The organism is Variovorax palleresanus (genome assembly GCF_051144945.1).
GTDB classification, from domain to species: Bacteria; Pseudomonadota; Gammaproteobacteria; order Burkholderiales; family Burkholderiaceae_C; genus Variovorax; species Variovorax paradoxus_S.
Genome location: NZ_JBJNVP010000001.1, coordinates 558,675 through 670,110 on the forward strand (window position 1 = coordinate 558,675; position 111,436 = coordinate 670,110).

The following is a 111,436-nucleotide window of genomic DNA, read 5'->3' on the forward strand; positions in this document are numbered from 1 at the left end:
CTGATGGCGCTGCCTTGGGCCGAAGCGGCCGCACTGACGAGAAGGGCGACCGCGCAGGCCGCGAGGCGGAATCGATGTTGCATGTCTGTCTCCGTTGTGTGTGTGAGGGTTGCTGTCGCTTGAGCTCTGCCGCAGCTCCGGTGCCTTGGATTGCCGAAGGGAAAGAGGAAGCCTCAGCCGCCGGGTATGTCCGTAGGCAACCGGTGGCCGCGGAACTGCTCGCGCAGCCGGGTCTTCTGCAGCTTGCCGGTGGCGGTGTGGGGCAACTCGTCGACGAAGACGACGTCGTCGGGCATCCACCAGCGCGCCACGCGGTCCTGCATGAAGCCGAGGATTTCCTCGGACGTGAGTTGCTCGCCCTCGTTCGGGACCACGATCAGCAGCGGGCGTTCCTGCCACTTGCTGTGGTACGCGCCGATGACCGCCGCCTCCTTCACCTTGGGATGACCGACTGCGAGGTTTTCCAGGTCGATCGACGAGATCCATTCGCCGCCCGACTTGATCACGTCCTTCGAGCGGTCGGTGATCTGCACGTAGCCGTCCTTGTCGATCAGCGCCACATCGCCGGTGGCGAACCAGCCGTCGGCATCGAGCGACGCGCCGGGCTCCTGGCCGTAGTAGGCCGACACCACCCAGGGGCCGCGCACCTTCAGTTCGCCCGGCGTGTGCGTGCCGTCGGGCAGCCTGCGCCCCTCGGCGTCGAACACCGCGATCTCGACGCCGAAGATGGCGCGCCCCTGCCGCGCCTGCACGTCGAAGCGCTCCTCGAGCGGGATGCCCTCGTGGCGCGGCAGCAGGTTGCAGATCGTGGCCAGCGGGCTGGTCTCGGTCATGCCCCAGGCCTGGATCACATAGGCGCCGAACAGATGCTCGAATTTCTCGATGACGGCGCGCGGCGCAGCGGAGCCACCGACCACGACGCGTTCCAGGCACAGTTCGGCGCGCGTGGCCGCATCGAGCTTCTCCGCGTGCTGGAAGAAGCCGAGCCACACGGTCGGCACGCCGAGCGAAAAGGTGCAGCGCTCGTCGCGCATCAGGGTGAAGAGGCGCTCGCCGCCGAGGTCCGGCCCCGGCAGCACCAGCTTGGCGCCGCACATCGCGCCCGCATACGGGATGCCCCAGGCGTTCACATGGAACATTGGCACTGCGAGCAGCACGCTGTCGTGCGCGCGCAGCTGAAGGCCGTCGGCCGCGCACGCCGCCCACGAGTGCAGCACCGTCGAGCGGTGGCTGTAAAGCACGCCCTTGGGGTTGCCGGTGGTGCCGGAGGTGTAGCAAAGCGAGGAAGCGGTGTTCTCGTCGAGGTCGGGCCACTGCGCCAGCGGCTCGGCCTCTGCCACCAGGTCCTCGTAGCACAGCAGCGGCCCGGGCAGGTCCAGCGCGGGCAGCTCCGCGTGGGAGCAAAGCGCGACGAATGCCTTGACCGACTTCAGCTGGGGCGCGACCTGCGCGAGCAGTGGCGCGAACCCGAGATCGAAGAAGAGCAGGTCGTCGGCCGCATGGTTGACGATGTAGCCGATCTGGTCCGGGAAGAGCCGCGGGTTGACCGTGTGCAGCACCGCCCCGATGCCTGAGACAGCGTAGTAGAGCTCCAGGTGCCGATGCGTGTTCCAGGCCAGCGTCGCGACACGCGCGCCGGGCTGGATGCCGCGCGCCTGCAGCGCCGATGCGAGCCTGGCCGCGCGCTGCGCCACCTGCCGCCAGTTCGTTCGCTCGCACTGCTGGGCGTTGACGTGCGAGACGATTTCGACGTCCGGATGGTGCCGCGCCGCGTGCTCCAGCAGTTTGGAAATCAGGAGCGCGTTGCTCTGCATCAAGGCATTCATCTCGTTGTCTCGTGTCTTTCTTCTGTCACGTCGAGCGGTTTGCCGGTTTTGTTTTTACATGCCGGCCGGTAAGTTAACTTATGCTAGCAGCTTTGATTGCCCACTACAACGCGAGCCGGCCCGGGGAAACCCGGGGAATAGGGCCGGTGGCAACCACCCGTGGCGGGCTGATCCACGCAACTTTTCCGGCAACTTTTCCGATCCAACATGAACATTCGACGTCACGTCTGCGCTTTCATTCTCGGAGCCACTTTCGCGGGAGCGCATGCACAAAACGCAGCGCCCGCGATGGCATCCACTCTGTTGTCACAGGCCCTGCTCCTGTCCGATGGCGCACAGCCCCAGGTGGTCGAATGGCGCCGGCATATTCACCAGAACCCCGAGCTGGCCTACCAGGAAACCGGCACCGCGAAGTACATCGCCCAGACCCTCGCTGGCATGCCCGGCCTCGAGGTGCGCACCGGAATCGCCGGCACGGGCATCAAGGCCGTGCTGCGTGGTGGCCGTCCAGGCCCTGTGGTGGCGCTGCGGGCGGACATGGATGCCTTGCCCGTGGAGGAGCGCAACGACCTGCCCTTCAAGTCCACGGCCAAGGCGGACTGGCTGGGCAAGCCCGTCGCCGTGTCGCATGTCTGCGGGCACGACGCGCACGTCGCCATGCTGCTGGGCGCGGCCAAGGTGCTGTCGTCGTTGCGCGAGCAGTTGGCTGGCACGGTGGTCTTCATCTTCCAGCCGGCCGAGGAGATCGGCCCGGGCCTGGGCAAGTCCAGCGGCGCCATGGCGATGGTGCGTGAGGGCGTGCTCGACAACCCCAAGGTCGACGTCGTACTCGGCCAGCACATCAGCAACCAGGCGCCTTCCGGCGCGATCCGCTACAGGCCGGGCCCGATGCTGGCCAGCATCGACGTGTTTCGTATCCAGTTCAAGGGCACCGGCGGCCACGGCGCGGCGCCGTGGGCCTCCAACACGCCCATGCTGGCCGCGGCCGAGACCGTGCTGGGCCTGCAGAACATCGTGAGCCACCGGCTCAACCCGACCATCGACGGTGGGCCGACGATCGTGACCACCGGCATGTTGCAGAGCGGGAACCGCTTCAATGTGCTTCCCGAGACGGCCGAGATCGCCGGCACGATCCGCGCGCTCTCGCCGACGAACCAGAAGATCGCCCAGGAGGAAATCCGCCGCCGCGCCACGGGCATCGCGGCCAGCTACGGCGTGCAGGCGGACGTCAAGATCGACAGCGGAGACGGCTACGAGGTGCTGGTCAGCGACCGGGACGCCACGCTCTCGCTGGTGGGCGCCTTCGGTGCCGCCGCGGGAGGTGCCGCGAAGGTGAGCCAGATGCCTGCCTCCATGGGATCGGAAGACTTCGGCGCCTTCGGTTCGACCGGTGTGCCGGTCGTGTTCTGGATGCTGAACGCCTCGCCGATGGGCGACAAGGACGGGCCGGTGAATCACTCGCCGTTGTTCCAGATCGACGAATCGGCGATGCGCGTGGGCGTTCGCGCACTGACCGCGGCGACGCTTTCCCAGTTGGCCAACGAGCGGTTTCAGAGTCGCTGAGAACCTGAGGCAGCAGCGTTCGGTGTCCCGACCTGCCTGAACGCGAACCCCGTGAACGGCCGCCGCGTGAGAAACCACCAGCTTGATCTAGGAGGCTGGGCGGCAGAAGCTTCTGAGAAGCCTTGCCGATGAGGCCAATTCAGTTTGGCGAAGGCCACATGCGGCGTGCGCGCCGGTTCTGACGTACTGCGCAGTCTGTTGGGGCCGCATCGCGAGGCTTGAGGGGGCGTTCGCAGCTGGTTCCTCGCCTCGTCGCTAATCCTTCAGAGGCGAGATGCCTTGCACCGGCCCGATCAGCCGTTCGAACAGGCTTTTCAGCCGCTCGACGCGCGCGCGGTCACGCATGAAGGCCAGGAAGTCGGCAGGGCTGGTGTTGTACTTGTCGATGGTCTTGAAGCCGGGAGGCGGCGCGACGTCCTTGCGCAGCGGGAACTGGCGCGGCGCGGCATTCTCCGGAAGGGACAGCCGCCAGCTCACGTAGAGCTTGGCTGCGGCGGGATGCTTGGCGTCCTTGAAGATAGCGCCGGTCTGCGCCCAGGTCAGGAAGGGGTCATTCGTCGGCAGCACGAAACGGGTATTGACCGACTCGACTGGCACGAAAGGTCCCGAGGTCCCGGTGGCCACTGCATACTTGCCCACCTCCACCGCGTCGCGCGGCGTCTGGGTGCCACGCACCCACTGCACGCCATTGGCCTGGAGCTTCTCGATGAAGTCGATGCCGTACTTCTGGATGATCTTGTCGAAGACATAGAGCACCGCATCGTCGTCGTTCGGGTAGGCGATGATGATCTTGTTCTTGAACTCGGGCTTCAGAAAGTCGGCGTAGTCGCGCGGTTCGTTGCCGGCTTGCACGAGATTCTTGTTGTAGCTGTTCGCGAACGTCAGCATGAACAGGCCCGTGAATCGGCCCTGGGGGTCCTTGTAAGCGTCGGGCACCTGGTCCCATCCGATCGGCTTGTAGGGCAGCAGCAGGCCGCGCGCCGCCCAGTCGTCGAAGTCGTGCAAGGTTTGCAGATGCGCCACATCCACCTTCAAGTTCTTGCGCAGCAGCTCTTCCTCGATGCGGGCGTCGTGGTACTTGCTCAAGTCCATCACGATGTCGAGTTTCATACCGGGAAACTGGCGTTCGAATGCAGCCTTGGTGCCGAAGCCCTGCGTGACCTCGTCGCCGCCGGCGTACACCGTCAGCTGTCCGCCCTCCTGCAGGGCGGCCTGGTAAAGCTCCTGGAGCGAACGCCCCGCACCGTCGCGCTCCACGGGAGCGGTCACCGATGTGGTCGTGGGCGCAGGGGCTGCCTGTTGGGCGCTCGCGGGGGCGGTTGCGGCGAGCACGGCAAGGCCGACGGCAGCAAGCCATGCGCGGAGACAGACATGTCTATGGATCATCGAATGAGTCTTTCGTGAGTGGGCTGGCCACCCGGGGTTGAGAGAAGGTGAGGCGAGTCGGGCAGCGCTGCGCGGGGCACCGCGAGCCACAGTCACTGCGGCTGCCGGCGCGTCCTGATCCTTGTTGTTGCGGTGCGCTGTTCAGAAAGCCTTTCGGGTCGACCAGAGGATTGGCATCCCCTGGTTTGCGTGCCTTCAACAGCTCTTTCGTTTCGGTGAGGCCGTTGGAAAACGCATGCGTCGTCAGGTGCGTGGTGACCGGATCGACCCTGTCTTCGGTGAGCGCACGTATGCGTTTGAGGCTGGAGATGTAGGCCTCCACCTGCTCGGGGCCGCGAATGGCATTGAGCCCGAGGCCTCCAACCGTGAAGGCGCGATAGCGCTTCGTGCCGTCGAATGCGTCGAATGAGAACGACGCGGTGCCCATCGTATGGCCCGGCGTCTCGAAAGATTGCAGGGGCACGCCACCGGCTTTGACCATTTGGCCGTCGGTCAGCACTTGGTCGGGCGCGATCATCGTCCAGCGGTCCGGCCGGCCGGCCGACTGCGCCGCGTTCTCGGCCGCTTCGCGCCAGCCCTCGGCGGTCATTGCGAAACGGGCTTGTGGCAGTTGCTCCTTGAGCCGGGCCGCACCGCCGGATCGGCGCCGACTCGCAGCGCGTGGTGAGTGGTTCTTGGGCTTCAGCACTGAGCCCAGCGGCGGCCAGCCCCAGGGCGAGCAGGGTCCGTGTCGTGATCCGGCGAATCGCGGGGCGCATGGAGCGATGGAGCTTTGTCATGTCTTCGTGGCGTTGCGATGGATGCGCCATCGAGTGTCGCGGGCCTGTCGGAGCGAGACAATCAATCGCTTGTGAGAGCTTTTAAAGCAACGCTTGATAATGCGTGGCATGGCCTTCACGCGATTCACACTGCGCCAGATCGAGACCTTCATTGCGGTTGCCGAGGTTCACAGCTTCACGGATGCCGCATCTCGCCTGGGCCTCACGACGCAAGCGGTCAGTCAGATCGTCGCGGAACTCGAGGGCGTCATCGGTTTTCGCCTGTTCGATCGCACGACGCGCAAGTGCACGCTCTCCAGCGCCGGGCGTGACTTTCTCGGCTCTGCGCAGACCTTGTTGCGCCATGTTCGAGCATCAGAGAGCGCTGCGGACGATGTTCGGAACCGGGCCTCGGGCGTGGTTCGCGTAGGCGCGCCGCTGGTGCTGGCGTCGACCTTGCTGCCGATGGCGATGCGGGCCTATGCGCGGCAGCGGCCGAAGGTGGTGGTGCGCATCCGCGACGTGGCGGTGGACGCCTTGGTCGACAGTGTCGCCGCCGGCGATGTCGACCTCGCGATTGGTCCGGATCTTGTCGTCGACGACAACGTGATCGCCGAAGCGTTGTTCGACAGCGAGTGGGTCCTGTGGTGCGCTCGAGGACACCCGCTTGCCCGCCGGCGCGCTGCCATCCGGTGGGCCGACCTGCGCGACGTGCCCCTGGTCGCCTCAGGGCGCGATCATGAACAGAGCGTGGCGCAGATGCGCGTGAGCGCGCCGGATGGTTTGCGCGTCACTCCGGTGCACGTTGTGGACAACATCTCCACAGCATTTGGGATCGCGGCGCAGGGACTGGGGGCGACCCTCGCACCGGCGTACGTCGGGGTTTTCGCCAAGGCGTTCGGTCTGGAGATGCGCCGAGTGACTGATCCGGAGACGGTCCGCAAGGTCTGCTTGTACCGTTCCGCATTGCGTGATCCGTCCCCTGCAGTCGAAGGCTTCGGTGCATTCTTCTCCCGTTGGCTGATCAGGTGGCATGCGTCGGAGAGGCGAAGGCTTTCCGAAACAGACCGCCCCGGTTCGGCAAAAGGCACGAAGCGCTGAACGGTTTGCGTCACCCATCCTGACGTTCTCGTTCTATCAGCGGGGCGCGGTGCCACCGAAACGTGGCTGGCGGCGTGGCCGAGCCCACCGCGGCTTGCCGCTGTCATTTCCCACAAGGGCTGCCGCAACAAGTTGCTCCGTACGGCTGATGTGCTTGCATAGCAGCTCCGTCGCCCTCTAGGCATCGCGCGCGAGAACTGTATTCAGCAGTTGCTGATGCTCGTCGTGCTTACGCCGTGGCTCTTGGCGGAACTTGACTGCCCAGCGTCGATAGCGTTCGGCGTTGTCGAAGAGGACGTCGGCCAAGTCCAGCAACAGGGGAGATGTGCTTGGCCGCCGATGAGGATGTCTTCGCCGTATATTTAACATAAGATACATTGTATTGTTTGTGGATGTAGCGGCTGATTAGAAATGTCGCATGGTCGCCTCCGCCCAGCTTCTGGAGCGACCACGCATGTTCGAAGACCGCGCGCCATCGTGCACGCTGCTGGTATGTATCGACGATGCGACTAGCCGGTGATGCAGCTGCGCTTTGTGCGGACCGAATCGGCATCGCGTATTTCGAGGCCACGCGAGGCTATATCGAGCAGCATGGCAAGCCCGTGGCGTTCTACAGCGACAAGGCCAGCATCTTCCGTTCGGTGCGCGACTCGACCGACTTCGGCCGTGGCACGACCCAGTTCGGGCGGATACTTTTCGAGCTGAATATCGACACCATGCGCGCGAACACCAGCCAGACCAAGGGCCGCGTTGGCTTGCCTGGTTCCGACGTCAGCCGAGCATCGGGTTCACTACGGCTTGGAAACGAACAGCCCCAATTCGGAAAGATCCGTAAAAGCTCCGTCGCCATTGTTGGCTGTGATGTTGAGCCGGTAGTAGCGGTAGGAGCCCGGATTCGCGATCGCGTAGGTCTTCAGCTCCAGGCGTTCGGCAAACACCTGGTCGCTTTGCGTGTCGAGCGTGGTCCAGGCGGCGCCGTCGCTGGAGACCTGGAACTGCCAGTCCTTCGGATCGCGCGAGACCAGGTCGGAACTGCTGGTGACCGCATAACGCAGGACGCGCTCCGTGTGCCCGAGGTCGTACTGCAGCCAGCCGGTCGTGCCAGAGTAGAACCATTGCGTCGCCGAGTTCAGGTCGAAGGCGCGTTTCGCGTTGGTCGCGTTGCCTGCACTGTCGTTTGCGGTGCCGCCGGTCGCGACGTTCACCATCGAAGGAACCGGCGTGGCGCTGTCCGCAGGAGAACTATCGCTCGTTCCGGCGGAGTTGCTCGCCGTGACGGTGTAGTAGTAGGTCGTGCCATTGGTCACGGACGTGTCCGTGTAGTTTCTGCCCTTGACGCCCGACGCGATCGTCTCGTAGGGCCCGTCGCTGAACTCGGAGCGGCCGACCGTGTAGCTGGTAGCGCCAAAGGACGCCTGCCAGCGCAGCGGGACGGCGCCATCGCCCGGCGATGCCAGCAGCATGGCGGGCGCCGCGGGGATGACGCTCGGTGCACCGCCGTTGCCGCCGGTGATCTGGACGTTGCTGAACGTGGAGCTGTTCAGGGTGCCCTGGGTCGCCCCGGAGACCACCAGACCGACATAGAGCGTATCGGGAACGGGCCCGACGATGCGGCCGAGATCGGTGGCGGCCCAATTGGTGCCATCGGGAGAAATATAGCCGGTGATGATGTTTCCGATGCGCTCGAGCTTCACCCAATTAATGGGCCCGGAGGTCCCATCGGTCAATATCTTGTTCGCGTAGTACGAGCCGCCATACACCGCCAGGTTCGTCATGTTCTGTAAGGCTTGGCCTTTGTCGCTTATCGCCATCCAGGCGCGTGGAGCGCCTGGATCCAGACTTGTGCGCATCATCACGCCTGCCACTCCGGAGCTCTGAATCGACTCGACTTTCGCGATGATGGCGCCGTTGCCCGTGATGGCCTTGTAGGTGAAGTGGCAACTGTCGCTTGCACCCCAGATATTGGCCCCAGCTCCCCGAACCATCCATTTGCCGTTGGCGTATGTGGCCACACCGGCCGGGCTGGCGCCCCCGATGTCGGCGCTGCTGAACCCCGAGGTGATCGAGGTGGTCGAAGGAATGGGCAGCGCCGGCGGCGGCGTCGCCTTCGAGGTGTCGGATTCCTTGAGGTACATGAAGCTGGTGCCGTCCACAGGTGCCCACAGGCGTCGCTGCGTAATAAAGGGTGCCTGGAGACCCTTGCGCAGGACGTAGGCACCATGAAGCTGAGTGAGTACGACGGTCCCACCCCCGCCGCCCCGCCAGCCGCGATTGGTGACGTCGGAGGTGTAGTAGCGATCGGTGGTGCCGAAAGGAAGCGCTGTCGTCGGGACGAGCTCGTTCACCCTCGCGAAATACTCACCCGTCGCTAGCAGGCGGTTGTCAAAGTCTGAATAGATGTCGATGCCTTGGGTCCAGAGCGCTTCCGCCAGCATGGTCAGTGACCGAAGCTGCCCATAGCCGTGCCCCTGGTCACGGAGATAGTCGCCGAGCATGCCGATGTCGTTGGAATTGCGCAGTCCGATATGGGCCAGCGTGCGCGTCTGGTATACGACCCGGTCCAATGTCTCAATGTCGTCGTTGTAGATCGCCATAAGTCCCAAAGCGACGAGGGACAACGCGCCCTTGTTGCCCGCCCCAAACTGACTCTCGCCATAGGGATTCGCTGCCGGCATCAGGACGTTTTTGAAGTACTTCTTGACCGTCGCCGTGTCGGCCTCCGTCCAGCCCGGGTAGGTGCTGCGCAGGATTTCCGCACCGCCAACGAACTGAAACGCGTAATCGCCCAGATCGAGCATGGACTCGCGACCCGAGAACTCGGTCTGGGTGGTGGCCCACCCAAGCAGCAGGCCCCTTGCAATCTTCGCGTATTGCTCGTTCTGGGTGAAATACCACATCTGCGAGAGTTCCGAGATCGCGATCATGTCGCGGCGCCAAGCATGGAGATTCACGTCGGGGGCGCGGCTCACCTTCGCGAACGGGCCACCGGCCCCTGCGTAGCTGAGCCTGGCGTTGGGACTGTTCGCCAATTGGTTGTAGCCGGACTTCCACGGCTCCTTGCCTTGCTCGACATTCGCCTTGAGCGTCTGAAGATCCGACAGGGTGAGCCCAGCGCCTGGGTGCTTGATCACGCGGGCCACCGGGGTGTCTCTCGGGGCGGCGGGGATTTCGGGGGTGACTCCCGTGGTGGCGGGAATCTCCGGTGTGCCTCCCGCGACAGCGGGAACCTCCGGGGTGTCCCCCGCGACAGCAGGGACCGGAGCGCCTGCCTGGAAACTTCCCGAATTTCCGCCCCCGCAACCCGGGAGCACGATCGCGCTCAACACGAGCAACGCAGCAGCAAAATCGGTTTTATCAAACATAGGATCCTTCATAGCCAATGCGCGGAAAAGTCGCGGAGCCCGGCACGGCGCCGCCAGCTTTCGTTGAGGCGTTGATTTCAGTGATAAGCCTGCGATCCGCCGTGAAGGCCTTTCGGCCCGCGAGGCGGGCGAATCCTGGCGTTCGTCCAAGAAGAGGATGCGAGCGCTGGAGTGTTGATTTCCATCGAATATGAATCTGCCCTCTTTGTGAGCCTGATGGCTCAGGATATAGGTAAGCTTTTGGTTTTCACTTGAGCTTGGACTGCCTGAACGAGGTGCGCCGCGCTGTGTTGGATCGGACGCTTTCATTGAGGCGCTGGCTATAAAAGTGTAACATGCACGATACAATTACGGGCATTCAATGCCTTTGATGATCGACCTATTGCTAGCTGCAGCCAGCAACGGCGAATCCCGAGGAGCCGAAAATCGCTACTGGACCAAGGCCTCCTCGGAGCGCTCCTCCACCAAATCCGACGACAGCTTGGCGAAGATCCGTTGCGCATATTCCTGCACGGCCTCGAAAAGCGCATCCTGGTGTCCCGCCAGAACGCGTCAACGCCTTGGACCTTCTCACTCGCAGGTGACTGCTTGGCGCAGCGGCGCGCCTAATCCCTCCGTCCAAAGCATCGCGGATGCGTTCACACAAGCGCGCTCGATGGCGCATCACTGCCTCTCCGGCGCAGACCATGCCTTGTCCGCGCCAGCCAGCCAGCAGGTGTATGCGACGCTGCTCGTTGCCTGGTTCAAACGACGGGTTTCAACTCCTGACGCGATGAGACCGCCCCCATGAGCGGCGGTGCCAAGGTCCTTTCGACACGCCACGTTCAGGGCGTTCCCTGCCTCCGTCGCGTCAACCGAGTATCGGGTTCACTGCGGCTTCAAGGCGAACAGCCCGAATTCGGAAAGAGCCGTGAAAGTGCTGTCGCCGTTGTTGGCTGTGATGTTCAGCCGGTAGTAGCGATAGGAGGCCGGACTCGCGACCGCGTAAGTCTTCAACTCGAAGCGTTTCTGGTTGCTTTGGGTGTCGAGCGTGGTCCAGTTGGAGCCATCGTTGGAGCCCTGGAGCTGCCAGTCCTTCGGATCACGCCCGACGAGATTGGCGTCGGGAGTGCTGGTGACCGAATAGCGCTGGACGTGCTCCGTGTGGCCGAGGTCATACTGCAGCCAGCCAGTTACGCCCTCGTAGAGCCATTGCGAGTACGTGTTCAGGTCGAAGGCGCGTTTGGCGTTGGTCGCGTTGCCTGCACTGTCGTTTGCGGTGCCGCCGGTCGCGACGTTCACCATCGAAGGAGCCGGCGTGGCACTGTCCGCAGGAGAACTATCGCTCGTTCCGGCGGAGTTGGTCGCCGTGACGGTGTAGTGGTAAGTGGTGCCATTGGTCACGGAGGTGTCCGTGTAGCTGCTGCCCTTGACGCCCGACGCGATCGTCTCAGAGGGCCCCCCGCTGATGTTGGAGCGGTGAACGGTGTAGCTGGTGGCCCCGAAGGACGCCTGCCAGCGCAGCGGTACGGCCCCATCGCCCGGCGAGGCGAGCAGCATGGCGGGCGCCGCGGGGATGACGCTCGGCGCACCACCGTCGCCGCCGGTGATCTGGACATTGCTGAAGACGCTGTTGTTCAGCTTGCTTGTGACCGACGAGACCACCAATCCAACATAGATCGTGTCGGGAACGGGGGCGTCGATACGGCCGACATCGGTAGCGGCCCAATTGGTGCCATCGGGAGAAACGTAGCCGGTGATGATGTTCCCGATGCGCTCGAGCTTCACCCAGTAAGTGGGCCCGGAGCTCGCAACCTTGTTCGCGTAGTTCGAGCCGCCATACACCGCCAGTTTCGTCATGTTCTGTAAGGCTTCACCTTTGTAATTTATCGCCATCCAGGCGCGCGGAGCGCCTGGATCCAGGCTTGTGCGCATCATCACGCCCGCCATTGCGGACGGGTGGGTGTTCTGGAGCGACTCGACTTTCGCGATGATGGTGCTGTTGCCGGTGAGGGCCTTGTAGGCGAAGTGGCAACTGTCGAGTGCGCCCCAGATACCCCAGCCTGCCCCAGCCACGTTCCATTTGCCGGTGGCGTATGTGGCCGCGCCGGCCGGGCTGGCGCCCCCGATGTCAGCACTGTTGAACCCCGAGGTGATCGAGGTGGCCGAAGGAATGGGCAGTGCCGGCGGCGGCGTCGCCTTCGAGGTGTCGGAATCCTTGAGGAACATGAAGCTGGTGCCGGTCAGGGGCATCCAGAGGCGTCTCTGCGCGATGAAGGGTGCCTGGAGGCCCTTGCGCAGGACGTAGGCGCCATAAATCTGAGTGAGCGCCACGTTTCCGCCATTGGCGCCCTGCCAACCGTGCCCGGTGCGGTCGGAGGTGTAGTACGCATCGGTGGTGCCGAAAGGAAGCGCTGCCGTGGGCACGAGTTCGTTCACCCGCGCGAAATACTCACCCGCGGCCAGCAGGCGGTTGTCAAGATCGGAATAGATGTCGATGCCTTGGCTCCAGAGTGCCTCGGCGAGCGTGGTCAGTGACGCGAGCTGTCCATAGGCATGCCCCTGGTCGCGGAGCGAGTCGCCGAGCATGCCGATGTCATTGGAATTTCGCAACCCGATATGGGCCAGCGTGCGCGTCTGGTAGACGACCTTGTCCAATGTCTCGATGTCGTCGTTGTAGATCGCCATCAGTCCAAGCGCGACGAGGGCCAGTGCGCCCTTGTTGGCGGCCCCGTACGAGCTTTCGCCATAGGGGTTCGCCGCCGGCATCAGGACGTTCTTGAAATACTTCTTGACCGTCGCCGTGTCGGCCTCCTTCCAGCCCGGCCAGGTGGCGCGCAGGATTTCCGCGCCGCCAACGAACTGCATGGCGTAGTCACCCAGATCCAGCATCGATTCACGACCCGAGAACTCAACGTGGGTGGTGGCCCACGCAAGCAGCATCTCGCGCGCCTTGTCCGCGTATCGGTCGTCCCGAGTGAAGTACCACATCCGGGAGAGATTCCAGATCGCGACCATGTCGTTGCGCCAGGCTTGGAGATTCTCGTGGGGCGCGCGGCTCACTTTCGCGAACGGGCCGTACCTTTCGTAGGAGAGCCTGGACATGGGGCTGTTCGCCATTTGCTCGTAGCCGGATTTCCACGGTTCCCTTCCTTGATCGACGTAGGCCTTGAGCGTCTGGAGATCCGAGAGGGTGAGCCCAACGCCTGGATGCTTGATGACGCGGGCCACCGGGGTGTCTCCCGGGGCGGCGGGGATTTCGGGGGTGGCTCCCGTGGTGGCGGGAGTCTCCGGTGTGCCTCCCGCCACAACGGGAACCTGCGGGGTGCCTCCCGTGACAACAGGGATCTCTGCAGCGCCTCCCATCTGGGCATTTCCCGCATTTCCGCCACCGCAACCCGGGAGCACGATCGCGCTCAACACGAGCAACGCAGCAGCAAAATTGGTTCTATCAAACATGGGAACCTTCTTAGTCAATACGCGAAAAAGTCGCGGAGCCCGGCACGGCGCCGCCAGCTTTCCTCGAGGCGTTGATTTCATTGGTAAGCCTGCGATCCAACTTGAAGTTTCTTGGCTCGCGAGGCAGGCGAATCCTGGTGTTCATCCAAGAAGAGGATGTTGTGAGCACCGGGGTGTTGATTCCCATCGAGTATGGATTCGCCCTTTTTGTGAGCCAGAGCGGACGGGGTTCAGTTGCTGTACAACACGCCACGGCCGGTGCCGCTCACATAGATGCGTCCGTAGATGTTCTGATCGGCCGCCATCGCGCCGATGCCGCCGAACTGGTGCGCGTCGTCGTTGAAGCGAGTCCAGGTGACGCCAGCGTTGTCGGAGCGGTACACGCCCCACACGCCGTTCACCACGCCCACCACGTAGACCGCAGCCGAGTACGCCGCGCCAGGCGCTGCCTTGCCCAAGGCCACCAAGGTGGCGCCCTGGACGTCGGGCCACGGGTTGCTGCCCATGATCGACGCAAAGTGGCTCAGCTTCTTCCAGGTTGCCCCCGAATCCACCGAGCGGTACACGGCGTTGCCGTCGGCCAGCCAGAGGTCGCCCTCGGCGTTGGGGTTGACCGCCAGCGACGTGTTGGCGAAGTAGTTGGGGGCCAGCCCTGCGGCCACCGAACCCTGGCTCAGCGTGAACGTGCGGCCGCCATCCGTCGACACGTAGACCTTGCCCGGCGTGCCCCACCAGTGGCCGCCCGAATCGTAGGCATAGACCTTGTTCGGGTTCTTGCGATCGGCGACCAGGTGGTAGGCGCGAGGGAAGATGGCATTGATCGCCGGCAGATTGGTCGGGATCCAGGTGGCGCCGTTGTCCATGGTGTAGGACGGCACCGAGTTGCCAGGCGCCCAGACCGCCTTGTTGCGCGTGGTGACCGCGATGCTCGCTTCCTGGCCCTTGTTTTCCGCGACGCCCGGCGGGTAGGTGGCGAACTTTGCCCAGGTCTCGCCGCCGTCGCCGGACCACATGCCGAAGCCGGTGCTGTTACCCAGCACGACGCCGATGGTGGCCATGTACTGCGAGTCAGACCACGCCATGTCGGTGGCGAAGCCGTTGCTCCAGTCGGTGGCCGGCGTCAGCGTCGGCTTGGTCGCGAGGTTGGTGTGCACCCAGGCGCCGACGTCGCCCGAACTGTTGATCACGGTGTAGGTTGCGCCGGCCGGCGGCGTGGCGAGGCCCAGCACGGCTGTCTCCTCGATTCCGTTGACCGTGCTGGCCCAGGTTGGCGTGGCCGAGGAGGCGTTGTGTGTCTCCATGACGCCGCCGGCGACGTGCAGGATGTGGTTGCGGTCGAATGGATCGATCTCGACATCGTCGATCCAGCCCCAGGCGACCTCGCCCGGCGTCATCGCTTCGATCTCGCGCCAGTTCCGGCCGGCATCGTCGGACAGCTGGAGGATTTGCTGGCCGGGGTAGTTGCCCCAGGTGTTGGTCACCCCCAGCGCAATGCGCGTCGTCGCGCCGGTGCCGGAGACGGACACGCCGCCGTAGCCGACCGAGTCGTCGCTCTTGAGCAAGGTCCAGTTGCTGCCGTCGAACTTGTACAGACGGGCGGGACCGGCGGAGCCGGGACCGGTGTCCTTGGTGAAGACCACATAGAACGTGCCGTCAGCGGCGCGCACCATGTGCGGGATGTGATAGCCGGAGATCGGCACCGAGACTGGGGTCCACGAGGCGCCGCCGTTGCTGGACTTGTACAGGTTCGAGGCCAGGCCTGCTGTCTGGACGTAGTCCGGCGCAATGGGGGCGTAGATCGTCTGCGTGGCCGAGCCGCTGCCCTTGGTGCCGGTGTCGTAGACGATCGTCTCGACGCCCATTGCGCTGTTCATGCCCAAGGCATTGACCTGGTCCTGGGTCAGCTTGGCGCTCGACAGCGACGTGACCTGCGCCCAGGTGAGGCCCGAGTCGGCGCTCTTCCACAGGCCGGCCGTGCGCGAGCCGTAGAACAGTGTCGACGGCTTGTTGGGGTCGACCATCAGGCGTTCGCCGATGGCCCGGCCGGGGTTGTTGCCGCCCAGGGGGAAAGGCAGGGCGACGTAGGTCCACTGGTCACCGCGGTTGCCGGAGATGTACAGGCGGCCGTTGCCCCCGGACGTGTACATGCCGGCGGCCATGTAGACGAGCTGGTCGTTGTTCGGATCGACGGCGATGCTTTCGATGCCGTGGAACCCTTCCTCGCCTCCGCCGAACCCCAGACCATCGGTGATGGGCGTCCAGGACGAAGCGCCCTGGTTCCAACGGTAGGCGCCACCGACGTCGGTGCGTGCGTACAGCAGGTTGGCGGTGGTCGGGTGGAACACGAGGCCCGTGACGTAGCCGCCGCCGCCCCACTTCGCGCTCGTCCAGGTGGTGGCCTGGCCCGGTGCGGGTGCAGTTGCAGTTGCGGGTGCGGGTGCAGTCGCAGTCGCAGTCGCAGTTGAAGTTGAAGTTGCAGTTGCAGTTGCAGTTGCGGGTGTGCCTGCAACGAGCGCTGCTGTCGAAGTGCCCGACGACCCACCGCCACAAGCCGCGACCCATGTGCTCAGCAGGCCGATCGCGATGAGCCGCGCGCGATTCCAGTTGCGGGGGATCGTCGACGGAACCGGCGACGATCGGTCAATGGACACCTCACCCATTCTTCTTGAAATCTGTGACATTTTTGGCATATTGTGTGTAATTGTATAAATGCCGCAAGAACCGAACCACTCAGATCGTCGCCGCACGACCGTGAAAAAGCGACCAGATGTGTCACCCGGATCGATGCGCCTTGGACCTTCACATGGATGGCTGCGATCGGCGCCCTGCCCTTTGAACTGATCCAAGCCGATTCCGAAGGCACGGAACGGTGCCGCGGCGGTTGCAAGAGGCGGCACTGCCGCTTCTTATGCACGCATCGGCTAAGCAATACCGAAAGGCTTCTTTGGCCGCCTTGCAAGCGACGCGTAGTCTGTGGCGATTCTTTCAAGGAGCCCCAGATGAACGATCGTTTGAACCGCCGGCATGCATCGCGCTCCGCCGCCGTGAAGGCCGGACTCGACCACCCGGTGATCGACACGGATGTTCACGTCAACGACTACGCCCCCGTGCTCGAGGACTACGTGGCGCAGTACGGCGGCAGCAAGCTGGTCGACGCGCTGCGCAAGGCGCTGGGCGGGCGCTTCGTCACGCGCAACGGCGGCGGCAAGGACTGGTACCAGCAGACGGCCGAAGAACGCCAGTTCCACCGCACGCTGCGCGCGCCCTGGTGGGCCCGCGTGACGCGCAACACCTACGACCTGGCCACCTATACGTTGCCGGCGCTGCTGTATGAGCGCCTGGGCGAGCAAGGCTCGGACTACTCGATCCTGTTTCCCAACGACGTGCTCTCGCCCGCCGCGGCGGGCAGCGAATACCGCCAGCCGCTGCACCGTGCGATCAACCACTTTCATGCCGACCAGTACCGGCCGTACGCCGACCGCCTGACGCCGGTGGCGGGCATTCCGCTGCACACGCCGCAGGAAGGCATCGAGGAACTGGAATTCGCGGTCAAGACGCTCGGCCTGAAGGTGATCAACATCGCTGGTGGCGTGCGCCGCCCCATTCGCGCCATCGCCGAGAAGTACCCGCCCAAGGACCACCCGGAGATCGCCAAGCAGACCGGCTACATCGACTTCTATGGCATCGACAGCGAGCACGACTACGACCCCTTCTGGGCCAAGGTGGTGGAGTTGGGCGTGCCTGTCACCACACACTATGGCAGCCAGGGCTGGACGAGCCGGCAGTCGATCAGCAACTACATGAACAACCACATCGGCCACTTCGCCGATGGCTCGCAAGCCTTTGCCAAGGCGCTGTTCTTCGGCGGCGTGACGCGGCGGTTTCCGGCCTTGCGCGTGGGCCTGCTCGAAGGCGGCGCCGACTGGGGTTCGCATGTCTACGCGCACCTGGTCGACCGCTGGGAGAAGCGCAACCGGAATGCCGTGCGCAACTACGACCCCGCGGAAGCCGACGTCGACCTGCTCGCCTCGCTCTTCGAACGCTACGGCAGCGACCTTCTGAAAGGCCGCAAGCTCGACAAGTCGAAGCTGCTGCGCGACAGCCTCGGCATTTCCGCGCTGCCGCACAGCCGCGAGCCGAATGAATCGGAGATCGACGACTTCGCGCTCGCCGGCATCGAGAAGGTCGAGGACATCCGCGACCGCTGGGTGAACAACTTCTACTTCGGCTCAGAGGCCGACGACCGCACGGTGGCTGCGGCCTTCAATACCAAGGTGAATCCGCTGGGCACGAAGATCAACGCGATCTGGTCGTCCGACGTGGGCCACTGGGACGTGCCCGAGTTCACAGAGCCGCTGGTCGAAACCTGGGACCTGGTGCAGCAAGGCGTGATCTCGGCCGCGGATTTCAGGGCCTTTGTCTTCGACAACCCGCATCGCTTCTACACCGAAGCCAACCCGCGCTTCTTCGAAGGCACCGAGGTGGGCCGCAAGCTCGCCCTGAAAGGCGAGAAGTGAGCGGCACGACACGCGCCCTGCTCGCCCGCCTGCGCCGTTGGGCGGCGCCGCTCGGCCTTCTCGCGCTGATGGCCGGTGCGCTGCCTGCGCAGGCGGCCCCGGAGACCATCCGCATCGGCGTCGCGACAGCGGGCGGCGGCGATCCCGTCACCTGGGGCGGCTCGCCCGGCGGCGTCGCGCGCGTCAGCAACTGGCTGGAGGACGAGTTCAAGGCCACCGGAGTCAAGGTCGAATGGCTGTTCTTCAAGGGCGCCGGGCCGGCCGTGAACGAAGCGCTGTCGAACAAGCAGATCGATTTCGCCTACCAGGGCGACCTCCCGTCGATCGTCGGGCGCTCCAACGGCCTGAAGACCAAGCTGCTGCTGGTGAGCGGCGCGCGCAACAACCTGTACCTGGTGGCGCCGCCCAAGTCCGACATCCGGTCGATCAAGGATCTGAGGGACCGCACGGTCTCGATCTTCCGCGGCACCAACGGCCACCTCGTCGCCATCAACGTGCTGGCAGCTGCCGGACTGGCCGAGCGCGACATCAAGGGCGTGAACCTCGACACTGGCAGCGCGCAAGCTGCGCTGGTGTCGAACGGCGTGGATGCGGCCTTCGGTGGCTACGAGTGGTTCAAGGTGCGCGACCAGGGCCTCGCCAAGGTGGTGTATTCCACGCAGGGGCAGGATCCGGCCCTCACACGCCAGGCCTCGCTGCTGGTTCGCTCCGACTTCGAGCAGGCCAACCCGGCCGAGGTGCAGCGCGTGGTCGACGTGTTCGTGCGCGCCGCGCGCTGGTCGTCGGACGAGAAGAACCGCGATGAACTCTTCCGGGTCTGGGCGCGCAGCGGCACGCCGGTTGCGTCCTGGGCGGCGGAGTTCGATCAGCAGCAACTCGCACTACGAAATTCGCCGCTCGTCGACGACTTCATCATCGGTCGCTACAAGGCCGTGGTGGCCGACGCGCTCAAGCTCAAGCTGATCCGCCGCGAGGTGTCGGTAGACGACTGGTTCGACACGCGCTACCTGAAGAATGCGTTGAAGAAGCAGGGGCTGGAAACCTACTGGACGGCCTACGACGCCAAGGGACAGCCGAAGGTGGGCCAGTCGGTCGCTTCAAGATGAGCCGGCTGTCTTCTTCCCTCTCCCGCTTGCGGGAGAGGGCCAGGGTGAGGGCATCGGCCTTCACACGAGCACCGCATTCCCACGTGCCGCTGGCCCTCACCCCAGCCCTCTCCCCAAGGGAGAGGGAGCAATACACATGAGCGCCGAGGTCGAACTGACAGCCGTCCCACAGCCTCGCGACGACACGCCCGCGTCGTCGCTGCCCTGGCGCCACATCGGCGACCGCGCCTTGCCCTGGCTCCTGCCCATCGCGCTGCTGGCGCTGTGGTTCGCGGGCGCCGAGCAGGGCTGGATCTCGCCGCAGGTGCTGCCGCCGCCGCAGTTCGTGTGGGAAACCCTTCGCGATCTCGCCATGAGCGGCGACCTGTGGCTGCACGTGAGCACCAGTTTCACGCGCGTGGGCGTCGGCTTCACGGCCGGAACACTTCTGGGATTGGCGCTGGGCTCGGCCATGGGCCTGTCGCGCTGCTTCGAAGCCTACGTGCTGCCCACCTTCAATGCGCTGGTGCAGATCCCGGTGCTGGCCTGGCTGCCGTTCGTGCTGCTGATCGTGGGCATCGGCGAGCCACTGAAGTACATCCTCATCGCCAAGGCGGCGCTGGTGCCGGTGGCGCTCAACACGCTGCAGGGCTTTCGGCAGACCCCATCCGCGCTGCGCGAAGTCGGCCAGGTGTACGGCTACACCCGGCGTCAGCAGGTGCTGGAGGTCGTGTTGCCGCACGCGGTGCCCACGCTCTTCACCGGCGTGCGGCTGGGCTTCACCAAGGCCTGGCTCTCGCTGGTCGTGGTGGAGCTGGTGGCTTCCAGCGAAGGGCTGGGCTACCTCATCGTCTATGGCCGGCAGCTGTTCCAGCTCGACCTGGTGATGGCCGCCGTGATCGTGGTGGGCGCCATCGGCTATGCCATCGACCGGCTGCTCGACCGCCTTGAAACCGCGGTGCACCAGCGCCAACCTGGTGGAGCCGCCCGATGAGCACGGCCACGCGGGACGCAGCCGAGCTGGCTGCCGTACAGCCCCTTCGACCCGAGCAGCGCAGCCGCTGGCGCGGCTTCGTGCTGCCCGTGGCGGCTGTCTTGCTGTGGTGGCTGCTGTCGTCGCTCGGTGTCGTGAACTCGGCGCTGCTGGTCTCGCCGGCCAAGGTGTTCGACACCGCGGTCGACCAGGTGGCGAGCGGGCGCCTCTGGCGCGCCCTCAGCGCCAGCCTCGCGCGGGAAGCAACGGGCTTCCTGATCGGCACCTTCTCGGGTCTCGTGCTCGGCGCTTTGCTGGGTTTGTCGCCGCTCTTCAACCGCATCGTCGGTCCGAGCTTCAACACCTTCAAGCAGATCTCTCTGTTCGCGTGGATTCCGCTGATCTCGGTGTGGTTTGGCCTTGGGGACGTCGCCAAGGTGGTGTTTCTCTCGCTGGCCGCGCTGGTGCCGGTGGTGGTCAACACCTGTGACGGCATTCGCACCGCACCGGCCGGCCTGCTCGAGGTGGCGCGCGTCTACGGCTACACGCGCTGGCAGACCGTCACGCAGGTCGTGCTGCCGGCCGCCCTGCCCTCGATCTTCACGGGCGTCTACCTGGCGCTCATCTATTCCTGGCTCGCGACCATCGGCGCCGAGTACCTGCTGGTGGCCGGCCACGGCATCGGCAACACGCTGATCGAGGGCAGCGAGCATTTCCAGATGGACCTGGTCATCTTCGGCATGTTCGTGATCGGCCTCGTGGGCTGGCTCATGAACGCCTCGGCCCGCGCGCTGGAGCGCCGCCTGGCGCGCTGGACTGGGCGCGCATGAACCACGCAGAAAGAACTCTCCTCTCATGACCTCCCTCCATGCGAACCCTTCCAACGAGCTAGACATCCGCGGGCTCGGCAAGCGCTATGCGAACACGCAGGCCAGCGGCGGCGAACTGCAGGTGCTCGAAGGCATCGACCTGCATGTTCCGGCGGGCCGCTTCGTGAGCATCGTCGGCGCCAGCGGCTGCGGCAAGTCCACTTTGCTGCGGCTCATCCTCGGACTCGATGCGCAGTACGAGGGCCGGATCCTGCTGGACGGCGAACCCATCTCTGGAACCGGACGCGAGCGCGGCATCGTCTTCCAGGACCATCGCCTGTTTCCCTGGCTCACGGTGGAGCAGAACATCGCTGTCGGCCTGCGCAACGCACCCTTCAGCGCCAAGGAAAAGCGCGATCTGGTGGCCGAGCATGTCGCACTGGTCGGCCTCGAGGGCTTCGAGAAATCCTGGCCGCACCAGATCTCCGGCGGCATGGCGCAACGCGTGGCAATTGCGCGCGGCCTGGTGAACCGGCCACGCGTGCTGCTGCTGGACGAGCCCTTCGGCGCGCTCGATGCGCTCACGCGCTCGCGGCTGCAGAACGAGCTTCAGCGCATCTGGCAGAAGGAGCGCATCACGATGCTGCTGGTCACGCACGATGTCGAGGAAGCCGTCTTCCTCGGCGATCGCGTGGTGGTGATGCAGCCCTCGCCCGGCCGCATCCGGCGCACGGTCGAGGTCGACCTGCCGCACCCGCGCAACCGCAGCGACCCGGCATTCATCGCCTTGCGCGACGACGTGCTCGGCGACTTCCTCGATGTCGATACCGGCCGCACACCGATTGCGGCACCGCAACCCGAAGCGGCCGCAGCCGGGCTGCCGCAGCGCCTGCAGCTGGCGTGGTGAGCGGGCGCGGCCCGCTTTCTCTCCCGTGCAGGTAGGCGCCGAGGGCGCCGGGCAGCCGCACCAGTCAGGCGCGGCGCTGCCCCGCCAACCGCCGCACCACAGCCACCAGCCGGTCGATCTCGTCGAAGGTGTTGTAGAAGGCCAGCGATGGCCGCACCGTCGTCTCGACACCGAAGCGGCGCAGGATCGGCTGCGCGCAATGGTGGCCCGTGCGCACGGCAATGCCTTCGTCGTTGAGCGCATGGCCCACCTCCTCGGTGGTATAGCCGTCGAGCACGAAGGACATCACGCTGGCCTTGTCGGCCGCCGTGCCGATCAACCGCACACCGGGAATGGCGCCGAGCTCAGCCATGCCATACACGAGCAGATCGTGCTCGTAGCGCGCGATGTTCTCGATGCCGACCTTGTTGACGTAGTCGATGGCCGCACCCAGCGCCACGGCATCGGCGATGTTGCCGGTGCCGGCCTCGAACTTGTTCGGAATCGGCTGGAACACCGTCTTCTCGAAGGTCACGTCGGCAATCATGTTGCCGCCGCCCTGCCAGGGCGGCATGTCTTCCAGCACTTCGCGCTTGCCCCAGACCACGCCGATGCCGGTCGGGCCGAACACCTTGTGGCCGGAGAAGACGAAGAAGTCGGCGCCGATGTCCTGCACGTCCACGCGCATGTGCGAGACCGACTGCGCGCCGTCGACCAGCGCCTTCGCGCCCGCGCGGTGCGCCAGCTCCACGATCTCCTTCACCGGTACCACGGTACCCAGTGCGTTGGACACTTGCGTGATCGCGACGATCTTCGTGCGGTCGTTCAGCAGCTTGCGGTATTCGTCCAGCAGCACCTGTCCCGAATCGTCCACCGGAATCACGCGCAGCTTCGCGCCTTTGGCGGCGGCGAGCTGCTGCCAGGGCACGATGTTGGCGTGGTGCTCGAGGTTGGACACGATGATCTCGTCGCCCTCGCCCACATGCTGCCCGCCCCAGCTCTTGGCCACGAGGTTGATGGCCTCGGTGGTACCGCGCACGAAGATTACTTCTTCGACTTCCGGTGCGTTGATGAACTTCCGCACGCGCTCGCGCGCGCCTTCGTAGGCGTCGGTGGCGCGCGCGGCCAGTTCATGGGCTGCGCGGTGGATGTTGGAGTTCTCGTGCGCGTAGAAGTACGCGATGCGATCGATGACCGACTGCGGCTTGTGCGTGGTGGCGGCGTTGTCGAACCACACCAACTGCTTGCCGTTCACGCGCTCTTGCAGGATGGGGAAGTCGCGCCGCACGGCGTGGACGTCGAACGGTGGATGCCGGCCGCTGCCGGCAATGGGTGTGGCATCGGGCCCGCGCGGATCGGGCTTGGCTGGCGTGACGAAGCCACTGGGCAGGCGCACCGCGTCGACGAAGTAGAACTGCGGCTGCTGACTCACCTGCGGTTGGCTGCTGCTCCCTCGCCCCTCTGGGGAGAGGGTTGGGGTGAGGGGCGACCCCGCACCTTGGTTCGTCTGCAGGCCCTCACCCCAGCCCTCTCCCGCCAGCGGGAGAGGGGGCAAGACCTGTGGAGGGGCGGACACGGCAGAAGCCGCGCCGGCCGACGGATGCCCGAAGCTGTTGTTCAGGAAGTAGAACGGCGACGCGCCCGTTTGCGGCGCGGAAGGCGCGGCAGGCGCGTTGACCTGCTGCGGCACGCCCAGCACCGAACTGCCGAGGCGCGGCTCGAAAGCCGGCGCCACCGACAGCACGCTGTCCGGCACGCCATTGCCCGCCACCGCGTGCGGCGCTAAGGCCGGCGCACGGTTCGCAAGCGAAGGCAATTGCGTGGGCGATGCCGGCACCAGGTTGGCGCCGGGAATCTGCCCTTGCGGGATCGGCGTGCCGGGCACGCTCGGCCCGAAGCCGGCAGGACTCGCCAGCGGCGAGCCCGGCGGCGCGATGTTGGCGGGGAACTGCGCCCCCGGCACCAGGGGGTTGGCCACGCCCGGCAACGCGCTCGGCGGCGTGCCGGGCAGCGCGGCGAACATGGCGCTCGCCATGCGCGCGAGAACGGCCGGATCGAACGGCGCCTCGCCCGGAATCGAGGGTGTGATGCTCACTGCGGCTTACTTGTAGGTGTCGGGATAGTCGTGGTACTTGCCGATCTCGACGTCGTCGAGCACGGCCAGCGCATCGGTGGTCAGCACCGCCAGCGAGCAGTACAGCGAGATCAGGTAGGACGCGATCGCATGGTTGTTGATGCCCATGAAACGCACCGACAGGCCCGGGCCCTGCTCACCCGACAGGCCCGGTTGAAACAGGCCCACCACGCCCTGGCGCTTGTCGCCCACACGCAGCAGCAGGATCTTGCTCTTGCCGTCGGCCACCGGCACCTTGTTCGAGGGGATCAGCGGAATGCCGCGCCAGGTGATGAACTGCGAGCCGAACAGGCTCACCGTCGGCGGCGGCGTGCCGCGGCGCGTGGCCTCGCGACCGAAGGCGGCAATGGCCAGCGGGTGGGTGAGGAAGAAGGCGGGCTCCTTCCATACCTTGGTCAGCAGCTCGTCGAGGTCGTCGGGGGTGGGCGCCCCGGTCAGCGGGAAGATGCGCTGCTCTTCGCTCACCTGGGCCAAGAGGCCGTAGTCGGGGTTGTTGATGAGCTCGCTCTCCTGGTTCTCCTTGATCGTCTCGATCGTGAGGCGCAGCTGCTCCTTGATCTGGTCGTGCGGGCTGCTGTAGAGGTCGGAGATGCGGGTGTGCACGTCCAGCACGGTGCTCACGGCATTGAGATAGTGCTCGCGCGGGTTCTCTTCGTAGTCGACGAAGGTGCGCGGCAGCTGATTTTCCTCTTCGCGCGAGGTGCAGGTGACCTTGATCGATTCGGGGTTCCTGACCTTGTTGACGCGGTAGATGCCCGCCTCCACCGGCACCCATTGCAAGAGGTGCGTCAGCCAGCGCGGGCTGATGGTCTCCAGCTGAGGGACTGTCTTGGTGGCATTGGCTAGCTGGCGTGCGGCGTTGTCGCCAAGGGCGGTGGTACCACCGACTGTTGCGCTCATGGATCAAGGCTCCGTATTGAGAAGAAAGTGGCCGCAAGTGTCAGGCGGCATGGGGTTTTCCCTCAACAGGCTATAGCCGCCAAGTTGATCCTTCGCACAAGACGCGATTGCTCCAGCTGCTCGCAGCGCAGCAGCAGACCCACCATGTTGATGTCCAGGGCCGCAGCCAGTTTGTGCGCCGTGACGATCGAGGGGATGACGCGCCCGCGCTCCACTTCGCCGACATAGGAGCGGTTCAGGTCGGCCTGCTCGGCCAGTACTTCCTGCGACCAGCCCTTGCCTTCGCGCAGCTGGCGGATGGTCACGCCGAAGTCTTCGACAAAATCCTTCATGCACCGACTCCCTGCGGCGCGTTCTGCAGGCTGGCCTGCGTCACGCTCGCGCCCGCGGGCACGTCGTCGGTGATCCACACGTTGCCGCCGATGACCGCGCCCTTGCCCAGCGTCACTCGTCCGAGGATGGTGGCGCCGGCATAGATCACCACGTCGTCTTCCACCACCGGATGGCGCGGCAGACCCTTCCTCGGGTTGCCCTCGGCATCGGTGGGAAAACGCTTGGCACCGAGCGTCACGGCCTGGTACAGGCGCACGCGCTTGCCGATGACGGCGGTCTCGCCGATCACCACGCCCGTGCCGTGGTCGATGAAGAAGCCTGCATCGATCTGCGCGCCGGGGTGGATGTCGATGCCGGTCTGCGCATGCGCCAGTTCCGCCACGATGCGCGCCAGCAGCGGCAGCCCGAGCTTGTAGAGCTCGTGCGCCAGCCGGTGGTGAATCATCGCGAGCACGCCCGGATAGCACAGCAGCACCTCGTCCACGCTGCGCGCCGCCGGGTCGCCCTGGTAGGCGGCGAGCACGTCGGTGTCGAGCAGGCGGCGCAGCTGCGGCAGCGCGCTCGCGAACCGGCGCACCGCATCGGTCGCGGCATCGTCGATCTCGCCCGGCGAACGCGGTTCGTGCCGGGCGTTGAATTCGAGCTCGAGGCGTGCCTGTGCCAGCAGGGCCTGCAAGGCCGAATCGAGCGAGTGGCCGACGTAGAAGTCTTCGCTTTCGTGGCGCAGGTCGGGCGGGCCGAGCCGCATCGGAAACAGCGCGCCCTTGAGCGATTCGACGATCTGCGCGAGCGCATCGCGCGACGGAAACTCGCGTGCGCCGGGCTCGCGCGAGCGCCGCTGTGAATCGCGCCATTCGTCGCGCACGCCATGCAGCGCGCGCACGATGCCGCTCACCTCGAAATGAGCCATGTGGTTGTTCTCCCTGGAAAGGAACGCTGCCGTCAGTCCTGCACCCACGGCAGGCCGTGGAAGCGCCAGCCGTCGGAACCGCCGCGGTGCTGGTGGGCATCGATCTCGCCCTCGAAGCCTTCGAGCACGTTGAACACGTGCGTGAAGCCGGCCTTGGCGGCCGCTTCCGCCGCGAGTGCCGAGCGCTTGCCGCTGCGGCACAGCAGCAGCGCCACCGCATCCTTGCCGCCGTGCTTCGCAAGCCTGGCCTCGAGCTCGCGCACAAAGCGCGGATTGCGCGTGAGCGCCGTGCCGGTCGCCCAGGCCACGTGCAGGCTTTCGGGCACATGGCCCACGAACTTGCGCTCTTCGCCCGAGCGCACATCCACCAGCACAGCCTGAGCACCCTGCACCAGCGCCCATGCGATGGGCGGCGTCACGCCACCGGCGTAGTTCCATCCCGCTTCGGCCGCATGAACGCGCGCTTCCTCCAGTGCGGGCGGCAAGACGACGACATCTTCAACTTCCACTGACATGCGCTTGGGCTCCTGTGCGTTGCTTCACTCGCCATCCGGCTTGGTGGCGATGGCCATCACTGTAGGAGCGGGGCGGCGAAGCTCCAACAACCGAAAAGTCGGTTCTAAACAACCAACTGGTCTAACGATCCAATGCAGCTCCAAGCGGAAAAAACGCATATCGATAGTCGAAGGCGTACGTTGCGGCGGCAGCCACGGCCTCGGTGCACCGAGGCGGCCACCTTGCCCTCGCGCACCTCTGCGCCCTGCCAGGGCGCCCGGATAGCCGCGCACGCGTGTCACCGGGGTGGCTGCAAGCCTTTCGCGGCGCGCGAACAGGTGCACCGCTGCGGCGCCACTTTTTTAAACCGATACGCCTCCGCAGCAACCCGCGCATTGCTAGATCAGCGGCAATTCGATCGCAACGCGAAGTCCGCCCCACTGCGACGCCGAGGCCGTGATGCGTCCTTCATGGGCCTGCACGATGTTGCGGCAGATTGCCAGTCCCAGGCCGCTGCCGCCGGTCGCGCGATTGCGCGACTGTTCGACACGGTAGAAGCGCTCGAACAGCTTCTCCAGCTTGTCGTCGGGCACGCCGGGCGCGCTGTCCTCGATGAGGATGAGCGCGGTGGCGCCGTGCCGGGCGCAGCCCACGCGGACCATGCCGGCGCCGTCCGTGTAGCGCCGCGAATTCTCGAGCAGATTGCCGAACAACTGATGCAGGCGCACCTCGTCGCCGCTGACGATCAGCGGCACCTCTGCAATCTGCAGTACCAATTGCAGCGACGCCGCGTCGAGCCGCTGCCGCATGCTCTCGGCCGCCGCCAGGAGCACCGTGGCCACATTGATGGGAACCCGCCAGTACGCCATGGCCCCCACATCGCTCAGCGACAGATCGTGCAGGTCGTCGACCAGCTTGCCAAGCCGCTCGACCTCCATGTGCATGGCGTTCGTCGACTGGATCGAGGATGAACGGATGCCGTCCTGGATGGCCTCGAGTTGGGCGCGCAGCACCGCGAGCGGCGTCCGCAGTTCATGGGAAATATCCGCCATGAAGCCCCGCCTTGCCCGGTCGGCATGCTCCAGCGTCTGCGCCATGTGGTTGAAGTCACGCGCCAACGCTCCGAGTTCGTCATGCGCTCCATCCGAAATGCGCGATGCGAAGTCTCCTGCGGCCAGGTGGTGCGTGGCCCGGGCCATATCGCGGACCCGCCGCAACAGAGTGCGTGCGAGCATGAATGCCAGCAAAGCCGCCACGAGGATCGATCCGAGTCCGACCATCGTCAAGGCAGTGAACTGGTGTTCGAGAAAGCGCTTGTCGTTCTTCGGAATCACGGCCTCGAACGGCACCGTCGCGATCCAGCCCACTGTCCGTCCCTCGACCATGATCGGAACGCGGATCGAATTGGTGTCGATGCTCGGATTGCCGATCACCCGGCGCATCTGTGCATCCAGCAGGCCCACGCGCGTAAGTGCGCCGGTCTGATCGGAAGAAGCCAGCCGAGACGCAGGATCACTCTCTGTTTCGCCAAGAAAGGGCAACATCAGGTTCATCCACTCCCGGAAGTCGGAGCGCAGGAAGTCCCAACTGCCACGAACGGCATAGGCTTGCTCCAGGCGTGGAACGATCTCTTCCAGCCGCGTGCGGCTTTGCTGGTTGAGGTAGCCCAGGAAGCCGCGCTCCATCACGAGCCGCATGGCGATGGCCTGCACCACGACCACTGCAGCGCAGGCCAGCAGAACGAACAGGAAGAGCTTTGCTCGGATGCCGAATTTCATGTGGGCTGGAGGTCTGCCGGTCAGGCTACGCGTACGAGGAGCCGCGATCCACCGTCATCCTGCGGGCTTGCCGGCCGATGCGTAGCCACCCAGGAACACCTGCACGGCGCGGCGCGTTGCCTCCCGCAGTTCTTTGCGGGTCAACGGTCCCTGGATGCCCAGGAGACTCGGCCTGACGGTTTCAGAGTCCAGCAGCGCCATCAGGTGGTTTGCCGCCGTGGCGGGTTCGGCCGTTCGCATGCGGCCCTTGCGCATCTGCCGCTCCAGGAAACCCGCCAGCTCGGCGATGCCCTTCTTGGGGCCTCCTTCGAAGAAGAGCCGCCCGATGTCGCTGCGGCCGGATTCGGCGATCACGGCCCTGTGCGCCTGGATGACCTCTTGCGAGCACATCGCGGCCAGGACCTTCTCGCCGAACCGCTGCAGCACGGGCTCCAGGTCTTCATCGCCCTCCTCGGCCAGCGCCGCGAAGATCGGCTCGAAATGGCTCTTCGCCGAGGCGTGGATCACCGCGACGAACAGCTCCTCCTTGGAGCTGAAGTAGCCATAGAGCGTGGCGCGCGAACCGCCCAGGCGGGCGGCGATCTCCACCATGGAAGCGCCTTCGAACCCCAGTTCCCGAAAGACCTCCGACGCCACCTGAACGATGGCATCGCGCTTGGCTTCTGTTCTGACTCGCATCGGGTCCCCTATTTATTTCTGTACATGACTGCTCATTATTGATTGACATCTCCTGGAAGTCAAAATACATTTCTGTACAGCACTGTATATTTAAACGCGGACCGACCTTCAAACCGTCGTTCGGTCATCTTTCAGGAACCCTGTCATGCGCCCCTCTTTCACCTATAGCCTGACCTTTGCCTCGGCCCTCGTGTCCACCTGCCTGCTCGTCGCCTGCGGCAAGCCGCCGGGCGGCCCGCCCCCGGCGCTGGGCACGCCCGAAGTCGGCGTGGTCACTGTCCAGCCGCAGCGCGTGGCGCTGAGCACCGAACTGCCCGGGCGCACCGTGCCATTCCTCATTGCCGATGTGCGGCCCCAGGTCAACGGCATCGTGAAGGCGCGCAAGTTCCGCGAGGGCAGCGACGTGAAGGCCGGCGAGCCGCTCTACCAGATCGATCCCGCCACCTACAAGGCCACCTACGACAGCAACGTGGCCGCGCTGGCCAAGGCGGAAGCCAGCCTCAAGACCACCCGGCTCAAGGCCGAGCGCTACAAGGAGCTGGTGGCCATCCAGGCCGTGAGCCAGCAGGACTACGACGACGCTGCCGCCTCGCTCGGCCAGGGCGAGGCCGACGTCGCATCGGCCAGGGCGAATGTCGAGACCAGCCGCATCAACCTGGCGTACGCCCGCGTGGATGCACCGATCTCCGGCCGCATCGGCAAGTCGAGCGTCACGCCGGGCGCACTGGTCACCGCAAGCCAGGCCAGCGCGCTTGCGACCATCCAGCAGCTCGACCCGATCTATGTCGACGTGACGCAGCCCAGCGCGGCGCTGCTGCGGCTGAAGCAGGCAATGGCCCGCGGCGAGCTGCAGAAGGCCGGCGCCAACACCGCCAAGGTGAAGCTGCTGCTCGAGGACGGCAGCGCCTATCCGCTGGAGGGCAAGCTCGAGTTCTCCGACGTGACCGTCGACCAGAACACCGGCGCCATCACGCTGCGCGCGGTGTTCCCGAATCCGGACGCCGACCTGCTGCCCGGCATGTACGTGCGCGCGGTGCTGCAGGAAGGTGTGAAGGAGCAGGGCCTGCTGGTGCCGCAACAGGCGGTCTCCCGCGGCAGCACGGGCAAGCCGACCGCCTACGTGGTGGGCAAGGACAACAAGCTGCAACTGCGCGCCCTGGAGACCGAGCGCGCCGTGGGCGACCAGTGGCTGGTGAGCAGCGGCCTGCAGGCCGGCGAGCAACTGGTGGTCGACGGCCAGCAGCGTGCCGCCCCCGGTGCCGAGGTGAAGGTGGTGGCATGGAAGGCCAAGCCCGCCGGCGCACCGGCGGCCGGCGCGCCCAAGAGCACGGCTCACTGATCGGCGAAAGACATCCATGGCACGTTTTTTCATCGACCGCCCGGTCTTCGCCTGGGTCCTCGCCATCATCGTGATGCTGGCGGGGGCGCTCTCGATCTTCACGCTTCCGATCGCCCAGTATCCGAGCATCGCGCCGCCCGCGGTCGCCGTCACCGCCAACTACCCCGGCGCTTCCGCCAAGACGCTGGAGGACACCGTCACCCAGGTCATCGAGCAGAAGATGAAGGGGCTCGACAGGCTGAGCTACATGGCCTCGACCAGCGAGTCGTCGGGCTCGGTCACCATCACGCTGACCTTCGAGAACGGCACCGATCCCGACACCGCCCAGGTGCAGGTGCAGAACAAGCTTTCGCTGGCCACGCCGCTGCTGCCGCAAGAAGTGCAGCAGCAGGGCGTCACCGTCACCAAGTCGGCCACCAACTTCCTGAACGTGCTGGCCTTCACCTCGGAAGACGGCAGCATGAACGGCTCCGACCTGTCCGACTACGTGGCCGCCAACGTGCAGGACGCGATCAGCCGGGTCGAAGGCGTGGGCGACACCACGCTGTTCGGCTCGCAGTACGCCATGCGCGTATGGCTCGACCCCGACAAGCTTGCCAACTTCAACCTCACGCCGATCGACGTGAAGACCGCCATCCAGGCGCAGAACGCGCAGGTCTCCTCCGGCCAGCTCGGCGGGCTGCCCGCGACAAGCGACCAGCAGATCAACGCCACCATCACCTCGCAGACGCGGCTGAAGACCGCGGGGGAGTTCGAGGGCATCCTGCTGCGCACGCAGACCGACGGCTCGCAGGTGCGCCTGCGCGACGTGGCCCGCATCGAGCTGGGCAGCGAGTCCTACGGCACGGTCGGCCGCTACAACGGCAAGCCCGCCGCGGGCCTGGCGATCAAGCTCGCCGCGGGGGCCAATGCGCTCGACACGGTGAGGGCCGTCGATGCGCGCGTGGCCGAGTTGGAGAAGTTCTTCCCGCCGGGCATGAAGGTGCAAAAGCCCTACGACACCACGCCGTTCGTGCGCATCTCCATCGAGGAGGTCGTGCGCACGCTCATCGAGGCGGTGGTGCTGGTGTTCCTGGTGATGTACCTCTTTCTGCAGAACTTCCGAGCCACGCTGATCCCGACCATCGCGGTGCCGGTGGTGCTGCTGGGTACGTTCGGCGTGCTTTCGGCCTTCGGCTTCACCATCAACACGCTGACCATGTTCGCCATGGTGCTGGCCATCGGCCTCCTGGTGGACGACGCCATCGTGGTGGTCGAGAACGTCGAGCGCCTGATGACGGAAGAGGGGCTTTCGCCGAAGGAGGCCACGCGCAAGTCGATGGGCCAGATCACCGGCGCGCTCGTCGGCGTGGCCCTGGTGCTGGCGGCGGTGTTCGTGCCGATGGCCTTCTTCAGCGGCTCCACCGGCGTGATCTACCGGCAGTTCTCGATCACCATCGTCTCGGCCATGACGCTCTCGGTGCTGGTGGCGCTGGTGCTCACGCCGGCCCTTTGCGCCACGCTGCTCAAGCCGGTCGCCAAGGGCCATGCGATGGCGAGCACCGGCTTCTTCGGCTGGTTCAACCGCAATTTCGACCGCGGCAACCGCCGCTACCAGGGCGTGGTGCGCCACATGCTGGGCAAGGGCTGGCGTTACATGATCGTCTATGCCGTGCTGCTGGCGGCCGTGGTCTTCGGTTTCATGAAGCTGCCCGTGGGCTTTCTGCCGGACGAAGACCAGGGCACGATGTTCGTGCTGATCCAGCTGCCGCCGGGCGCCACCAGCGCGCGCACCGACCAGGTGATCCATCAGGTGGAGCATCACTTCCTGGAGGACCAGAAGGATGCGGTGTCCGGCGTATTCGCGGTGTCGGGCTTCAGCTTCGCGGGCAGCGGCCAGAACACCGGCTTCGCCTTCGTCAAGCTCAAGCCATGGGACGAGCGCCCGGGTGACGCACTGAGCGTGACCGGCGTGGCGGCCAAGGCCGGCGCGTTCTTCGCGACCATTCGCGATGCGAAGGTGTTCGCCTTCGCGCCGCCCGCGGTGGCGGAGCTCGGCAATGCCACCGGCTTCGACCTGATGCTGCAGGACCGGGCCAACCTCGGCCATGCCGCATTGATGCAGGCGCGCAACCAGCTGCTGGGCGAACTGTCGAACGACAAGCGCCTGGTGGCCGTGCGGCCCAACGGCATGGAGGACACACCTGAGTTCCGCCTGGAAGTCGATCCGCACAAGGCCGGAGCGCTCGGCCTTTCGATGGCCGACATCAACAACACCTTCTCTACCGCCTGGGGCAGCAGCTATGTCAACGACTTCATCGACAAGGGCCGCGTGAAGAAGGTGATGCTGCAGGCCGACGCGCAATACCGCATGCTGCCGGAGGACATCGACCGCTGGTACGTGCGCAACAGCGCCGGCACCATGGTGCCCTTCACCTCGTTTGCCAAGGCGGGGTGGACTTCTGGCTCGCCGCGGCTGGAGCGCTACAACGGCGTGCCGTCGGTGGAGATCCTGGGCATGGCCATGCCGGGTTCCGCTTCGAGCGGAGAGGCGCTGGCCATCGTGGAAGCGGCGGTTGCCAAGCTGCCGCCGGGCATCGGCTACGAGTGGACCGGCCTGTCGCGCCAGGAGAAGGCGTCGAGCGGACAGACCGGCCTGCTGTATGCGCTGTCGATCCTGATCGTGTTCCTCTGCCTGGCCGCGCTCTACGAGAGCTGGGCCATCCCGTTCTCGGTGATCATGGTGGTGCCGCTGGGCGTGTTCGGCGCGCTGCTCGGCGCGGTGCTGACCTGGAAGATGAACGACGTGTACTTTCAGGTGGGCCTGCTGACCACGATCGGCCTGGCGTCGAAGAACGCGATCCTGATCGTCGAGTTCGCGAAGGAGCTGTACGAAGGCGGCATGAGCCTGGTGGAGTCGGCGCTGCAGGCCGTTCGCATGCGGCTGCGTCCCATCCTGATGACCTCGCTCGCCTTCATTCTGGGCGTGCTGCCGCTGGTGCTCGGCAGCGGTGCCGGCGCTGGTGCCCAGCACGCGCTGGGCACGGCGGTGATCGGCGGCATGCTGTCCGGCACCATCCTGGCCATCTTCTTCGTGCCGCTGTTTTTCGTTCTCGTGCTGGGCATGTTCAAGCGCAAGCCCGCTGAGCCGGCGTCGCCCGCATCCCACACCCCTGCGTCTGCCGCCGCTGCTTCGGAAGGTCTCTGACATGAATCGCTTCACCTTGACTTCCGTGACGCTTGCGGCGCTGCTGCTCAGCGGCTGCAGCCTGATGCCTGCCTACCAGCGACCCATGGCGCCCGTGCCCCAGACCTTCGCAGGGGACACCGCGGCGGCCGCTGCCGCGCCGGTCGCCGAGATCGGCTGGCGCGACGTGTTCACCGACCCCGCCTTGCAGCGCGTGATCGAGACCGCACTGGCCAACAACCGCGACCTGCGCGTGGCCGCGCTGAACATCGAAAAGGCGCGAGCCCAGTACCGCGTGCAGGATGCGGCGCTGTTTCCCACCGTCAACGCCAGTGCCGGCGGCAACGGCAGCCGCACGCCGGCGGACCTGTCGGCCAGCGGCAGTGCGCAGGTTTCGCACAGCTACAGCGCGTCGCTCGGTTTCAGCGCCTACGAGATCGATCTGTTCGGCCGTGTGCGCAGCCTCAATGCCCAGGCGCTGGAGCAGTTCTTCTCCACCACCGAGGCGCGCCGCAGCACGCAGATCAGCCTGGTGGCCGAGGTGGCGACGGCCTACCTCACGATGGCCGCCGACCAGGACCGGCTCCGCCTCGCGCAGGACACGCTCGCGAGCCAGGGCCGCACCTACCAACTCAACCAGCGCAGCTTCGAACTGGGCGCGGCCTCGGCGTTGACGCTGCGCCAGGCGCAGACGAGCGTGGACACCGCGCGCGTCGACGTCGAGCGCTACACCGCGCAGGTGGCGCAGGACCGCAATGCACTGAGGCTGCTCGTGGGCGCCGAAGTGCCAGACGAACTGCTGCCGCATGCCCTGCCCAACACGGCGGCGGCGGCCGCAAGCCCGCTGGCGACCATTCCGCCGGGCCTGCCTTCGGATCTGCTGCAACGCCGGCCCGACATCCTGAAGGCCGAGCGCGATCTCAAGGCGGCCAATGCCAACATCGGCGCCGCGCGCGCCGCGTTCTACCCGCGCATCAGCCTCACGGCCTCGGCGGGCAGCTCGAGCGCAAGCCTGTCGAACATGTTCACCGGTGGCTCGCGCAGCTGGAGTTTTGCGCCGCAGATTTCATTGCCGATCTTCGATGGCGGTGCGAACCGGGCCAACCTCGACATCGCACGCACCGACCGTGACATCTACGTGGCGCAGTACGAGAAAGCCATCCAGACGGCTTTTCGCGAGGTGTCGGACGCGCTCGCACAGCGCAGCACGCTGGGCCGGCAGCTCGACGCCCAGCAGTCGCTGGTGGACGCCACGGCGGAGAGCTACCGGTTGTCGGACGCGCGCTTCAAGCGTGGCGTCGACAGCTACCTGAGCGTGCTCGACGCGCAGCGCTCGCTCTACACCGCGCAGCAGAACCTCATCGGCACCCGGCTGTCGCGGTTCACCAACCTGGTGACCTTCTACAAGACGCTGGGCGGCGGTTGGATGGAGACCTCGGAAACCCAGAGCGCATCCGCACGCACCGCGGAACCGGCGCCGTGAGACGCAATCGCGCAGCCACCGAAATCACCCGCACCCGGGTGCTCCAAGCCGCTCTGGAAGCCTTTGCTGCCAGCGGTGTGCGCGCCACTACGCTGGAAAATGTGGCGAGGCTCGCTGGCGTGACGCGCGGCGCGGTGTATTGGCACTTCGAGAACAAGGCCGCGCTGGTGGCCGCGATCATCGATCAGCTTCGATGGCCGATGGACATCGGGCCGGACATGGTCGCCTATCAGGCACACCCGGAGCCGCTCCAACTCCTGCGAGAGCAAATGTGGCGACAAATGACCCGTTGCATGGAAGATCCAGATCAATGGCGCGCTGCCCAATTGGTGCTTCGGCACCCGGCGCAGGGCGAGTTGCCTGTCGGCGTGGTGACTCGGATTGGGCGCACGATGGGAGACACGGTGGCACGACTGAGTCGAGTGATGACTCTGGCTTGCGAGCGTCGTCAGCTGAAGGAGGGACTTCGGCCGGCTTGCGTAGCGCGCTGCCTGCATTCGGTGGGCATCGCCGTTCTTGCCGAGCATGCCAATCAACGGGAAAAACGCAGACGGCGTGCATCGTTGTTGTTGTGCATCGACCTCTTCATGGCCGGGGCCTGCAGCGATGCTCCTGCGATTCAGTCGTGAGCTGCGCTCGGCTGTGGCGTCGCCGGCCTGATCCTGGCCGACCCGCCTGGGGCAAGCACTCGGTGCCACTGGGCGTACCCGAAGGCTGCGGCACAGCTCTGAAGGACCATGATGAACATTCAGAAGAGTAAACCGAAGCCATACGGCCCACCGAGATGGTGGGAGACCATGGCAGGCGCGCCTTTGGCATATTTCATGGTGCTGGGCGCCTTATTTCTGGCACTTTTTCTTTTGAGGAATCTACTCGGGGCTTAAGAGCCTCACCTCACCTCGGCACGAATGTCGAGAACGCCAGATCGCGTCGATGCGCCGGTCGAAGCGATCCAGCTTGCGGCCACCACTGCGCGCCTTCCGACCGCTCGCCATGATGACGCGGGCGAGTGCGCTACACTATTTTTCGCCCCTGCTGCCTCCGGCTGCTCCTCGAAGGAGTGCCGCCCCTCGATACGTATTCACACTATCGACAGTTTCGCTCCTGTGGACACGTCTCAAAAGCGCTCGAAGCACCGCTCCTCTGCTCAGGCCGATTCGCCCGAAGATCAAAGCGATGTCGATGGGCGCTTGTTCGTCGGTTCGATGGAGAAGGGAATGCGCGTCCTCGAACTGTTCAACGAACATCCCTCCACCCTTTCGATCGGCGACATTGCGGAGCACACAGGCATGGGCCGCAGCGCGGCGCAGCGTTTCGTCTACACGCTTCACCGGCTTGGCTACCTCAGCAGGGACAATGAGTCGAAAAAGTACTTGCCCTCCCTGAAGCTGCTGGGCCTGGTGCGCGGCATCCATCGCCATCATCCGCAACGAGAGCTGGCGTATCCACTGCTCGAGAAGCTCGCAAGGGAGACGCGCGAGACGGTGTCATGGGTCGAACTGGACGGAGACGAGGTGGTCGTGCTGCTGAACATCCCCGGATCGCACATCACGGCCATCAATCTTCCGGCTGGAAGCCGCTTTCCTGCGCTCACCTCTTCCTCCGGCCAGGTGCTTCTCTCGCAAGCTCCGCAGGCACAGCTGTCGAAGATGCTTGACGCCCTGCCCCCTGAGACGCGGGCCCGCTTCGGCAGCCGCAGCCGCTCCGAGGTGCTCTCCATTTTCCGCAAGGCGGCGGAAGACGGGCATTCATTCACCGAGAAGAATTTCGGCGATGACGGCGTGTCCGTGTCCGTACCGGTGACGGATTTCTCGGGGCGCCCCATCGCCGCCCTCAACGTATCGACCGTACGTTCGCGCTACAGCATCGCCCAGGTGCGCGAACTGATACTCCCCCGGCTCGAACTGGCGGCACGCGAAGCCTCCATCTGAGCGCGGGGCTCGCCCCCGCTGCCCATCCCTTCTTTTCTTCTGGCTGCCGGATGTGCCGACCGTCGGTTCGAGCGCCGCATCCGGGGTGGTGCGCGTATCCCGTACTTGACGTGGTGAGACATACCGCCGAAGATTAAATTGAAATGCAAGTTTGATAATTGCATATCAATTATCAAGATCTTTCGGTTTGCCTTCTCCAGCAGGGAACAAGATGCCGCAAGGAACCCTTTTGCCCGGATCGGTCGCCATGGCTTCGCTCAGCGAGGAGACCATCGGTGAGTTGCTCGCTCGCCGCGCCCGCTCCCACCCGGGAGACATCTATTGCACCTTCAGGGACGAGCGCGTCAGCCTCGGGATGCTCGACCAGCGTGTGAATCAAGTGGCCACGCTGCTGAAGTCGCAAGGTTTGAAAAAAGGCGACCGGGTCGGCGTCATGCTGCCCAGCCATCCCGATCACCTCTACCTGATCTTTGCGCTGGCGCGGCTGGGCATGGTTCGCGTACCGATCAACGTGCACCTGCTGGGCGCGCCGCTGGCCCACCTCCTCGACGAGCTCGCGCCACAGGCCATCGTTGCCGACGGTGCCTACCGTGTTGCGCTCGAAGAACTCGGAAGCGACCTGCCCCAGGTGATCTGGCGCAATGGCATCGACGGGGAGTTCGATCGCTTCGCCCTCTGCGATCAGGACGATGCCGCGCCCCTCGTAAAGGCCGACGAGATCATTGCCCTCAGTCCGAGTTCGGGCACCACCGGCGCACCCAAGGGCGTTCTGAAGTCCGACCGCCATCTGCGTGCCGGGCCCATGGCCATCCTTCGCCTGACAGAGGCCGGACCCGGTGACGTCTTTCTGTTCTGGGAGGCGCTCCACCACGGCTCCGGGGTGGCCGTCGCGATTGCCGCACTGATGGGAGGCTTCCAGCTGGCAATGCTGGAACGCTTCAGCGCTTCGGGATTCTGGGGCGACGTTCGCCGCCACCGGGCCACGCACATCCATTACCTGGGCAGCGTGCTGCCGATGCTGCTGAAGCAGCCGGAGCGCCCCGACGACCGCGAACACGGCGTGCGCATCGCCTGGGGAGGAGGCTGCCCCGCCGATGTGTGGCACGCATTTGCCGAACGTTTCGGCGTGTCGATGCGCGAGGGCTACGGTCTCTCCGAGCTGATCACCTTCGTGACCGCGAACATCGATGGCCCGCCGGGCTCCATCGGCAAGCCGCTGTCGTACTACGAGATCTCGCTTCTCGCGGACGATGGGTCACCGGTCGAGCCAGGCGACAAAGGCGAGATCGCCATTCGAGCGCTCGATCCGAGCCTCGGCTTCCTGGGCTACTTCAGAAATCCGCAGGCCGATGCCGCCGCGCGCCGCGGTGAGCTGTTCCTCAGCGGCGATCTCGCGCACCGCGATGCGAACGGCAATCTCTTCTACGCGGGGCGCAAGAAGGACATGCTGCGACGCCGCGGGATCAACATCGCGGCCTGGGATGTGGAGAGCGTCTTTGCGCAGCACGATGCGGTGGCCGAAGTGGCATTGGTCGGTGTTCCCAGCGAGCTTGGCGAAGACGAGCTCAAGCTGTTCGTGCGCCTGCGCGAAGGGGCCGACATCACGCCGCTCGACCTGATCCGCTGGTGCAGCGGCAAGCTGCCGTACTTCCAGATTCCACGCTACGTCGAGTTCATCGACGCCTTCCCCAAGACACCGACTCAGCGGATCCAGAAGAAGGAACTGTCTCGCAGCCTGACCGGTGTGTGGGACGCCGACGCCGCCGGCTTTCGCGCGGTCAAGCACTGACTCCCAACCGATTCAAGGTCTCCGTCGATTTCCCCGATTGCTCAACTGAAAGGAAAAGTCATGATCCGAGTTCGCTTGAATCGCTGGCGTCAGGCGATGGTGATGGTTTCCGGCCTCGCCTTCTGCGCATGGGCCCAGGCCGCCCTCGCTGACAAGCCCATCACCCTGGTCGTGGCCTTTCCGGCCGGCGGCGGTGTCGACGTGGTCGGGCGCATCCTTGCGCAGGGCATGGCACAGAAGCTGAAGCTGTCCGTGGTGGTGGACAACAGGGCGGGCGCCTCCGGTGCGATCGGGGCGCAATTCGTCAAGCGGGCGGCGCCGGACGGCCACACCCTCCTCATGGCACCGACCACTTCTTACGTCATGTCGGAAAAGATGTCCGGCGCCGAGGCCGTCGGCTACGAAATCGCCAAGGACTTCAGGCCGGTGGCCACGGTCGGTGAGCTGCCCTTGGTCATGCTCGCGTCGAAGGCAAGCGGCATCATCTCGTACGCGGACTTGGTCGCCAAGGCCAGGCAGCAGCCGGGCAAGCTCGCCTACGGCTCGTCGGGCAACGGCTCGACCGAACACATCGTCACCGAGTGGTTCCGCCAGCAAGCGGCCATTGAACTGCTGCACGTGCCCTACCGCGGTTCCGCGCCGGCCATGGCCGATCTGTTTGCGGGCGAGATCCAGTTCATGGTGACCACCTCGCCCACCGCGCTCACCAACCTGGCCTCAGGAAAGGTGGTGGCCGTGGGCGTGGCAAGCCCGCAGCGGCTGGACATCTTCCCGGGCCTGCCAACCTTTGCGGAGCAGGGCCTGCCGCAGTTCGTTGCCGCCTCGGTGTATGCGGTGCTGGCGCCCAAGGGGACGCCCGATGACGTGATCGCCACGCTGAATGCGGCGCTCAACGAGACACTGGCAGACGAGGCGGTCAAGCGCCGCTTCGCGCAGATTGGAGTCGAGGCTGTTCACAGCACGCCCGCCCAGGCGCGCGACCGGCTGCAGAACGAATCGACCAAATGGGAGCAGGTGGTGCAGCGGATCAAGGTTGCCCGCTAGAACCCCACACGCATCTTGGAGCCAACCAATGACTGAAACGCTTTCCGCAAAACCTTGCGTCACTCTCGCCATCGAGAAGGGCGTCGCCTTGATCACAATGGATCGCCCGAACGCGATGAACGCGTTCGACCGCACGCAGCGCGAACTCTTCCAGTCCGCCCTTCTGTCGGCCGACGCCGACGCGGGGGTGCGCGCGATCGTGATCACCGGCGCCGGCAGGGCCTTCTGCGCGGGCCAGGATCAGCACGAGAGCGCTGCCATGGACGCGGCAGGGTCGGCCGCGCGGATCGACAGCTACATGGCCCTGTACGAGGTGTTTCGTGCGCTCGGCAAGCCGGTCATCGCACGGATCAACGGCGTGGCCGCCGGCGCAGGACTGCAGATCGCGCTCATGTCGGACCTTCGCATTGCTTCAACCCAGGCGCGTTTCGGAATGACCGAGTTCAAGGTGGGCTCCGCAGCCATCTTCGGCAGCACCTTGCTGAACTCCATCATCGGCGAGGCCGCGATGAAGCGGCTCGTGCTGCTCGCCGAGATCGTGCCGGCCGCGCAGTCCCTGGCGCTCGGCCTGGTCCACGAAGTCGTGGATGACGCCCGCCTGGACGAGCGGGTGGCAGAAATCTGCGCGCAGGTGTCGCAATGGTCGCCAACCTCCGTGGCCATCACCAAATCGTGGTGGAAGGAGATGGGCGACGAGATGTTCGCCAAGGCCGCAACCGCTGCCCGGCGTGGGCACGCCATCAATTTTGCGTCCGGTGCCTACTCGCTCGGCGCCAGGAAATTCACCGAGCGCAAGGCGAAGCCGGCCAGCCCGTAGCCACGCGGCACAGCTTGCGGCGTACGGCATAGGAGTCTTCCGGTCGCCGATTGCCCACGACCGGCGCTGCAAAGTCTTCAGCACGGTGCGATGGCACTATGAATCAACCGCGGCCGACCGACCAGGTCCAGACAATCAGCATCATCAGAACCAGCGCAAGGCCGCTGAGCGAGAACGCGTTCTCGCCAAGTTCTATTGCTGGCATCAGTGCCTTGCCGATGTTGTACGCAGCCACGGCATACGAGATGCAGACGATGAGCCAGCCCAGCACCCGGCGGTAGCGGCGGGCGGCAGCCTGCCCGTCGGTGCGTCGGTCGATGCTGCAGATCAGCCGGCCGTCCAGCGTGTCGGTGATCATCATGCCGGCGGTGAAGACCAACCCGGCGGCAAGCGCAGCGGACAGGCCGCCGCCGCGGTGGCTGGCCACGTATCCCCAAGCCGCTGCCTGCGTCGCAGTGTCGAACACCGTGGCGAACAATACGCCCGTCAGCACCACCGCCCACGGGCTGGCGTGCAGGCGCAGGCGCTGCGGGACCAGCTTTAATTTCCATCCGGCAGGCGCGAAGGCAACATCGCGGCGCCGCAGGAGGCGCAGGTTCATCGTCCCGACCAGCACAAGCAGCACCGTGGGAATCCAGTCGAACACCGTCACCAGAGCTTCAGGCACGCGCACGTCATGAGGGAGCTGGCTCACCCCCGCTGCGATCGCGGTGACGAGCAACCCGTGGCCGAGCGCGAACAACGTGCCGATCCAGGGCGCGTGGCCGTGGTGGGCACTGCGGTCCAGAGCCTGCCAGGTCAGGCCGTCGATGCAGGCAATGTGGTCGGGGTCCAACCCATGCCGCAGCCCCAAAGCGAACATCAGGACCAAGCCCGAAAAGGACAGCCACTCGGTGCTCATTCATGGCTCCGCAAAGGCGGATCGGCCAGGACTCCGGCCAGTTCGCGTTCAGTCACCACCTGCTGCCGCTCCAGAACCTGCAGCAGCGCCCCGAAGAACCGCTCGTAGTAGTCCCACGGCGGCTGCGCCGCGCAATCGAGCCGTTCCCAATCGCCGATCGATTCGATCAGGTGCTGGCGGAAGTCTTCCCAGTCGAAGTGGCCCTGCTTGGCCAAGGCCAGCGTCAACCCGAAGAGCTGGCGTTGCCAGGCCTCCGCAAAGAACAGCTTGCCCTGGCTGCGCGGCGGCGAGTCGGCATGGCCCAGCATCTGAGAGGCCGCATATTCCTCGAAGCGAGTGAACATGGCACCCCGCCTCAGGCCGTTGTAGGCGGCGGTACCAGCGCAACGCCCATCATCGCCTCCGGCGTGACCAGCGCAGCCAGCTGCTCTTCGCTGAAGCCGTCGGTGTTTGCCGGCCGCTCGGGCACAACGAACCAGCGGATCTGCGCGCTGCTGTCCCACACCTTCACTTCGATGTGCTCGCTTATCGGCACGCCGAACTCGCGCAGGACCGCGCGCGGCTCGCGCACGCCTCGCGCGCGGAACACCGGATCCTTGTACCAGTAGGGCGGCAGCCCAAGCACCGGCCACGGATAGCAGGAACAGAGCGTGCAGATGATCAGGTTGTGCACGCCCGGACCGTTGGCCACTGCGGCCATGTGCTCCCCCTCGGCGCCCTCCATGCCCAATGGCAGCTGAAGTTCGGCAATGGCCTTGGGCGTGTCGGCGAGCAGGCGCTGCTTGTAGGCGGGATCGACCCATGCTCGCGCAACGATTCGCGCGCCGTTGAACGGTCCCGCGGTCTTCTCGAAATGATCGAGCACCGCATCGACCGAATCGCTGCCGATCACGCCCTTCTCGATCAGCAGGGCCTCCAGTGCGCGCACCTTCGCGGCGCTCGCTGCTTCGCGCTCTTCGTTGTACTTGAACAGATCGCTGCTCATGGCGTTTTCTTTTCCTCGGGCGTTCGGCATTGCAGGTAGACCTCGAAGAGGTCGGCGTAGATCGTCGTGTTCGGTTCGCAGAGGTCGGGGCCCCAGATGTCGCGCGCATCGAACGCGACGCGGTACACCGGCATCGGTCCTTCCAGCCCGTCAGGCCCGGTCGAACAGAAATACTCGAAGGCACCCTGGTACACCTCGCGGACAGTGCCTTTCTTGTTGCGCAGGTAGCCGGGTAGCCGCGTGTGGTCAGCCGCCGCCGGGTCGGCCACCTGCACCGTCTGACCGAGCGTGAACCGCGGCGCATGCGGCAACGGCCGCTGGCTGGAGTCGCCTTGCAGCAGATAGTCGACGATCTGATGTTTGATCGGCTCGCTGGGCCGCTCGGGCAGTGGCGCGTCGGGCTGGACGCGATAGTGCGCGGTCCACCACGCCAGCTCTTGGGCGGTGATGTAGCCCTCGTCGACAAAAAACTGGCTGATGCCCATCAGCCATTTCTCGTAGTAGCGGAACTTGAAGTACTCGAAGGGCTGCATGCCCTCGGCACCAGTGCGCAGCGAGGCCCAGGTCCAGGTGTGCTTGAACGTGGTGGGTAAGCTGGCCATCGGATATCTGGGCAATGCCTCTGCGAGGTGGGCGCTCTCGGCCATCATCACCGTGTGGATGCCAAAGATGCGCTTCTCCCACTCCTGCACGAAGACCCGGGTTTCGAGGCTCACAGGCCCGAGGTTCTCGAGGCCGCCCAGCGCATGCTGGAGTTTCATGGGTGCTCCGTTTCGGATTCCATGGCACGCTCCAGCGCCCGATCAGGTTGAACCGCGAGGCATCCGAGGAAGCCCTCGCGCAAGGCGTCCGCCGCAAGTTCCCGCCCGATGAAGACCAACTTGCTGCGGCGCGGCTCGTCGGGGCCCCACCGCCGTCCAGGCCGCGCGTCGAGCAGCATGTGCACGCTGTGACAGTGGAACTGACGCGCCTCGCCGTCGAAGTGAAGCACGCCCTTCGTGCGCATCAGCCCTGCGCCTTCGCGTTGAACAAGCTGGTTCATCCAACGGCTGAACCGGTCCGGGTCGATGGCGCCGTCGGTTTCCACGCAGCACGAGCCGATCGAGGTGTCGTGCTCGTGGTCATGAGCCTCACCGTCCAGCAGATCGGGCTCGATCGACAGGACGTGCGGCAGCGAGAAGCGCCTCGTGCCCAGCAGCTCGGCGGCCGGGACCCGCGCGCGCTCCGTCCTGACCAGATGTGCGGCCGGATTCAGCCGGCGCAGCTCACGCTCGAGTTGCTCCAGCTTCTGCGCGCGGGGAATCTCGACCTTGTTGAGCACGATCACGTCGGCGAAGGCGATCTGCTCGCGCACGATGTCGTCGCCGATGTGAATCAGGATATGGTGTGCATCGGCGACGGTGATCACCGCCTCGAGTTCCACGCGTTGCAACAGGTCAGCATCGGCGAGAAAGCTCTGCAGCACCGGCGCGGGATCGGCCAGGCCGGAGGTCTCGATGATCAGCCGCTCGATCGGACGTTCGGCGCGTTGGAGCAGCTCGTTCACCGCCGCCGTCAGGTCCTTTCGCACCGTGCAGCAGACGCAGCCATTGGTGATCTCGATCAGCGGCTGGTCATCAGCGACGATCAGCTGCCCGTCGATGCCGACCTCGCCGAACTCGTTGACGATGATGCCGATGTAGGTGCCGCTGCACTGCGCCAGCAGGTGGTTCACGAGCGTGGTCTTGCCGGCCCCGAGAAAGCCGGTGACGATCGTGACGGGGATCTTGGCGGGAGCCATGGCGGTCCGGGCTACTGTTGCGACGCAGCGAGCTTCGAAGCGGCATGCGGCGTTTCCGTTGTGGCTATCGGCTCGCGCATGTCGAGCCCCCGGCGGTCACGGATGCAGATCGCTCCTATAACCAGCGTAAGCAGCGATACGCCAATCGTGTAGATGAGGCCGCGGAAGATATCGCCGCTGCTCACGACCATCGCAGTGGCGATGAACGGCGCGAAGCCGCCGATCCAGCCATTGCCGAACTGCAGAGCCACGGAGACGCCGCTGTATCGCACCTGCGTTGGAAACTGCTCGACCAGGAACGCGCCCATCGGGCCGTACACCATGGTCGCGAGCAGCACCAGAATGAACAGCATCAGCACGACCATTGGGGCATCCACGCGTGCCGGATCGGCCGTGAGCGGCATGCCGCGCTCGACCAGCACGCGGCGCAGAGCCGCTTCATCGAAACCGGTCAGCGTCGTTTCGGCGACCACGAACTGCAGCTCGCCTGCCTGCGGCCGCAACGTGTACGGCACGCCTTGCGCAGCCAGGAACGAGCGGGCGCGCGTGCACGGCTTGGTCGCCTTCGGCTGGAACAGCTGGCCGACGAAGGACTGGTCCTCACGGCAGTCGCCGCCTTCGATGACGACCTGGGTGCTGGCGCGGAACTCCTCCAGGGCCGGATTGCCGTACTTGGCCATGCCCTGGAAAAGCGGCATGAACAGGATTGCGGAAAGCAGGCAGCCCGTCAGCATGATCCACTTGCGCCCGATCAGGTCGGACAGCCAGCCGAACAGCACGAAGAACGGCGTGGCCAGCACCAGGGCGATCGTGAGGTAGGCGTAGGCGGACTGCGGCGGCAGCTTGAGCGTCGCGGTGAGGAATTGCAGGCTGTAGAAGTGCGCGGTGTACCAGATCACCGCCTGCCCGGCCACGGCGCCGAAGATCGTTACCAGCACGATGCGCAGGGTGCGGGGGTTGCCGAAGGTGTCCTTGACCGGGTTGCGCGAGCCCTTGCCGTGCGCCTTCATCTCGAGGAACACCGGCGACTCCTCCAGCCGCATGCGCACGTAGAGCGAGTACGCGAGCAGCCCGATGGACAGCAGGAACGGCACGCGCCATCCCCACAAGGCGAAGGACTCGACGGACATCGACGAGCGCAGCATCAGGATCACGCCCAGGGAAACAAGCAGTCCAATGGTGCCGGTGATCTGCAGCCAGCTCGTCATGAAGCCGCGGCGCCGCGGATCGGAATGCTCGGCGATGTAGGTGACCGCACCGCCGAACTCGCCGCCGATTGCCAGGCCTTGAAGAAGACGCAGCAGCACCAGGATGGCGGGCGCGGCCCAGCCGATGGTTTCAAACGTCGGCAGGAATCCGATCGTGGCGGTGGCAATGCCCATGATCATCATCGTCACCAGGAAGGTCTTCTTGCGCCCGACCAGATCGCCCAGCCGCCCGAAGATGATCGCACCGAAGGGCCTCAGCACGAAGCCTGCGCCGAAGGTCGCAAGCGACGCGAGAATGGCCGCCGACTCGTTGCCCTTCGGAAAGAACAACCCACCGAAGAACACGGCGAGGCTGCCGTAGATGAAAAAGTCGTACCACTCGAATACGGTGCCGAGCGCGGCGGCGAAGACCACTCGGCGCGTTTCACGCGAACGCTCGGGCGTGGCGGGGGAAGTCTCAACTGCTGTTGTCATGTCCATACTCCTTGATGTATGGCGGACGCGCGTCAAGCGCCGCTCCGCTTGTCGATGCGGGCGATGAAGTCGCGCAGGATCGCATTGAAACTCTCGGGCTGCTCGAGCATCGGAAAATGCGCGGCACTGGGCACCAGCTTCAGTGTCGCGCCGGGAATGCCGGCGGCGAGCGCATGCGACTCAGCCGGCGGCGTGATGGCGTCCTCCTCGCCGCAGACGACGAGCGTCGGCAACGCCAGGCTTGCGAGTTGCGCGCGGCTGTCGGCCTCGTTGAGCGAAACGATGGCTTCGCGGGCGACGAATTCCGGCGTCTGCGCCACCTGTTCGCGCGCGAAGGCCACCAGCTCGGCCGAGGCGGCGGAGGCGAACGAGCGGTCGATCACCGCCTGGCTCGCCGCAATGACACCCAGGGTGTCGATGGCGTGCAGCACATTCTTCACGTTCACGTCAGGGCCGAGCCCGTGCGGCGTGGCGCCCACCAGCACCAGCGCGCGCAAGCGGCTCGGGTGCGCGAGCGCGAAACGCTGGGCGATCGTGCCGCCCATCGACAGCCCCACGAGGATGGCATCGTCGAGATGCAGCTTGTCGAACAGCAGCACGAGGTCGTTCACGAACGCGTCGATCGTGTAGCGGCGCGAGCGTGGTGATGCCGAGCGGCCGTGGCCAGGCAGATCGGGCACTACCAATCGGTGGTCGTGCGAGAACGCGCCCATCTGCTGGCGCCAGAACTCCCCGGTCGTGGTGAAGCCGTGGCAAAAGACGAGCGCCGGGCCGTGGCCCGCCACGCGCACGTGCATGTCTCCGATTGAAATGATGTCGTTCATGTGCATTTCCAGGTGAAAGGACGGAAGCCGCCGCGCCGCTTCGACTGCGGGACGGAGGGCACAGAGCAATTCGGAGGCCCGCTCGACCGACCTCTTCGCAATTTCGACAAGTGCTTGATTTGCTTGGACAAATGCTCAACACGGCTTTGATTGACGGCTTGGAACCCATGCCTTAGTCTCAGTATTGAGTCTTAATGTCGCAACTACGAGACGAAAAATGCCCTTTCCCGAATGGTTCGGCTCCGGCCAGAACGAGGCAGAGTTCCTGCGCCGCGTGCTCGACCATGTGTCCGACTGCCTGGTGGCGGTCGACACCAATGGCCGCGTCGTGCTCATCAATGCGCCCTACTGCCGCCTGCTGGGCGGCCCCCAGGAAGACTTCATCGGCCGACACATCACCGATGTCGTGTCGCCGAAGACGCGCCTGCACCACGTGGCGCGCGGCGACCTCTCCGTGACCATGATGCCGCTCGAAGTGCGGGGCCACCAGTTGCTCGCGCGGCAGGTGCCCGTCTACCAGGACGAGCGAATCATTGGCGCTGTCGGTCTGGCGCTCTTCTCCAACATGGCGGCGCTGAAAAAGGCGGTCGCTGTCGTCGGCGACCAGGGGCGCGCCATCCATAGCCCGCCCACGCCGTGGACCGCGCGCTACGGCCTCGACGACATCCTGGGCCAAGGCGCCCGGATGGACGCGGTGCGCGCGGCCATCGAACAGGCCGCGCCGCTCTCGCTGCCCGTGCTCGTCCAGGGCGAGACCGGCAGCGGAAAGGAACTGGCGGCCAACGCAATCCACGCGCTGTCGCCGCGCGCCCGGCGTCCGTTCGTGTGGGTCAACTGCGCGTCCATTCCGGAATCGCTGATCGATGCGGAGCTCTTCGGCTACGAAGGCGGTGCCTTCACCGGGGCGCGAACGCGCGGCAAGCCCGGCAAGTTCGAACTCGCGAGCGGCGGCACGCTGTTTCTCGACGAGATCGGCGACATGCCCCTCAGCCTGCAGGCCAGCCTCTTGCGTGCCGTGCAGAACCAGGAGATCGTGCGTGTGGGTGGCGTATCGCCGATCCCGATCGACACCCGCGTGGTCTGCGCCACCCATCGCGACCTTCAGGAGCGCGTGGGCGCGGGCCAGTTCCGGGCCGACCTGTACTACCGGCTCAATGTGCTCGGCGTGCACATGCCCGCGCTGCGCGAGCGCGACGACCTGGAGTGGTTGGCCGAGCAGTTGCTCGAGCGCATCGCGCTGCGCGAAGGCCTGCCGGGGCGCCGTGTGCCCTCTTCCGTTCGCGCGCGATGGTTGGCCTTCGACTGGCCGGGCAACGTGCGGCAACTTGAGGCTGCTCTGCTGCGCTTTCTGCTCTCGGGCGAGCCCGGGCTGCCGGAAGTGCCCGCCGCGAAGCACCCGCAGGCCGTTGCCGGCCAGCGGGGAACAACGGCAACGACCACGTTGCAAGCACACCTTGACCGCGAGCGCGATGCCTGCATACAGAAGACGCTCGCGGAGACCGCCGGCGACAAGGACGAGGCCGCGCGCCGGCTGGGCATCAGCCGCGCGACGCTGTACCGCGAGCTACGACGCTCGACCGAGTCGATTTGACGAGCCCGGCCTTATTGCCCGAACACGTCGCGGATCCGCGTTCCAAGGAGCCGCTGTCTTCGGGCTTGTAGCTGCGCCCAATTCTTCGAGAAGAATGATCTTGAAGCGAGCCTTCGACTCTCAGCGGCCGGGCGACGGTGCCAGGGTGCCCTCCTCCCCAAGGTAGCTGCGCAAACCTCCAAGGTCGATCACCTCGACGCCGCCATGCTCCACCCGCAGCAAGCCCGCGCGCTCGAGTTCATGCAGTGCCCTGTTGGCGCGCTGGCGAGAGACGGCTGACAAGAGCCCGATCTCATCCTGGCTCAGGCGCACGAAGGTGCTCGCCTGCGGATAAAGAATCGGATCGAACAGACTGGCCAGGCAGCGTGCGACACGCGCGTCGGGGCCCAGCAAGCGGTCGAACTCCATGAGCCCGATGAACAGGCTCAGGCGAGCGTTGATGTGCGACAGCAGGAACCGATTGAAGCCGAGGTTCGTCGACACCAGGCGCTCGAAGGTGTGGCGCGGCACGCAGGCCACGCGCGTCGGGCGCATGGCCACGCCGTCGTAGCGCCACGGGCCGGGATTCAGCAGCGAGCCTTCGCCGGCCCAGCCGCCGGAGGTCACGCCGGTGAAAGTGGAGACGCGGCCATCGGCCTGCGAGACCGACATCTTCACGAGGCCTTCGATCACGCCGAACCACAGATCGGCCGGCTCGCCCTGGCGCATGACAAAGCCGCCAACCGGTGCCTCGCGCTCATGCGATTCGCGCACCACGCGGTCGAGCTCCTCGGCGGTCAGGGTCTGCGCCCACAAGCTCTCGCGGAGCATGGTCTCCATGGCCTTCGACGGCATACGTGCTTCCCACTCGCTTGTTGGTTGCTCGCTCTTCTGCGCGCCGGGCCTCGTGGGGAGGCCGGCGAACACGCCCGTAAGTAATGTCTCTGAAACGACATTTTTGGCGCGGCGATCATGACATATTGACTCCTGTTCGCCACAACCAGAAGACAGGAGACAAGGATGGAACATCCGGAATCCGCCGCGGGCCCCGCGAGTGCACCGCATCACGATGATGAATCGCCCGGCATGCGCAGGCGCAATCTGCTGGGGTACGCGGCTTCCGCGCCCCTGCTGTCAGCCGTCGCCGGACTCGGCGGGCTGGCGGCGCCCTCGTCGGCCAATGCCGCGATACTGCCGATGACGCCACCCGACACGACCGACCAGCTCGACATCGGCGATGCAGTGACGGTCACGGCGCTGCCGACCATGCCGCTTGTCAAGATCAGCAACATCGGGAACGGCCGCGTCCGGCTGGAGCTTCCGCGCTTCGAATCGGGCCAGGGCATCGCCACCGCCGCCGCCATGATGCTGGCGGACAAGCTGGGTCTGCCGCTGAACGCGATCGAGGTCGGCTCCGCCGACGCCAGCCCCGAGCTGTTCTACAACCAGCTCACCGGAGGCTCGTCGAGCGTGCGTTCGCTGCATGCGGGCATGCCGTTGCTCGGCGGTTTGGGTGGGCAGCCCTCGGGCTCCGGGAGCGCGGTGGTCGGCCAACGCGTGACGCGGCTCGACGCGCTGGACATCGTGACCGGACGCAAGAAGTTCACGCTCGACCAGGCCGTGCCCGACGCGAAGCCCACCATGGTGTGCCGGCCACCGACCATCAACGGCCAGTTCGTTCGCATCAACAACACGACCGCGGTGATGGGCATGCCGGGCGTTCTGGGCATTGCGCCGATTCCCGCCACGAACGGCATCGTGCCCACGCCGCCCGGCGTGGCGGTGATGGCCGAAACATTCGGGCAGGCCTGGGCCGCGGTGAATGCGCTCGACGTCACCTGGAGCGCAAGCTCAGTCGCCGGCGAGTCCAATGCCAGCATCCAGCAGAAGCTGAAATCCGCGCTGCTGCCCTTCCTGCTGCCGCCGCTGGGCGCGCTGACGGTCGAGGGAGAGTTCGAGTTCGCGGCGGTCTCGCACTGCCCGATGGAAACGGAATGCGCCATCGCCGATGTGCGCGCCGACCGGGCGGAGATCTGGTCCGGCCTGCAGAGCCCCATCGTCACGCAGCAGGCGGTGGCAGCCGATCTGGGCTTGCCGCTGGACAAGGTCAAGGTGCATGCCGTGCCCTCGGGCGGCTCCTTCGGGCGCCGGCTGTTCTGGGACGCGACGCTGCAAGCGGTACAGATCTCCAAGGCGCTGGGCCGCCCCTGCCGCCTGATGTACCACCGCACCGACGACATGCGCCACGGCCGCGTGCGCCCGCCCATGTTCCATCGGGCGCGCGCGACGATGCTGCTGGGCCAGGTCATCTCTTTCGAGCAGCGCATCGCCGGCGTGCGGCTCGATACGCGCCATGGCTTCGGCGAGATGCTGGGGGCCGCGGCCATCGCGCTGCCCAATGGCTTTCCGCAGACGGTGGGCAACTTCGCCGTCGAGCAAACCATGTTCAAGACCATGGTCAGCTCGCCGTACAACTTCGGCGTCACCACCAAGCTCTTGACGCCGGTGGCGATGGACATCAACACCTGCTCCTACCGTTCGGTGCACATCCAGCCCTCGCGCCTGGTGGAAGAGATTTTGGTCGACGAGATGGCCAGGGCGTTGCGCAAGGACCCCGTGGCCTTCCGCCTCGAATACCTGCGCCTGCCGCGCGCACGGGCGGTGCTGAAGGCGGTAGCCGAGGCAGCGCAATGGGGCAAGGCCATGCCGGCGGGCTTCGCGCAGGGCGTGGGTGTGCACCAGGAATCGAAGTCCTTCACGGCCTGTATCGTCGAGATCGACGCGCGGGTGCCGACCGACCTCAAGGTGACGCGCGCCACCATCGCGATTGACGTCGGCACGCCCATCAACCCCTCGGGCATCGAGGCGCAGATGCAGGGCGGCCTGTGCGAATCGATCTCCATCGTGCTGACGGCCGGCCTGCACATCCAGAACGGCCTGCCGCTGGAAGGCAGCTACTCGCAATACCACTTTGCGCGGATGAAGAACTACCCGAAGGACGTGAAGGTCATCATCATGCCGTCCAGCAGTGGCGAGGCGATCGGCGGTCTGGGTGAAGTGGGCCTGTCGGCCAGCTCGGGCGCAATCGCCAATGCCTATGCGCGCGCCACCGGCAAGAAGCCGCGAAGTTTTCCGCTGAACTTCCCCGTCGATTTCACCCCCATCCCCCCGGGCAAGCTGCCCACGCCGGTCACCGTGCCGGTCCGCACCTGAGGAGCTCCATCATGCCCGTGCAATCTTTCAAGGTGAACGGCGGCAACGTCGACGTCGAGGCGCCTGACGATATGGCGTTGCTGTGGGTGCTGCGCGACAAGCTCGGCATCACGGGTCCGAAGTACGGCTGCGGCATCAACGTGTGCAAGGCCTGCACCTGCCATGTGGACGGCAAGGCGGTCACCGCCTGCTCGACGCGGGTGGCGGACGTGCGTGGCCGGCGGGTGACGACCATCGAAGGTCTGGCCAACGGAACCACGCTGCATCCGGTGCAGCAGGCCTGGATGAACCTCGACGTGCCGCAATGCGGCTTCTGCCAACCAGGACAGATCATGGCGGCAGTCGATCTGTTGCGGCGCACCCGCAACCCCACCGACGCCGAGATCGACGCCATCGAAAACGTGTGCCGCTGCGGCACCTACGGCCGCATCCGCGAAGCAATCAAGGCAGCTGCGGCGATGATGGGTTAGCGGGTCGCCCCGGTCAAGGCCTGCGCCAGATCTTCCCGCAGATCGTCAACGCTCTCCAGGCCGATCGAGAAGCGCAGCAGATGTCCCGCATAGCTCTGCTTGCCGCTGCGGATGCTTCCCATGTCATAGGGCATGACCAGACTCATGGGACCGCCCCACGACAGGCCAATGCCGAACAACCGAAGACGGTCACAGAAAGCATCGACTTGTGCGGGGGTACGGGACTCGTCGATGAGCACTGAAAAGAGGCCGGCGGCTGCGCTGCAGTGCGTCGCCCAGTGTTCGTGCCCCGGGCATGATTCCAGAGCGGGATGCAGGACCCTGCGGATGCCGTCCTGCCCGGCCATCCATGAGGCGAGCGCCCGAGCCGTGGCGTCGTGCAGGTCGTAGCGAGCCTTGATGGACGCCAAGCCCCGCAGCACCAGTTCTGCATCGTTGGCGCCCACGCCCATGCCCAGGTCCAGGTAGGCGACGCGGAGCTTGTCATGCAGCTTGTCGTCGTTGGTGATGATCGAGCCCATCAAGACATCGGCACCGCCTGAAGGGTACTTGGTCAGGGCGTGAACGCTGATGTCCACGCCCATCTCGAACGGCGCGAACGCGATGCCCGCCCCCCAGGTGTTGTCGAGCGCGACGATTGCACCGGCGTTCTTGGCCGTTGCCACCAGTGTGCGAAGGTCCGGAAATTCCATGGTAATCGAGCCTGGCGCCTCGACCCAGACGAGCTTGGTACGCCCGCTGAGCTTGGCCTGCAGATCGGCGACGTCCAAGGGGTCGTAGCACTGATGGGTGATGCCCATCTGCGAGAGCGTCGCGCGTGCATGGCGCAGCGAGGGCCCATAGACGTTGGTGGGCAGAAGCATCTCGTCGCCGCTCGACAGCAGGCCGAGGTTGACCGAGGCGATGGCCGCCTGCCCGCTCGGACAAAGCAGGCAGTGCCGACCGCCTTCGAGCGTACACAGGCGCTGTTCGAGCGTGTACGTCGTCGGTGTGCCGTAGAGGCCGTAGCTGTACCCGTCGCGGTGGCCGAATGCTTTGGCACGTTCGCGCACCGTTGCCACGTTCGGGAACAAGACGGTCGAGCCCTTGAACACGCCCGGCGGAACCGCCTGGTAGCCGGCCGGTGGAACGTAGCCGTGGTGGATCAGTCGGGTGCTGATGTCTTGAGACATGGCGGGAACTCTTCTGCAGGATCAGGAGCTTCAATGTATCGGAACATGGGGCGCCGCCTGTGCCGCCCCCTGGGCAAATCCGCACGTCGGGTTGCGCCGATGCGGCAAGGCGTCCTCACGTACGCATGTCGGCTAGCCGCGCGGCTGCGCATCCGCGGGGCCGTTGAGCCAGTCTTGCTTCGACTCGAAGAGCCGATGAAGGTACTCGGTGACAGCGCGGATGCGAGCCGAGTATTGGAGGTCGTGGTGCACGCTCACCCAGAGCGTTCGCGTCACGCTCGCCGTGTCTGCAAGCACCGGCACCAGGGTGTCCTCCTTCACCACGGAGAACTTGGGGAGCAGCACCAGGCCGAGCCCGGACGCTGCGGCGGCCATCTGCGCCAGCATGCTGTTGGACTGGAAGCTCATCGGAGGCCTTGCGACCAGTTCATCGAGCCAGCGGACCGCGTCGAGCTGGATCAGGTCGTCCAGGTATCCCACGAACTGGTGCTTTGGCAGATCGGCCAGACTCGCGGGCACTCCGTGGTTCTCGAGATAACTCGACGAGCCATAAAGGTACAACGCGAACGAGCCCGACGTCTCGCAGGCCAATCCCTGGCCAATCGGTTTGAAAAAGCTGACGAAGACGTCGGCTTCCCTGCGGCTCACGTTGACGATGGACGAAGACGTCACCAGTTCCACGCGCAGCTTGGGGTGCTTGCGCAGCAGCGGCTCGAGATGGCGAGCCACGAACATGGCGCCGATCCCTTCCATCATGGCAATACGCACACTGCCTGAAGGCTCCCTGTCGGTTCCGCCGAGTTCCTCTTGCAGCGACAACACTGCCCGCTCCATGTTCTCGGCCTGCAGCGCGAGGACATGTGCCAGCTCGGTGGGTTTGAGTCCGGCGCGGTGACGTTCGAAGAGTGGGCCGCCCAGGCAAAGCTCCAACTGCGAGAGTCGGCGGCTGACCGTCGAATGATCGATGTGAAGCTGCCTGGCCGCCTGGGAAAGACTCCCGGTACGGTTGATATGCAGGAACAGGCGCACATCGTCCCAATCGAGATTGGCGAGGGGTACCTTCTTGGTCGTCATGCGGCCTTCTCTTGCGTTGTCGTATGCAGTCCTGCTCCATCGGCCCAACCGGCCGGTGGTTTCTGGATAGCATTTCACATCGAGATGGGCAACACAAGGGAAAGCGCAGCCGAGCATGGCCGCTTCTCAGTCCGGGCACAGTGCCGTGGAAGATTGCCAGGGCGACCTCAGCCCGTGGGCTGCTCGACATGCGCTTGGCGCCGGTACAGGAAGTCCATCAGTGCGCGCCTGCACTCCGCATAGGTCGGATCGGTCGCCAGGCTGACGCGATCGCGCGGGCGCCCGATGGGGACGTCCAGGATCTCCCCGATCCGTGCCGCGGGACCATTGGTCATCATGACGATGCGGTCCGCAAGGAGCACCGCCTCGTCCACGTCGTGCGTGACCATGACGACGGTGCTTTCGGTTTTCTCGACGATGCCGAGCAGCTCGTCCTGCAACTTGGCGCGCGTGAGCGCGTCGAGCGCACCGAAGGGTTCGTCCATCAGCAGGACCTGCGGTTCCATCGACAGTGCCCTGGCGATACCGACGCGCTGCTTCATGCCGCCGGAGATTTCGCTGGGCTTCTTGTGCGCGGCATGCGCCAGGCCGACCATCTCGAGCGCCGCCTGGGTGCGGCGATCGACCGCGGAAGCAGACTCCGCACGAAACACGCTGCGCACGGCCATGCGCACGTTGTCGAAGCAACTGAGCCACGGCAGGAGAGAATGATTCTGGAACACCATCGCGCGCCGAGGTCCCGGCCCGCGGATGACCTCCCCGTCGCACGAGACGGTTCCTGCGGTCGGCGATGCCAGGCCCGCCAGAAGATTGAGCAGCGTGGATTTGCCGCAACCAGAATGGCCGATCAATGCAACGAACTCGCCTCTGCGGATCTCCAGGTTGATCTCGCTGAGCGCAGGAAATTCGCCTTTGGGCGTGCTGAAGGTCTGCCGCACATTGTGAACGCGCAGAAACCCGGGCGTGGCGGTCGAGGCAGTCGAAACAGTCGGGAAAGTTGGCCGCAACATGGTCTGCCCTTTCATTCGCGAAAGCTCAGCTGCTTCATCAATGCGCCCAGCAACTGGTCGAGCACCAGGCCGACAATGCCGATCATCACGATGGCGACGATGATGCTGGAGATCTGCAGGTTGTTCCATTCGTTCCAAACGAAGAAGCCGATGCCGCTCTGGCCCACCACCATTTCCGCCGCCACGATCACCAGCCAGGCGATGCCGATCGAGATGCGCATGCCCGTCAGGATCATGGGAACCGCCGCCGGAAAGACGATCTTGCGCGCGCGCTCCAAGGGCGTGAGTCCGATGACGCGGCCGACATTGGTCCAGTCCTGGCGCACGCTCGCGGTGCTGTACAGGGTGTTGATCAGGATGGGCCAGATCGAACAGATGAAGATGATGAAGATCGCCGAGGCGCCGCTGTCTTTCAGCGTGTAGAGCGCGAGCGGCATCCAGGCCATGGGCGAGACGGGCCGCAGCAGCTGGATGAAAGGATTCAGCGCCTGGCCCAGCCATGGAACCAGTCCCAGCAAGAAGCCCAAGGGAACGCCGACCAGCACGGCCAGCGCGTAGCCGCTGAAGACGCGCCTGAGCGAATCGAGCAAGTGCCAGGCAATGCCCAGGTCGTTCTCGCCGTTGCGGCGGAATGGATCCGCAAACAGTTCGCCGGCGCGCTTGAACACGTCGACGGGCGTCGGGATGGCCGAGCGCTCCACGGTTGCACCGGGGCTCTTGCCCATCAGCTTGTCGTAGTCTGAAAGCTCCGCTGGCGCGCTGCCGCCGCCGCTGGAGGCGAGTACCTGCCAGACCGTCAGCAAGAGCAAGCCGATGGCCAAGGTGGCCAGCCAGGAGCGTGAGGTCGAGATCGCGCCCTGCATGATCACGCCTTGCCCAGCGATTTCAGATAGTCGGCCGGACGATCGGAGTCGAAGCTCTTGCCCAGGATGGTTTCCTTGCGGAATCCGACTTCGGGTGCCCTGCCGCCGCGCTCTTCAATGAGGCGCTTTGCATCGGTGGCCAGCATGACTTGGCGGGCGAGACCCTTGTAGTCCAGGTCCTCCTTGATCATGTTCCATCGGCGCATCTGGGTCAGAAGCCACACCGCGCTCGAGTAATGCGGAAAGGGCTGGAAGTCGATGCGGCGCGGCAGCGTCTTCACGTTGCCGAGGCCATCGGCATACCGGCCGGTGAGGACCTGGTCCACGACCGTTTCGGGCTGATTGAGATATTGGGGCTGGGCAAGGATCTTGGCCATTCCCGCGCGATTGGCAGGCTCGGACACATGCAGGCTCGCTGCGATGATCGCGCGGTAGGCGGCCATGAAGCTGTTCGGATGGGCCTTGATCCAGGTCTCGGTTGCCGTCACCGAGCAGCAAGGGTGTTCCGGCCAGATCTCGCTCGAGACCAGGTGAATGAAACCCGCCCCTTCGTACACGGCACGCTGGCCGCCTGGCTCGCCGCCGAAGAAACCGTCGATGTTGCCCACGCGCAGGTTGGAGACGTACTCGGACGGAGGAACGACGCGGTAGGACACGTCGCGGTCCGCGTCCAGCCCTGCCGATGCCAGGTAGTGGCGCAGCTGGAGCATCTGATGGGACTGCTCGAACGGCACCGCGAACCTGAAGCCCTTCCAGTTCTTCGGGTCACGGTTGTCCTTGTGCTTCATCGCAAGGACCAGCGAGTTGCCGTTCTGGTTGAGCACCGTCATCACACGGGTGGGAATGGGAGCGCCGCCGATGCCGGCGGACATGGCCAGCGCAACGGGCATCACCTGCTGGGAGATGTCCAGTTCGCCGTTGACCATCTTGTCGCGGATCAGTGCGATTCCGGCGACTTTCTGCAGGCTCAGCTCCAGGCCCTCGCGTGGGAAGAGTCCGAGTTGCTCCGCATAGATCAGCGGCGTTGCGCAGGTGATGGGCAGGAAGCCGACAGCGAGCCGCTTTTTCTCCGGCACGCCCTTGCTGCTGCGCTCCTGCGCGACGGCGGCAAGCTGGGTCAGCGGCGTGAGCGCCGTGAGTGCGGCCAGCGCCCCTGCCCTCCCCAGCGTCTTGACGAATGCCCGCCGCAGGCCGCGCTCGGGAAAGAGGCCGTGCAGCATGCCCTGGGCCATGGCGCCGGCCAGCGCATCGTCGGCGTTCGCAGCCGTGTTCTCCGCGAGGCACTCCTCATCGTCACCGTGGGTACTGCCGCATGCGCAAGGGCCGGTGCGGGAAAGGCGAACATACTCATGTGATGGGTCCATGGGCCCTCCAGTGTGGGTTGAACGGATCAGGTCCGCGACACGTCAATGGTGAGCATGTTCCGTGCAAATAGCCGCTGGGAAATTCACAACCCGCTGTGCGCAGATGCTCCATGGACCCGTGGAGCCCGCAAAAACGCACCTCTTGTTGCGTTTTTCGAGCATCTGTGCGGCTGTACCGGCAACTATCCTGTGGGCCTCAGCAACGCACAGCGAGTACCTGACATGAGTTCATTGCCCCGGGTGAAGGTTGCCGCCGCCCACGCAGCGCCGGTGCTGCTCGATAAGACCGCCACGACCGAAAAGGCCGTGTCCATCATCAAGGAGGCCGCCCTTCATGGCGCGCAGGTGATCGCGTTCCCGGAAACCTACATTCCGGCGTTCCCGGTGTGGGCGGCCCTGTGGGCGCCGATCTACAACCACGATCTGTTCGAGGCCATGGTCGAGAACAGCGTCTACGTGCCGGGGCCCGAGGTGGCCTTGATTGCCGCGGCCGCCAAGCGCTTTGGGGTGTGCGTGTCGATGGGCATCAGTGAACGCAGCACCGTGAGCGCCGGCTGCATCTGGAACTCGAACATCCTGATCGGCGAGTCGGGTGAATTGCTCAACCATCATCGCAAGCTGGTGCCGACCTTCTACGAGAAGCTGGTCTGGGCGGCAGGCGACGGACAGGGACTTCGCGTCGCCGAGACCCGCTTCGGACGCATCGGCGGGCTGATCTGCGGCGAGAACACCAACCCGCTCGCACGCTTCTCGCTCATGGCGCAGGCAGAGCAGATTCATGTCTCCAGCTGGCCGCCGATGTGGCCCACGCGCAAGCCGTCGGGCGGCGGAAACTTCGACAACGTTGCGGCAAACCGTATTCGGGCGTCCGCCCATTCGTTCGAAGCCAAGGCATTCGGAATCATCTGCGCGAGCTTCATGGACAAGGCGATGCGTGACTTTCTGGTGGATCGCGATCCGGCCGTGGCAGAAGTGGTCGACGGCACGCCGCGCGCCGCATCGATGTTCGTGGACCCTACCGGCACGCAGATCGGCGACACGCTCCAGAACGAGGAAGGAATCGCCTATGCCGAGTTCGACCTGAACAAGTGCATCGAGCCGAAGCAGTTCCACGACGTGGTGGGCTACTACAACCGATTCGACGTCTTCTCTCTGGGCGTCGAACGCCGCCGCCACGAGCCGGTCGCGTGGTCAGGGCCGTCCGATCCGCAGTTTCCGCGGCTGCTCGACGATGAGATGGCTGCCGGGGTGCTGGATGAATAGCTCCAAGTTCCTGCCACCGCTGCCCGAAGGAACTGAGCGCTCGGTCGTCATTGGCCGGTCTCCCGGATTCCATCTGAAGCCGCCACCCGCCCCTGCGGCGCTGCGCGACTTCATCACATCCGATGCGCAGCTCTTCGAGACCATCCACATGGGCGCCGTCGAAGTCGATGCCAGGCGCTGGCGGCTGCAAATGGACGGGCTCGTCCGCAGGCCTTTCTCGATCGATCTGGACGGTCTCAGGCAGCTGCCTTCTGTCACCGTCACGGCCTTCCACGAGTGCTTTGGCAGCCCCCTGGTACCCGCCGAGCTCAATCTATGGCGCGTGGGCAACGTCCGCTGGACCGGTGCGCCGCTGGCCGTGCTGCTCGAGCAAGCGCAGCTCGAGCCGGGTGCCACTCATGTCTGGTCAGACGGCCTCGACAGCGGCGAGTTCGGCGGCCGCAGCATGAATCGGTATCGCAAAGATCTGCCGATTTCGAAAGCGCTATCGCATGAGGTGCTCGTTGCTTACGAGATGAATGGCGCACCCCTGACTTGCGAGCGGGGCGGCCCGGTTCGCCTGATCGTGCCAGGCTGGTTCGGCACCAACATGACCAAGTGGCTCTGCCGGCTGTCGATCCAAGACCGGCGTGCGAACTCCCCCTTCACGACCGATTGGTACAACCGCGACAGCGAGCACGAAGGCAAAGTCATTCGAGAGCCGGTGTGGGCCGTCGAACCCAATTCGATGATCACCCATCCGGCACCCGACGACACCATCTCCACGGATGATGTGGAAGTCAAGGGCTGGGCCTGGAGCAACAACGGCATCGGTGGCGTGGCGCTCAGCGCTGATGGCGGGGCAACGTGGCAAGAGGCCGAAGTCCGGCCCCGCCGAGAATTCGAATGGCAGCAGTTCGCGGCGACGCTTCCGCTGCAGCGAACGGCCGGCCCGGTGAGCATCGTCGCGAGAGCCCAGGACGCCGATGGATCGATGCAGCCGTTGAGCGGAGAACGAAGCGCGGCCCACTCGGTCCAGATCCAGCGGGTTCTATCCGGCTCTTGAACGAAAATGTCGGAATTGATGCGCAACACCAGCGGGGCGAACTGACGAGGCCTGCACGACACATGTACACATCCACTTTCACATTCGCAACGGGCGAGTTCGACGACGAGTTCCATGCCTTGGACAACGTCATTGCACAGCTCGCCAAATCCATTCCCGGCTACCTTGGCGAAGAAAGCTGGGAGAACCCTGCAACAGGGCTCGTCTCCAACGTGTACTACTGGAAGACGATGGAGGCGCTCCAGGAGCTCATCGGGCACCCTGCACACATCGCTGCAAAGCAGCGCCAGGCGCTTTGGCTCAAGGGTTACCAGGTGGTCATTGCACAGGTTGTCCGCTGCTATGGTGATGGCGGCATTCCGCACCCGCTCGCCGATGGCGCCGCGGCCTCACACAGCGGCTGACCCGGCAACACCGGGGCGATCAAAACACTTGACCGGCAGCTGCGGTCTTTTCTTTGCAGTGATCAGGGTTTCAGCGGCTTCACGGCACCGTCCCAGTGCGCGACGATTTTGCCGTTCTCGAGGCGGAACATGTCGAACCAGGTCGTCGTGTACTTTCGCGTTGCGTCCTGCGGTTCGGGGTACTCGCGCACGAAGCTCAATATCACCGTGTCGCGCTCGGCGACGATCGAGACCAGCGGGGCCTTGATGCGAGCCTCTACCGGCAGAGGCGTCGGAGTCCGTCGCGAGATGAATCCCACCATGGCCGCACGGCCGGTGGGCACGTTGGGGTTGTGCTGGATGTAGGACTCGGCAACATACTTGTCCGCCTGCGCCACCTGTCCCGCCTCGAAGACCTCACGCCAGAAGTCGTAGACCAGGCGCTTGTTGGCGCGCAGCACCGGATCAGCGCTCGCGAGAAGCGCCTCCTGGTCGGCGGCCGGTTGAACCGGAACCTGTGCTGCCGCGGCGAGGGGCAAGATGGCTGCAAGCGCAAAAAGGATATGTGCGAACAGAGGGTTCTTCATGGATCAAGGCAGTTGTTGAGGGACGCTGGACTGCAGCAGACGATCAGCGCGGCCTTTGTGCTCGCCGATGAAGAGATCCTGAACACGTCTCAAAAAGCCCTCCGGACATCGCGTGACTTGTACTGGCGGGCGGCGGCCCCGCCACGAGTTTCCGATGTCATATTCCGCTGAACCAGTTGTATCCCTGGTCTTCCCAATAGCCCCCCGGATTCGTGTTCGAAACGAAGATCGCGGCGACGTGCTTCGCGCTCTTGAATCCGAGCTTGGTCGGAACACTCAGCCGCAGAGGGAAGCCGTTGGACGTTGGCAGCGCTTCGTTGCCAAAGTCGAGCGCAAGCAACGTCTGCGGGTGCAGCGCGCTGGCCATGTCGAGGCTCGAGTGATAGCGGTCAGCACATTTGAAGCCGACGAAGCGCGCCGTCGTGTCCGCGCCGATGCGCTGCAGGAATGTCTTGAGCGGCACGCCGCGCCAGTCGCCGATTGCACTCCAGCCCTCGATACAAATATGGCGCGTGATCTGCCGCGCTTGCGGCAGCGTGCGCAGGCGCTCGACGGTCCACGCTGTCTTGTCGGCGACGAGTCCCGAGACTTCAAGCCGCCAACTCGACACGTCAACTTGGGGCGCGTCGAACTCTGGGTAGAACGCGTTGAACGGGAACGGCTTCGTGACCTGGCTTGCCTCATAGGTCGGCGCGAGGCGGCTGCCGCTGAAGAGACGGGCCTGCACGCGGTCGTTCCAGCGCGACAGCGCCCACAGGACCTTGTCGACCTGGTCGTTGTCCTGCAGGTTGCAGCCGGACAGCATCGAGAGCGCGCCAACCGACAGCGACGAACGCAGCAGCAGCCGTCGCTCGAGGTTCACGATCTGCGTCTTGTGATCGGAGAGCTTGATCATGATGCGGTACGGTGAGAGGCCCGCGCACGTCCGATGACCATCGGCAGCAGCGTGCGCGGCACGAGGAGGACGAGCAGCAGATGGATCGCGATGAAGCCAACGATGCCGGCCATTGCCGCGAAGTGCACCTTTCGCGCGAAATCGAAGCCACCAAAAAGGCCGACCAGCCATACCAGCTGCACAGGCTTCCAGATCGCCAGCCCCGATGCGACGACGAGCACGCCAAGCAGCAGCACGATGACATAGGCGAAGCGCTGCACCACGTTGTAGCGGCCGACTTCATGCGGGAGCCGCAACGTCAGCGCACGTCCGGTGTCGCGCAGCAACTCGCTGGCGCGAATCGGAAAAAACTCGCGACGGAAGTGACCGCTGGCGATGCCGTACAGCGAATACAGCAGGCCGTTCGCGACAAGCAGCCACATCGCCGCAAGGTGCCACGCAATGGCGCCACCGAGCCAACCGCCAAGCGTTGCCCAGGCGGGAAACTGGAATGGCAGGATCGGCGACGCGTTGTAGATTGTCCAACCGCTCATCAGCATGCAGGTCATCGCGAACGCATTGATCCAATGGGCGGCGCGCACCGCCAGCGGATGAATCATCGTGCTCTTCATCTTCACATCGGCGGCGTCACGCCGTCCTTGCCTGCGGAGATGAAGTTTGCAGACAGGCTTGAATCGGCTTCCTTTTTCGCGAACAGCACGACCTTGGTGCCGACCGTGAGCAATGAGCGGTCGCCGGGTTCGAGGTTGACGATCGGCACGTCATCCGGCACGACGATCTTCTTCTCGCCGCCCTTGTACTTGAGGATCAGCGTGCGGCCGTTGGTCGCGACCAGGTCACCCACCGTGCCGTTGGTCATGGTGCTCTTGGGCGCGAGGTCCCAGGCACGGTGGCCATCGCCGGTGCCCGCCATCGCGGGCGGGAATACATGCACCTCAAGCGCTTTCAGCGAACCGTCGGGCAGCGGAGTCGCCGCCGTTCCGATGTAGCTGCCGGGTTTGATGTCGGTCAACTTGGCGAGCGTCACCGCGCGAACCTGAGTGTCCTTGTTGATCTTGATGCTCAGGTCTTCGCCGCGGTTGGTATGGACCTTGATCGCATCCTCGCTGACGGCGGTGATCGCGCCGCGCACACCGACCGGCGGCGGCGTCTGGGCGTGCACGGCGCAGCTGGCGCCAAGCAGGCCGGCGCTCATCAAGGTCGGGAGGGCGAGGGTCCGAAGGAGTTTTCCGAATCTGATGTTCATGAATGAGCCGTAGAGGATGAAGACAGGCCACTCTAGGGATCGCCCATGCTCATGGGCATGACATTCGGATGACAAAAAAGTCATGAACCGACGCCGCACCGCGAGAGAGAATGGCAAACACAATCCCATGAGCATCCTTGTTATCGAAGACGACCCGAAGACGGGCGACTACCTGAAAAAGGGCCTGAAGGAAAGCGGCTACGCCGTGGACCTTGCGCGCACCGGAACGGATGGGCTTCACATGGCGCTTGAACACGCCTACGACCTCGTCGTGCTTGACGTGATGCTGCCCGGCATCGACGGCTGGCAGATCATGCAGGCCTTGCGCGACAAGCGGGACCTGCCTGTGCTCTTCCTCACCGCGCGCGACCGCCTGGACGACCGCATCCGCGGCCTGGAACTCGGCGCCGACGACTATCTCGTCAAGCCCTTCTCGTTCACCGAACTCGTATTGCGTATCCGCACGCTGCTGCGTCGGGGCATCGTGCGAGAAGCCGAGTTCTACGAATTCGCCGATCTGAAGGTTGACGTGCTGCGCCGCAAGGTCACTCGCGAAGGCAAGGAGATTGCGCTGACGAACAAGGAGTTCCTTCTGCTGCAACTGCTGATCAAGCGGCAGGGCGAGGCGCTCTCGCGCACGCTGATCGCCTCCGAAGTGTGGGACATGAACTTCGACAGCGACACCAATGTCGTCGACGTCGCGATCAAGCGCCTTCGCGCGAAGATCGATCAGCCGTTCGAGAAAAAGTTGATCCACACGGTGCGCAGCATCGGCTATTCGTTCGGCGACGCGCCATGAGATGGCTGCCGCGATCGCTGGCAGTGCGCGCCACCTTGCTGCTTGCCCTGATCACGTGCGCGGTCACCGGCATGCTCGGCGCCTACTTTTTTTATTCCGCGCGATCGGCAATCACCGAGCAGCTGGACACGCGGCTGATCGGTCGCGTCGAGCACTTCCGCCGCCTGGTGGGCAACGTGCAGACGATCGCTGACCTGCACGAGCGGCCGTCGCTGTTCACGGCCATGCTCGGTGCCGAGAGCGATGTGCTGCTGCTGCGCCGCCCCGGCGAGGCGCCTTTCATCGACGTCAACCCCCGCGGTTTTCCGGTGCCCGGCGCTCTGGCTCCGGTCGCGGTCGATCGCGATCTGGCGATCGGCAACGTGCTAAAAGTTCCGATGGCGGATGGCGTGCCGATGCATTGGGTTGCGGCGCTCGCGCGTTCGGGCCGCGATGGCAATATGGTGGAGGTGGTGGCCGGCCACCCGCTGACCAACGAGGTCAAGATGATTCGCGCCAACCGAGATCGCGTAATCCTCAGCGCCATCATCGCGATGCTCGCTTCGACCATTCTTGCGTATCTGGTGCTTCGGCACGGCCTGAGGCCGCTGCACCGAGTTGCCGGCAAGGCGGCCTTGATCAATCCGATCAATCTCGCTGTACGGCTGCCAGAGCATGACGCGCCGCTCGAAGTGCAGCATATGGTCGTCGCGTTCAACGCCATGCTTGACCGCATTGCCACCGGCTATGAGCGTCTTTCACAATTCTCTGCCGACCTCGCGCACGAGATCCGCACCCCCGTCGGCGCGCTGATCGGACAGACGCAGGTCGCGCTGCAACGGGCTCGCAGCGCCGATGAGTACCAGCAGCTTCTTGAATCGAACCTCGAAGAGCTGAACCGATTGCGCCAGATTGCGGAGAACATCCTGTTCCTCGCGCAAGCCGACCATGCATCGCTGACGATCGAGCGAGCCCCGATTGCGCTGCACGCCGAGCTAGAGAAGATCGCCGAATACTTCGAAGGCCCGGCCGATGAGAGCGGGCTTCGATTCGAAGTGCAAGCCAGCGGTATGGCCTTCGTCAATGCCGCGTTGTGCCGGCGCGCGGTCAACAACCTCGTCGTGAATGCAGTGCGCCACGGCACACGGGGGACGACCGTGCGGCTGATCGGTGCGCAAGACGGCGACGTGGCAACGATAGCTGTCGAGAACGAAGGGGTGCCGATCCCGCCCGAACAGCTTGGACGCCTGTTCGACCGCTTCTACCGAGGTGACGCTGCACGCAGCTATACCGAATCCAACGGCCTCGGGCTCGCGATCGTCAAGGCGATCGTGGCGTTGCACGGCGGCGATGTGTGCGCTTCATGCCCCGCGCCCGGCTTGATTCGGTTCGAGTTGCGCTTTCCCGCGATGAGGGAGTGAGTGCCGCAGGTCCCCTGGGGTCGTCTCCTTCCGTGCCCAGTATCGGCTGGCAATCACGCAGACCAGAAAGGCAAGAGGAACAGTGACCAAGGCAGGCGGATCTATCGGGAAAACGGGGCTCGCGTGTCCAAGCACCTTGACCCAGATCGCCGGGCCAAGCACCGTAAGCACCAGGGAGGACAACAGACCCACGCTTCCCCCAACCACCGCGCCGGTGGCTGTGAGGCGGTTCCAGTAAATCGCAAGAACCAGCACCGGAAATGTCGACGAGCAGGCGATCGAGAACGCCAAGCTGATCATGTAGGCAACGTTCTGCCCCTTGAACGCAATGCCGAGCGCAATCGCAAAAAGACCCAATGCGATCGTGGCCACACGAACGATCCGGATTTCATCCCGAGCGCCGGCCATCTTGTGTCGAAACAGCGCGCCATAGATGTCGTGACTGATCGCCGAAGCACCAGATAGGGTTAGGCCAGCAACAACCGCCAGGATGGTGGCGAACGCGACGGCAGAAACCAGCCCGAACATGATCTCGCCGCCAAGGATATGAGACAGATGCAGTGCGGCCGTATTGCTGCCGCCGATCAGCAAGCCTTTCGCGTCCATATATTCCGGATGCGTGCGAAGCAAGGCAAGCGCGCCGAATCCGATGATGAAAATCATTGCATAGAAGCAGTTCATGAAGATGGTTGCCCAGAGAACCGAAGTGCGCGCAGCCTTGGCATCGGGCACGGTGAAGAAGCGCATGAGCACATGAGGCAGGCCTGCGGTACCAAGCATCAGTGCAATACCGAGCGAAAGCCCCGACAGCGGATCCTTGGCAAACGAGGTCGGCGTGAGGATTGCGTCCTTTCCTGGGTGCACCTCGACCGCCTTGCGCAGCAATGCGCCCATGCTGAAGCCAAACTGTTTCCACACCAGGAACGTGATTGCCGCTCCAACGCCGAGCATCAACACGGCCTTGATGATCTGAACCCACGTCGTGGCCATCATTCCACCAAAGACGACGTAAAGCACCATCAACACACCGACCAGCACGATGGCAAGGTTGTAGTCGATGCCGAAGAGCAGTTGAATCAGTTGCCCGGCGCCGACCATCTGGGCGATGAGGTAGAACGCGACAATGATCAGTGATGCGCATGCGGAGAATACCCGTATGGCACTGCCATTGAGCCTTGAACAAACGACGTCGGTGAAGGTGAATTTTCCCAGCTGGCGCAGCTTTCCCGCCATCAGGAACACAACGATCGGCAAGCCCGTCGTGTAACCGATGGCGTAGATGAGGCCGTCGAACCCGCTCGAGAAGACCAGCGCGGTCAAACCGAGAAATGCGCCAGCCGACAAGGCATCGCCGGTGATCGCCAATCCGTTCTGGAATCCCGAGATGCGTCCTCCCGCCGCGTAGAAGTCGCTGGTCGACGACGTACGCCGTGCTGCCCACCATGTGATGGCGAGCGTGATCGAAATGACGACGAGGAAAAGAAACACAGAGGTTGCGGAGGGAGAGCCAATGGCCCCTCCCGCCGCCAACGCATGGGTCGCCGTAGCGGAAGCTGCGAATGCAGCAATCAATTTCTTCATGTCAGCCATCCATCCGATTGGTTCGAACAACGTAGATGACGGTCAACACGATCCCGCACAGGATCACGAGCAGACCGAAAGCGAATGCGAAAGGGATCTCGAGCACAGGCACCGTGAATGCCATTCCTCTCGCGTTGAAGCAGCACATCAGCACAAACGTAAAGTAGACAAGAACCTGCACGGCGGTGAGCGCCAGGCCGAAGCCCAGCGATTCGCCGCCTCCATCGTTGAGGTCGCGACGCATGAAAATCTCCGTCAAGTTGATTCGATCCGGGCGCAACCATATCGATGCGCCCGAGGTGGCAGAAACGATTAATTTCGATGAGACCGATCCGTCGCCCAGATGCCAGATGAAGGTGCATTGCTTGCACCAAGGCGGACAGCCTCGTGCCCGCTGAGCTAGAGCCCTAACGCTTCCACCATCGCCATGTGGGCGCTGTCGAGGAGCGCTAGCAGCTGCTCGTCGTCCCGTCCTTGAATGACATCGAACTTCAAGAGTGGCATCTGCGGACCCCTCAGACGCAGCGTCGCGCGTTGTTGATGATGTCGTACGCTTGCCGGGCGGTCCGGCGCACGACATCGGCCGCCGACGGGATGTCGTCGATCAGGCCGATGGCCTGTCCCACGGTGACGTTCGCGCAGTCGTAGTCGCCGGACTCATGCGCCGCCTCGACGGCGCGCAGTTCCGATTCGCGCAGACCCCGAAGCGCCTCTTCGTTCCCATGCCAGCGATGAATGAAGTCGTTGCGCATGAGGCGGCCGGTGTATTCCTTTGGCCAAGCCTTGCCGCGCACGATGTCATACACCGAGGTGCGAATCGTCTGCGACCCGCGCGCCTGCGTCACGCGAGCCTTGGCGTTCGGGTGGATGAGGGCCTCTTGGGTTGCCCAGAAGCGGCTCCCCATCAAGACCCCGTCGGCACCCAGCATCAATGCAGCCGCCAGGCCGCGTCCGTCTGCGATGCCTCCAGCAGCGAGGAGGATCGTCTCCGGACTCTTCGCCGCGAGGTAGTCGGCCACTTCGGGGATGAAGGTCATCGTGGTTTGCCGATCGAAGCCGTGCCCTCCCGCCTCCGTCCCCTGCGCCACGATGACAGCCGCGCCGACGTCGAGTGCACGCTGTACGTGCTCGAGCGTCTGCACCTGGCAGATCAGCGGAATTTTCGCCGCATGCACTCTTACGGCGAAGGGCTCGGGATCGGAGAACGAGAGCATCAGGCATCGCGGCCGGCGCGCCAGCGCCCTGTCGAGCAGCGACACATCCCGCGCCATCGACCAGGTGATGAAGCCGCAGCCGATCGACGCGTCGCCCGCCAGGGCGAATTCACGTTCCAGGACTTCATGGCTTCCGTATCCGCCGCCCAGGAGGCCGAGTGCGCCGGCATTCGACACCGCCGCGGCGAGCACGCCGCCAGAGGCAGGGTCCATGGGCGCAAGTGCGATCGGATGTTGCAGGCCGAACTTTTCGGTGAAGCGATTGGTGAGCATGGGTTCCTCGACATGTGGTGGAAGGCCCGGATGCTAGGAAGCTGATCGGATCCTGAGAAACGATTTGTTTTGATGTCGGCAATCTATGCAGCAGATTGCTTGCCGCCCACTTCTGGCGCCGCCGCCAGCCTCGCGGCCCCGCATGCACCTAAGGGCTAACCATGGGCTCGATGCTGCCAAAACTGCCTACGATGCCCCTCTGTGGGGCGCATTCGCACCAGCTTTCTCGTCGCGCCCGGATTTTTGCAGGTACGCATCTTGCGAAAGCTGCTTGCTGATTGAGTCATCAGCTATTTCGATCTGATCTGGAGATGCATATGGAAGTTGGCGATCTCACAACGTTCGCTGCGGTGGCTCGCTGCGCAGGCATCACCAAGGCGGCCAAGGAGCTCCACACGGTCCAGTCCAACGTCACCAGTCGCATCAAGGCGCTCGAGGACGAGGTCGGCGTACCGCTGTTCGAACGCCACAGCCGTGGCGTCGCCCTCACCAGCGCAGGGATGCGCCTGTTGCCTTACGCATCTCGTGCAGTGGCACTGCTGCAGGAAGCGGCCGCCAACGCGCGCGACGACGGCCAGGCCAGAGGGCCGCTGGTGATCGGCTCCATGGAAACAACCATCGCGGTGCGTCTGCCGGAAGTCCTGGGCCAGTTCAACGCCCGCCACCCGGCCGTCGAGCTGGTCGTGCGCACCGGGCCCACGGCCGAGCTGATTCAGAGCGTCATCGACAACGAGGTGGACGGCGCGTTTGTTGCGGGACCGATCGATCACCCCCGGCTGAAGGCCGAGAAGATCTTCGATGAGGAATTAGTCCTGGTCACGTCGCGGCGCTGGCCCCACCTCGCGGCTCTGCGCAATGAGGCAGCGCCGCTGACCGCGCTCATGTTCCGGACGGGCTGCTCATACCGTCAGCGCCTGGAGCAGTTGCTCGTCCAGCTCGGCCGCCCGTCCTATCGGCGGCTCGAGTTCGGGACGCTGGAAGGCATTCTGGGCTGCGTCGGCGCCGACGTCGGCGTCACCCTGCTTCCTCGGTATGTGGTCGCAAGGTCGTTTGCTCACGAGCGCCTGGTCGTGCACGAGATCGATGCCTCGATCTCCCGGGCGCCAACGCTGCTCGTCACGCGTCGAGACGCCTTCGAGTCAACCGCGATGCGGATGTTTCGCGAGTGCCTGGGGGGGCCGGCGCTGCGCCAGCTTGGCGATTTTCCGGTGAGCGACATGTTTGAGCCGGTGGCTGCTCAGTGAACGAGTTGGGCTCTACTTCGCCGTGGGCATCACGAACTCGGCACCCTTGCCGATGCTCTCGGGCCAGTGCTGCATGATCGACTTCTGCTTGGTGTAGAAGCGCACACCTTCCTCGCCGTAGGCATGCATGTCGCCGAAGAGCGAACGCTTCCAGCCGCCGAAGCCGTGCCAGGCCATCGGCACCGGGATCGGCACGTTGATGCCGACCATGCCCTCCTGGATGCGGCGGCTGAACTCGCGCGCCACGTTGCCGTCGCGCGTGAAGCAGCTCACGCCGTTGCCGAACTCATGGTCGTTGACCAGGTCGACCGCGTCCTTGAAGTTGGCCACTCGCACGCAAGAGAGCACCGGCCCGAAGATCTCTTCCTTGTAGACGGCGTGATGCCCGCCACCACGCCGAGCGGCTGGCGCAGCGTCCAGTTGTCGATGCCGGTGGAAACCTGGTCGGTGAAGTCGCCCATGAGCAGCTGCGGAATGCCGCAGGCGAACTCGACGATGTCGATGCCGCGCGAGACCTCGCCCTGCGCGTCGGTGAACACCCTGCCGTGCTCGAAGGCAATCGCATGCGCCAGCTCACCCTTGTTCTTGTTGAGCAGCTCCAGAAACTTGAACATCACGCGGGCGCGGCGGATTGGCGGCGTGTCGGCCCACTTGGGAAACGCAGCCTGGGCAGCAGCCACTGCCGCGTCAACGTCGGCATGGTTGGCCAGGGCCACTCGGCCGGTTACCCACCCCGTGGCGGGGTTGCTCACCTCGGTGGGCCAGGCAGCGGCGGCGCCCCTGCCTTTTGAGCAATGAACAAGTCTCCCCATTCCTTCATCGCTTTCAGAACCGGGGCCAACGTGGTGCCGAAGTCGGTCAGTGAGTACTCCACGCGAGGAGGAATCTCCGCAAAGATTTCGCGGCGCACGATGCCATCGGCTTCGAGTTCGCGGAGCTGAAGCGTGAGCGAACGTTGCGAGACACCATCGAGCAACTTCTGCAATTCGCCAAAGCGCCGAGTTCCCTGCAAGAGGTGGAACACCAACGGGGGCTTCCACTTTCCTCCAGCAACGTCGACGGTTGCATCCACAGCGCAACGATAGGTTTTGAGGTCAGATTTCATTTAACAGTATCAAGCAGGTGCCTATCGGCAAGAAATGTGCGTACTTGCGGGGCACGCATGCGGGCCCTAGCATCCGGCCTGTTGGCCCATTCCGGGCCGGTATCGGGAGTAGCGTTGAAGGCAGCATATTTTGATCAGCAAGGGCCGGCCGAAGCAGTGCTGAAGGTTGGGGACATCTCGGACCTGACGCCAGGGCCAGGCGAGGTGGGGGTAAGGATCGAGGTGTCCGGTTTGAACCCGACAGATATCAAGACGCGGACGGGGTTTGCTGGGGCACGCATGCCGTTTGGCCGGATAGTGCCGCATCAAGACGGTGCTGGGGTCATCGATCAGGTGGGTCCCGGAGTCTCGGACAAGCGACTCGGAGAACGTGTTTGGCTGTACGAAGCACAAACAGGAAGACCGTTCGGTACATGTGCTGAGCGGACTGTCGTGCCCTCCTCTAACGCGGTTCCGTTGCCCCCTGGCGCTTCCTTCGACGTGGGGGCGTGTCTTGGTATTCCTGCGATGACAGCGCATCGCTGCCTGTTCGCAGATGGCGACCTCCGGGGCAAGAAGGTCTTGGTGCAAGGCGGGGCAGGAGCCGTAGGACTTGCAGCGATATTGTTGGCGAAGTGGGCTGGTGCGTGGGTCGCTACCACAGTGAGTCGGGCGAACCAGTGGGCGATCGCCAGTGCCGCCGGTGCCGACCTCGTGATCAATCGCCGTGATCAGGATGTAGCAGAAGTCGTAAAGAGCGCTCTGGGTGGCGCTCATATCGATCGTATTGTCGAAGTCGATCTGATGTCGAACGCGCAAATCGATTTTGCGTGCCTTTCGCCCAGCGGCGTGATCAGCGCCTATGCCACCGATGACCCCTCCGCCGAACTGCGATTGCCCTTCCTTCGCACGATGTTCGGCGGCTATGTGATTCGCTTTGTGTTCGTGTACACGATGCCAGAGGACGCGAAGCGCCAAGCGGCCCGCGACATCAGCGCATGCGTGGCTACGGAAAAATATGTGCCGGCGATCGCCAGTCGATTTGCCCTGGGAGACGTGGCTGCCGCCCATCAATCGCTGGAAAATGGAGACGCTCCAGGAAAAGTTTTGGTGTATCCGGCTTGGCCTACGGCCGCCCCTACCAACGTTTAGTTCAGCCGTAGAGGGGCGACCGTCGACGCGATAGCCTCTCGGCGGCGTGCGGGCGTCGGCGACAACTATGACCGTGTCAATTTGTCGCGCTGCTGCCTGCATGTGATGTGAGGCAACTTTCCTCGCGGCCTCCGTCCCTACCGCCGACTGAGCAGCCACTGCAGGTTCCGTCGGACGCCGGGCCACTCAGTCGCAACAATGCTGTACACGTACGTATCCCGAAGCAAATTGCTCTCGACAATCTGATGGCTTCTCAAAATGCCGTCCAGATTGGCACCAAGTCGTTCGATCGCGGCCCGGCTGCGCAAGTTGAAGGAAGACGTTCGAAACTCGACGGCAATACAAGACAGCGTCTCGAACGCGTGCTTGAGCAGCAGCTCCTTGCATTCGGTATTGACCGCAGTGCGCTGGGCTGATGCTCGGTACCAGGTCGAGCCGATCTCCAAACGCCGATGCTGAGGCTCAATATTCATGTAGCTGGTCATCCCAAGGACACGAGCGGTCTGCTTCTCTTCTACGACGAACGCAAGCATGCTTCCCGCTTCCTGCAAAGCCAGCCGCCTTTCGATCTCAGCCTCAACTTTGTCAGGTGCCGGTATTCTTGTGTACCAGAGATTCCATACCTCACCATCGGCAACAGCCTCGCTTAGTGCAGCGGCATGTCGACAGGCCAGAGGCCTGAGCGCGACTGCCTCGCCGATCAATTCCACGGGTTCAATCCATGCCAAAGGTCATTTCTCCTCTGCTACAAAGGAATCGACAATGTCATGCATCAGCGCGTTTCGGCGAAGGCGTCATGAAGAGCCTCGACGAGGCGATCAATCTCCACCTTCTCCGAGATAAACGGCGGCGCAAGCTGGATGGAATCCGCGCCCTGACGCACATAGAAGCCTTTGCTCCAGCACGCCTTGGCAATGTCGTAGGGCCGCCGGTCGGGAGTGGCAGCTATGCCGATGCCAGCAGCCAATCCAAAGTTGCGTATATCGACGACATGCTTCGCCTGGGCAAGTGAATGCACGGCATCTTCGAAGTAGGGAGCCAGGGCCGCCGCACGAGCAACGATCTCGTCGTTCACAAGCACGTCGAGCGTCGCGATCCCTGCCGCGCAAGCGACCGGATGGGCCGAATAGGTATAACCGTGAGGAAACTCGACCGCAAAGTCAGGGGACGCCACTCCCATGAACGTATCGTAGACTTTGCCCGAGGCAACAACAGCGGCCAATGGCTGTGCGCCATTCGTCACCTGCTTGGCGATGGTCATCATGTCCGGCACAACGCCGAATGCTTCCGCACCCGTCATCGCGCCAAGACGGCCGAATCCGGTGATGACCTCATCGAAGATCAACAGGATGTCGTGCGCCGTGCAGATCTCTCGCAGCCGCTGCAGATAGCCCTTGGGCGGCAGGATCACGCCGGCCGAACCGGAGATCGGCTCGACGATCACTGCGGCAATGTTCGACGCATCATGCAAGGCGATCAGGTCGATCAGTTCGTTGGCAAGCTCGGCGCCGTCCTGAGGTAGCCCGCGAACAAAGGCGTTGCTTGCAAGCTGTGTGTGAGCAAGATGGTCAGCGTCGACACCAGGGCCAAAGAGCTTGCGGTTGCCGCCGAGGCCGCCAACAGATATCCCCCCGAAATTGACCCCGTGATAGCCCTTTTGCCGACCGATGAAGCGGGTCTTGGTTCCTTGCCCCCGCAGGCGCCAGTAGGCACGTGCCAGCTTCAGCGCGGTATCCACAGCCTCCGATCCGGAGCTGGTGAAGAACACATGGTCCAGCCCTTCCGGCATGAGCGCCTTGATCTTGTTCGCGAGCTCGAATTGGGCAGGATGACCGTGCTGGAAAGCAGGCGAGTAATCCAGCTTCGCAATCTGCTTGGAGACTGCTTCGGAGATTTCGTCTCGGCCGTGCCCCAACCCCGAACACCACAGACCCGAAAGCCCATCGAAGATCTTCCGGCCATCTATATCCGTGAAGTACGCTCCCTTGGCTTCAACGATGACCCGGGGCGATTCCTTGAACTGGCGATTGCCGGTGAATGGCATCCAGCAGGCGTCGATCCATTGCGGATCCAGGCTGAGGGACGGTCGTTGACGCTTTTCTTGAAAAGTATGCATGGCTGCTTCCAGTTGAAGATGTGAATTCCGTTGATCAGGTCGCGCCGACGCTGAGGTATCGATCCTTGACGGCATCGTCTGCAAGGAACTGCGCGTTGCTGCCCTGGTACACGATCGTTCCTTGCTCGATCACATAGTGCCGATCAGCCAGCTGGGTGCAGACTTCGAGGTTCTGCTCCACCAGCAGGACTGCGACGCCGGCACGCCGGATCTCCTTGAGCTGGGCAACGATCTCTTCGACAATGACCGGGGCCAGTCCCTCGACCGGCTCATCCAGCATCAGAAGCTTGGGGTTGTTGAGCAGCGCGCGTCCGATCGAGAGCATCTGCTGCTCCCCACCGGAGAGCTGCCCTCCCCCGTTCTTTCGGCGCTCGCGCAGGCGCGGAAAGATCTTGTAGATGTCGGTCAGCGACCATGGAGAGCCTCGGCGCTGACCGAGCAGGAGGTTTTCTTCGACCGAGAGCAGCTTGAAGATCCCTCGATCCTCGGGCACCAGGCAAACACCGCGGGAAGCGATCTGGTGAGAAGGCAAGTCTTGCAACTCAACGCCTCCAAACACGATCTTGCCGCCCGTGGCGCGAACAGCGCCGGCGATCGTCTTGAGCGTGGTGGACTTGCCGGCTCCATTGCGGCCGAGCAGGGTTACCAGTTCGCCGTTGCCGATCTGAAGGTCAACGCCTTGCAGGATGTGACTTTTGCCATAGTGGCTATGCAACCGATCCAGGCGAAGAATCATTTGCGGCCTCCGGTGATCATGCTTCCGAGGTAGGCGGTTCGCACGCGCTCGTCATCACGCACCGACTGAGGCGTTCCCTCGACCAGCACCCGTCCCTGCTGCATCACCGTCACTGTGTGCGATATGTCCATGACGATTCCCATGTTGTGCTCGATCAAGACGACGGTGTAGTCGCGACCCAGGTCGGCGATCAGCGTCTTCATATCGTCCAGATCGTCGATCCCCATGCCGGAGGTGGGTTCGTCCAGAAAGATGGCTTTGGGCTCGGCCGCCAGGGCCATGCCGACCTCCAATCGACGCTGCTGACCATGCGACAGGGAACCAGCCGCCGTACGCTCCTGATTCCGCAGTCCAAGGCGTTCGATCACTCGGTCCACCATCTCTGCGCAAGACCAGCGGCCCTGCGGTGAACGCCAGAGATTGAACGCCCTTCTTGCGTTCACGCCCTGCGCCGCAAGGCGCAAGTTCTCGCGCACTGTCAGGGTGGGGAACAGGCTCGTGACCTGGAACGATCTGGCCATTCCCTTGCGCACGCGGACGTGGCCGGGTTCACGGGTGACGTCCTGGCCATCGAAGGCAATGCTGCCACCGGTCACACCCAGCGTGCCTGTGAGCATGTGGAACAGTGTCGTCTTGCCGGCACCGTTGGGGCCGATGACCGAATGCACCGTGTTGCGTCTCACGCGCAGGTCCACGCCGCCAAGGGCCACAAACTTGCCGTAGTGCTTGGTAACCTGCCGTGCTTCCAGAAGGAATTCCGTGCTCATACCTGCTTCTCCTCGACTCGGATTTCACCGGTCCGCTTGAACCGCGCCGTCAAGGCGAGAAAGCCGTCTTCGATGAGGCCCCACAAGCCGCGCTGCATGCCCAGGCTGATGACCACGAGCAGCACGCCCAGCAACATCAGCCAGCGCGGCCACAGTGTCGACAGCCAATCGGCCGCAAGCACGTAGAACAGGGCACCGATCAACGACGCGGCAAGATTGCCGGCGCCACCGATCACCGTCATCACGAGGATCATTTCACTCACATGAAATTCGGCGTTCGCGAGTGGTGCGACACCGACCATCATCGCGTTGAGTGCGCCGGCCAGCGCAGTCACGGCACCCGAGAGCACGAAAGCGAGCAGTTTGAAGCGCGGTACGTTGTAGCCAACGGCGCTGGCGCGCACCTCGTTGTCGCGGATTGCCAGCAGCGTGCGCCCAAAGATCGATGTCGTCACCCGGTGCAAAGCGACGAAGACCAACAGGAAGATGACCGCCACCATCACATAGAACTGCCACGCCGTGGTGTTGTCCCAGAGAACCACTCCGAACGCAGACACCGGCGGTCTCGGAATGTTGAGCAGCCCGTTGTCGCCCCCCGTCAGGGACGGAACGCTATAGGCCAGAAAGTAGAACATCTGCGCGAAGGCGAGCGTCAGCATGACGAAGTAGGTTCCCTTCTGTCGAATCGACACGATCCCGACCAGCCCCGCGGCGAGGCCACCAAGAATGATCGAGGCAACCAGCGCAAGGGGCATGGGCAGCCCGGTGCGAGTCAGCATGAGGCCGATCGTGTAGCTTCCGAGTCCGAAGAAAATGCCCTGCCCGAAGGACAGCAGCCCGGTATAGCCCAGCAGCAGATTGCATCCCAGAACGGCCAGCGCGTAGATGAGGATCTCACTGGCCAAGGAGCCTGAACTCAACAGCAGCGGCAATGCCACAACTACGCCAAGAGCAACTGCGATATCGATGTTTCGGCGCATGGTTCAGGCTCCCTTTCCAAGTAGGCCATTGGGGCGCAGCAGCAGAACCGCAGCCATGGCAACGTAGATCATCAGACGGGCACCCTCAGGCCAAAGGGTGCTCATCACGCTCTGCACTACGCCGATGAGAATGCCGCCGACGAGTGCTCCTGTGAAACTTCCCAGGCCACCAACTACCACGACAACGAACGCGACAGCGAGTGCCTCGATCCCCATGAATGGTTCGACACCCCGGATGGGCGCCGCAAGGACACCCGCAATCGCCGCCGTCGCCGCACCGAGAGCGAAAACCAAACTGAAGAGACGAAAGACGTTGATGCCGAGCAGAGAGACCATTTCGGGTGACTCGCTCCCGGCCCGCACCGCACTGCCCAGGCGAGTGCCTTCGAGCACCCACCAGAGCAATACGGCCAAACCGGCTGTCACTCCGATCACGAACAGGCGGTACTTGGGATAGATGAAGTCGCCCCACATGACCACGCCCTCCAGGCTCGGCGGGACGGCCACGCTGTCGCCCAGCGGTCCCCACTGCACGATGACCAGCTCCTGGATGATCAGCGCGACGCCCACCGTGATGAGGATGTGGAACTCGTGCGGCTTGGCGTAGACATGCCGCAGCAAGGTCTTCTCGGCAACCCACCCGACGGCCGCGATCAACAGCGGAACCACAAGCAAGGCGGCCCAGAAGCTCATTCCTTGCCTGACGGCTTCGAAGCAAAAATATGCCCCCAGCAGATAGAAAACGCCGTGGGCAAAATTGACGAATCGGAGCAAGCCGAAAACGATGGACAGCCCAACGGCCAGCAGGAAGTACAACATTCCTATTCCGATGCCGTTGACAGTCTGCAGAAGGTAAACGCTCATATGCGGCGACTCCGGTAGTTCGCGGCCGGCTTTTCAGCTCAGCTTGCAGCCGGCTTGTTCGACGGTCAGGAACGACTGTCCGGAACTGACAACATCCACATAGTCGTCCGCGTCCTTCATCTGCTTCTTGGCCTTTCCGCGCACCAGGTAGTAGTCTTTGATGACCTGGTGGTCTTCCTTGCGGATCTGCTCCTGGCCCGTGAGGCCCTCGAACTTCATGCCCTCCAGCGCCGAGATCACCGCCTTCGGCTCGGTCGAACCCGCCTTGGCGATCGCGTCAATGACGCATTTGGTGCAGATGAACGCAGCTGCCAAGGTGTAGTTCGGCGTGATCTTCAGCTCTCTGGTGACCTGCGTGATCAGCTCGCGGTTGGTAGGAGACTCGACGCTGTGCCAGTACTGCGCCCCGAAGTAGATGCCCTCGGTGGAGTCTGCGCCGAGCGACTGGAACTGCTCCAGCCCGGACGTCCATGGCACGAGGATCGTCATCTTCTTGTGCAGCCCGAAGCTGATGGCCTGGCGCAGCGCATCGGTCGACTGCGTACCGAAGTTGAGCAGCACCAGGACGTCCGGCTTGGCCGCCATGGCATTGGTCAGATAGCCGCTGAACTCTTTCTCCGCCAGCGAGTGGTAGCTGTTGCCGACCAGCTCCACGCCCTTTTCCTTCAGCACATCCTTGGTGGCCGCCAGCATTCCTTCGCCAAAGACGTATTGGGCGGTGATGGTGTACCAGCGCTTCGCCTTGGGCTGTGCCTCGATGAGTGGCCGCACCGTCTGTGCGACGGCGCCATAGGCAGGCACCGGCCACCGGAACGTCGCGGGATTGCATTCCTTGCCCGTGATCTCGTCTGCACCGGAATAGCAGAAGAAGACGCCTCCGAGTCGGTGGACTTCTTTGCCCATCGCCAGAGCTTCAGGGGACAGGATCCCGCCGACAAAGAACTTGGTGTTCTTTTGCTGCGCAGCCTCCTGCACCTTGCGCACCGCCGTGGCCGGCTTTGCCTCCGTGTCAAACACGCTGTACGCGAGGCGACGACCGATCACGGTCCCATACCGCTGGATTGCCATGCGAACACCGAGCTCCCCATACTTGCCGTTGACGGCAAACGGGCCCGACATGGGGAAAGGCGCCCCGAACTCGATCCCTTCGGCCGCCTGCGCCGACGCCAAGCGGGAGAGCGACATTGGAGCAATGCCGGCCGCGGCCAGCGCTAGTAGGTCACGTCTATTCATATTTTCTCTTTGATGTTTCAGTTGGGGAAAGTGACGACGGCCACGGCGACCCGGGGGATCACCGCGAGGGAACCTAAGGCGAGTTGGGAAGTTGCGCGACGGCGCCCGCTACCGAAAGCAATCGGCTGTCTTCGCCTCGGGCCCCGACCAGTTGAATGCCGACGGGGCGACCGTCTGCAGTCAGCCCGCAAGGGATCACGACGGCGGGTTGCTGGCTCAGGTTGATGGGATAGCTGAAGCCGGCCCAATCGGTCCATCGGGTCATGCCGCTGCCCGGCGGCACCTCGTGACCCACCTCGAAGGCGGCCACTGCCGTGGCGGGCGAGACGAGGACGTCGTACTCGTGCAGCAACCGATCCATTGCGCTACCGAACTCGGCCCGCCGCATCTGTGCAGAAACCAGGCCCGCGGTCATCTTTCCGCCGTCGCGTGCGGCCTCCAGCAACCCGGGATCAATGCAGCTTCGGTCTTGCTCGGGTATCGAGTCGATGCGGGCCGCTGCACCGCAAAGCCAGTGGTGCTTGAAAATGTCCAGGACGTCGTCGCGGGGCAGCTGCACGGGCTCCACGCGGGCGCCGGCGCGTTCAATTCGGCGAACGGCCCGTTCGACGATCTGCATGACCTCTGGTTCGACTTTCCCGGTCGCGGGCTGCGACCAGTAGCCAACTCGCGTGCCGGCGAGCGCGGTCTGGCCGCAGTCAGACGATGTGAGGCCATGCGCGCATTGGGTCCAGTCGCGCATGTCCCTGCCCGCCATCACCCTGAACATGGCCTCTGCGTCAGCGACGGTTCTGGCAATGGGCCCGATGTGGGACAGGGTTCCGAACGCACTCACTGGAAAGGTGGGAACGCGCGCGTAGGTCGGCTTGAATCCCACCGTTGCGGTGAAGGAAGCAGGAACGCGCGCCGATCCCCCGCCGTCCGTGGCGAGATGAAGGACACCGGCGCCGGTGGCGGCCGCCACGGCCGCACCACCAGACGATCCTCCGGCGGTCATGCTGGGCATCCAAGGATTGCGCGTGATGCCGCTCGACGGACTGTCCGTGACCGCCTTCCAGCCGAACTCGGGCGTGGTGGTCAGGCCCAGGAGAACGGCCCCGGAGCAGCGCAGTCGCTCGACCGCTGGTGCGTCCTCACGTTGTGGTTGCGGCTGCGTCGTCAGACTGCCGAAGCGGACCACCCAGCCCTTGACCCGGACGATGTCCTTGATCGTTGTCGGAATGCCATCGATCGGCGACAGCGGGGTGCCCGTCCGCCAGCGCTGTTCGGACGCACGAGCCTGCTCCATCGCGCCGTTGTGATCGATGTACGTGAATGCGTTGAAGGGCCTGTTGATCGCTTCGGCCCTGGCGAGGGATGCACGCGCGACCTCCACGGGCGAGACTTCGCCTGAGCGATACAGCGCGGTCAGTGCCGCCACGCCGAGGCGGCAAAGTGGATCGGCATCCAAGAGAGGCGAGCTGATTTGCTTCATGAAATTTTCCAACTGACATGTATTCGAATGCGCTGAAAAGAGAGCGGACGCGGCTTCCCCTGGCGATGTCCAACCGCCATGGTGAATGGATTCCAGCGAAGCACGGTGCTATGCGTGCGCGCAGTCGGGGGGCTTGGGGGGAGGACCTTCCGAAGCAGACGATCCGTGGCTCGAAGTCCGTGCAAGCACGTCTTTGAATTCTTTGATGGGGCCTGCGATGTCTCGAACTGAACCGATTGCGCTCACGCCGCGCAGAATTCCCTCGGCATCGGAGGAGAGAAAAAGTCGCGAACGTCCAATCGTCTCGACCTTGGTTGTGGAGCCCAGGGAGGGAAGTCCTGCGACCTGGAGCGCGAAGTCGTACTGATTGCTCCAGAACCAAGGCACCGCATCAAACTCGAGTTGCTGGCCGAGCATGTTTCGGGCCGCGGTGTCTGCTTGATCCTCGGCATTGCGCCAGTTTTCTATCCTTACGGCCCGCCCGTAGAGTTGGCTGTCGTAACAGCACACATCACCGCACGAAAAAATTCGTTCGTCGTCAGTTCGCAGATACTGATTTGTCCGTATGCCGTTGTCGGTCGCCAAACCCGCCGTTTCAGCCAGATCGACATTCGGTCGAACACCAAGGCCATAGACCACGATGTCACATGCCAGGGCCTCGCCAGTCGAAAGGCGAACGGCCTGCACCCTGTCCGTCCCCTCGAGTGCCACGATCCCGACACCGAACCGGACATCCACGCCTCGTCGTTGATGCTCAGCCACCACTGCATCCGAGACGATCGCCGGCACACTCCTGCCCATTGCTTGCGGTGCGCGCTCCAGCACCGTGACCGTACAACCGCGTTCCAGAGCCGCGGCAGCAACCTCCAGGCCAATCACGCCGGCGCCGATGACCACCAGGCGGCAGCCACGTTGCAGTGAGTCCGCAATCGCTTTTGCATGCTGGGGCGTGCGCAGCGGCAATACCCCGATCAGATCCGAACCTGGCACCGTGAGCGGATTGATGCTCGCCCCTGTTGCCAGCAGAAGCCGGTGGTAGGCGATCTCCCGCCCGCCTTCGAGGATCGCACGCCCAGTATCTCGATCGATGCGAGCGACGCATTGGGCAAGCTGCAGATCGACTTCATTCTCCGCGTACCAGGAGTCTGCGTAGAAGGCGCATTGTTCGCCTGTTTTCTTGCCTAGAAGCACCGCCTTGGACAGCGGGGGGCGATCGTAAGGAAGGCAACTCTCCTCACCAATCAGGCTGATACCCCCCGTCCAACCATGCTTGCGAAGAGCAGCAGCGGCTCGGGATCCGCTATGACCTGCGCCAACGATCACGATGGGCTCTTGGCAAGTGGTCATGGCTTTCTCTTCGCGCCCGTCTTTACTGTGCTGCCTTGACTTCTGCGCACGCCAGCATGGCGTCACCAATTACCCGCTCGCCTTTCGCATTCAGGGCTTCCCCGGCGCTCTGGATATCGCGCACGTCCTTGTTCTGGCTCAGCTTGGCCTTGCCCACGAAGCGCGTTACCTCGATCTCGATTCCGACGATCGCCTGGAGCATCGTGTCGATGTAGTCCTTGGGACCATCGGTCATCTTCCACGGCGTTGGCTGCGACGCCTCGTGAGTGCGGGTGAGCCGGGCCACCATGCCGCGGACATATCGCTCATCGTCCCGAATCGTGGCGCGCCCGTAGGCATGGACCACGATGTAGTTCCAACTGGGCACTTGCTTGTGAAACTCCTGCTTGCTCGGATACCACTGGGGCGAGATGTAGGAATCTCCAGCCCGAAACACAACCATCACTTCGTCGCCGCTGACGATGTCCTGCCACACCGGGTTGTTGCGCGCGACGTGCGAGTGCAGCACTACTTTGGATCCCTCCTTGGCGTCCAGCTCGAACGGAATATGGTTGGCATCCAAGCCGCTTTTTCCGTGCGTAAACAAAATACCCAGTGGATTCTTGGCGATCAGGTCGTGCAGAACTTCAGGGCGCGATTCATCGAAGTGGGCAGGAACGTACATATCTCTATCTCCGAAATTGGTTGCTGAGGACGGAAAACTTCGACCAGGCTCGATTCAGATCTCGATCATTTCGAAATCGGCTTTGCCGGCACCGCATTCAGGGCACACCCAATCGTTCGGCACATCCTCCCAGCGCGTTCCGGATGCGATGCCTTCCCCAGGCAGGCCTTGCTCTTCGTGGTACTCGAATCCACAGAGCACACAAAGCCAGCTCTTGAAGGCCACGGCTTGGTTCTTCTCGGTTGCGCAATCACTCATGGGGTGCCTCGCTCATGTCATGCCGGCTTCGAAAACAAGCCGTCGTCAAAAAGTAGTATGGTGTATTCAGGTTCAGTGAGATGGACCAGTATTCACTTATCTCAGGAGACCAGAATCCAATGCCACGGACAGCCAAGACGCCGGAAGTTCCAGCGATCGGGCCACTCGATCGGGAGGCCGGCGGTCTCGGACGGCAGCTCGCCCACAAGTTGCGTCAGGCGGTCAAGAGAGGCGACCTCCAAGCCGGCGAGATCCTCCCGTCGACGCGCGCTCTCGCCAAGTCCCTGGGAGTCGCACGCGGTACCGTCCTCGAGGCTTTCGAACAGCTGATTGCCGAGGGATTTCTCGAGGCCGAACAAGGCGGCAGCACGCGCGTTGCCGCATCTTTGGCTGACATGCCATTGGTTGCAGCCGACGCGCGCGAAAGCAAGGCGAGCGCCAAGCCTCTGCCACTGCCCTTGCCTTCCGCGGCGTTCGCCCAGATCGCTCGGCAGTTCATGCCGTTGCCACCGGTGCCTTTTGCTGTGTCAGTGCCTGCCGGTGCTGCCGCTCCCGGCGAGGTCTGGCGCCGCCTGGGAAACCAGATTCGCGCGCGCGGCAAGGGGGGGCCAAGCGGCTATGGAGACCCTCAGGGCGCCCTGCCTCTGCGCCAGGCGATCGCAGAATATGTGCGACGGTCTCGCTCAGTGCGTTGTGACCCTGCTCAAATCATTGTGACTACCGGCACTCAACAAGGGCTGTATCTGGCCTGCCTGGTACTTCTCGGCAACGAAGACCACGCGTGGGTCGAGAACCCGGCCTATTGGGGCATCACGGCAATATTGGAAACCTTGGGGCCTAAAGGTCGCATGGTGCGCGTGCCGGTCGATTCGGAAGGTTTGATCGTCGACGAGGGCTTGCGCTTGAGACCCGATGCGCGCGCCGCGTTTGTGACCCCATCGCATCAGTACCCTTTGGGCATGCCTTTGAGCATGGCGCGCCGAAACGCCCTGCTGACCTGGGCACGCACAAATGCAGCCTGGGTCGTGGAAGACGACTATGACAGCGAGTTGCGATACGCGGGACATCCATTTCCGGCGTTGCAAGGCCTGGATCCTGACCATGTGATCTATCTGGGGACATTCAGCAAGATCCTCTTTCCATCGCTGCGGCTCGGATATGCCATCGTGCCTCCGAGGCTCGTCGAGGCGTTTTGCGGTGCTCGCATGCTGTTGGACCGCCATCCGCCGAGCGCCGATCAGCATGTCCTGGCGGCTTTCATCGCCGAGGGGCATCTGGATCGGCACATCCGACGGATCCGAGGCGTTTATGGAGAATGCCGCAGCCAGCTTTCGCAGCTTTTTCAGGACATGCTTCCCAGTGACTTGGCATGGCTGCAGCCCAGTGATCAGGGCATGCACTCGGTGCTCTGGCTGGCGCCTGGCATTGACGATCAGGCCGTTTCCGTTCAGGCCGCCAGAGCCGGCGTGGCTGTGCGGCCAGTGTCTCGCATGTACGCGGAAGGCAGCGAACGTTCAGGCTTGATCCTGGGCCTGGGAGCATTCACTGCCGATCAGATTGCGGACGCCGCGCGGCGACTGGCATCCATCGTCACTGCTGCCGCTCCAGCAGGACGCCGCAGGGTCCGGAGCACGATCCGATAAACGGGCCGTCATGGTCGCCAGAGTCGCAGGCCAAGAGACTGGACTGGCGCTCACTCCCACTTGAGAGAGCGTTCCACCGACATGTCCGGATCACTGCAGACTTCGATCAACGCCGGCCCCTCGGCGCTCATGGCTTGCTCGACGATGCCTGCGGCATCCCTGGAGTGCTCGATCCTGAATCCGCGGGCGCCGAAGGCCTCGGCAAGTTTTGCAAAGCCGGGGTTCGCCAGGTCGGTGCCGCTGACGCGATGGGGAAAGTGCCGCTGCTGGTGGGTGCGGATGGTGCCGTACGACCCGTTGTTGGACACCACCACGCGCAGGTTCAGCCCTCTGTCGACCGCGGTGATCAGTTCGTTGCCGTTCATGAGAAATCCGCCATCGCCGACGAAGGCGAGAACTTCTCGCCCCGGATGGCGCAAGGCAGCCGCTATGCCGGCCGGGACCCCCGTTCCCATGGCTCCGCAAGCCGAGCCGAGCAGCCGGTTCGCCGGCGTCATCTTGAAGATGCGATGAACCCAGGCTGCAAAGTTGCCTGAATCGGTCGTCAAGACCGCATCGTTCTGGGCCAACCGTGCGATCGCCATGATCGTGTGGCCCAGGACGTCGTTCGCCACCACATTCTGTGGCTGCCAGCCATGCGCACGGTCGGCCGCCGCGCGCACCCGCTCGAGCCACTGGCTCGACACCGCCCCGGAGCCGCCATGGCGCAATGCGGCACGCACGAAGCCATGCGCCGTCGAGACGATCGGCAGTTCCGCCGAGAAATGGCGCCCGATCATGGACGGATCGGGATACACGTGAACGAACTTCTGCGGATTGGTGCCTTGCCGCGGAAAGGCGAACCCCAGGGACGACACATCGCCCATGCGGCTGCCGATCGCAACGATCAGGTCGGCCTCGCTGAAGAGCGCCGTGTGCGCGGGCGAGGTGAAGAAGCTCAGTTGGCCCACCCAGCGAGGGTCTGTGTTGGAGAACTGGTCCTGGTTCTTGTTGGTGACGGCAACGGGAATGTTCCACTGGTCGACGAGCGCCTGGAGATCGTTGCGGAAATCATCGGTCCGGCACTCACCGCCCACGATCAGGATCGGCCGGCTGGCCTTGGAAAGCAGATCATGCACACGCGCCGCGTCCTCCAGGGTCGCCTCTGCGAGTGCCACGCCGTGAACCCGCGCGGGCTGTCGCTCGACCAGTTCGGTCAGGACGTCTTCGGGCAACTCGACCGCGACCGGTCCTGGCGTTCCCGAGGCAGCTGTGGCAAAGGCGCGGGCCATCACTTCGGCGGCGCTTGCCGCCTTGTCGATGCGCCCGGACCATTTCAACAAGCCGGAAAAAGCTTTGCCAGTATCGATTTCCTGCACGGCGCCGCGGCCCAGGTTCGGCGTTTCGACCTGGCCAATCAAGAGGATCAGCGGGACCGCTTCTTCGGCCGCCACGTGAACGCCGATCGCGGCATTGAAGGCCCCGGGCCCCCTGCTCGCCATGACGATGCCGGCGCGGCCCGTCAGCTTGGCGTCCGCGATCGCGGCCAGGGCCGCGGATCCTTCGTGGCGGCATGTCACCAGATCGAAATCGCGCCGCGCGTGAAGCGCGTCAAGCAGCGCCAGGAAGCTTTCACCGGGAACGCTGAACGCCCGGTCCGCGCCGTGCGCGACCATGCTGTCGACGATGGCCTCGGCAACTCTGTACGTCATGAACGTCCTTCTTTCAAGACGCGTTCACGTCGACGACCACGCGGCCCCGGATCTCGCCCCGCATGAGCCTTGCGGCTGCATCGATCGCTTGCGGCAGCGCGATCTCGGTCGCAATGTCTTCCAGGATCGGGCCGTGCAGATCGCGCGCCAGCCGCTCCCACGCGGCGACACGGTCTGCCTTTGGCCGCATCACGCTATCAATGCCGATGAGGCTCACACCGCGCAGGATGAATGGCGCAACCGACGCAGGCAGGTCGAGCCCCTGGGCCAGGCCGCACGCAGTGACCACGCCGTTGTATCGAAGCTGCGCGCATACGTTGGCCAGCGTGTGGCTGCCAACCGAATCCACGGCGGCGGCCCAGCGCTCCTTCTGCAGCGGCTTGCCCGGTTCGCTCAACTCCTTGCGATCGATCACGTCGCTGGCCCCGAGCCGCCGAAGATAGTCAGATTCGCCCGGCCGCCCCGTGGACGCAGTGACCGTGTACCCGAGCTTGGCCAGCAGCGCGATCGCAACGCTTCCCACGCCGCCGTTCGCACCCGTCACGAGCACCGGCCCATCGCCTGCCTTGAGCCCGTGCCGCTCCAGGGCCATCACGCACAGCATGGCGGTGTACCCCGCGGTCCCGATGGCCATGGCATCCCTGGTGCTGAAACGCTTCGGAAGCGGAATCAACCAGTCGCCCTTCACGCGCGCCCGCTGTGCAAGCCCGCCCCAGTGCGTCTCTCCAACGCCCCAGCCGTTGAGCACCACCGTGTCACCCGGCTTGAATTCGGGATGGTCGCTCTGCTCCACCACGCCCGCAAAGTCGATGCCTGGCACCATGGGAAAGCTCCGGACGACGGGCCCCTTTCCGGTGATGGCCAGGCCGTCCTTGTAGTTCAGCGTGCTGTATTCGACGCGGACCGTGACGTCGCCTGCGGGCAGGCGGTCTTCATCGATCTCGGCCAGCGAGGCGCGGTAACCCTGCGCGTCTTTTTCCACGACGATGCCTTTGAACATGTTTCGCTCCAATAAAAAAATCAGTGGTCCGCCGCGTGGCGGGGCGAGGCCGGGGCGCGCGCGCCCAGGCTGGACAGATATGCCTCGATGAAGGTCACCAGGGGACGGTCCGACTGCACCAGCCTGGCTCGGAGCACGGCCCCCTCCCAGGCGATCCAGAAGAACTCGGCGAGTTGCTCGACGTCCAGCGTTGCCGAGATGGTTCCTGCGGCCTGAGCCTCTCGCAGGCAGCGAGCCACCCGCTCCTGCCAGCCGACAAGAATGGCATCGAGACGTTCGCGGAAATCCGCAGGCAGGGCACCCAGTTCCTGGCTCAGGTTGCCAACCAGGCATCCCCGCGTGAAGTGGTGCTTGCGCATGCCCCTGGATGCATCGGCAATGAAGTCGGCAAGCCGATCGAGCGGTGCGCGTTCCTGGTTCAACAGCCACCGGTCTAGCTTGCGCTTGAAGTAGTCGTCGTAGGCGTCCATCACGGCCGCTCCGAACGCGTCCTTGTTCGCGAAGTAGTGATAGAACGAGCCCTTGGGCACGGTCGCCCGCTTCAGCACGGCATCCAGGCCCGTCGAACTGAAGCCCTGCTCTGTGAGCAGCTCCATCCCGCATCGGATCAGTACATCGCGCGTTGCCGCATACGCCGGCGACGGCCTTTGGCTGCGCGCCACGCCCGCTTTGGATTTTTCGGTCATGCGTCAATTCTAGACCGATCGTCTAGAGAACATCTACTGCACCCTCTCAGTTGTCGTGCATCTCAATGGGTTGCACCAATATGCGACCGCGCACGCACGTTCATTGGGCAACTTGCACCTTCGCGCGCGCCATCGGGCTTGATGCCGTTGATCTGACCGCGCTTCACGGCGGGCCCGAGTCTTGCTCGTAAACCCCAATGCGAGTCCTAATTGACACAATGTGTCCTATCACCAATACTTTCATCACCTCCTCACTTCTGCGGAAGGAAGCCCCATGAAGCCCCACTCCATCAAGAAATGGCTTGTCGCCACCGGCCTGGCCTGCCTGGCTGTCTCAACGGCGCTGGCCGATGAGTCGTATCCGTCGAAGCCGATCAAGCTCGTCGCCGGCTTCCCGCCGGGTGGGCCCACGGACATCATTGCCCGCGTGATTGCGCAGGCACTGGGGAAGGAGCTCAATGGCACGATCGTCATTGACAACCGCGCTGGCGCCGGCGGCGTCATCGGCGCTGACGCCGTGGCCAAGTCGAAGCCGGACGGCTACACCCTGCTCGTTGCGGTGGAGTCCTCGCAGACGCGCGGCCAAGCCTTGAACCCGACGCTTTCCTATGACCAGCTCAAGGACTTCGCCTATGTCAGGAACGTTGCCAAGCAGCGCAATCTCGTCGTCGTGAATCCCGACATGCCGGTCAACAGCATCAAGGAGCTCATCGCCTTCGCCAAGGCGAACCCCGGCAAGCTGAATTTCGGCGGCACCTTCGGCGCCACGTCGCACATCGGCGGAACGCTGTTCGACGCGCGAAATGGCACGCAACTTACGTTCGTGAATTACAAGGGCGGCGCGCAACCCATCACCGACCTCATGGCCGGCGTGGTACAGGTCGGCTTCTTCACCGAGGCGACAGTCGCCCAGCACATCCGCGCCGGAAAGATCAAGGCCCTGGCAGTTGCCGCGCCGGAGCGTTCGCCCGCGTTCCCAGACCTCCCGACACTCCAGGAAGCTGGCAGCAAGCCAATCGATCTTTCCCCTTGGTTCGGCATTGCGGCTCCTGCGGGCACTCCGGGCCCAGTCATCCAAAAGCTGGCGGCGGCGCTCGACAAGGTTGTGAGGAATCCCGAGTTTCTTGGGCAGCTGGAGACGCTCGGTGCCGTTCCGGTGAAGGAGTCGACACCCGATCTGTACACCAAACAGGTGGCCAAGGAGATCGTGTTCTGGAACGATTGGGCGAAAACGCTGACGACTCCCTTGGCCCGCTGAACGACTGCCGAGTATTCGAAACCGATGAACTTCTACGACCTCTACGACGAGAGACTGTCCGCGGCGGAAAGATCACTGGTCCAGGCTGCCAGCGACTTCTGCCGCGGCGAATTCAGCGCCCACCTCCTGGAGTCGCACACGCAGGGTCGCGCCTACGATGCGTCATGGATCGACAGGTGGGCAAAGGAAGGCTTCCTGGGGCTTCAAGCGCCAAGGGAATTCGGCGGCCACGATGCTTCGTTCATCTGCAAGATCCGCGTGGCGCAGACGATGGCGGAACATGGCTTTGCCGCCGCCTTTGCCATCAACAATCTGCAAGGCTCCGTGACCCGCGTGGCGCGCTTCGGTTCCGAGAAGCAACGTGCCGAGCTCCTCCACGCCATGCTGGGCGGGCGAACGCTGTGCGCCCCCGCCATGTCCGAGCCCGATGGCGGCAGCGACCTGGCCGCACTGAAGACGAAGGCGCGGCGCGTGGACGGCGGATGGCTGATCAGCGGCACGAAGTCGTGGATCACCAACGGTTCGATCATCCAGTGCGCAACCCTGCTTGCAAGAGTTGACCCGCTCGGCGCGGAAGCCGGCGACATCGCGTCTTTTCTGGTGCCGCTGACCGATGGACCGACGCTTCGCAGGGAAGAGCTTGTCATGCCGGGCGCCCTGTCCTTCCGGCTGGCATCCCTGGTCTTCCAGGATCATTTCGTTCCCGACTGGTGTCTCTTCGACCCACCGGGGCAGGCGTTCAAGTCTTCCATGGCGTCCGTCAATGCCGCGCGCGTTCATGTCGCGGCGATGTGCGTCGCCTCTGCCAGGGCAGCCTTGGCAGAGACGGTGGGCTACGCGGAATCTAGGCAAGCCTTCGGCAAGCCGCTGCTCAGGCACCAGGGACTCGGGTGGGAGCTCGCGGAGGTCTCACTGCGCCTGGAGGCAGCCAATGCACTCGTGCTGCGCGCAGCGATTGCCGTGCAAACAGGAAAGCCGGCCCTGACGCTGGCCGCCCAGGCAAAAAAGTTCGCCGTCGACGTGGCCGTCTGGGCACTCGACCAGTGCCAGCGTGCAATGGGCGCCACCGGCGCGAGCGCCGATCACCGCCTTGCCATGCTGTCGAGCGAAACACGGCTGGCGGCATTCGGCGACGGCACCAGCCAGATGCTGCTCGACCGCATCGCCAAGGGTCTGGCCAAAGACTATGGGCCTTCGCCCGCGCAGAAGGAATCTGATCGATGAGAAATGTGGTCGTCAAGGATGCGAACGCCGCAGTCAGCGGTTTGCGCGACGGAGATACGGTGATGGTCGGAGGCTTCGGCGGCGCAGGCGTTCCGCGCGGAATGATCGAGGCGGTGCTGGACCTGGGGGTGCGCGAACTGACCGTCATCTCCAACAACGCAGGCTCCGGCGGCCAGGACCTCTCGCTTTGGTTCGGTGCGCGCATCGTCCGGAAGATCGTCTGCTCCTACCCGCGAAGCGCGGACGTGTTCGCCGACCAATACCGGGCCGGCGAAGTCGAACTCGAGCTGGTTCCGCAGGGCACGCTGGTGGAGCGCATCCGGGCCGGCGGTGCGGGCCTTGGCGGGTTCCTGACTCCCACGGGTGTAGGCACCGTGTTCGAGAACGGCAAGCAGAAGGTCGTGGTCGACGGCCGCGAGTTCCTTCTGGAGACGCCCTTGCGCGCGCAGTTCTCGCTGCTGAAGGGCCGGCAGGCCGATGTGCTGGGCAACCTGAACTACAACAAGACGGCACGAAATCATTCTGTGGTGATGGCCACTGCCGCAGAGGTGGTTGCGGTGGAAGTCGACGAACTCCTGGAGCCCGGCGAGCTCGACCCCGAAGGCATCGTCACCCCCTGCATCTTTGTCGACCGCGTCTTTCTCTCGAGGCCCGCATGAACTCGCTATCCAGACTGGAACTCGCGCGCCTGGTCGCCCACCAGCTTCCCAAGCAAGGGTTCGTCAACCTCGGCATCGGAGCACCGACGGGCGTGGCGGACCATCTTCCCTCCGATACCTCGGTCATGCTCCACAGCGAGAACGGCATTCTCAATGTCGGTCCCAAACCGGCCGAGGGAGAGGAAGACCTGGACCTCATCAATGCCGGGAAGATGCCTGTCACGCTCGCCCGCGGCGGATCTTTCTTCGACTCGAGCCTGTCGTTTTCTATGATGCGCGGAGGGCACCTCGACATCGCCATCCTGGGTGCGTTCCAGGTCTCCCAGCACGGCGACCTGGCCAACTGGACCACGGGCGATCTGAACGGTGCGCCGCCGGCCATCGGCGGAGCCATCGATCTTGCGGTGGGAGCAAAGCAGATCTGGGTGATGATGGAGCACACCACGCGCGACGCCCAGCCGCGCCTGGTCGAGCGTTGCACCTTGCCGCTCACGGCAGTGGGTGTTGTGGCCAAGGTGTTCACGAACCTCGCGATCATCGACGTCACCGCCGATGGATTCGTGGTGCAGGCGCTTTTCGAGGGAGCCTCGCTTGAATCCGTGCAGCAGCTCACCGGAGCGCCGCTGAAGCCGGCGCCCACGCTGAGGCGATTCTCTTCGGACGGGGTGCTCACGCCGCCCCGTTGAGGCCGGCGTTCAGGCGGCAGCACGAGCCGTGCCTCGGGACCTTATGCGGTGGCGGCAATCACGACCAGGGCCGAAGCCGGCTCATCGGTGAGCGCGGTGAGCTTGTGCGGAATGGTGGAGTCGAACTGTACGCAGTCGCCGGGCTCCAGGCGCTCCTTGCGGGCTCCGATCTGCATCTCGATGTGGCCGGTGAGAACGAAGAGGACTTCTTCGCCCTCATGGTGGCTCATGATCCGGCCGCGCTTCTGGGTTTTTCCCGGGCGCACGATGAATGCCCGCATCACGCGGTCGTCGCGAAGGCCCGCGACCAGCGAGAGATGCGTCGTGGGATCTCCCGCAATGGATCCATTGCCCCGGACGATCGAAACGACGTCTTCCTCCGGCTGTTGCCCGAAGAGCCGGTCCACCGTCACACCCAGGGCCTTGGCGATATTGAGGGCCGACTCGATCGACGGCGTGGATATGCCACGCTCGATCTTCGACAGATAGCTGCGCGTGAGCCCTGAATCTCGAGCCAGATTCTCCAGCGTCAATCCGCTTTGGACGCGCAGGTACTTGAGGTGTAGTGCCAAGGCTTTGAACGGGTCTGCGGCAGGCCGATCGGCTGCTCGCAACCCACTGGAAATTGCTGCGGGGCCCGATTCTGGCACGAGTGTGTCGCCCGCAGCCTAGATGTCGAGAACCAGGCGCGGGCCCGCACACTCCGCAACGCACACGATCACTTCATGCGCGCGCTCCTGAGGACTCAGGACGCGGTCGTGATGGATCGGCGGTCCCTCGATCCAGCGCGTACGGCATGCGCCGCAGATGCCACCGGCGCACGACACAGAGATATCGGCGTCCATCGCTTCCAGGGTGGCCAGAAGGCCCACCTCGGGCCGCACTTCCATCTCGCGTCCGCTCTTGGCCAGCACCACGCTGTACGGCTGCGCGTTCAGGGTTGGAACAAGCTTGGGCGCGGTGAACCGCTCGACGTGCTTGCGGCTTTCAGGCCACTCGGCGACAGCGGACTCGAATGCATCGAGCATTCCGGCGGGGCCACAGCAAAATGCCTTCGCATCCGGGCCGGAGCCCTCCACGATGGATCGGATGTCGGGCGGGCTGACCTCGAGCGTGTTGTAGAGATGGACCCGGCCACCCTTCACCGCCGGCGCCAGCATGTCGATCAGGCTCGGCTCTCCCATGCTGGCCCAGTGCAACTGGTAGTTCGACTTGCCTTCACGCTCCATTGCCAGGATGGCAGACACGAACGGCGTCACGCCGATTCCGCCTGCGACAAAGATGTTCATACCGGTGGGCGAGAGCTCCAACCCGCTTCTGGGTACCGAAACACCAATGACTTCGCCGGCACGAAGCTCGTCGTGTATGTGGCGCGACCCGCCGCGCCCTGCTTCTTCGCGCTTGATCGCAATGACGTATCTCCGGCAGTCGGCGGGCTCATTGCACAGCGAATAGGTGCGTACGAGCCCATTGGCCAAATGGAGATCGATGTGTGCTCCGGGCCTGAAGGCAGGCAAGCGCCAACCGTCCTGGTCAGCCAATACCAGCCGCTTGACCCCCGGCAGAGGCTCATCGATTTCTCGAACGACAGCTTGAAGGTGTTTGATCGCCTTCGGCATATCACGCCCCGTGGACAGCGTCGCCCACGCGGATGACGCCACCCTTCAGAATCCGGCAGTTGAGGCCTGATCTATTGATCAATGGATCGAACACCGCCTTCCCGAGGATCTCTTCGATATGGCGGCACGGCGTGGACAGCCGGGTTGCCTCAAGGAGAGTTTCCCCGACCCAGAACTGGCGGCCGACGAGATGATTGAGCGGCACACCTTGCACGGTCACGTTTCTTCGGTGCTCTTCAGGCAGCATCTGGATTTTTGCATCGCGCGCCAGGGCTTCCAGCGTCTCGATCTCGAACAGCGTGATCTGCCGCCCCTCCTCCGGCTTGTGGGAGTAGAAGCCGGACTCCCGGCCGATCATGTATCGGTCTCCCTCGATGCCCTTGCCGGCCACGAGCGTCAACTCGTCGAACGACTCCATGGGAAGGAAGGCTCGAGGCGTGATGTGCAGATGTCGAACGACCCCCGCCCAGGCGGGAACGACCTCCCGCTCGCCGAGCTGCTGTTGGTGGGTTGCTGCAGTAAGCATGTAAGACGCTCCTTGATAACGGCGATCCAGCCGGTCTGATGAAGGAACGTCATTATAGGACACTTTGTGTCCTATGGGACTCGTTCAGGCACTGTGAGAACCGGCTCGAAGCGCGAGGTCGCTGTCCATACCGATGCGGCACAGCCCTCAGGATTCCTCAGGTGCTGCCGTGCGCACCCCATAGAGGGCCGTCCTTTGTTCTAAAAAGGGGTCGGACCGCCGATTGAACAAGGCCATGATCTGAGCTCGCAGCCATTGGCAGCTCGGTTCCTTCTGTGTGCGCCGATGCCAGTACTGGTGAATCGTGACGGAAGGCGGCGTGAAGGGAAGCGGCAAGACCTCAAGCTCCCCGGAGCGCGCGAAATCAAAGGCTGCGGGCAGAGGAACGGTCGCAATGAGGTCTGTTCTTGCGATGATGTGAGGAAGACTGAGGAGGTTGGGCGTACTGAGAACCACTCGCCGCCGAACTCGATGACGCTCCAGTGCAGCCTCCAGCAATATGGTCGACCGGGCCGGCAAGTCGAGCACGGCATGTCCGAGATCTTGATACGCCGCGCGGCTCATGCCTCGGGCGACCACCGGATGTCCCCGGCGAACGATGCACGCATACGTGTGGCTGAAAAGAGATTGGCGAAAGTAGGCATCTTTTTCCAATGCGGGAAAGTAGCCGATCGCCAAATCAATGTCGCCGCTGGCGAGCCGCTCGTGGAGCGGCAAGACGATCGGCGAAACGATGTGCACGGAGGTGCGTGGCGCATGCTCGGCCAGATGCGCCATCAGGACAGGCATGAAGAGAGATTCGGCTGAATCGGGCATCGACACGCGAAAACTGGTCTCGCTGTTTTCGAGATCGAATGCGCCGCTGCCAAGGACGTCCTTGTCGACCTGATCGAGCATGACGCGCGCTGTTTCCGCCAACGTCACGGCCCTTGGTGTCGGACGCATTCCGGATCCAGCGCGGACGAATAACTCATCGCCGAGTTGCTTGCGAAGTCGGCTGAGCGCGGTACTGAACCCAGACTGGCTCATCTGAAGGCTTTCAGCCGCACGACCCAAATGACGTGTGCTGTCGAGGGCGACCAGGAGGCGCAGCAGGTTCAGATCGAGTTGCTTCATCGTTTTTGCAGATAACGGATGTTCATCTTTTCCGGTTGAGAGTGCTTCGGTGGGCGCCTATTCTCTGGCGCAGACCAACAGGAGACAACATTGCCGAGCCCTGTCCAGAGCCATGCAGAGGAACGCCGGAAACATCTTGCCGCGATGCAACGAGCCGTTCCCGTCACGAGGATGGTGGACTATGGCGTGCCGCTGGGTGACGCGCTCCACATCCATGGCCTGATCGCGACGGACGATTCAGCCGGCTGGGACGAAATCTGCGAACGGCTGGCGGCACGGCATCATGGCTTTGCAGAGGCCGCAGAGAAGGCTGGCCGGTCCCCTACCGCGGCTCAGGCATGGCGAGCCGCATCGGCGCTGCTTCAATGCGCGCAGCTCGCGTTCAATCAAGACGTGCCTCGCAAAAGAGCGCTCTACGAACAGGCCCATGCCGCGCTCTCCCGACATGCACACTTGAGCGGAGATCTTGCGGAGGTGCAACTATCGACGACATACGGAGCTCTTCATGGTTGGATCGTCCGTCCCGAAAGTGTGGCTGCAACGGCTGCGGTGATCGTTGTGGGGGGGTTGAGCGGCTGGGGGAGCGTGTACCTTGACATCGGACGGGCGCTCGCGGCTCGCGGCCTGCTCGCGATTCTTGCCGAAGGGCCTGGGCAGGGCCTGACTCGTCTTCGAGGCGGAATGCATCTCGACGACCGAACACTGCCGCTCTTCAGCGCTTTCCTGGATCACGCCGAGTCTCTGGGCGTGCGCCGGTGCGGGGTGTGGGGCAACAGCTTTGGCGGCTTGTTCGCTGCACAACTGGCCGCGAGGGACCGAAGGGTGCGAGCGCTTTGCGTCAACGGCGCGCCGATGATTCCCTCGGTCCCTCCGTTCCGAACCGCCCGCGAGCAAATGGAAGCGGTATTCGGTGTCGATGACGGGATTTCTCTAGGTCATCGATTGCAATCGCTGGCCATGAACCCACGCCGTCACCGCATCGATGCCCATCTGCTGGTCGTTCAAGGCGGGCGCGACGCGTTGGTTCCATTGGGCGAGCAGACGTCGTACTTCACCTTGGTGCCAGCCCACGAGAAAGCCGTACTCACGTGGGCGGATGGCGAGCACACCATCTACAACTACGCCCAGGAGCGCAACGCGCAAGCGGCGGATTGGTTTGCCGAGCGGCTGGATCCAGCGGCGGCTTTGATCGAGAACAATGAAGGAGACATGAATTGGAAGAATCCACAAGCTTTGAATTTGACGTGATCGTGGTCGGGTATGGACCCAGCGGTCTTGTCCTTGCTTCGCTGCTGGGACAGCAAGGCCATCAGGTGGCGGTCGTCGAACGCTGGCCGAACTTGTATGGCAAGCCGCGCCTGACACATATCGACGGCGAGACGGCTCGGCTGATTTCCGTCTGCGCGGATGCTGACCACGCCCTGCGGGACGCGTGGACCACGCCCCACTACCACTGGTTCAATGGCAAGGGGCAGCTCCTGCTGGACGTGGGCGGGTTTGGCAATACGCGCCGGATGCTGTGGGATGACCATATCTCGGTCCATCTGCCTCACATCGAGGAGGCGATTCACGAGCGAATCACGTCCCTTCCCAATGTGCACCTCTATCGGGGATATCTCGCCAATGGCCTCGAACAGGACTCCGAGGGCGTCACCCTGAGATGCGTGCCGTGGGGGAAGGCGAAGGATCCCTCTGCTTCGCCACGATCCGAGTTGAGCTTGCGCGCTCGCTACCTCGTTGGGTCGGACGGATCGAACAGCTTCGTGCGCGAGGCCCTCGGCGTCGACCGGATCGACTTCGGCTTCAATGAGCGTTGGCTGTGCGTGGACACCGAACCTCGTCGCAAGCTGCCATCGAAGTTCGACGAAAACGCCATCCAGGTGTGCGATCCCCGCCGTGGTCACATGTTCATGCCGATTGGCACGAAGCGGCAACGATTCGAGTTCGCTTTGCTGCCCGACGAGACCACAGAGGAGATGCAGACCGTCGATGCTGCATTTCGCATGCTCAAGCAGTACCACGGGCTGGAGCCGGAAGACCTGGATCTCATCCGCAATCTCGTCTACACCTTCGAGTGCCGTCTGGCCAAGTCCTGGAAGGTCGGGCGGGTCTTTCTAGCCGGAGATGCCGCACACACGAATCCGCCATACCTCGGACAAGGTGCCTGCTCCGGCATGCGCGATGCCGCCAATCTTGCGTGGAAATTCGACCTCGTGCTTCGCGGGCTGTCCGACGCGAGCCTGCTCGATACATACGAATCGGAACGCACGCCGCACGCCCAGCAGATCATGCTGGACTCGCGTGCGCTGGGACTGGTTGCCAACACCTCGAACCCCGTGAAGGCCGCGGTGCGGGACCTGCTGTTCAAGTTCAATCTCGCGCCGAAACCCAAGTTTCCGGTGCTCACCAATGGCATTCTGGCCAAAGGGGCCGATGGAAGACCCATGCGGCAGGCAGGGACCTTGGCACCACAGGGCCGCATCACGGTGGACGGTCGCACGATGCGCTTCGATGAGCATGTCGGGTTCTCTTTCGCCCTTCTCGCAAACCCCGAAGTGACAGACGAGTTGCCTGCGACGCTCAAGGCCGCGCTGCGGGCGGTCGGTGTCCGGTTCGTCGAGCTGGCACCTGCTTCAGGTGTGTGCCAGGGCGATCGCGTGATAGATGCCGACGGCGTGTACGCCCCATTTCTGGAGTCGCTCGACGCCGAGGCCGTTCTGACGCGCCCCGACTTCGTGGTGTATGGACACGCCGATCGTGCAGGTCTCGTGCATCTGGCCGAAAGCTTCCTGCAGCAGTTGCAGCACACCTCGACAAGGCGGCATCATTCCACCATCAGCGTCCCTAGTCCTTGAAAAGGCCAATGAAGAGATTGCGGATCCAGTGGTGCGCGGGGTCCGATTCGAAGCGGCGGCTCCAGTGCAGCGACACGGTGAAGGCGCTGCGGGGAAGCTCCGCCGGGAGCACCACATAGCGCTTCGGCTCGATGAACCTGCGCGCAATCGCCTGCGGCATCACGACGGCAAAATCGGTACGCGCAATGATCGCCGGCAGCGCAAGGAAGTGCGCCGAGTTGAGCACCAGCCTTTCATCGAGGCCGAGCTGCTGCAGGATGCGAAAGGTCTCCGAGTGCGAGCGCACGGCCACGTACTCCAGGCGCCGCAGGTCCTGGATCGTCATGCGGACATCCGAGGCCTTCGAGGCCTTGGCCATCGGATGCCCTGCACGCACCACCACCGCGTAGCGGTCGCGCAGCAGCTCGACGCGCTCCGTTCCGCTGACCGAGGGCAGAAACCCGAGTGCGAAGTGAATGGCGCCCGTCTCCAGGGCATCGGTGATCTCCCCGTGCGGCAGCGGAGTCGTATGCACCCGTATGCCAGGTGCCTGGCGGTGCAAGGCTTCCATCAGTTCCGGCAGCAGCCGAGCCTCGCCGATGTCGTTCATATGCAGCCGAACGGTCATTCGCGAGCGCGAGGGGTCGAAGGTGTCTTCGTCCCGCAGCACATCCTCGATGGCGGCCACGGCCGGCTGAACGACGCTTGCCAGCCGCTCCGCGCGCAGCGTCGGGCGCATGCGCCCGTTGGCGCGCACGAACAGCGCATCGCCCAAGGCAAGCCGCAATCGCGTCAGGCCTTGGCTGGCGGCCGGCTGCGACAACCCCAGCGCATCGGCGGCGCGGCTGACGCTGCCCAGGCGGTACACCGCTTCGAACAGACGAAGCAGGTTCATGTCCAGCTTTTCAGTATGCATATAACTTATTTTGCTCTAGACATTTCATTGTATTGATGAATACAGCGGCAAGCGCAAAACTGCAGACCTCATCTAGGAGCATTCATGGATCGACACGTCGAAGTTCCCGCGCAAGCACCCCTCTCGGCCAGCAGCACCCTGACCGTGCGGGACGCGGTTTTCAGGCTGCTGCGCGCGTTCGGCATGACCAGCGTGTTCGGCAACCCGGGCTCGACGGAACTGCCGATGTTCATCGACTTCCCCGAAGACTTCCGCTACGTGCTCGGGCTGCAGGAGTCCGTGGTCGTGGGCATGGCGGACGGCTACGCGCAGGCCACGCACAACGCGGCATTCATCAACCTGCACTCCGCGGCCGGCGTCGGCCATGCAATGGGCAACATCTTCACGGCCTTTCGCAACCGCACGCCGCTGGTGATCACGGCCGGGCAGCAGGCGCGGTCGATCCTGCCCTTCGAGCCCTTCCTCGGCTCCACGCAGGCGCCCGAGCTGCCGAGGCCCTACGTGAAGTGGAGCGTCGAGCCGGCGCGGGCCGAGGACGTTCCGCTGGCGATTGCGCGGGCCTACTACATCGCAATGACGCCGCCGCGCGGCCCCGTGCTGGTCTCGATCCCGTCAGACGACTGGGACGTCCAGACCTTGCCGGTCGATGCACGGGAGGTCAGCCGCCACGTGCGCGCGGATCCCGATCTTCTCGCGCGCATTGCCGCGGCCCTCGATGGCGCCCGCTCCCCGGCGTTCGTGGTCGGTGCCGCGGTCGATCGCGACGAGGCTTGGAAAGAAGCGGTTCAACTGGCCGAGCGGCACAACGCCCGCGTGTACGTCGCGCCCATGTCGGGTCGATGCAGTTTCCCGGAAGACCATCCGCTGTGGGCAGGCTTCCTGCCGCCAATGCGCGAGCGCATCGTCGAACGGCTCGACGGCCACGATCTGGTTTTTGCGCTCGGTGCGCCGGCATTCACCTACCATGTGCCGGGCCACGGGCCGCACCTGCCCGAAGGATGCGAGCTGGTGCAGCTCACAGACGATCCCCAGGTTGCGGCCTGGGCGCCGACAGGAACCTCCGTGGTCGGCAGCATCCGCCTCGGGTTACTCGATCTGCTCGAGTGCAGCACGCCGCGCGATCGTCCGGCACCACCTACCCATGTGCGGCCGCCGCGCGTTGCAGAGCCCGAGCCCGGCGAACGCCTGCCGGTTGCGTGGGTCCTGCAGACGCTGGCCGATGTGCGCGCACGCGACAGCATCCTGGTCGAGGAAGCACCGAGCGCACGGCCCGTGATGCACGGCCACTTGCCGATCTTCGAGTCGGAAACTTTCTACACCATGTGCAGCGGCGGCCTGGGTTTCGGCCTTCCGGCCGCGGTGGGGGTGGCGCTGGGCAAGCCCGGCGCACGGGTCATTGCACTGGTGGGCGATGGCTCGGCGATGTACGCCATCCAGGCGCTGTGGAGCGCAGCGCAGCTGGCGCTGCCGGTCACGGTGCTGATCCTGAAGAACCGCCGCTACGCCGCGCTGTACGAGTTCGCGCGCATCTTCGGCTACCGGCCCGACGCGCATGTTCCGGGCACCGACCTGCCCGATCTCGATTTTGTCGCGCTGGCTGGCGCGCAAGGCATGAAGGGGCTGCGCGTCGACACGGCGGAGCAACTGCGTCCCGCATTGCACCAGGCCCTGCAATCGACCGCACCGATGCTGGTCGAGATCGAAGTGGCCTGACAGTTTTTTTCGCTTTTCCAAATCTACAAGGAGACAAGACGATGGGCACGATATCGATGTTGATCAATGGCGAGGACCGCCAGGCTGCGGGCGGTGCCACCTTCGAGCGCCGCAATCCGCTCGACGGCACGGTGGCGACCGTCGCGCCGGCCGCCACGAAGGCCGACGCGGTGGCAGCCGTCGAAGCCGCCGCAGCCGCGTTTCCGGCCTGGTCCCGCACCGGCCCGGGCGAGCGCAGGGCGCTGCTGCTGAAGGCGGCACAGGCCATCGAGGCGAAGGCCCAGGCCCTGACGGATGCCATGGCATCCGAGACCGGTGCCGGCGCCCCATGGGCTGGTTTCAACGTGCACCTGGCCGCCGGCATGCTGCAGGAAGCGGCGGGCATGACGACCCAGATCACCGGTGAGGTCATCCCCTCCGACGTGCCCGGCAGCCTGGCCCTGGGCCTGCGCCGACCGGCCGGCGTGGTGCTGGGCATCGCGCCTTGGAATGCACCGGTGATCCTCGGCGTGCGAGCGATCGCCACGCCGCTGGCCTGCGGCAACACGGTGGTGTTCAAGGGCTCGGAACTCAGCCCGGCCACGCACGGGCTGATCGTCGAAGCATTCAAGGATGCCGGCTTCCCGCCGGGCGTCGTCAACTTCGTGACCAATGCGCCGGCGGATGCGGCCGAGGTGGTCGAAGCGATCATTGCCCATCCAGCATTGCGCCGTGTGAACTTCACAGGCTCCACCCGCGTCGGCAGGCTGATCGCACAGACCTGCGCGAAGTACCTGAAGCCGGCGGTGCTGGAGCTTGGCGGCAAGGCCCCGCTGGTCGTGCTGGACGATGCCGACCTCGACGCCGCGGTCAACGGCGCGGCCTTCGGCGCCTTCGCCAACAGCGGCCAGATCTGCATGAGCACCGAGCGCATCATCGTGGACCGCAAGATCGCGGACGCCTTCGTTGCGAAGCTCGCCGCCAAGGCAGTGCAGCTACCGCTGGGCGATCCGCGCAAGGGGCCGGTGGTGTTGGGTTCGGTGGTCGATGCGAGCACCGTCGAGCGCTGCAACGCGCTGATCGACGATGCCCTTGCCAAGGGCGCGAAACTCGTGTGCGGCGGCAAGGCCGACAGCACGCTGATGCCCGCAACGCTGCTCGACCACGTCACGCCGCAGATGCGCATCTACCATGAAGAGAGCTTTGGTCCCGTGAAGCCGGTGGTGCGTGTCGACGGCGTCGACGAAGCGGTGCGTGTGGCCAACGACAACCCCTACGGGCTTTCCTCCGCCGTGTTCGGGCGCGACATCGCGCGTGCCTGGGACGTGGCCAACCGCATCGACTCCGGCATCTGCCACGTGAACGGCCCGACCGTGCACGACGAGGCGCAGATGCCCTTCGGCGGCGTGAAGGATTCAGGCTACGGCCGCTTCGGCGGCAAGGCCGGCATCGACGCCTTCACCGAGCTGCGGTGGCTCACGGTGCAGACCACCGACCGCCACTATCCGTTTTGATGAAGCGCAGGAGACAGCCCATGAAATCCCTGCTCGCAACCGCGGCGCTGGTGCTCGGCCTCGGGCCGTGCGGCATCGCCCAGGCCCAGGATTGGCCCAGGCAGCCGATCAAGATCATCGCCAACTTCGCGCCCGGCGGCGCGGCCGACCAGCTCGCCCGCGTGATCAGCGCGCCCTTGCAGGAAGCGCTCGGGCAGCCGGTGATCGTCGAGAACAGGGGTGGCGCTGGCGGGAACCTCGGCGGCGATTTCGTCGCCAAGTCGCCGCCTGATGGCTATACCTTCCTGATGAGTTCCGGCGGCATGGTGTCGATCAATCCGCACATCTACGCAAAGATGCCCTTCGATCCGGCGAAGGATCTCGTCCCGGTCGCATCCGTCGCACGCGTGCCGTTCTACCTGGTGGTCCGTGCCGACAGCCCGGTCAGGGACTTCAAGGGCCTGGTCGCCGACCTCAAGGCGAACCCCGGCAGGCGGTCGTTCGGATCGCCCGGCAATGGGAGCTCACCTCATCTCGCGGCGGAGATGATGACGGGCCAGACAGGGACAACGGCCATTCATGTGCCCTACCGCGGCGCGGCGCCCGCGCTGACAGACCTGCTGGGTGGCCAGATCGACTTTCTCTTCGATCCGGGAATCAGCATCCAGCACGTCAAGACCGGCAAGCTGCGCATGCTCGCGGTGGCAAGCCTCAAGCGCGCGCCCCAGATGCCCGAGGTGCCGACGCTCGACGAGCTCGGACTGAAGGGCTTCGACGCCGACGCGGTGTTCGGCCTCTACGCCCCCGCCGGCACACGGCCGGCCGTGATCCAGCGGATCAATGCCGAAGTCAACCGCGCGCTGGCACTGCCGGCCGTCAGGGCGCACATCGAAACCCTCGGCAACGTGCCGGAGCCGCTGACGCCTGCAGCCTTCGGCGACAAGGGCGCGGCCGATTTCAAGCGGCTGGGCGCCGTGATCCGGGAGCGCGGCATTCGCGCCGACTGATGCAAGAAGAAGAAAGAACTCGATGACCGCCACTCCCCGGCCTGGCGCCGGCCACCCTCCCCTCATCGCCACGGACGTGCTGATCGCCGGCGGCGGCCCCTGCGGCCTGATGCTCGCCAACGAACTCGGCCGTCGCGGCATCCGCTGCTTGGTCGTCGACGCCAAGCCAGGCACGGCCTTCAACCCGCAGGCCAATGCGACACAGGCCCGAACGATGGAGCATTTCCGCCGGCTCGGCTTCGCGCACGAGATCCGTGCGCTGGGCCTGCCTGCCGATCACCCCACGGACATCGCGTACTTCACGCGCTTCGCCGGCCATGAGCTGGCGCGCATCAGTCTGCCCACCGCGGCCGAGGCTGCGGTCAAGGTCAAGGCGATGACGGGGTCCTGGAGCGCCGCCGAGCTGCCGCATCGCGTGTCGCAGAAGTTCGTCGAGCAAGCCCTGCGTCGCCATGCGCAGGCCTGGCCTTCCGCCGATGTGCGCTATGGCTGGCGGCTGGAGCGGTTCAGCGACGACGGTGAGTCGGTGAGCGCCACGGTGCGGCCGAGCGAAGGAGGTCCGGCGCAGGACGTGGTCGCAAAGTTCCTGATCGGTGCCGATGGCGCGCGCAGTCTGGTCCGGCAACAGCTGGGCATCGAGTGGGGCGGCGTGAGCGGCATCCAGCGCGAGTTCATGGGCGGCAAGATGTTTGCCATCTACTTGCGTGCACCCCAGTTTCTCTCTGCGCTGCAATCTCCCAAGGCCTGGATGTACGTGGCCGTCAACCACGAAAGGCGCGCCTTCATGGCCTCGGTGGACGGCGTGTCCGAGTACGCCTTCCATGCGGCGCTGCGTCCCGGCGAAGACGCCGAGGGCTGGACCGAGTCCGATGCGCGCCGCGTCTTCGCCGAGGCGCTGGGCGCCGAGGTGCCGATCGAAATTCTCTCCATGGGCACCTGGCTCGCCGGGCATGCGCTGGTGGCGCAGCGCTTTCACAAGGGCCGGGTCTTCATTGCGGGTGACGCGGCACACCTGTTCACGCCCACCGGCGGGCTGGGCTACAACACGGCCGTCGAAGACGCGGTCAACCTCGGCTGGAAGCTCGCGAGCGTGATCCGCGACCAGGCACCGCTGGCGCTGCTCGACAGCTACGAAGCCGAGCGCAGGCCGCTGGCCGAGCGCAACACCGGCTACGCGCGCAAGTTCGCCGACTCGGTGGGGCTCTTCGCGGCAAAGCCCGAACTGGAAGAAACCTCCGTGCGGGGCGAAGCCGAGCGCAAGCTCGCGGGCCTGCACTTCGATGCGCATGCCCGCCTCGAATTCAACATTCCGGGCGTGACCTTCGGCGGCCGGTACGACAGTTCGCCGATCATCGTCAGCGATGGCGCTGCGCTGCCGCCGGACGAGCCGAATGCCTACACACCCACCGCCAGTCCGGGCGGCCGGCCCCCGCACGCGTGGCTCGATGACGGACGCTCGCTGTTCGACCTGTTCCACGCCGAATGGACCCTGCTCGCGCTGGGGCCTGATGCCCCCGCTACCGAGGCCTTCGAAGCCGCGGCCCGCAATTTGGAAATGGATCTGCGCGTCGTGCGGCTGCCGCAGCCGGCCCTGCGCGAACTCTATGAAGCGCCGCTTGCGCTGATCCGCCCGGACCAGATCGTCGCATGGCGCGGTGCAGCCGCGGACGATGCAGCAAGTGTGCTGTCTCGCGTCACGGCCCGGTCTTTCGCCGCAGCGCCGCACGCCACGTCAACACCTTCAACAACAATCTCCGTCGATGCGACGGGAGGAAACCGCGCATGAAAGTCAGCACCCCACTTCTTCGTCTCGCCGTCCTTGCAATGGCCTTGGCGATGGCTCCTTCGGCATTCGCGCAGGCTTGGCCAACCAAGCCGGTCCGCCTGGTGGCGGCATTTCCGCCGGGCACCCCGGGCGATGTGATCGCCAGGTTGATACAGCCGGCGCTTCAGGCCGCCTGGAATCAGCCGGTCGTCGTCGAGAACAAGACAGGCGCCGGAGGCAACCTGGCCGCCGGGGAAGTCGCGCAAGCCAAGGATGGCCACACACTGCTCGTCGGGCCCGACACGATCCTCACCATCAATCCCCATCTGTACAAGAAGCTGGGCTTCGATCCGAGGGCTTCACTCAAGCCGGTCACCTACTTCGCGAGTTTCAACCAGTTGCTGGTGTGCAATCCAGCCGCCGAGGTCCCATCGCTCGCAAAGTTCATCCAGTTGCCTTCCACCCGGCTGTATGCCTCCGGCGGCGCGGGCTCGCCAAGCCACATGGCAATGGAGATGCTGCTGGCCACGACCGGAACGAGGCTCACCCATGTGCCCTACAAAGGTCCCGGCCCGGCCGCGCAGGACGTGATGGGCGGCCATGTGGACTGCGGCTTCATCGTCTCCTCCGTCGTCCTGCCGCATGTCCAGAGCGGGCGGCTGCGGGCGATCGCCGTCTCCGGCAAGGAACGATCGGGCCTGCTGCCCGGGGTTCCGACGGTTGCCGAGAGCGGACATCCGGGCTTCGATGCCACTTTCTTCGAGACCTTGGCCGCGCCGTCGAGCTTGCCAGCCGCTACCGTCGAGAAAATCCAGCGCGACGTGCGTGCCGCCCTCCAGGCTCCGGCCGTGAAAGCACGTCTGGCGGAGATGGACCTGCGTGTCGAGGGCTACAGCACGCCGGAGGCGCAGCGGCGCAGCCTGGAGGACTTCGCCAAGTGGGGTACGGTCGCGCAGCGGACCCAACTGCAACTGGACTGAAGGAGAGCCATCATGCGCAATCTGAACCATCACACCATCACCGACGCCGTGCTTGCGCGGCAGGCGCAGGCGGCCGACCCGCGGCTCAAGCGCATCATGGACAGTCTCGTGCAGCACCTGCATGCCTTTGCACGCGAGGTGGAACTGACCGAAGAAGAGTGGTTCAAGGGCATCCAATTCCTGACCCGCTGCGGCCACATCACCGACGACAAGCGCCAGGAGTTCATCCTGCTGTCGGACGTGCTGGGCCTGTCGATGCTGACGGTGGCGCAGAACAACGACAAGCCTGCCGGCTGCACCGAGGCGACCGTGTTCGGCCCGTTCCATGTGGAAGGGGCGCCTCACTACGAACTTGGCGCGGACATCTCCAATGGCGCGCGGGGGGTTGCCTGCGTGGTGCGCGGCACGGTGCGCGGCATCGGCGGAGAGCCGGTCGCCGACGCCCGCATGGACGTGTGGCAATCGGACGAAGACGGCCTGTATGACGTGCAGCATCCGGAGATCGACCATGCGCAGGCGCGCGGCATCGTGCACGCCGACAGCGAGGGCCGCTACCACTTCCGTTCGATCCTCGCCGTTCCCTACGCCATTCCGCACGATGGCCCGGTGGGCGATCTCTTGAAGGCCACCGGGCGGCATCCCTGGCGTCCTGCGCACCTGCACTTCCTGATCGAGGCGGATGGCTACGAGAAACTGATCACGCACGTGTTCCGCAGCGACGATCGATATCTGGATTCGGACGCCGTGTTCGGTGTGCGCCAGTCGCTGATCGCCGACTGGAAGCAGCAAGCCGACGGCTCCTACGTCGTTGAATATGACTTCGTGCTGAACAAGCGGGACGCTGCGGATGCCTGACAACTCGCCTTCTTCAACAACTGCAAAGGACACGCAATGATCCGGCACATCGTCATGTGGGACGTGAGCGGAGACACGGCCGAAGAAAAGCAGCGAAACATGGACTGTATTCAAAGCGGCTTCCATGGCCTGCGCGGCTCCGTTCCCGGGTTGCTCCACCTGGAGATCGGTGTGGATGCCAGCAACGTTGACTATGCCTGCGACGTGGTGTTGTACAGCGAGTTCGAATCCTGGGAAGCATTGGCCGCGTATGCGGTGCATCCGGAACATCTGCGGGTGCGCGACGAACTGGCTGGCGTCCGCATCGCCCGGCATCAGGTGGACTACGAAGTCCGGGCCGGCAGAGCCTGGGCTGAGCACGATGCAGCGGGGATCGCATGAAGGACTTCGTCTACAACAGCCAGCCGTCGCGGGTGGTGTTCGGCGCCGGGAGCTTGGCGCATCTGGAGCGCGAGATCGAACTGCTCGGGGCGCGCCGTGCGCTGGTGCTGTGCACGCCTGAGCAGCAGGACCAGGCGCAGTTGGTGGCCGGGCGTCTTGGCAGCCGCGCGGCGGGCATTTTTGCGCGCGCCGTCATGCATGTGCCCATCGAGACGGCGCGCGAGGCCCGCGACGAGGCGCGCCGCCTGGGCGCAGACTGCGCCGTTGCCATCGGAGGTGGCTCGACCACCGGCTTGGGCAAGGCCATCGCGCTGGAATCCGGTCTGCCGATCCTTGCAATCCCCACGACTTACGCGGGTAGCGAGATGACGCCGATCTACGGCATCACCGAGGGCGGCTTGAAGAAGACCGGCAAGGACGCGCGGGTGCTGCCTCGCACCGTGATCTACGACCCTGAGCTCACGCTGACGCTGCCAGTGGCCATGAGTGTTACGAGTGGCATGAATGCGATTGCACACGCGGCCGAAGGTCTGTACGCGCGCGACGGCAATCCCGTGATGGACCTGATGGCCGAGGAAGGCATCCGCGCACTGGCCAGGGCGCTGCCGGCCATCCGCCGGCGCAGCGACGACATCGATGCGCGCGCAGATGCGCTGTATGGCGCGTGGCTGTGCGGCACGGTGCTCGGCAATGTGGGCATGGCGCTGCACCACAAGCTGTGCCACACGCTGGGCGGCAGCTTCAATCTGCCTCACGCCGAGGTGCACACGGTGGTGCTGCCTCAGGCCATCGCCTTCAACGCGCCGGCGGCGCCTGAAGCCATGTCCCGCATCCAGCGCGCACTCGGGGGAGCAGCGCAAAGCAGCGCCGCGGCGAGCCTGTTCGATCTGGCGAGAGACAACGGGGCGCCGGTGGCGCTGCGCGACATCGGCATGAAGGAGGATGATCTCGACCCTGCGGCAGATATCGTCGTGAGCAATCCGTACTGGAACCCCCGAGACGCCGGCTTGGCACAGCGCGGCGAGATCAGGCAACTCCTCCAGAACGCCTTCGATGGCATCCGGCCTGAGTAGGCTCCTGTTGTGGTCCAACACAGGTACGCTGGCGAGCATGCTGGACCTCGCCATGGCGATGGGAGTCTTGTCGCAGCTGAAGCCAGGCTGTACATGCGCCACCATCAGCCTGACCGTGAACATGCAAAGCGCCGGCCAGGAAGGCCAGTTCATTGCGGTCGCGGGGGTCGACCGGATCGGCCGGCAGATTGCCTTCGCCCACGCGAAGCTCTATGACGCGGAGCGCTCGCGGCTGATTGCAAGTGCGACATCGTCGCTCGCCGTCATTCGGCTGCGCCCCTAGGGTGGTGCGCTGGCCCGCCTGCGCAGACCGGTCCTTCGACTTTCGCGATCAGGGTTTCGGCGGCTTCACGGCACCGTCCCAGTGCTCGACGATCTTGCCGTTTTCGAGGCGGAACATGTCGAACCAGGTGGTCGTGTACTTTCGCGTTGCGTCCTGCGGCTCCGGGTACTCTCGCACGAAGCTCAATATCACCGTGTCGCGCTCGGCGACGATCGAGACCAGCGGTGCCTTGATGCGAGCCTCCACCGGCAGAGGCGTCGGAGTCCGTCGCGAGATGAAGCCCACCATGGCTGCACGGCCGGTGGGCACGTTGGGGTTGTGCTGGATGTAGGACTCGGCAACGTACTTGTCCGCCTGCGCCACCTGTCCCGCCTCGAAGACCTCACGCCAGAAGTCGTAGACCAGGCGCTTGTTGGCGCGCAGCACCGGATCAGCGCTCGCCAGGAGCGCCTCCTGATCGGCGGCCGGCTGAACCGGAACCTGTGCTGCCGCGGCGAGGGGCAAGCTAGCGGCAAGCGCAAAAAGGAGATGTGCGAACAGAGGGTTCTTCATGGATCAAGGCGGTTGTTGAGGGTCTCTGGACCGCAGCCGTTATAGACGATCAACGCGGGCCTTGTCTTTGAAAAGGCCGATGAAGAGATTCCGCGCCAAGGCTCTATTGGTAGCCACGATGCTGCCCTCGTCCCGATCGCGCCGGCTCGAGTACGACAGCCCGGTTGCCCCAGCAACGCCGGCCGCCCATGTCGGCGTTTTGTCGAGGTTCTGTTGTCGACAAGAGACAAGCGAAGTGAATCGAGCAAAGAATCAATCCGTTGAGATACACAAAAACACATATTTCATTGAAAGTAACACCTCGCCTTTTTTTGATTGATCTGCCGCGTCTCAAGTCTTCCCTCGGGAACTGAATATTGCGTTCGTGCAGAGCCACGTCCCGAGGACATTGCTTGTTCCATTCCCCATCAAGTCGACTCCGAACGGACGGCATCTCGGTCGACGCTGCCAGAGACGGCAAACATGCACTCCGTGAATTCTCCGGCTTGCAACTGGCGCCGTTTCTTGCGTCGGCCCTCTTCACGGTCGCCATGGCGCGCCCTGTCGTCGCTCTTGCAGCCACGACCTATGAAGGAACCGTTACCGGCGTTCAGGCCAACGACCAGGCAGGCGGAACCGGCAACTATTCGCCGGCCTACGTCATCACGCCCTCTTCGGGCACGCTGCACTATTCTTTTGCGGCAGACGACAGCATCGATGTGCGGGGTGCGAGTGGCGACGTGTATGGCGTCCTGTTGACTTCGACTTCCGGCTCGTCGCCCGTGGCACTCGATTCCGCTGGCGGCAGGTTGAACATCTCCTCGACCAGAGGCACGGCGGATCCGGGTTGGGGATTGTCGATGGGCATCAATGCCGAGGGCAACAGCCTCACGGTCAATGGCAATGCGTCGGTCTATGCCCAGTCCGACAGCGCAAACAGCGCCGCCATCGGCGTGCGTGCATATCAAAGCACGGTCACCTTCAACGGCGATACGTCGGTGCGCACCAGCACGCCGGGCTACTCGCAGGGCGTGTGGGTCTACCAGGGCGTCGTCACCTTCAACGGGGACACCACCATCGTCGTGAGCGCGAAGCGGGAGAACACCGACGGGGTCTACAACTCCGGCGGCGGCGTCAGCAGCGTCACTTTCAATGGCAACCTGACCATTGCAACGACGGGCGAGTATCCCAGCGACAACGCGCACGGCATCTACAACAACAACCAGAACAGCCGGCTGCATGTCGCGGGTGATCTGAAGATCACGGCCATCGCGAATGGCTCGACCGTCTTCGGCATCCGCAACCAGGGCAACCTCAGCGTCGGGCAGGATGCCAGCATCACGGCCAACGGAAGCCGATCCGCGTTCGGCATTGCCAACACGCACCGTACCGCCCGAATGAGCTTCGCAGGCAACGTGGACATTGCGGTCGTCAGCACGACGGGGTATGTCCCCTTCGGCAATCCGACGGGGATCGGCAACAGCTATCCGGACACGTCCTCCATCAACTTCGGCAAGGCGGTCACGGTCAATGTATCCGCCGCGGCCGAGGCCTATGCCGTCAACAACGCCAGCACGCTGAATTTCAACTCGGCAACGGACAACGTGGCGCTGCAGGTGGCGTCGTCATGCAGCGGCTGCGACGTCTACGGCATCCGCAACGACGCCGGCACGGTGACCGCCGCCGGCGGGTTGAGCATCTCGACTTCGCCAAGCGGCACAGGCAAGGGCTACGCGATCTGGAACGTCGCGGCGGACGGCCGAGACGCCACGGTCACGGTCAACGCCGCAGGCGGGCAGGCGGTGAAGCTGCAGGGAGATCTGCTGACCGGCAGCGTGACGAACGCCGCCGGCACAAAGTACACCGGCGCGCTGAATCTGAACCTGAACACCGCGGACTCTTACTTGCGCGGATCGGTCGGAAGCTTCGTGGACCCCGACACGTCGGACGCCACGGTCTATACGGCCGGCTCGCCCAACCTGTCGTTCTCCCAGGGCGCCTCCTGGATTCCCACCGGCACCGGCACCATGGCTGCCGACTTCGGTTCGGGCACCCTGGCGCTGGCCAGTGGCGGTGCGATCGACATGGCCGCAAGCTGGGGAACCTTCCGTCCTGGAAGCATCCCCGCCCACTCGCTGCGTGTGCTCGATATCCAAAGCTCGACCAACGCGGCCACGGTCAGCCTGGGGGATGGCGCCACCTTTCGCATCCTGAGCGATGTCCGCAATGGCGCGGCCGACAAGATTCAGTTCAGCAGTGGGGTGACGAGCTTCAACGCGACCGGCACGCAGGTGGTCAATGTCGTGTACGACCCCGCGCTCAACGACACCAGCTGGGTCAATGCCGCGACGATGAAAACCGGCACCGTGATTCCAGCGAGCACGCCCATCGTCGTGATCGATGCGTCTGCCGCAGCAGGCGGTACGGCGCGCCTGCAGGCCGTTCAGGGCGCCACAGGGCAATGGAGCTATGAGAACGACCTGGTGCGCTTTTCTTACTCGCCCAGCGTGGCGCTCAGCGCGGATGGCAGCAAGGTTTTGCTCACCGGCCTGAGCATTGCGGGGACGGGTGGGGACGCCAGCACGGGCACGGCGACCAGCACGAGCACGAGCACAGCCGTAAGCAGCGCAGGCAGCCAGTCCGGAATCCTGGCGCGCATCACTCCCTCGGAGACGGTGAAGACCGCGGCCGACGCAGGCGACAGCCTTCGCAGCCTCTGGGCTTTGCGCGCCAACGGCATCGCGCGCAGAACCGAGTCGCTGCGGCGCGATACGGCCTCCGAAACCTCGGGCATCTGGGCCGAGGTGGACGGCGGCGGCTTCGACGCCAAGACGGGGTACTCCAGGTCATACCGCCAGAGCTATGGCGCCCTCGCCGTCGGCGTCGATCGGAATTTGGGCGACTTCGGCGGCTGGAAAAGCCATGCAGGCGGCTCCGTCAGCTACGTCAATTCCAGCGCCACTTATGAACGTGGAAACGGGAAGGCTTCCGCCATCGAACTCGCAGGCTACGGCCTGTGGACCAACGGCAGCGCAACCTATCTGCAGATTGGCGCACGCACCGCGTCGCTCGAAAACAAATACGCTTCTTCCGACTCGCTCGCGCGGCAAGTCACCGGCACGTATCGAACGCAGGGATACGAAGTCAGCGCCGAGGCCGGGCATCGCTTCCCCCTGCCCCAGGACGCCTTCGTGGAGCCGCAACTGGCATTGACCGCGAGCCGCCTCGCGGACGGCAAGCACGTGGCGAGCAATGGCGTGACCATCAGCCACGACAACGTCGACGGAGGCTCGGTCAGGGCCGGCGTGCTCCTGGGCAAGGCCGTACGCTTTCTCGATCTGAGCGGCGACGTCTATCTCCGGCTCTCGGCGATCAACTACTTCGGCGATGGCCTGGCGATCACCGCGGCCAAGGGAAGTGGCAGCCTTCCTGTCGAAAGCGAAAGCCGCAACGGAACAGGCGGCGAGGTCGCACTGGGCGGCCGTTTTGCGTTTCTGCCGCGGC

100 protein-coding genes and 3 pseudogenes (2 of these 103 only partly in view) are annotated in these 111,436 nt (G+C 64.4%); 45 read left to right on the forward strand and 58 right to left on the reverse strand.

The features are described 5' to 3' along the window. Together ACJ7Z0_RS02645 and ACJ7Z0_RS02650 are read right to left on the reverse strand one after the other, a co-directional pair. Positions 1–83: the 5' portion of an ABC transporter substrate-binding protein gene (locus ACJ7Z0_RS02645; RefSeq protein WP_434788547.1), read on the reverse strand. 1,141 nt of this gene lie to the left of the window's left edge; only the first 83 of its 1,224 coding nucleotides appear in the window; the start codon lies at positions 81–83; its stop codon lies off the left edge, out of view. Positions 84–173: 90 nt separating this feature from the next. Next, positions 174–1,826, reverse strand: coding sequence for a long-chain-fatty-acid--CoA ligase (locus tag ACJ7Z0_RS02650; RefSeq protein WP_434788548.1), 1,653 nt, complete (start codon positions 1,824–1,826; stop codon positions 174–176). 288 nt (positions 1,827–2,114) lie between these two features. Here ACJ7Z0_RS02650 and ACJ7Z0_RS02655 point away from each other — a divergent pair, with 288 nt between their 5' ends. Further along, positions 2,115–3,389, forward strand: a complete 1,275-nt coding sequence (locus ACJ7Z0_RS02655; protein WP_434788549.1) for a M20 metallopeptidase family protein — start codon at positions 2,115–2,117, stop codon at positions 3,387–3,389. Positions 3,390–3,644: 255 nt separating this feature from the next. Here ACJ7Z0_RS02655 and ACJ7Z0_RS02660 read toward each other — a convergent pair whose 3' ends face one another. Both ACJ7Z0_RS02660 and ACJ7Z0_RS02665 read right to left on the reverse strand, forming a co-directional pair. Further along, entirely contained in the window at positions 3,645–4,658 is a 1,014-nt protein-coding gene (locus ACJ7Z0_RS02660; RefSeq protein WP_434788550.1) for an ABC transporter substrate-binding protein, read from the reverse strand. Positions 4,659–4,764: 106 nt separating this feature from the next. After that, on the reverse strand, positions 4,765–5,364 hold the full coding sequence (locus ACJ7Z0_RS02665) for an MBL fold metallo-hydrolase (RefSeq protein WP_434788551.1): 600 nt from the start codon (positions 5,362–5,364) through the stop codon (positions 4,765–4,767). 298 nt (positions 5,365–5,662) lie between these two features. Between ACJ7Z0_RS02665 and ACJ7Z0_RS02670 the strand changes: the two genes are divergently transcribed. Continuing rightward, positions 5,663–6,634 (forward strand): LysR family transcriptional regulator, encoded by a 972-nt coding sequence (locus tag ACJ7Z0_RS02670; protein WP_434788552.1) that lies wholly within the window; start codon positions 5,663–5,665, stop codon positions 6,632–6,634. Positions 6,635–6,811: 177 nt separating this feature from the next. Here the strand turns inward: ACJ7Z0_RS02670 and ACJ7Z0_RS02675 are convergent, their stop codons facing one another. Further along, positions 6,812–7,012: an FCD domain-containing protein gene (locus ACJ7Z0_RS02675; RefSeq protein WP_434788553.1), complete on the reverse strand. Its 201-nt coding sequence runs from the start codon at positions 7,010–7,012 to the stop codon at positions 6,812–6,814. A 73-nt stretch (positions 7,013–7,085) separates the two neighbouring features. Between ACJ7Z0_RS02675 and ACJ7Z0_RS02680 the strand changes: the two are divergent. After that, a pseudogene (locus tag ACJ7Z0_RS02680) lies at positions 7,086–7,386 on the forward strand (ISNCY family transposase); the annotation flags it as partial. Between the two features lie 39 nt (positions 7,387–7,425). On the opposite strand, the gene ACJ7Z0_RS02685 reads toward ACJ7Z0_RS02680, so the two are convergent. The 3 genes from ACJ7Z0_RS02685 to ACJ7Z0_RS02695 form a co-directional block, all read right to left on the reverse strand. Next, complete coding sequence (locus tag ACJ7Z0_RS02685) at positions 7,426–9,996, reverse strand: discoidin domain-containing protein (RefSeq protein ID WP_434788554.1); 2,571 nt, start codon at positions 9,994–9,996, stop codon at positions 7,426–7,428. An 867-nt stretch (positions 9,997–10,863) separates the two neighbouring features. Then, positions 10,864–13,434 carry a discoidin domain-containing protein gene (locus ACJ7Z0_RS02690; protein WP_434788555.1) on the reverse strand — a complete coding sequence of 857 codons (2,571 nt, stop codon included), beginning with the start codon at positions 13,432–13,434 and terminating at the stop codon, positions 10,864–10,866. 230 nt (positions 13,435–13,664) lie between these two features. Beyond that, positions 13,665–16,085: a beta propeller repeat protein gene (locus tag ACJ7Z0_RS02695; protein WP_434788556.1), complete on the reverse strand. Its 2,421-nt coding sequence runs from the start codon at positions 16,083–16,085 to the stop codon at positions 13,665–13,667. 348 nt (positions 16,086–16,433) lie between these two features. Between ACJ7Z0_RS02695 and ACJ7Z0_RS02700 the strand changes: the two genes are divergently transcribed. From ACJ7Z0_RS02700 to ACJ7Z0_RS02720, 5 genes are all read left to right on the forward strand, one after another. Beyond that, positions 16,434–17,951 (forward strand): amidohydrolase family protein, encoded by a 1,518-nt coding sequence (locus ACJ7Z0_RS02700; RefSeq protein WP_434788557.1) that lies wholly within the window; start codon positions 16,434–16,436, stop codon positions 17,949–17,951. Between the two features lie 68 nt (positions 17,952–18,019). After that, positions 18,020–19,057 carry an ABC transporter substrate-binding protein gene (locus ACJ7Z0_RS02705; protein WP_434788758.1) on the forward strand — a complete coding sequence of 346 codons (1,038 nt, stop codon included), beginning with the start codon at positions 18,020–18,022 and terminating at the stop codon, positions 19,055–19,057. 136 nt (positions 19,058–19,193) lie between these two features. Then, the gene (locus ACJ7Z0_RS02710; RefSeq protein ID WP_434788558.1) at positions 19,194–20,030 is read left to right on the forward strand and encodes an ABC transporter permease; all 837 of its coding nucleotides are present in this window, start codon (positions 19,194–19,196) and stop codon (positions 20,028–20,030) included. Next, positions 20,027–20,839, forward strand: coding sequence for an ABC transporter permease (locus ACJ7Z0_RS02715; protein ID WP_434788559.1), 813 nt, complete (start codon positions 20,027–20,029; stop codon positions 20,837–20,839). Before ACJ7Z0_RS02710 ends, ACJ7Z0_RS02715 begins: the two co-directional genes overlap by 4 nt. Before the next feature lie 25 nt (positions 20,840–20,864). Next, positions 20,865–21,725, forward strand: coding sequence for an ABC transporter ATP-binding protein (locus ACJ7Z0_RS02720; RefSeq protein ID WP_434788560.1), 861 nt, complete (start codon positions 20,865–20,867; stop codon positions 21,723–21,725). 64 nt (positions 21,726–21,789) lie between these two features. Here ACJ7Z0_RS02720 and ACJ7Z0_RS02725 read toward each other — a convergent pair whose 3' ends face one another. From ACJ7Z0_RS02725 to ACJ7Z0_RS02755, 7 genes are all read right to left on the reverse strand, one after another. After that, positions 21,790–23,739 (reverse strand): family 2A encapsulin nanocompartment cargo protein cysteine desulfurase, encoded by a 1,950-nt coding sequence (locus ACJ7Z0_RS02725; RefSeq protein WP_434788759.1) that lies wholly within the window; start codon positions 23,737–23,739, stop codon positions 21,790–21,792. A 66-nt stretch (positions 23,740–23,805) separates the two neighbouring features. Then, positions 23,806–24,738, reverse strand: a complete 933-nt coding sequence (locus ACJ7Z0_RS02730; RefSeq protein ID WP_093023085.1) for a family 2A encapsulin nanocompartment shell protein — start codon at positions 24,736–24,738, stop codon at positions 23,806–23,808. A 62-nt stretch (positions 24,739–24,800) separates the two neighbouring features. Further along, positions 24,801–25,070, reverse strand: coding sequence for a helix-turn-helix domain-containing protein (locus tag ACJ7Z0_RS02735; RefSeq protein WP_434788561.1), 270 nt, complete (start codon positions 25,068–25,070; stop codon positions 24,801–24,803). Further along, positions 25,067–25,981 carry a serine O-acetyltransferase EpsC gene (gene epsC, locus ACJ7Z0_RS02740; RefSeq protein WP_434788562.1) on the reverse strand — a complete coding sequence of 305 codons (915 nt, stop codon included), beginning with the start codon at positions 25,979–25,981 and terminating at the stop codon, positions 25,067–25,069. The genes ACJ7Z0_RS02735 and epsC overlap by 4 nt, the downstream gene beginning before the upstream one ends. 32 nt (positions 25,982–26,013) lie before the next feature. Next, positions 26,014–26,496, reverse strand: a complete 483-nt coding sequence (locus tag ACJ7Z0_RS02745; RefSeq protein ID WP_434788563.1) for a rhodanese-like domain-containing protein — start codon at positions 26,494–26,496, stop codon at positions 26,014–26,016. Positions 26,497–26,874: 378 nt separating this feature from the next. Then, on the reverse strand, positions 26,875–28,254 hold the full coding sequence (gene baeS / locus ACJ7Z0_RS02750; RefSeq protein WP_434788564.1) for a sensor histidine kinase efflux regulator BaeS: 1,380 nt from the start codon (positions 28,252–28,254) through the stop codon (positions 26,875–26,877). Between the two features lie 54 nt (positions 28,255–28,308). Then, positions 28,309–28,932, reverse strand: coding sequence for a TetR/AcrR family transcriptional regulator (locus ACJ7Z0_RS02755; RefSeq protein ID WP_434788565.1), 624 nt, complete (start codon positions 28,930–28,932; stop codon positions 28,309–28,311). 145 nt (positions 28,933–29,077) lie between these two features. Between ACJ7Z0_RS02755 and ACJ7Z0_RS02760 the strand changes: the two genes are divergently transcribed. The 8 genes from ACJ7Z0_RS02760 (at position 29,078) to ACJ7Z0_RS02795 (ending at position 40,501) form a co-directional block, all read left to right on the forward strand. Beyond that, complete coding sequence (locus ACJ7Z0_RS02760; RefSeq protein WP_434788566.1) at positions 29,078–30,271, forward strand: efflux RND transporter periplasmic adaptor subunit; 1,194 nt, start codon at positions 29,078–29,080, stop codon at positions 30,269–30,271. Between the two features lie 16 nt (positions 30,272–30,287). Continuing rightward, entirely contained in the window at positions 30,288–33,458 is a 3,171-nt protein-coding gene (locus tag ACJ7Z0_RS02765) for an efflux RND transporter permease subunit (protein ID WP_434788567.1), read from the forward strand. 1 nt (position 33,459) lies between these two features. Next, on the forward strand, positions 33,460–34,920 hold the full coding sequence (adeC, locus tag ACJ7Z0_RS02770) for an AdeC/AdeK/OprM family multidrug efflux complex outer membrane factor (protein ID WP_434788568.1): 1,461 nt from the start codon (positions 33,460–33,462) through the stop codon (positions 34,918–34,920). Then, complete coding sequence (locus tag ACJ7Z0_RS02775; RefSeq protein ID WP_434788569.1) at positions 34,917–35,549, forward strand: TetR family transcriptional regulator; 633 nt, start codon at positions 34,917–34,919, stop codon at positions 35,547–35,549. The genes adeC and ACJ7Z0_RS02775 overlap by 4 nt, the downstream gene beginning before the upstream one ends. Before the next feature lie 279 nt (positions 35,550–35,828). Beyond that, positions 35,829–36,851: an IclR family transcriptional regulator gene (locus ACJ7Z0_RS02780; RefSeq protein WP_434788570.1), complete on the forward strand. Its 1,023-nt coding sequence runs from the start codon at positions 35,829–35,831 to the stop codon at positions 36,849–36,851. A gap of 247 nt (positions 36,852–37,098) precedes the next feature. Beyond that, a complete protein-coding gene (locus tag ACJ7Z0_RS02785; RefSeq protein WP_434788571.1) occupies positions 37,099–38,640 on the forward strand; it encodes an AMP-binding protein in 1,542 nt (513 codons plus the stop codon). 60 nt (positions 38,641–38,700) lie between these two features. Beyond that, positions 38,701–39,684 carry a Bug family tripartite tricarboxylate transporter substrate binding protein gene (locus ACJ7Z0_RS02790; protein ID WP_434788572.1) on the forward strand — a complete coding sequence of 328 codons (984 nt, stop codon included), beginning with the start codon at positions 38,701–38,703 and terminating at the stop codon, positions 39,682–39,684. 28 nt (positions 39,685–39,712) lie between these two features. After that, the gene (locus tag ACJ7Z0_RS02795) at positions 39,713–40,501 is read left to right on the forward strand and encodes an enoyl-CoA hydratase/isomerase family protein (protein ID WP_434788573.1); all 789 of its coding nucleotides are present in this window, start codon (positions 39,713–39,715) and stop codon (positions 40,499–40,501) included. Positions 40,502–40,604: 103 nt separating this feature from the next. On the opposite strand, the gene ACJ7Z0_RS02800 is transcribed toward ACJ7Z0_RS02795, so the two are convergent. Genes ACJ7Z0_RS02800 through ACJ7Z0_RS02830 form a run of 7 tightly spaced genes read right to left on the reverse strand, consistent with a single transcriptional unit; the run spans position 40,605 to position 46,673 of the window. After that, positions 40,605–41,402: a HoxN/HupN/NixA family nickel/cobalt transporter gene (locus ACJ7Z0_RS02800; protein WP_431120816.1), complete on the reverse strand. Its 798-nt coding sequence runs from the start codon at positions 41,400–41,402 to the stop codon at positions 40,605–40,607. Next, on the reverse strand, positions 41,399–41,746 hold the full coding sequence (locus tag ACJ7Z0_RS02805; protein WP_431120815.1) for a nitrile hydratase accessory protein: 348 nt from the start codon (positions 41,744–41,746) through the stop codon (positions 41,399–41,401). The genes ACJ7Z0_RS02800 and ACJ7Z0_RS02805 overlap by 4 nt, the downstream gene beginning before the upstream one ends. Positions 41,747–41,757: 11 nt before the next feature. Beyond that, entirely contained in the window at positions 41,758–42,387 is a 630-nt protein-coding gene (nthA, locus tag ACJ7Z0_RS02810; protein WP_434788574.1) for a nitrile hydratase subunit alpha, read from the reverse strand. Next, complete coding sequence (gene nthB, locus ACJ7Z0_RS02815; protein WP_434788575.1) at positions 42,384–43,148, reverse strand: nitrile hydratase subunit beta; 765 nt, start codon at positions 43,146–43,148, stop codon at positions 42,384–42,386. Before nthB ends, nthA begins: the two co-directional genes overlap by 4 nt. Beyond that, positions 43,145–44,167, reverse strand: a complete 1,023-nt coding sequence (locus ACJ7Z0_RS02820) for a CobW family GTP-binding protein (protein WP_434788576.1) — start codon at positions 44,165–44,167, stop codon at positions 43,145–43,147. The genes nthB and ACJ7Z0_RS02820 overlap by 4 nt, the downstream gene beginning before the upstream one ends. 11 nt (positions 44,168–44,178) lie before the next feature. Then, entirely contained in the window at positions 44,179–45,849 is a 1,671-nt protein-coding gene (locus ACJ7Z0_RS02825; protein WP_434788577.1) for an MFS transporter, read from the reverse strand. A gap of 32 nt (positions 45,850–45,881) precedes the next feature. Next, entirely contained in the window at positions 45,882–46,673 is a 792-nt protein-coding gene (locus tag ACJ7Z0_RS02830) for an alpha/beta fold hydrolase (RefSeq protein WP_434788578.1), read from the reverse strand. A 217-nt stretch (positions 46,674–46,890) separates the two neighbouring features. Between ACJ7Z0_RS02830 and ACJ7Z0_RS02835 the strand changes: the two genes are divergently transcribed. Next, positions 46,891–48,264 carry a sigma-54 interaction domain-containing protein gene (locus tag ACJ7Z0_RS02835; protein WP_434788579.1) on the forward strand — a complete coding sequence of 458 codons (1,374 nt, stop codon included), beginning with the start codon at positions 46,891–46,893 and terminating at the stop codon, positions 48,262–48,264. A gap of 120 nt (positions 48,265–48,384) precedes the next feature. On the opposite strand, the gene ACJ7Z0_RS02840 is transcribed toward ACJ7Z0_RS02835, so the two are convergent. Next, positions 48,385–49,098 (reverse strand): Crp/Fnr family transcriptional regulator, encoded by a 714-nt coding sequence (locus tag ACJ7Z0_RS02840; RefSeq protein WP_434788580.1) that lies wholly within the window; start codon positions 49,096–49,098, stop codon positions 48,385–48,387. 165 nt (positions 49,099–49,263) lie between these two features. On the opposite strand from ACJ7Z0_RS02840, the gene ACJ7Z0_RS02845 reads away from it, so the two are divergent. Together ACJ7Z0_RS02845 and ACJ7Z0_RS02850 are read left to right on the forward strand one after the other, a co-directional pair. Next, entirely contained in the window at positions 49,264–51,456 is a 2,193-nt protein-coding gene (locus tag ACJ7Z0_RS02845) for a xanthine dehydrogenase family protein molybdopterin-binding subunit (protein WP_434788581.1), read from the forward strand. An 11-nt stretch (positions 51,457–51,467) separates the two neighbouring features. After that, entirely contained in the window at positions 51,468–51,926 is a 459-nt protein-coding gene (locus ACJ7Z0_RS02850) for a (2Fe-2S)-binding protein (protein WP_431120785.1), read from the forward strand. Here ACJ7Z0_RS02850 and ACJ7Z0_RS02855 read toward each other — a convergent pair. The 5 genes from ACJ7Z0_RS02855 to ACJ7Z0_RS02875 all read right to left on the reverse strand — a co-directional run bounded on the left by ACJ7Z0_RS02855 (position 51,923) and on the right by ACJ7Z0_RS02875 (position 57,409). After that, positions 51,923–53,098 carry a PLP-dependent transferase gene (locus ACJ7Z0_RS02855; RefSeq protein WP_434788582.1) on the reverse strand — a complete coding sequence of 392 codons (1,176 nt, stop codon included), beginning with the start codon at positions 53,096–53,098 and terminating at the stop codon, positions 51,923–51,925. The two genes, ACJ7Z0_RS02850 and ACJ7Z0_RS02855, sit on opposite strands and share 4 nt — an antisense overlap. 132 nt (positions 53,099–53,230) lie before the next feature. After that, positions 53,231–54,172, reverse strand: coding sequence for a LysR family transcriptional regulator (locus tag ACJ7Z0_RS02860; protein WP_434788583.1), 942 nt, complete (start codon positions 54,170–54,172; stop codon positions 53,231–53,233). Between the two features lie 167 nt (positions 54,173–54,339). Beyond that, positions 54,340–55,182, reverse strand: a complete 843-nt coding sequence (locus ACJ7Z0_RS02865; protein WP_434788760.1) for an ABC transporter ATP-binding protein — start codon at positions 55,180–55,182, stop codon at positions 54,340–54,342. 11 nt (positions 55,183–55,193) lie between these two features. Then, positions 55,194–56,045, reverse strand: coding sequence for a nitrate ABC transporter permease (ntrB, locus tag ACJ7Z0_RS02870; RefSeq protein ID WP_434788584.1), 852 nt, complete (start codon positions 56,043–56,045; stop codon positions 55,194–55,196). A gap of 2 nt (positions 56,046–56,047) precedes the next feature. Continuing rightward, complete coding sequence (locus ACJ7Z0_RS02875; RefSeq protein ID WP_434788585.1) at positions 56,048–57,409, reverse strand: CmpA/NrtA family ABC transporter substrate-binding protein; 1,362 nt, start codon at positions 57,407–57,409, stop codon at positions 56,048–56,050. A 45-nt stretch (positions 57,410–57,454) separates the two neighbouring features. Between ACJ7Z0_RS02875 and ACJ7Z0_RS02880 the strand changes: the two genes are divergently transcribed. From ACJ7Z0_RS02880 to ACJ7Z0_RS02890, 3 genes are all read left to right on the forward strand, one after another. Next, entirely contained in the window at positions 57,455–58,672 is a 1,218-nt protein-coding gene (locus tag ACJ7Z0_RS02880) for a carbon-nitrogen hydrolase family protein (RefSeq protein WP_434788586.1), read from the forward strand. Further along, positions 58,665–59,717 (forward strand): molybdopterin-dependent oxidoreductase, encoded by a 1,053-nt coding sequence (locus ACJ7Z0_RS02885; protein ID WP_434788587.1) that lies wholly within the window; start codon positions 58,665–58,667, stop codon positions 59,715–59,717. The genes ACJ7Z0_RS02880 and ACJ7Z0_RS02885 overlap by 8 nt, the downstream gene beginning before the upstream one ends. Positions 59,718–59,779: 62 nt before the next feature. Continuing rightward, entirely contained in the window at positions 59,780–60,121 is a 342-nt protein-coding gene (locus tag ACJ7Z0_RS02890) for an antibiotic biosynthesis monooxygenase family protein (RefSeq protein WP_434788588.1), read from the forward strand. Between the two features lie 62 nt (positions 60,122–60,183). Here the strand turns inward: ACJ7Z0_RS02890 and ACJ7Z0_RS02895 are convergent, their stop codons facing one another. The 4 genes from ACJ7Z0_RS02895 to ACJ7Z0_RS02910 form a co-directional block, all read right to left on the reverse strand. Then, a complete protein-coding gene (locus ACJ7Z0_RS02895; RefSeq protein WP_434788589.1) occupies positions 60,184–60,687 on the reverse strand; it encodes a nuclear transport factor 2 family protein in 504 nt (167 codons plus the stop codon). Positions 60,688–60,844: 157 nt separating this feature from the next. Then, complete coding sequence (locus ACJ7Z0_RS02900) at positions 60,845–61,582, reverse strand: molybdopterin-dependent oxidoreductase (RefSeq protein ID WP_434788590.1); 738 nt, start codon at positions 61,580–61,582, stop codon at positions 60,845–60,847. Next, the gene (locus tag ACJ7Z0_RS02905) at positions 61,579–62,181 is read right to left on the reverse strand and encodes a cytochrome b/b6 domain-containing protein (RefSeq protein WP_434788591.1); all 603 of its coding nucleotides are present in this window, start codon (positions 62,179–62,181) and stop codon (positions 61,579–61,581) included. The genes ACJ7Z0_RS02900 and ACJ7Z0_RS02905 overlap by 4 nt, the downstream gene beginning before the upstream one ends. Positions 62,182–62,195: 14 nt before the next feature. Next, positions 62,196–62,828 carry a hypothetical protein gene (locus tag ACJ7Z0_RS02910; protein ID WP_434788761.1) on the reverse strand — a complete coding sequence of 211 codons (633 nt, stop codon included), beginning with the start codon at positions 62,826–62,828 and terminating at the stop codon, positions 62,196–62,198. A 127-nt stretch (positions 62,829–62,955) separates the two neighbouring features. On the opposite strand from ACJ7Z0_RS02910, the gene ACJ7Z0_RS02915 reads away from it, so the two are divergent. Continuing rightward, on the forward strand, positions 62,956–63,627 hold the full coding sequence (locus ACJ7Z0_RS02915; protein WP_434788592.1) for a heavy metal response regulator transcription factor: 672 nt from the start codon (positions 62,956–62,958) through the stop codon (positions 63,625–63,627). After that, positions 63,624–65,027, forward strand: coding sequence for a heavy metal sensor histidine kinase (locus ACJ7Z0_RS02920; protein WP_434788593.1), 1,404 nt, complete (start codon positions 63,624–63,626; stop codon positions 65,025–65,027). The genes ACJ7Z0_RS02915 and ACJ7Z0_RS02920 overlap by 4 nt, the downstream gene beginning before the upstream one ends. Here the strand turns inward: ACJ7Z0_RS02920 and ACJ7Z0_RS02925 are convergent. Continuing rightward, on the reverse strand, positions 64,968–66,608 hold the full coding sequence (locus ACJ7Z0_RS02925) for a sodium:solute symporter family transporter (protein ID WP_434788594.1): 1,641 nt from the start codon (positions 66,606–66,608) through the stop codon (positions 64,968–64,970). The genes ACJ7Z0_RS02920 and ACJ7Z0_RS02925 overlap by 60 nt on opposite strands. Before the next feature lies 1 nt (position 66,609). Next, positions 66,610–66,852 carry a DUF485 domain-containing protein gene (locus ACJ7Z0_RS02930; RefSeq protein WP_431120730.1) on the reverse strand — a complete coding sequence of 81 codons (243 nt, stop codon included), beginning with the start codon at positions 66,850–66,852 and terminating at the stop codon, positions 66,610–66,612. On the opposite strand from ACJ7Z0_RS02930, the gene ACJ7Z0_RS02935 reads away from it, so the two are divergent. After that, positions 66,851–67,006 carry a hypothetical protein gene (locus tag ACJ7Z0_RS02935; protein ID WP_434788595.1) on the forward strand — a complete coding sequence of 52 codons (156 nt, stop codon included), beginning with the start codon at positions 66,851–66,853 and terminating at the stop codon, positions 67,004–67,006. The two genes, ACJ7Z0_RS02930 and ACJ7Z0_RS02935, sit on opposite strands and share 2 nt — an antisense overlap. 1 nt (position 67,007) lies before the next feature. On the opposite strand, the gene ACJ7Z0_RS02940 is transcribed toward ACJ7Z0_RS02935, so the two are convergent. Both ACJ7Z0_RS02940 and ACJ7Z0_RS02945 read right to left on the reverse strand, forming a co-directional pair. Next, positions 67,008–67,112, reverse strand: coding sequence for a tautomerase family protein (locus ACJ7Z0_RS02940; protein WP_434788596.1), 105 nt, complete (start codon positions 67,110–67,112; stop codon positions 67,008–67,010). Between the two features lie 11 nt (positions 67,113–67,123). Continuing rightward, positions 67,124–68,095 (reverse strand): NAD(P)H-dependent flavin oxidoreductase, encoded by a 972-nt coding sequence (locus tag ACJ7Z0_RS02945; protein WP_434788597.1) that lies wholly within the window; start codon positions 68,093–68,095, stop codon positions 67,124–67,126. A gap of 317 nt (positions 68,096–68,412) precedes the next feature. Between ACJ7Z0_RS02945 and ACJ7Z0_RS02950 the strand changes: the two genes are divergently transcribed. After that, positions 68,413–69,339 (forward strand): LysR family transcriptional regulator, encoded by a 927-nt coding sequence (locus ACJ7Z0_RS02950; RefSeq protein ID WP_434788598.1) that lies wholly within the window; start codon positions 68,413–68,415, stop codon positions 69,337–69,339. A 12-nt stretch (positions 69,340–69,351) separates the two neighbouring features. Here the strand turns inward: ACJ7Z0_RS02950 and ACJ7Z0_RS02955 are convergent. Both ACJ7Z0_RS02955 and ACJ7Z0_RS02960 read right to left on the reverse strand, forming a co-directional pair. Then, positions 69,352–70,151 (reverse strand): annotated as a pseudogene (locus ACJ7Z0_RS02955) (aldehyde dehydrogenase family protein). Further along, entirely contained in the window at positions 70,088–70,444 is a 357-nt protein-coding gene (locus tag ACJ7Z0_RS02960) for a winged helix-turn-helix transcriptional regulator (protein ID WP_434788599.1), read from the reverse strand. Before ACJ7Z0_RS02960 ends, ACJ7Z0_RS02955 begins: the two are co-directional and overlap by 64 nt. A gap of 57 nt (positions 70,445–70,501) precedes the next feature. Here ACJ7Z0_RS02960 and ACJ7Z0_RS02965 point away from each other — a divergent pair. Both ACJ7Z0_RS02965 and ACJ7Z0_RS02970 read left to right on the forward strand, forming a co-directional pair. Beyond that, a pseudogene (locus ACJ7Z0_RS02965) lies at positions 70,502–70,894 on the forward strand (alcohol dehydrogenase catalytic domain-containing protein); the annotation flags it as partial. A gap of 57 nt (positions 70,895–70,951) precedes the next feature. Then, positions 70,952–71,575: a zinc-binding dehydrogenase gene (locus ACJ7Z0_RS02970; protein WP_434788762.1), complete on the forward strand. Its 624-nt coding sequence runs from the start codon at positions 70,952–70,954 to the stop codon at positions 71,573–71,575. 137 nt (positions 71,576–71,712) lie between these two features. Here ACJ7Z0_RS02970 and ACJ7Z0_RS02975 read toward each other — a convergent pair whose 3' ends face one another. The 11 genes from ACJ7Z0_RS02975 to ACJ7Z0_RS03025 all read right to left on the reverse strand — a co-directional run bounded on the left by ACJ7Z0_RS02975 (position 71,713) and on the right by ACJ7Z0_RS03025 (position 82,014). Continuing rightward, on the reverse strand, positions 71,713–72,303 hold the full coding sequence (locus ACJ7Z0_RS02975) for a GNAT family N-acetyltransferase (RefSeq protein ID WP_434788600.1): 591 nt from the start codon (positions 72,301–72,303) through the stop codon (positions 71,713–71,715). Positions 72,304–72,347: 44 nt separating this feature from the next. Further along, positions 72,348–73,691: an omega-aminotransferase AptA gene (aptA, locus tag ACJ7Z0_RS02980; RefSeq protein WP_434788601.1), complete on the reverse strand. Its 1,344-nt coding sequence runs from the start codon at positions 73,689–73,691 to the stop codon at positions 72,348–72,350. Between the two features lie 34 nt (positions 73,692–73,725). Continuing rightward, positions 73,726–74,427, reverse strand: coding sequence for an ABC transporter ATP-binding protein (locus tag ACJ7Z0_RS02985; protein WP_434788602.1), 702 nt, complete (start codon positions 74,425–74,427; stop codon positions 73,726–73,728). Beyond that, on the reverse strand, positions 74,424–75,194 hold the full coding sequence (locus ACJ7Z0_RS02990; protein ID WP_434788603.1) for an ABC transporter ATP-binding protein: 771 nt from the start codon (positions 75,192–75,194) through the stop codon (positions 74,424–74,426). The genes ACJ7Z0_RS02985 and ACJ7Z0_RS02990 overlap by 4 nt, the downstream gene beginning before the upstream one ends. Then, a complete protein-coding gene (locus tag ACJ7Z0_RS02995; protein ID WP_434788604.1) occupies positions 75,191–76,174 on the reverse strand; it encodes a branched-chain amino acid ABC transporter permease in 984 nt (327 codons plus the stop codon). Before ACJ7Z0_RS02995 ends, ACJ7Z0_RS02990 begins: the two co-directional genes overlap by 4 nt. A gap of 3 nt (positions 76,175–76,177) precedes the next feature. Beyond that, positions 76,178–77,038: a branched-chain amino acid ABC transporter permease gene (locus tag ACJ7Z0_RS03000; protein WP_434788605.1), complete on the reverse strand. Its 861-nt coding sequence runs from the start codon at positions 77,036–77,038 to the stop codon at positions 76,178–76,180. A gap of 33 nt (positions 77,039–77,071) precedes the next feature. Continuing rightward, entirely contained in the window at positions 77,072–78,271 is a 1,200-nt protein-coding gene (locus ACJ7Z0_RS03005) for an ABC transporter substrate-binding protein (RefSeq protein ID WP_434788606.1), read from the reverse strand. A 73-nt stretch (positions 78,272–78,344) separates the two neighbouring features. Next, positions 78,345–79,745, reverse strand: a complete 1,401-nt coding sequence (locus ACJ7Z0_RS03010) for an amidase (RefSeq protein ID WP_434788607.1) — start codon at positions 79,743–79,745, stop codon at positions 78,345–78,347. A 108-nt stretch (positions 79,746–79,853) separates the two neighbouring features. Further along, complete coding sequence (locus tag ACJ7Z0_RS03015; RefSeq protein WP_434788608.1) at positions 79,854–81,092, reverse strand: NAD(P)/FAD-dependent oxidoreductase; 1,239 nt, start codon at positions 81,090–81,092, stop codon at positions 79,854–79,856. A gap of 22 nt (positions 81,093–81,114) precedes the next feature. After that, positions 81,115–81,756 carry an FMN-binding negative transcriptional regulator gene (locus ACJ7Z0_RS03020; RefSeq protein WP_434788609.1) on the reverse strand — a complete coding sequence of 214 codons (642 nt, stop codon included), beginning with the start codon at positions 81,754–81,756 and terminating at the stop codon, positions 81,115–81,117. Between the two features lie 54 nt (positions 81,757–81,810). Beyond that, positions 81,811–82,014: a rubredoxin gene (locus ACJ7Z0_RS03025; RefSeq protein ID WP_434788610.1), complete on the reverse strand. Its 204-nt coding sequence runs from the start codon at positions 82,012–82,014 to the stop codon at positions 81,811–81,813. A 119-nt stretch (positions 82,015–82,133) separates the two neighbouring features. Here ACJ7Z0_RS03025 and pdxR point away from each other — a divergent pair, with 119 nt between their 5' ends. Further along, positions 82,134–83,657, forward strand: coding sequence for a MocR-like pyridoxine biosynthesis transcription factor PdxR (gene pdxR, locus ACJ7Z0_RS03030; protein ID WP_434788611.1), 1,524 nt, complete (start codon positions 82,134–82,136; stop codon positions 83,655–83,657). 50 nt (positions 83,658–83,707) lie between these two features. On the opposite strand, the gene ACJ7Z0_RS03035 is transcribed toward pdxR, so the two are convergent. Genes ACJ7Z0_RS03035 through acuR form a run of 3 tightly spaced genes read right to left on the reverse strand, consistent with a single transcriptional unit; the run spans position 83,708 to position 87,034 of the window. After that, on the reverse strand, positions 83,708–85,348 hold the full coding sequence (locus tag ACJ7Z0_RS03035) for a thiamine pyrophosphate-dependent enzyme (RefSeq protein ID WP_434788612.1): 1,641 nt from the start codon (positions 85,346–85,348) through the stop codon (positions 83,708–83,710). A gap of 13 nt (positions 85,349–85,361) precedes the next feature. Continuing rightward, the gene (gene acuI, locus ACJ7Z0_RS03040; RefSeq protein ID WP_434788613.1) at positions 85,362–86,348 is read right to left on the reverse strand and encodes an acrylyl-CoA reductase (NADPH); all 987 of its coding nucleotides are present in this window, start codon (positions 86,346–86,348) and stop codon (positions 85,362–85,364) included. A 20-nt stretch (positions 86,349–86,368) separates the two neighbouring features. Beyond that, complete coding sequence (gene acuR / locus ACJ7Z0_RS03045; RefSeq protein ID WP_434788614.1) at positions 86,369–87,034, reverse strand: acrylate utilization transcriptional regulator AcuR; 666 nt, start codon at positions 87,032–87,034, stop codon at positions 86,369–86,371. 274 nt (positions 87,035–87,308) lie between these two features. Here acuR and ACJ7Z0_RS03050 point away from each other — a divergent pair, with 274 nt between their 5' ends. Genes ACJ7Z0_RS03050 through ACJ7Z0_RS03065 form a run of 4 tightly spaced genes read left to right on the forward strand, consistent with a single transcriptional unit; the run spans position 87,309 to position 90,861 of the window. Then, positions 87,309–88,292, forward strand: coding sequence for a Bug family tripartite tricarboxylate transporter substrate binding protein (locus ACJ7Z0_RS03050; protein ID WP_434788615.1), 984 nt, complete (start codon positions 87,309–87,311; stop codon positions 88,290–88,292). Between the two features lie 24 nt (positions 88,293–88,316). Beyond that, positions 88,317–89,516 carry an acyl-CoA dehydrogenase family protein gene (locus ACJ7Z0_RS03055; protein WP_434788616.1) on the forward strand — a complete coding sequence of 400 codons (1,200 nt, stop codon included), beginning with the start codon at positions 88,317–88,319 and terminating at the stop codon, positions 89,514–89,516. Next, a complete protein-coding gene (locus tag ACJ7Z0_RS03060) occupies positions 89,513–90,175 on the forward strand; it encodes a CoA transferase subunit A (RefSeq protein WP_434788617.1) in 663 nt (220 codons plus the stop codon). The genes ACJ7Z0_RS03055 and ACJ7Z0_RS03060 overlap by 4 nt, the downstream gene beginning before the upstream one ends. After that, positions 90,172–90,861: a 3-oxoacid CoA-transferase subunit B gene (locus ACJ7Z0_RS03065; protein WP_434788618.1), complete on the forward strand. Its 690-nt coding sequence runs from the start codon at positions 90,172–90,174 to the stop codon at positions 90,859–90,861. Before ACJ7Z0_RS03060 ends, ACJ7Z0_RS03065 begins: the two co-directional genes overlap by 4 nt. Positions 90,862–90,902: 41 nt before the next feature. Here the strand turns inward: ACJ7Z0_RS03065 and ACJ7Z0_RS03070 are convergent, their stop codons facing one another. The 4 genes from ACJ7Z0_RS03070 to ACJ7Z0_RS03085 form a co-directional block, all read right to left on the reverse strand. Then, entirely contained in the window at positions 90,903–91,511 is a 609-nt protein-coding gene (locus tag ACJ7Z0_RS03070; RefSeq protein WP_434788619.1) for a helix-turn-helix domain-containing protein, read from the reverse strand. A gap of 18 nt (positions 91,512–91,529) precedes the next feature. Then, the gene (locus ACJ7Z0_RS03075; RefSeq protein ID WP_434788620.1) at positions 91,530–92,480 is read right to left on the reverse strand and encodes a PDR/VanB family oxidoreductase; all 951 of its coding nucleotides are present in this window, start codon (positions 92,478–92,480) and stop codon (positions 91,530–91,532) included. Position 92,481: 1 nt separating this feature from the next. Continuing rightward, positions 92,482–93,006 (reverse strand): MOSC domain-containing protein, encoded by a 525-nt coding sequence (locus tag ACJ7Z0_RS03080; protein ID WP_434788621.1) that lies wholly within the window; start codon positions 93,004–93,006, stop codon positions 92,482–92,484. A 147-nt stretch (positions 93,007–93,153) separates the two neighbouring features. Continuing rightward, a complete protein-coding gene (locus ACJ7Z0_RS03085; RefSeq protein ID WP_434788622.1) occupies positions 93,154–94,122 on the reverse strand; it encodes a LysR family transcriptional regulator in 969 nt (322 codons plus the stop codon). A 90-nt stretch (positions 94,123–94,212) separates the two neighbouring features. Here ACJ7Z0_RS03085 and ACJ7Z0_RS03090 point away from each other — a divergent pair, with 90 nt between their 5' ends. After that, on the forward strand, positions 94,213–95,370 hold the full coding sequence (locus ACJ7Z0_RS03090; RefSeq protein WP_434788623.1) for an alpha/beta hydrolase family protein: 1,158 nt from the start codon (positions 94,213–94,215) through the stop codon (positions 95,368–95,370). Next, positions 95,337–96,977, forward strand: coding sequence for a bifunctional 3-(3-hydroxy-phenyl)propionate/3-hydroxycinnamic acid hydroxylase MhpA (mhpA, locus tag ACJ7Z0_RS03095; protein WP_434788624.1), 1,641 nt, complete (start codon positions 95,337–95,339; stop codon positions 96,975–96,977). The genes ACJ7Z0_RS03090 and mhpA overlap by 34 nt, the downstream gene beginning before the upstream one ends. Here mhpA and ACJ7Z0_RS03100 read toward each other — a convergent pair. Further along, positions 96,967–97,872, reverse strand: a complete 906-nt coding sequence (locus ACJ7Z0_RS03100) for a LysR family transcriptional regulator (RefSeq protein WP_434788625.1) — start codon at positions 97,870–97,872, stop codon at positions 96,967–96,969. The genes mhpA and ACJ7Z0_RS03100 overlap by 11 nt on opposite strands. 84 nt (positions 97,873–97,956) lie before the next feature. Between ACJ7Z0_RS03100 and mdlC the strand changes: the two genes are divergently transcribed. Genes mdlC through ACJ7Z0_RS03145 form a run of 9 tightly spaced genes read left to right on the forward strand, consistent with a single transcriptional unit; the run spans position 97,957 to position 107,401 of the window. Then, complete coding sequence (mdlC, locus tag ACJ7Z0_RS03105; RefSeq protein ID WP_434788626.1) at positions 97,957–99,585, forward strand: benzoylformate decarboxylase; 1,629 nt, start codon at positions 97,957–97,959, stop codon at positions 99,583–99,585. 41 nt (positions 99,586–99,626) lie between these two features. Beyond that, a complete protein-coding gene (locus ACJ7Z0_RS03110; protein ID WP_434788627.1) occupies positions 99,627–101,078 on the forward strand; it encodes an aldehyde dehydrogenase in 1,452 nt (483 codons plus the stop codon). A gap of 20 nt (positions 101,079–101,098) precedes the next feature. Next, positions 101,099–102,064, forward strand: coding sequence for a Bug family tripartite tricarboxylate transporter substrate binding protein (locus ACJ7Z0_RS03115; protein ID WP_434788628.1), 966 nt, complete (start codon positions 101,099–101,101; stop codon positions 102,062–102,064). 22 nt (positions 102,065–102,086) lie between these two features. After that, complete coding sequence (locus tag ACJ7Z0_RS03120) at positions 102,087–103,850, forward strand: FAD-dependent oxidoreductase (protein WP_434788629.1); 1,764 nt, start codon at positions 102,087–102,089, stop codon at positions 103,848–103,850. Beyond that, positions 103,847–104,809, forward strand: coding sequence for a Bug family tripartite tricarboxylate transporter substrate binding protein (locus tag ACJ7Z0_RS03125; RefSeq protein ID WP_434788630.1), 963 nt, complete (start codon positions 103,847–103,849; stop codon positions 104,807–104,809). The genes ACJ7Z0_RS03120 and ACJ7Z0_RS03125 overlap by 4 nt, the downstream gene beginning before the upstream one ends. 12 nt (positions 104,810–104,821) lie before the next feature. Next, the gene (locus ACJ7Z0_RS03130) at positions 104,822–105,664 is read left to right on the forward strand and encodes an intradiol ring-cleavage dioxygenase (RefSeq protein WP_434788631.1); all 843 of its coding nucleotides are present in this window, start codon (positions 104,822–104,824) and stop codon (positions 105,662–105,664) included. A 36-nt stretch (positions 105,665–105,700) separates the two neighbouring features. Then, positions 105,701–106,045, forward strand: coding sequence for a Dabb family protein (locus ACJ7Z0_RS03135; protein WP_434788632.1), 345 nt, complete (start codon positions 105,701–105,703; stop codon positions 106,043–106,045). Continuing rightward, positions 106,042–107,118 (forward strand): maleylacetate reductase, encoded by a 1,077-nt coding sequence (locus tag ACJ7Z0_RS03140; RefSeq protein WP_434788633.1) that lies wholly within the window; start codon positions 106,042–106,044, stop codon positions 107,116–107,118. The genes ACJ7Z0_RS03135 and ACJ7Z0_RS03140 overlap by 4 nt, the downstream gene beginning before the upstream one ends. Beyond that, positions 107,099–107,401: a PaaI family thioesterase gene (locus ACJ7Z0_RS03145; protein ID WP_434788634.1), complete on the forward strand. Its 303-nt coding sequence runs from the start codon at positions 107,099–107,101 to the stop codon at positions 107,399–107,401. Before ACJ7Z0_RS03140 ends, ACJ7Z0_RS03145 begins: the two co-directional genes overlap by 20 nt. A 48-nt stretch (positions 107,402–107,449) precedes the next feature. Here ACJ7Z0_RS03145 and ACJ7Z0_RS03150 read toward each other — a convergent pair whose 3' ends face one another. Then, complete coding sequence (locus ACJ7Z0_RS03150; RefSeq protein WP_434788635.1) at positions 107,450–107,953, reverse strand: nuclear transport factor 2 family protein; 504 nt, start codon at positions 107,951–107,953, stop codon at positions 107,450–107,452. Positions 107,954–108,438: 485 nt separating this feature from the next. Between ACJ7Z0_RS03150 and ACJ7Z0_RS03155 the strand changes: the two genes are divergently transcribed. Continuing rightward, positions 108,439–111,436, forward strand: the 5' portion of a protein-coding gene (locus tag ACJ7Z0_RS03155; RefSeq protein WP_434788636.1) for an autotransporter outer membrane beta-barrel domain-containing protein. It continues 95 nt past the right edge of the window; only the first 2,998 of its 3,093 coding nucleotides appear in the window; the start codon lies at positions 108,439–108,441; the stop codon falls past the right edge of the window.

Excerpts from the sequence above, each read along its gene's own strand:
- ACJ7Z0_RS02650 (WP_434788548.1), bottom strand. The coding sequence starts at position 1,826 with ATGAATGCCTTGATGCAGAGCAACGCGCTCCTGATTTCCAAACTGCTG.
- ACJ7Z0_RS02655 (WP_434788549.1), top strand. The coding sequence starts at position 2,115 with ATGGCATCCACTCTGTTGTCACAGGCCCTGCTCCTGTCCGATGGCGCA.
- ACJ7Z0_RS02665 (WP_434788551.1), bottom strand. The coding sequence starts at position 5,364 with ATGACCGCCGAGGGCTGGCGCGAAGCGGCCGAGAACGCGGCGCAGTCG.
- ACJ7Z0_RS02670 (WP_434788552.1), top strand. The coding sequence starts at position 5,663 with ATGGCCTTCACGCGATTCACACTGCGCCAGATCGAGACCTTCATTGCG.
- ACJ7Z0_RS02675 (WP_434788553.1), bottom strand. The coding sequence starts at position 7,012 with ATGTATCTTATGTTAAATATACGGCGAAGACATCCTCATCGGCGGCCA.
- ACJ7Z0_RS02685 (WP_434788554.1), bottom strand. The coding sequence starts at position 9,996 with ATGTTTGATAAAACCGATTTTGCTGCTGCGTTGCTCGTGTTGAGCGCG.
- ACJ7Z0_RS02690 (WP_434788555.1), bottom strand. The coding sequence starts at position 13,434 with ATGTTTGATAGAACCAATTTTGCTGCTGCGTTGCTCGTGTTGAGCGCG.
- ACJ7Z0_RS02700 (WP_434788557.1), top strand. The coding sequence starts at position 16,434 with ATGAACGATCGTTTGAACCGCCGGCATGCATCGCGCTCCGCCGCCGTG.
- ACJ7Z0_RS02705 (WP_434788758.1), top strand. The coding sequence starts at position 18,020 with ATGGCCGGTGCGCTGCCTGCGCAGGCGGCCCCGGAGACCATCCGCATC.
- ACJ7Z0_RS02710 (WP_434788558.1), top strand. The coding sequence starts at position 19,194 with ATGAGCGCCGAGGTCGAACTGACAGCCGTCCCACAGCCTCGCGACGAC.
- ACJ7Z0_RS02715 (WP_434788559.1), top strand. The coding sequence starts at position 20,027 with ATGAGCACGGCCACGCGGGACGCAGCCGAGCTGGCTGCCGTACAGCCC.
- ACJ7Z0_RS02720 (WP_434788560.1), top strand. The coding sequence starts at position 20,865 with ATGACCTCCCTCCATGCGAACCCTTCCAACGAGCTAGACATCCGCGGG.
- ACJ7Z0_RS02725 (WP_434788759.1), bottom strand. The coding sequence starts at position 23,739 with ATGGCGAGCGCCATGTTCGCCGCGCTGCCCGGCACGCCGCCGAGCGCG.
- ACJ7Z0_RS02730 (WP_093023085.1), bottom strand. The coding sequence starts at position 24,738 with ATGAGCGCAACAGTCGGTGGTACCACCGCCCTTGGCGACAACGCCGCA.
- ACJ7Z0_RS02735 (WP_434788561.1), bottom strand. The coding sequence starts at position 25,070 with ATGAAGGATTTTGTCGAAGACTTCGGCGTGACCATCCGCCAGCTGCGC.
- epsC (WP_434788562.1), bottom strand. The coding sequence starts at position 25,981 with ATGGCTCATTTCGAGGTGAGCGGCATCGTGCGCGCGCTGCATGGCGTG.
- ACJ7Z0_RS02745 (WP_434788563.1), bottom strand. The coding sequence starts at position 26,496 with ATGTCAGTGGAAGTTGAAGATGTCGTCGTCTTGCCGCCCGCACTGGAG.
- baeS (WP_434788564.1), bottom strand. The coding sequence starts at position 28,254 with ATGAAATTCGGCATCCGAGCAAAGCTCTTCCTGTTCGTTCTGCTGGCC.
- ACJ7Z0_RS02755 (WP_434788565.1), bottom strand. The coding sequence starts at position 28,932 with ATGCGAGTCAGAACAGAAGCCAAGCGCGATGCCATCGTTCAGGTGGCG.
- ACJ7Z0_RS02760 (WP_434788566.1), top strand. The coding sequence starts at position 29,078 with ATGCGCCCCTCTTTCACCTATAGCCTGACCTTTGCCTCGGCCCTCGTG.
- ACJ7Z0_RS02765 (WP_434788567.1), top strand. The coding sequence starts at position 30,288 with ATGGCACGTTTTTTCATCGACCGCCCGGTCTTCGCCTGGGTCCTCGCC.
- adeC (WP_434788568.1), top strand. The coding sequence starts at position 33,460 with ATGAATCGCTTCACCTTGACTTCCGTGACGCTTGCGGCGCTGCTGCTC.
- ACJ7Z0_RS02780 (WP_434788570.1), top strand. The coding sequence starts at position 35,829 with ATGTCGAGAACGCCAGATCGCGTCGATGCGCCGGTCGAAGCGATCCAG.
- ACJ7Z0_RS02785 (WP_434788571.1), top strand. The coding sequence starts at position 37,099 with ATGGCTTCGCTCAGCGAGGAGACCATCGGTGAGTTGCTCGCTCGCCGC.
- ACJ7Z0_RS02790 (WP_434788572.1), top strand. The coding sequence starts at position 38,701 with ATGATCCGAGTTCGCTTGAATCGCTGGCGTCAGGCGATGGTGATGGTT.
- ACJ7Z0_RS02795 (WP_434788573.1), top strand. The coding sequence starts at position 39,713 with ATGACTGAAACGCTTTCCGCAAAACCTTGCGTCACTCTCGCCATCGAG.
- ACJ7Z0_RS02800 (WP_431120816.1), bottom strand. The coding sequence starts at position 41,402 with ATGAGCACCGAGTGGCTGTCCTTTTCGGGCTTGGTCCTGATGTTCGCT.
- ACJ7Z0_RS02805 (WP_431120815.1), bottom strand. The coding sequence starts at position 41,746 with ATGTTCACTCGCTTCGAGGAATATGCGGCCTCTCAGATGCTGGGCCAT.
- nthA (WP_434788574.1), bottom strand. The coding sequence starts at position 42,387 with ATGAGCAGCGATCTGTTCAAGTACAACGAAGAGCGCGAAGCAGCGAGC.
- nthB (WP_434788575.1), bottom strand. The coding sequence starts at position 43,148 with ATGAAACTCCAGCATGCGCTGGGCGGCCTCGAGAACCTCGGGCCTGTG.
- ACJ7Z0_RS02820 (WP_434788576.1), bottom strand. The coding sequence starts at position 44,167 with ATGGCTCCCGCCAAGATCCCCGTCACGATCGTCACCGGCTTTCTCGGG.
- ACJ7Z0_RS02825 (WP_434788577.1), bottom strand. The coding sequence starts at position 45,849 with ATGACAACAGCAGTTGAGACTTCCCCCGCCACGCCCGAGCGTTCGCGT.
- ACJ7Z0_RS02830 (WP_434788578.1), bottom strand. The coding sequence starts at position 46,673 with ATGAACGACATCATTTCAATCGGAGACATGCACGTGCGCGTGGCGGGC.
- ACJ7Z0_RS02835 (WP_434788579.1), top strand. The coding sequence starts at position 46,891 with ATGCCCTTTCCCGAATGGTTCGGCTCCGGCCAGAACGAGGCAGAGTTC.
- ACJ7Z0_RS02840 (WP_434788580.1), bottom strand. The coding sequence starts at position 49,098 with ATGCCGTCGAAGGCCATGGAGACCATGCTCCGCGAGAGCTTGTGGGCG.
- ACJ7Z0_RS02845 (WP_434788581.1), top strand. The coding sequence starts at position 49,264 with ATGGAACATCCGGAATCCGCCGCGGGCCCCGCGAGTGCACCGCATCAC.
- ACJ7Z0_RS02850 (WP_431120785.1), top strand. The coding sequence starts at position 51,468 with ATGCCCGTGCAATCTTTCAAGGTGAACGGCGGCAACGTCGACGTCGAG.
- ACJ7Z0_RS02855 (WP_434788582.1), bottom strand. The coding sequence starts at position 53,098 with ATGTCTCAAGACATCAGCACCCGACTGATCCACCACGGCTACGTTCCA.
- ACJ7Z0_RS02860 (WP_434788583.1), bottom strand. The coding sequence starts at position 54,172 with ATGACGACCAAGAAGGTACCCCTCGCCAATCTCGATTGGGACGATGTG.
- ACJ7Z0_RS02865 (WP_434788760.1), bottom strand. The coding sequence starts at position 55,182 with ATGTTGCGGCCAACTTTCCCGACTGTTTCGACTGCCTCGACCGCCACG.
- ntrB (WP_434788584.1), bottom strand. The coding sequence starts at position 56,045 with ATGCAGGGCGCGATCTCGACCTCACGCTCCTGGCTGGCCACCTTGGCC.
- ACJ7Z0_RS02875 (WP_434788585.1), bottom strand. The coding sequence starts at position 57,409 with ATGGACCCATCACATGAGTATGTTCGCCTTTCCCGCACCGGCCCTTGC.
- ACJ7Z0_RS02880 (WP_434788586.1), top strand. The coding sequence starts at position 57,455 with ATGGTGAGCATGTTCCGTGCAAATAGCCGCTGGGAAATTCACAACCCG.
- ACJ7Z0_RS02885 (WP_434788587.1), top strand. The coding sequence starts at position 58,665 with ATGAATAGCTCCAAGTTCCTGCCACCGCTGCCCGAAGGAACTGAGCGC.
- ACJ7Z0_RS02890 (WP_434788588.1), top strand. The coding sequence starts at position 59,780 with ATGTACACATCCACTTTCACATTCGCAACGGGCGAGTTCGACGACGAG.
- ACJ7Z0_RS02895 (WP_434788589.1), bottom strand. The coding sequence starts at position 60,687 with ATGAAGAACCCTCTGTTCGCACATATCCTTTTTGCGCTTGCAGCCATC.
- ACJ7Z0_RS02900 (WP_434788590.1), bottom strand. The coding sequence starts at position 61,582 with ATGATCAAGCTCTCCGATCACAAGACGCAGATCGTGAACCTCGAGCGA.
- ACJ7Z0_RS02905 (WP_434788591.1), bottom strand. The coding sequence starts at position 62,181 with ATGATTCATCCGCTGGCGGTGCGCGCCGCCCATTGGATCAATGCGTTC.
- ACJ7Z0_RS02910 (WP_434788761.1), bottom strand. The coding sequence starts at position 62,828 with ATGAACATCAGATTCGGAAAACTCCTTCGGACCCTCGCCCTCCCGACC.
- ACJ7Z0_RS02915 (WP_434788592.1), top strand. The coding sequence starts at position 62,956 with ATGAGCATCCTTGTTATCGAAGACGACCCGAAGACGGGCGACTACCTG.
- ACJ7Z0_RS02920 (WP_434788593.1), top strand. The coding sequence starts at position 63,624 with ATGAGATGGCTGCCGCGATCGCTGGCAGTGCGCGCCACCTTGCTGCTT.
- ACJ7Z0_RS02925 (WP_434788594.1), bottom strand. The coding sequence starts at position 66,608 with ATGAAGAAATTGATTGCTGCATTCGCAGCTTCCGCTACGGCGACCCAT.
- ACJ7Z0_RS02935 (WP_434788595.1), top strand. The coding sequence starts at position 66,851 with ATGAAAATCTCCGTCAAGTTGATTCGATCCGGGCGCAACCATATCGAT.
- ACJ7Z0_RS02930 (WP_431120730.1), bottom strand. The coding sequence starts at position 66,852 with ATGCGTCGCGACCTCAACGATGGAGGCGGCGAATCGCTGGGCTTCGGC.
- ACJ7Z0_RS02940 (WP_434788596.1), bottom strand. The coding sequence starts at position 67,112 with ATGCCACTCTTGAAGTTCGATGTCATTCAAGGACGGGACGACGAGCAG.
- ACJ7Z0_RS02945 (WP_434788597.1), bottom strand. The coding sequence starts at position 68,095 with ATGCTCACCAATCGCTTCACCGAAAAGTTCGGCCTGCAACATCCGATC.
- ACJ7Z0_RS02950 (WP_434788598.1), top strand. The coding sequence starts at position 68,413 with ATGGAAGTTGGCGATCTCACAACGTTCGCTGCGGTGGCTCGCTGCGCA.
- ACJ7Z0_RS02960 (WP_434788599.1), bottom strand. The coding sequence starts at position 70,444 with ATGAAATCTGACCTCAAAACCTATCGTTGCGCTGTGGATGCAACCGTC.
- ACJ7Z0_RS02970 (WP_434788762.1), top strand. The coding sequence starts at position 70,952 with ATGACAGCGCATCGCTGCCTGTTCGCAGATGGCGACCTCCGGGGCAAG.
- aptA (WP_434788601.1), bottom strand. The coding sequence starts at position 73,691 with ATGCATACTTTTCAAGAAAAGCGTCAACGACCGTCCCTCAGCCTGGAT.
- ACJ7Z0_RS02985 (WP_434788602.1), bottom strand. The coding sequence starts at position 74,427 with ATGATTCTTCGCCTGGATCGGTTGCATAGCCACTATGGCAAAAGTCAC.
- ACJ7Z0_RS02990 (WP_434788603.1), bottom strand. The coding sequence starts at position 75,194 with ATGAGCACGGAATTCCTTCTGGAAGCACGGCAGGTTACCAAGCACTAC.
- ACJ7Z0_RS02995 (WP_434788604.1), bottom strand. The coding sequence starts at position 76,174 with ATGCGCCGAAACATCGATATCGCAGTTGCTCTTGGCGTAGTTGTGGCA.
- ACJ7Z0_RS03000 (WP_434788605.1), bottom strand. The coding sequence starts at position 77,038 with ATGAGCGTTTACCTTCTGCAGACTGTCAACGGCATCGGAATAGGAATG.
- ACJ7Z0_RS03005 (WP_434788606.1), bottom strand. The coding sequence starts at position 78,271 with ATGAATAGACGTGACCTACTAGCGCTGGCCGCGGCCGGCATTGCTCCA.
- ACJ7Z0_RS03010 (WP_434788607.1), bottom strand. The coding sequence starts at position 79,745 with ATGAAGCAAATCAGCTCGCCTCTCTTGGATGCCGATCCACTTTGCCGC.
- ACJ7Z0_RS03015 (WP_434788608.1), bottom strand. The coding sequence starts at position 81,092 with ATGACCACTTGCCAAGAGCCCATCGTGATCGTTGGCGCAGGTCATAGC.
- ACJ7Z0_RS03020 (WP_434788609.1), bottom strand. The coding sequence starts at position 81,756 with ATGTACGTTCCTGCCCACTTCGATGAATCGCGCCCTGAAGTTCTGCAC.
- ACJ7Z0_RS03025 (WP_434788610.1), bottom strand. The coding sequence starts at position 82,014 with ATGAGTGATTGCGCAACCGAGAAGAACCAAGCCGTGGCCTTCAAGAGC.
- pdxR (WP_434788611.1), top strand. The coding sequence starts at position 82,134 with ATGCCACGGACAGCCAAGACGCCGGAAGTTCCAGCGATCGGGCCACTC.
- ACJ7Z0_RS03035 (WP_434788612.1), bottom strand. The coding sequence starts at position 85,348 with ATGACGTACAGAGTTGCCGAGGCCATCGTCGACAGCATGGTCGCGCAC.
- acuI (WP_434788613.1), bottom strand. The coding sequence starts at position 86,348 with ATGTTCAAAGGCATCGTCGTGGAAAAAGACGCGCAGGGTTACCGCGCC.
- acuR (WP_434788614.1), bottom strand. The coding sequence starts at position 87,034 with ATGACCGAAAAATCCAAAGCGGGCGTGGCGCGCAGCCAAAGGCCGTCG.
- ACJ7Z0_RS03050 (WP_434788615.1), top strand. The coding sequence starts at position 87,309 with ATGAAGCCCCACTCCATCAAGAAATGGCTTGTCGCCACCGGCCTGGCC.
- ACJ7Z0_RS03055 (WP_434788616.1), top strand. The coding sequence starts at position 88,317 with ATGAACTTCTACGACCTCTACGACGAGAGACTGTCCGCGGCGGAAAGA.
- ACJ7Z0_RS03060 (WP_434788617.1), top strand. The coding sequence starts at position 89,513 with ATGAGAAATGTGGTCGTCAAGGATGCGAACGCCGCAGTCAGCGGTTTG.
- ACJ7Z0_RS03065 (WP_434788618.1), top strand. The coding sequence starts at position 90,172 with ATGAACTCGCTATCCAGACTGGAACTCGCGCGCCTGGTCGCCCACCAG.
- ACJ7Z0_RS03075 (WP_434788620.1), bottom strand. The coding sequence starts at position 92,480 with ATGCCGAAGGCGATCAAACACCTTCAAGCTGTCGTTCGAGAAATCGAT.
- ACJ7Z0_RS03080 (WP_434788621.1), bottom strand. The coding sequence starts at position 93,006 with ATGCTTACTGCAGCAACCCACCAACAGCAGCTCGGCGAGCGGGAGGTC.
- ACJ7Z0_RS03085 (WP_434788622.1), bottom strand. The coding sequence starts at position 94,122 with ATGAAGCAACTCGATCTGAACCTGCTGCGCCTCCTGGTCGCCCTCGAC.
- ACJ7Z0_RS03100 (WP_434788625.1), bottom strand. The coding sequence starts at position 97,872 with ATGCATACTGAAAAGCTGGACATGAACCTGCTTCGTCTGTTCGAAGCG.
- mdlC (WP_434788626.1), top strand. The coding sequence starts at position 97,957 with ATGGATCGACACGTCGAAGTTCCCGCGCAAGCACCCCTCTCGGCCAGC.
- ACJ7Z0_RS03110 (WP_434788627.1), top strand. The coding sequence starts at position 99,627 with ATGGGCACGATATCGATGTTGATCAATGGCGAGGACCGCCAGGCTGCG.
- ACJ7Z0_RS03115 (WP_434788628.1), top strand. The coding sequence starts at position 101,099 with ATGAAATCCCTGCTCGCAACCGCGGCGCTGGTGCTCGGCCTCGGGCCG.
- ACJ7Z0_RS03120 (WP_434788629.1), top strand. The coding sequence starts at position 102,087 with ATGACCGCCACTCCCCGGCCTGGCGCCGGCCACCCTCCCCTCATCGCC.
- ACJ7Z0_RS03125 (WP_434788630.1), top strand. The coding sequence starts at position 103,847 with ATGAAAGTCAGCACCCCACTTCTTCGTCTCGCCGTCCTTGCAATGGCC.
- ACJ7Z0_RS03130 (WP_434788631.1), top strand. The coding sequence starts at position 104,822 with ATGCGCAATCTGAACCATCACACCATCACCGACGCCGTGCTTGCGCGG.
- ACJ7Z0_RS03135 (WP_434788632.1), top strand. The coding sequence starts at position 105,701 with ATGATCCGGCACATCGTCATGTGGGACGTGAGCGGAGACACGGCCGAA.
- ACJ7Z0_RS03140 (WP_434788633.1), top strand. The coding sequence starts at position 106,042 with ATGAAGGACTTCGTCTACAACAGCCAGCCGTCGCGGGTGGTGTTCGGC.
- ACJ7Z0_RS03145 (WP_434788634.1), top strand. The coding sequence starts at position 107,099 with ATGGCATCCGGCCTGAGTAGGCTCCTGTTGTGGTCCAACACAGGTACG.
- ACJ7Z0_RS03150 (WP_434788635.1), bottom strand. The coding sequence starts at position 107,953 with ATGAAGAACCCTCTGTTCGCACATCTCCTTTTTGCGCTTGCCGCTAGC.